Origin of the sequence: Glutamicibacter sp. AOP12-B1-11 (genome assembly GCF_052379245.1) — a bacterium.
In the GTDB taxonomy this organism is placed as follows: Bacteria; Actinomycetota; Actinomycetes; order Actinomycetales; family Micrococcaceae; genus Glutamicibacter.
Genome location: NZ_JBQSYL010000011.1, coordinates 1 through 115,343, shown reverse-complemented (window position 1 = coordinate 115,343; position 115,343 = coordinate 1). Strand labels below are relative to the sequence as shown.

General features: G+C 60.6%; 97 protein-coding genes. 42 read left to right on the top strand and 55 right to left on the bottom strand.

Features of this window, described 5'->3' with window-relative positions:
• Positions 1-133 precede the first annotated feature (133 nt).
• Positions 134-658 (bottom strand): DUF4822 domain-containing protein, encoded by a 525-nt coding sequence (locus ACT3UQ_RS08585; protein WP_444636935.1) that lies wholly within the window; start codon positions 656-658, stop codon positions 134-136.
• A gap of 112 nt (positions 659-770) precedes the next feature.
• On the opposite strand from ACT3UQ_RS08585, the gene ACT3UQ_RS08580 reads away from it, so the two are divergent.
• From ACT3UQ_RS08580 to ACT3UQ_RS08570, 3 genes are all read left to right on the top strand, one after another.
• Positions 771-1,967, top strand: a complete 1,197-nt coding sequence (locus ACT3UQ_RS08580; protein ID WP_444636934.1) for a sensor histidine kinase — start codon at positions 771-773, stop codon at positions 1,965-1,967.
• Positions 1,964-2,590, top strand: a complete 627-nt coding sequence (locus ACT3UQ_RS08575; protein ID WP_105650261.1) for a response regulator — start codon at positions 1,964-1,966, stop codon at positions 2,588-2,590. The genes ACT3UQ_RS08580 and ACT3UQ_RS08575 overlap by 4 nt, the downstream gene beginning before the upstream one ends.
• A 534-nt stretch (positions 2,591-3,124) precedes the next feature.
• Positions 3,125-3,892 carry a 2-keto-4-pentenoate hydratase gene (locus ACT3UQ_RS08570; RefSeq protein WP_444636933.1) on the top strand — a complete coding sequence of 256 codons (768 nt, stop codon included), beginning with the start codon at positions 3,125-3,127 and terminating at the stop codon, positions 3,890-3,892.
• Positions 3,893-4,174: 282 nt separating this feature from the next.
• On the opposite strand, the gene ACT3UQ_RS08565 is transcribed toward ACT3UQ_RS08570, so the two are convergent.
• The 9 genes from ACT3UQ_RS08565 to ACT3UQ_RS08525 all read right to left on the bottom strand — a co-directional run bounded on the left by ACT3UQ_RS08565 (position 4,175) and on the right by ACT3UQ_RS08525 (position 15,749).
• Positions 4,175-5,398, bottom strand: coding sequence for an amidohydrolase family protein (locus tag ACT3UQ_RS08565; RefSeq protein WP_444636932.1), 1,224 nt, complete (start codon positions 5,396-5,398; stop codon positions 4,175-4,177).
• 57 nt (positions 5,399-5,455) lie between these two features.
• Positions 5,456-6,451, bottom strand: coding sequence for an ABC transporter ATP-binding protein (locus tag ACT3UQ_RS08560; protein ID WP_444636931.1), 996 nt, complete (start codon positions 6,449-6,451; stop codon positions 5,456-5,458).
• Entirely contained in the window at positions 6,448-7,461 is a 1,014-nt protein-coding gene (locus ACT3UQ_RS08555; protein WP_444636930.1) for an ABC transporter ATP-binding protein, read from the bottom strand. The genes ACT3UQ_RS08560 and ACT3UQ_RS08555 overlap by 4 nt, the downstream gene beginning before the upstream one ends.
• Positions 7,462-8,463, bottom strand: coding sequence for an ABC transporter permease (locus ACT3UQ_RS08550; protein ID WP_105650257.1), 1,002 nt, complete (start codon positions 8,461-8,463; stop codon positions 7,462-7,464).
• Between the two features lie 11 nt (positions 8,464-8,474).
• Entirely contained in the window at positions 8,475-10,193 is a 1,719-nt protein-coding gene (locus tag ACT3UQ_RS08545) for an ABC transporter substrate-binding protein (protein WP_105650256.1), read from the bottom strand.
• A 53-nt stretch (positions 10,194-10,246) separates the two neighbouring features.
• Entirely contained in the window at positions 10,247-11,236 is a 990-nt protein-coding gene (locus ACT3UQ_RS08540; RefSeq protein WP_105650255.1) for an ABC transporter permease, read from the bottom strand.
• A 346-nt stretch (positions 11,237-11,582) separates the two neighbouring features.
• The gene (locus ACT3UQ_RS08535; protein WP_444636929.1) at positions 11,583-12,560 is read right to left on the bottom strand and encodes an ornithine cyclodeaminase family protein; all 978 of its coding nucleotides are present in this window, start codon (positions 12,558-12,560) and stop codon (positions 11,583-11,585) included.
• A gap of 536 nt (positions 12,561-13,096) precedes the next feature.
• On the bottom strand, positions 13,097-13,765 hold the full coding sequence (locus tag ACT3UQ_RS08530) for a GntR family transcriptional regulator (protein ID WP_219844308.1): 669 nt from the start codon (positions 13,763-13,765) through the stop codon (positions 13,097-13,099).
• Between the two features lie 1,015 nt (positions 13,766-14,780).
• Positions 14,781-15,749 carry a helix-turn-helix domain-containing protein gene (locus tag ACT3UQ_RS08525; RefSeq protein ID WP_444636928.1) on the bottom strand — a complete coding sequence of 323 codons (969 nt, stop codon included), beginning with the start codon at positions 15,747-15,749 and terminating at the stop codon, positions 14,781-14,783.
• 149 nt (positions 15,750-15,898) lie between these two features.
• Between ACT3UQ_RS08525 and ACT3UQ_RS08520 the strand changes: the two genes are divergently transcribed.
• The gene (locus ACT3UQ_RS08520) at positions 15,899-19,282 is read left to right on the top strand and encodes a S8 family peptidase (RefSeq protein WP_444636927.1); all 3,384 of its coding nucleotides are present in this window, start codon (positions 15,899-15,901) and stop codon (positions 19,280-19,282) included.
• Between the two features lie 204 nt (positions 19,283-19,486).
• Here the strand turns inward: ACT3UQ_RS08520 and ACT3UQ_RS08515 are convergent, their stop codons facing one another.
• From ACT3UQ_RS08515 to ACT3UQ_RS08485, 7 genes are all read right to left on the bottom strand, one after another.
• Positions 19,487-20,662: an NAD(P)-dependent malic enzyme gene (locus tag ACT3UQ_RS08515; RefSeq protein ID WP_105552846.1), complete on the bottom strand. Its 1,176-nt coding sequence runs from the start codon at positions 20,660-20,662 to the stop codon at positions 19,487-19,489.
• A 362-nt stretch (positions 20,663-21,024) separates the two neighbouring features.
• Positions 21,025-22,626: a sulfatase family protein gene (locus tag ACT3UQ_RS08510; RefSeq protein WP_105650251.1), complete on the bottom strand. Its 1,602-nt coding sequence runs from the start codon at positions 22,624-22,626 to the stop codon at positions 21,025-21,027.
• Complete coding sequence (locus ACT3UQ_RS08505) at positions 22,623-23,444, bottom strand: ABC transporter ATP-binding protein (protein ID WP_258133881.1); 822 nt, start codon at positions 23,442-23,444, stop codon at positions 22,623-22,625. The genes ACT3UQ_RS08510 and ACT3UQ_RS08505 overlap by 4 nt, the downstream gene beginning before the upstream one ends.
• The gene (locus tag ACT3UQ_RS08500; protein WP_258133501.1) at positions 23,441-24,190 is read right to left on the bottom strand and encodes an ABC transporter permease; all 750 of its coding nucleotides are present in this window, start codon (positions 24,188-24,190) and stop codon (positions 23,441-23,443) included. The genes ACT3UQ_RS08505 and ACT3UQ_RS08500 overlap by 4 nt, the downstream gene beginning before the upstream one ends.
• A 23-nt stretch (positions 24,191-24,213) precedes the next feature.
• Positions 24,214-25,077, bottom strand: a complete 864-nt coding sequence (locus tag ACT3UQ_RS08495) for an ABC transporter permease (protein ID WP_444636926.1) — start codon at positions 25,075-25,077, stop codon at positions 24,214-24,216.
• Positions 25,049-26,044, bottom strand: coding sequence for an ABC transporter substrate-binding protein (locus ACT3UQ_RS08490; RefSeq protein WP_105552842.1), 996 nt, complete (start codon positions 26,042-26,044; stop codon positions 25,049-25,051). The genes ACT3UQ_RS08495 and ACT3UQ_RS08490 overlap by 29 nt, the downstream gene beginning before the upstream one ends.
• A 22-nt stretch (positions 26,045-26,066) precedes the next feature.
• Positions 26,067-27,770 (bottom strand): amidohydrolase, encoded by a 1,704-nt coding sequence (locus tag ACT3UQ_RS08485; RefSeq protein ID WP_444636925.1) that lies wholly within the window; start codon positions 27,768-27,770, stop codon positions 26,067-26,069.
• Positions 27,771-27,951: 181 nt separating this feature from the next.
• Between ACT3UQ_RS08485 and ACT3UQ_RS08480 the strand changes: the two genes are divergently transcribed.
• The 4 genes from ACT3UQ_RS08480 (at position 27,952) to ACT3UQ_RS08465 (ending at position 31,369) form a co-directional block, all read left to right on the top strand.
• On the top strand, positions 27,952-28,581 hold the full coding sequence (locus ACT3UQ_RS08480) for a TetR/AcrR family transcriptional regulator (RefSeq protein WP_444636924.1): 630 nt from the start codon (positions 27,952-27,954) through the stop codon (positions 28,579-28,581).
• A 56-nt stretch (positions 28,582-28,637) separates the two neighbouring features.
• A complete protein-coding gene (locus tag ACT3UQ_RS08475) occupies positions 28,638-29,528 on the top strand; it encodes a formylglycine-generating enzyme family protein (protein ID WP_258133500.1) in 891 nt (296 codons plus the stop codon).
• A gap of 44 nt (positions 29,529-29,572) precedes the next feature.
• Complete coding sequence (locus ACT3UQ_RS08470; RefSeq protein WP_105552838.1) at positions 29,573-29,974, top strand: helix-turn-helix domain-containing protein; 402 nt, start codon at positions 29,573-29,575, stop codon at positions 29,972-29,974.
• 147 nt (positions 29,975-30,121) lie between these two features.
• Positions 30,122-31,369 (top strand): aminotransferase-like domain-containing protein, encoded by a 1,248-nt coding sequence (locus tag ACT3UQ_RS08465; protein ID WP_444636923.1) that lies wholly within the window; start codon positions 30,122-30,124, stop codon positions 31,367-31,369.
• Positions 31,370-31,385: 16 nt separating this feature from the next.
• On the opposite strand, the gene ACT3UQ_RS08460 is transcribed toward ACT3UQ_RS08465, so the two are convergent.
• Complete coding sequence (locus ACT3UQ_RS08460; RefSeq protein WP_105552836.1) at positions 31,386-32,300, bottom strand: LysR family transcriptional regulator; 915 nt, start codon at positions 32,298-32,300, stop codon at positions 31,386-31,388.
• 71 nt (positions 32,301-32,371) lie between these two features.
• Between ACT3UQ_RS08460 and ACT3UQ_RS08455 the strand changes: the two genes are divergently transcribed.
• Positions 32,372-33,433 (top strand): YeiH family protein, encoded by a 1,062-nt coding sequence (locus ACT3UQ_RS08455; RefSeq protein WP_444636922.1) that lies wholly within the window; start codon positions 32,372-32,374, stop codon positions 33,431-33,433.
• Between the two features lie 118 nt (positions 33,434-33,551).
• Here ACT3UQ_RS08455 and ACT3UQ_RS08450 read toward each other — a convergent pair whose 3' ends face one another.
• The 3 genes from ACT3UQ_RS08450 to ACT3UQ_RS08440 are packed head-to-tail and all read right to left on the bottom strand — an operon-like array spanning position 33,552 to position 37,090.
• Positions 33,552-34,322, bottom strand: coding sequence for an IclR family transcriptional regulator domain-containing protein (locus ACT3UQ_RS08450; RefSeq protein WP_105552986.1), 771 nt, complete (start codon positions 34,320-34,322; stop codon positions 33,552-33,554).
• A gap of 45 nt (positions 34,323-34,367) precedes the next feature.
• Positions 34,368-36,218, bottom strand: coding sequence for a bifunctional sugar phosphate isomerase/epimerase/4-hydroxyphenylpyruvate dioxygenase family protein (locus tag ACT3UQ_RS08445; RefSeq protein WP_444636921.1), 1,851 nt, complete (start codon positions 36,216-36,218; stop codon positions 34,368-34,370).
• Positions 36,218-37,090 carry a shikimate dehydrogenase gene (locus tag ACT3UQ_RS08440; protein WP_444636920.1) on the bottom strand — a complete coding sequence of 291 codons (873 nt, stop codon included), beginning with the start codon at positions 37,088-37,090 and terminating at the stop codon, positions 36,218-36,220. The genes ACT3UQ_RS08445 and ACT3UQ_RS08440 overlap by 1 nt, the downstream gene beginning before the upstream one ends.
• 158 nt (positions 37,091-37,248) lie before the next feature.
• On the opposite strand from ACT3UQ_RS08440, the gene ACT3UQ_RS08435 reads away from it, so the two are divergent.
• Positions 37,249-38,589, top strand: a complete 1,341-nt coding sequence (locus ACT3UQ_RS08435) for an MFS transporter (RefSeq protein ID WP_105552832.1) — start codon at positions 37,249-37,251, stop codon at positions 38,587-38,589.
• A gap of 171 nt (positions 38,590-38,760) precedes the next feature.
• Here the strand turns inward: ACT3UQ_RS08435 and ACT3UQ_RS08430 are convergent, their stop codons facing one another.
• The 3 genes from ACT3UQ_RS08430 to ACT3UQ_RS08420 form a co-directional block, all read right to left on the bottom strand.
• Positions 38,761-39,540 (bottom strand): 3-hydroxybutyrate dehydrogenase, encoded by a 780-nt coding sequence (locus ACT3UQ_RS08430; RefSeq protein ID WP_444636919.1) that lies wholly within the window; start codon positions 39,538-39,540, stop codon positions 38,761-38,763.
• A 229-nt stretch (positions 39,541-39,769) separates the two neighbouring features.
• On the bottom strand, positions 39,770-40,975 hold the full coding sequence (locus ACT3UQ_RS08425) for a substrate-binding domain-containing protein (protein WP_444636918.1): 1,206 nt from the start codon (positions 40,973-40,975) through the stop codon (positions 39,770-39,772).
• 228 nt (positions 40,976-41,203) lie between these two features.
• On the bottom strand, positions 41,204-42,340 hold the full coding sequence (locus ACT3UQ_RS08420; protein ID WP_105649755.1) for an acyl-CoA dehydrogenase family protein: 1,137 nt from the start codon (positions 42,338-42,340) through the stop codon (positions 41,204-41,206).
• A 221-nt stretch (positions 42,341-42,561) separates the two neighbouring features.
• Here ACT3UQ_RS08420 and ACT3UQ_RS08415 point away from each other — a divergent pair, with 221 nt between their 5' ends.
• The gene (locus ACT3UQ_RS08415) at positions 42,562-43,251 is read left to right on the top strand and encodes an NUDIX hydrolase (RefSeq protein ID WP_444636917.1); all 690 of its coding nucleotides are present in this window, start codon (positions 42,562-42,564) and stop codon (positions 43,249-43,251) included.
• Positions 43,252-43,471: 220 nt separating this feature from the next.
• Here ACT3UQ_RS08415 and ACT3UQ_RS08410 read toward each other — a convergent pair whose 3' ends face one another.
• From ACT3UQ_RS08410 to ACT3UQ_RS08395, 4 genes are all read right to left on the bottom strand, one after another.
• Entirely contained in the window at positions 43,472-44,965 is a 1,494-nt protein-coding gene (locus ACT3UQ_RS08410) for an aldehyde dehydrogenase family protein (RefSeq protein WP_444636916.1), read from the bottom strand.
• A 429-nt stretch (positions 44,966-45,394) separates the two neighbouring features.
• Complete coding sequence (locus ACT3UQ_RS08405; protein ID WP_444636915.1) at positions 45,395-46,204, bottom strand: enoyl-CoA hydratase/isomerase family protein; 810 nt, start codon at positions 46,202-46,204, stop codon at positions 45,395-45,397.
• Positions 46,204-47,478: a CaiB/BaiF CoA transferase family protein gene (locus tag ACT3UQ_RS08400; protein ID WP_444636914.1), complete on the bottom strand. Its 1,275-nt coding sequence runs from the start codon at positions 47,476-47,478 to the stop codon at positions 46,204-46,206. The genes ACT3UQ_RS08405 and ACT3UQ_RS08400 overlap by 1 nt, the downstream gene beginning before the upstream one ends.
• A gap of 15 nt (positions 47,479-47,493) precedes the next feature.
• Positions 47,494-48,882, bottom strand: coding sequence for an SLC13 family permease (locus ACT3UQ_RS08395; RefSeq protein ID WP_444636913.1), 1,389 nt, complete (start codon positions 48,880-48,882; stop codon positions 47,494-47,496).
• Between the two features lie 121 nt (positions 48,883-49,003).
• Between ACT3UQ_RS08395 and ACT3UQ_RS08390 the strand changes: the two genes are divergently transcribed.
• The gene (locus ACT3UQ_RS08390) at positions 49,004-49,762 is read left to right on the top strand and encodes an IclR family transcriptional regulator (RefSeq protein ID WP_444636912.1); all 759 of its coding nucleotides are present in this window, start codon (positions 49,004-49,006) and stop codon (positions 49,760-49,762) included.
• A gap of 10 nt (positions 49,763-49,772) precedes the next feature.
• On the opposite strand, the gene ACT3UQ_RS08385 is transcribed toward ACT3UQ_RS08390, so the two are convergent.
• Positions 49,773-50,084, bottom strand: a complete 312-nt coding sequence (locus ACT3UQ_RS08385) for a winged helix-turn-helix transcriptional regulator (protein WP_308727279.1) — start codon at positions 50,082-50,084, stop codon at positions 49,773-49,775.
• 137 nt (positions 50,085-50,221) lie between these two features.
• Here ACT3UQ_RS08385 and ACT3UQ_RS08380 point away from each other — a divergent pair, with 137 nt between their 5' ends.
• The 5 genes from ACT3UQ_RS08380 to ACT3UQ_RS08360 all read left to right on the top strand — a co-directional run bounded on the left by ACT3UQ_RS08380 (position 50,222) and on the right by ACT3UQ_RS08360 (position 55,962).
• A complete protein-coding gene (locus ACT3UQ_RS08380; RefSeq protein ID WP_105552826.1) occupies positions 50,222-50,830 on the top strand; it encodes an NAD(P)-dependent oxidoreductase in 609 nt (202 codons plus the stop codon).
• A 138-nt stretch (positions 50,831-50,968) separates the two neighbouring features.
• Entirely contained in the window at positions 50,969-52,627 is a 1,659-nt protein-coding gene (locus tag ACT3UQ_RS08375; RefSeq protein WP_444636911.1) for an ABC transporter substrate-binding protein, read from the top strand.
• Between the two features lie 19 nt (positions 52,628-52,646).
• Positions 52,647-53,579, top strand: a complete 933-nt coding sequence (locus ACT3UQ_RS08370) for an ABC transporter permease (protein WP_105552824.1) — start codon at positions 52,647-52,649, stop codon at positions 53,577-53,579.
• Positions 53,576-54,373 (top strand): ABC transporter permease, encoded by a 798-nt coding sequence (locus ACT3UQ_RS08365; protein WP_105552823.1) that lies wholly within the window; start codon positions 53,576-53,578, stop codon positions 54,371-54,373. Before ACT3UQ_RS08370 ends, ACT3UQ_RS08365 begins: the two co-directional genes overlap by 4 nt.
• Complete coding sequence (locus ACT3UQ_RS08360; protein ID WP_105552822.1) at positions 54,370-55,962, top strand: dipeptide ABC transporter ATP-binding protein; 1,593 nt, start codon at positions 54,370-54,372, stop codon at positions 55,960-55,962. Before ACT3UQ_RS08365 ends, ACT3UQ_RS08360 begins: the two co-directional genes overlap by 4 nt.
• A 38-nt stretch (positions 55,963-56,000) precedes the next feature.
• On the opposite strand, the gene ACT3UQ_RS08355 is transcribed toward ACT3UQ_RS08360, so the two are convergent.
• From ACT3UQ_RS08355 to ACT3UQ_RS08330, 6 genes are all read right to left on the bottom strand, one after another.
• Positions 56,001-57,689: a long-chain-fatty-acid--CoA ligase gene (locus ACT3UQ_RS08355; protein WP_105569594.1), complete on the bottom strand. Its 1,689-nt coding sequence runs from the start codon at positions 57,687-57,689 to the stop codon at positions 56,001-56,003.
• 334 nt (positions 57,690-58,023) lie between these two features.
• Positions 58,024-59,547 (bottom strand): APC family permease, encoded by a 1,524-nt coding sequence (locus ACT3UQ_RS08350; protein ID WP_105552820.1) that lies wholly within the window; start codon positions 59,545-59,547, stop codon positions 58,024-58,026.
• A gap of 129 nt (positions 59,548-59,676) precedes the next feature.
• Entirely contained in the window at positions 59,677-61,326 is a 1,650-nt protein-coding gene (locus ACT3UQ_RS08345; RefSeq protein WP_105552819.1) for an amidohydrolase, read from the bottom strand.
• A gap of 6 nt (positions 61,327-61,332) precedes the next feature.
• Entirely contained in the window at positions 61,333-62,754 is a 1,422-nt protein-coding gene (locus ACT3UQ_RS08340) for a purine-cytosine permease family protein (protein ID WP_105552818.1), read from the bottom strand.
• 167 nt (positions 62,755-62,921) lie between these two features.
• Positions 62,922-64,409, bottom strand: a complete 1,488-nt coding sequence (locus tag ACT3UQ_RS08335; protein ID WP_105552817.1) for an aldehyde dehydrogenase family protein — start codon at positions 64,407-64,409, stop codon at positions 62,922-62,924.
• Between the two features lie 44 nt (positions 64,410-64,453).
• The gene (locus ACT3UQ_RS08330) at positions 64,454-64,918 is read right to left on the bottom strand and encodes a hypothetical protein (RefSeq protein WP_105552816.1); all 465 of its coding nucleotides are present in this window, start codon (positions 64,916-64,918) and stop codon (positions 64,454-64,456) included.
• A gap of 134 nt (positions 64,919-65,052) precedes the next feature.
• On the opposite strand from ACT3UQ_RS08330, the gene ACT3UQ_RS08325 reads away from it, so the two are divergent.
• Together ACT3UQ_RS08325 and ACT3UQ_RS08320 are read left to right on the top strand one after the other, a co-directional pair.
• On the top strand, positions 65,053-66,999 hold the full coding sequence (locus tag ACT3UQ_RS08325; protein WP_444636910.1) for a primary-amine oxidase: 1,947 nt from the start codon (positions 65,053-65,055) through the stop codon (positions 66,997-66,999).
• Between the two features lie 94 nt (positions 67,000-67,093).
• On the top strand, positions 67,094-67,684 hold the full coding sequence (locus tag ACT3UQ_RS08320) for a TetR/AcrR family transcriptional regulator (protein ID WP_444636909.1): 591 nt from the start codon (positions 67,094-67,096) through the stop codon (positions 67,682-67,684).
• Between the two features lie 8 nt (positions 67,685-67,692).
• Here ACT3UQ_RS08320 and ACT3UQ_RS08315 read toward each other — a convergent pair whose 3' ends face one another.
• Positions 67,693-68,619 carry a LysR substrate-binding domain-containing protein gene (locus ACT3UQ_RS08315; RefSeq protein WP_105552813.1) on the bottom strand — a complete coding sequence of 309 codons (927 nt, stop codon included), beginning with the start codon at positions 68,617-68,619 and terminating at the stop codon, positions 67,693-67,695.
• 325 nt (positions 68,620-68,944) lie between these two features.
• On the opposite strand from ACT3UQ_RS08315, the gene ACT3UQ_RS08310 reads away from it, so the two are divergent.
• The 6 genes from ACT3UQ_RS08310 to ACT3UQ_RS08285 all read left to right on the top strand — a co-directional run bounded on the left by ACT3UQ_RS08310 (position 68,945) and on the right by ACT3UQ_RS08285 (position 75,966).
• A complete protein-coding gene (locus ACT3UQ_RS08310; protein ID WP_444636908.1) occupies positions 68,945-70,321 on the top strand; it encodes an MFS transporter in 1,377 nt (458 codons plus the stop codon).
• Positions 70,322-70,624: 303 nt separating this feature from the next.
• A complete protein-coding gene (locus ACT3UQ_RS08305) occupies positions 70,625-71,038 on the top strand; it encodes a RidA family protein (RefSeq protein ID WP_105552812.1) in 414 nt (137 codons plus the stop codon).
• 5 nt (positions 71,039-71,043) lie between these two features.
• Positions 71,044-71,715, top strand: a complete 672-nt coding sequence (locus ACT3UQ_RS08300; protein WP_105552811.1) for a DUF1028 domain-containing protein — start codon at positions 71,044-71,046, stop codon at positions 71,713-71,715.
• A complete protein-coding gene (locus tag ACT3UQ_RS08295) occupies positions 71,705-72,889 on the top strand; it encodes a M20 family metallopeptidase (RefSeq protein WP_105552810.1) in 1,185 nt (394 codons plus the stop codon). The genes ACT3UQ_RS08300 and ACT3UQ_RS08295 overlap by 11 nt, the downstream gene beginning before the upstream one ends.
• A 7-nt stretch (positions 72,890-72,896) precedes the next feature.
• Entirely contained in the window at positions 72,897-74,354 is a 1,458-nt protein-coding gene (locus ACT3UQ_RS08290; RefSeq protein WP_105552809.1) for an aspartate ammonia-lyase, read from the top strand.
• 289 nt (positions 74,355-74,643) lie between these two features.
• Positions 74,644-75,966, top strand: coding sequence for a flavin-containing monooxygenase (locus tag ACT3UQ_RS08285; protein WP_444636907.1), 1,323 nt, complete (start codon positions 74,644-74,646; stop codon positions 75,964-75,966).
• A 117-nt stretch (positions 75,967-76,083) separates the two neighbouring features.
• On the opposite strand, the gene ACT3UQ_RS08280 is transcribed toward ACT3UQ_RS08285, so the two are convergent.
• Both ACT3UQ_RS08280 and ACT3UQ_RS08275 read right to left on the bottom strand, forming a co-directional pair.
• A complete protein-coding gene (locus ACT3UQ_RS08280; RefSeq protein ID WP_444636906.1) occupies positions 76,084-77,184 on the bottom strand; it encodes an alanine racemase in 1,101 nt (366 codons plus the stop codon).
• A gap of 123 nt (positions 77,185-77,307) precedes the next feature.
• Positions 77,308-78,096: an IclR family transcriptional regulator gene (locus ACT3UQ_RS08275; RefSeq protein WP_105552982.1), complete on the bottom strand. Its 789-nt coding sequence runs from the start codon at positions 78,094-78,096 to the stop codon at positions 77,308-77,310.
• A gap of 264 nt (positions 78,097-78,360) precedes the next feature.
• Between ACT3UQ_RS08275 and ACT3UQ_RS08270 the strand changes: the two genes are divergently transcribed.
• Genes ACT3UQ_RS08270 through ACT3UQ_RS08260 form a run of 3 tightly spaced genes read left to right on the top strand, consistent with a single transcriptional unit; the run spans position 78,361 to position 80,884 of the window.
• Positions 78,361-79,065, top strand: a complete 705-nt coding sequence (locus ACT3UQ_RS08270; RefSeq protein ID WP_105552807.1) for a CoA transferase subunit A — start codon at positions 78,361-78,363, stop codon at positions 79,063-79,065.
• 2 nt (positions 79,066-79,067) lie between these two features.
• A complete protein-coding gene (locus tag ACT3UQ_RS08265; protein ID WP_105552806.1) occupies positions 79,068-79,718 on the top strand; it encodes a 3-oxoacid CoA-transferase subunit B in 651 nt (216 codons plus the stop codon).
• Positions 79,715-80,884: an acetyl-CoA C-acyltransferase gene (locus tag ACT3UQ_RS08260; RefSeq protein ID WP_105649734.1), complete on the top strand. Its 1,170-nt coding sequence runs from the start codon at positions 79,715-79,717 to the stop codon at positions 80,882-80,884. The genes ACT3UQ_RS08265 and ACT3UQ_RS08260 overlap by 4 nt, the downstream gene beginning before the upstream one ends.
• 78 nt (positions 80,885-80,962) lie before the next feature.
• Here ACT3UQ_RS08260 and ACT3UQ_RS08255 read toward each other — a convergent pair whose 3' ends face one another.
• The 3 genes from ACT3UQ_RS08255 to ACT3UQ_RS08245 are packed head-to-tail and all read right to left on the bottom strand — an operon-like array spanning position 80,963 to position 83,006.
• On the bottom strand, positions 80,963-81,523 hold the full coding sequence (locus ACT3UQ_RS08255; RefSeq protein WP_105552804.1) for a histidine phosphatase family protein: 561 nt from the start codon (positions 81,521-81,523) through the stop codon (positions 80,963-80,965).
• Positions 81,520-82,380 (bottom strand): metallophosphoesterase family protein, encoded by an 861-nt coding sequence (locus tag ACT3UQ_RS08250; RefSeq protein WP_444636905.1) that lies wholly within the window; start codon positions 82,378-82,380, stop codon positions 81,520-81,522. Before ACT3UQ_RS08250 ends, ACT3UQ_RS08255 begins: the two co-directional genes overlap by 4 nt.
• Positions 82,380-83,006 carry a tyrosine-protein phosphatase gene (locus ACT3UQ_RS08245; RefSeq protein WP_444636904.1) on the bottom strand — a complete coding sequence of 209 codons (627 nt, stop codon included), beginning with the start codon at positions 83,004-83,006 and terminating at the stop codon, positions 82,380-82,382. Before ACT3UQ_RS08245 ends, ACT3UQ_RS08250 begins: the two co-directional genes overlap by 1 nt.
• Positions 83,007-83,291: 285 nt before the next feature.
• Here ACT3UQ_RS08245 and ACT3UQ_RS08240 point away from each other — a divergent pair, with 285 nt between their 5' ends.
• From ACT3UQ_RS08240 to ACT3UQ_RS08205, 8 genes are all read left to right on the top strand, one after another.
• A complete protein-coding gene (locus ACT3UQ_RS08240) occupies positions 83,292-84,242 on the top strand; it encodes a beta-ketoacyl-ACP synthase III (RefSeq protein WP_105569592.1) in 951 nt (316 codons plus the stop codon).
• A 212-nt stretch (positions 84,243-84,454) separates the two neighbouring features.
• Positions 84,455-84,799 (top strand): ArsR/SmtB family transcription factor, encoded by a 345-nt coding sequence (locus ACT3UQ_RS08235; protein ID WP_105552800.1) that lies wholly within the window; start codon positions 84,455-84,457, stop codon positions 84,797-84,799.
• Entirely contained in the window at positions 84,796-85,776 is a 981-nt protein-coding gene (locus tag ACT3UQ_RS08230) for a TIGR03086 family metal-binding protein (protein ID WP_105552799.1), read from the top strand. The genes ACT3UQ_RS08235 and ACT3UQ_RS08230 overlap by 4 nt, the downstream gene beginning before the upstream one ends.
• 12 nt (positions 85,777-85,788) lie before the next feature.
• Positions 85,789-86,232: an SRPBCC family protein gene (locus ACT3UQ_RS08225; RefSeq protein WP_105552798.1), complete on the top strand. Its 444-nt coding sequence runs from the start codon at positions 85,789-85,791 to the stop codon at positions 86,230-86,232.
• 126 nt (positions 86,233-86,358) lie between these two features.
• On the top strand, positions 86,359-87,063 hold the full coding sequence (locus ACT3UQ_RS08220; protein ID WP_105552797.1) for a FadR/GntR family transcriptional regulator: 705 nt from the start codon (positions 86,359-86,361) through the stop codon (positions 87,061-87,063).
• Positions 87,060-88,061 carry an asparaginase gene (locus ACT3UQ_RS08215; protein WP_258133496.1) on the top strand — a complete coding sequence of 334 codons (1,002 nt, stop codon included), beginning with the start codon at positions 87,060-87,062 and terminating at the stop codon, positions 88,059-88,061. Before ACT3UQ_RS08220 ends, ACT3UQ_RS08215 begins: the two co-directional genes overlap by 4 nt.
• Positions 88,062-88,132: 71 nt before the next feature.
• A complete protein-coding gene (locus ACT3UQ_RS08210; protein WP_105552796.1) occupies positions 88,133-89,548 on the top strand; it encodes an aspartate ammonia-lyase in 1,416 nt (471 codons plus the stop codon).
• A gap of 15 nt (positions 89,549-89,563) precedes the next feature.
• A complete protein-coding gene (locus ACT3UQ_RS08205; RefSeq protein WP_105552795.1) occupies positions 89,564-91,066 on the top strand; it encodes an amino acid permease in 1,503 nt (500 codons plus the stop codon).
• A 49-nt stretch (positions 91,067-91,115) separates the two neighbouring features.
• Here the strand turns inward: ACT3UQ_RS08205 and ACT3UQ_RS08200 are convergent, their stop codons facing one another.
• Positions 91,116-91,871, bottom strand: a complete 756-nt coding sequence (locus ACT3UQ_RS08200) for a hypothetical protein (RefSeq protein ID WP_146112431.1) — start codon at positions 91,869-91,871, stop codon at positions 91,116-91,118.
• A gap of 224 nt (positions 91,872-92,095) precedes the next feature.
• On the opposite strand from ACT3UQ_RS08200, the gene ACT3UQ_RS08195 reads away from it, so the two are divergent.
• On the top strand, positions 92,096-94,153 hold the full coding sequence (locus ACT3UQ_RS08195) for a S9 family peptidase (protein WP_105552793.1): 2,058 nt from the start codon (positions 92,096-92,098) through the stop codon (positions 94,151-94,153).
• A gap of 203 nt (positions 94,154-94,356) precedes the next feature.
• A complete protein-coding gene (locus ACT3UQ_RS08190; protein WP_444636903.1) occupies positions 94,357-95,094 on the top strand; it encodes a class I SAM-dependent methyltransferase in 738 nt (245 codons plus the stop codon).
• A gap of 8 nt (positions 95,095-95,102) precedes the next feature.
• On the opposite strand, the gene ACT3UQ_RS08185 is transcribed toward ACT3UQ_RS08190, so the two are convergent.
• From ACT3UQ_RS08185 to ACT3UQ_RS08160, 6 genes are all read right to left on the bottom strand, one after another.
• Positions 95,103-97,667, bottom strand: coding sequence for a DUF5129 domain-containing protein (locus tag ACT3UQ_RS08185; RefSeq protein WP_444636902.1), 2,565 nt, complete (start codon positions 97,665-97,667; stop codon positions 95,103-95,105).
• Positions 97,664-99,163, bottom strand: a complete 1,500-nt coding sequence (locus ACT3UQ_RS08180; RefSeq protein WP_444636901.1) for a hypothetical protein — start codon at positions 99,161-99,163, stop codon at positions 97,664-97,666. The genes ACT3UQ_RS08185 and ACT3UQ_RS08180 overlap by 4 nt, the downstream gene beginning before the upstream one ends.
• A gap of 101 nt (positions 99,164-99,264) precedes the next feature.
• Positions 99,265-100,686: a dihydrolipoamide acetyltransferase family protein gene (locus ACT3UQ_RS08175; RefSeq protein WP_105552789.1), complete on the bottom strand. Its 1,422-nt coding sequence runs from the start codon at positions 100,684-100,686 to the stop codon at positions 99,265-99,267.
• Between the two features lie 25 nt (positions 100,687-100,711).
• Complete coding sequence (locus ACT3UQ_RS08170) at positions 100,712-101,677, bottom strand: alpha-ketoacid dehydrogenase subunit beta (protein WP_105552788.1); 966 nt, start codon at positions 101,675-101,677, stop codon at positions 100,712-100,714.
• 13 nt (positions 101,678-101,690) lie between these two features.
• Positions 101,691-102,836 carry a pyruvate dehydrogenase (acetyl-transferring) E1 component subunit alpha gene (pdhA, locus tag ACT3UQ_RS08165; RefSeq protein ID WP_105552787.1) on the bottom strand — a complete coding sequence of 382 codons (1,146 nt, stop codon included), beginning with the start codon at positions 102,834-102,836 and terminating at the stop codon, positions 101,691-101,693.
• Between the two features lie 121 nt (positions 102,837-102,957).
• Positions 102,958-104,073: a histidinol-phosphate transaminase gene (locus ACT3UQ_RS08160; RefSeq protein WP_105552786.1), complete on the bottom strand. Its 1,116-nt coding sequence runs from the start codon at positions 104,071-104,073 to the stop codon at positions 102,958-102,960.
• Between the two features lie 82 nt (positions 104,074-104,155).
• Here ACT3UQ_RS08160 and ACT3UQ_RS08155 point away from each other — a divergent pair, with 82 nt between their 5' ends.
• Positions 104,156-104,542, top strand: a complete 387-nt coding sequence (locus ACT3UQ_RS08155; RefSeq protein WP_105552785.1) for a phage holin family protein — start codon at positions 104,156-104,158, stop codon at positions 104,540-104,542.
• Between the two features lie 3 nt (positions 104,543-104,545).
• Here ACT3UQ_RS08155 and ACT3UQ_RS08150 read toward each other — a convergent pair whose 3' ends face one another.
• The gene (locus ACT3UQ_RS08150) at positions 104,546-105,808 is read right to left on the bottom strand and encodes a hypothetical protein (RefSeq protein WP_444636900.1); all 1,263 of its coding nucleotides are present in this window, start codon (positions 105,806-105,808) and stop codon (positions 104,546-104,548) included.
• Between the two features lie 86 nt (positions 105,809-105,894).
• Positions 105,895-106,167 carry a hypothetical protein gene (locus ACT3UQ_RS08145; RefSeq protein ID WP_141393549.1) on the bottom strand — a complete coding sequence of 91 codons (273 nt, stop codon included), beginning with the start codon at positions 106,165-106,167 and terminating at the stop codon, positions 105,895-105,897.
• 159 nt (positions 106,168-106,326) lie between these two features.
• Between ACT3UQ_RS08145 and purB the strand changes: the two genes are divergently transcribed.
• On the top strand, positions 106,327-107,736 hold the full coding sequence (gene purB, locus ACT3UQ_RS08140; protein WP_444636899.1) for an adenylosuccinate lyase: 1,410 nt from the start codon (positions 106,327-106,329) through the stop codon (positions 107,734-107,736).
• 108 nt (positions 107,737-107,844) lie between these two features.
• Here the strand turns inward: purB and ACT3UQ_RS08135 are convergent, their stop codons facing one another.
• The 5 genes from ACT3UQ_RS08135 to ACT3UQ_RS08115 all read right to left on the bottom strand — a co-directional run bounded on the left by ACT3UQ_RS08135 (position 107,845) and on the right by ACT3UQ_RS08115 (position 113,601).
• The gene (locus ACT3UQ_RS08135) at positions 107,845-108,726 is read right to left on the bottom strand and encodes a 3-hydroxyacyl-CoA dehydrogenase family protein (RefSeq protein ID WP_444636898.1); all 882 of its coding nucleotides are present in this window, start codon (positions 108,724-108,726) and stop codon (positions 107,845-107,847) included.
• 73 nt (positions 108,727-108,799) lie between these two features.
• A complete protein-coding gene (locus tag ACT3UQ_RS08130) occupies positions 108,800-109,771 on the bottom strand; it encodes a LysR family transcriptional regulator (RefSeq protein ID WP_444636897.1) in 972 nt (323 codons plus the stop codon).
• Between the two features lie 42 nt (positions 109,772-109,813).
• On the bottom strand, positions 109,814-111,013 hold the full coding sequence (locus ACT3UQ_RS08125; RefSeq protein WP_105552780.1) for an acyl-CoA dehydrogenase family protein: 1,200 nt from the start codon (positions 111,011-111,013) through the stop codon (positions 109,814-109,816).
• Between the two features lie 12 nt (positions 111,014-111,025).
• On the bottom strand, positions 111,026-112,255 hold the full coding sequence (locus ACT3UQ_RS08120; RefSeq protein ID WP_105552779.1) for a CaiB/BaiF CoA transferase family protein: 1,230 nt from the start codon (positions 112,253-112,255) through the stop codon (positions 111,026-111,028).
• Positions 112,252-113,601 carry an MFS transporter gene (locus ACT3UQ_RS08115; protein ID WP_105552778.1) on the bottom strand — a complete coding sequence of 450 codons (1,350 nt, stop codon included), beginning with the start codon at positions 113,599-113,601 and terminating at the stop codon, positions 112,252-112,254. Before ACT3UQ_RS08115 ends, ACT3UQ_RS08120 begins: the two co-directional genes overlap by 4 nt.
• 359 nt (positions 113,602-113,960) lie before the next feature.
• Between ACT3UQ_RS08115 and ACT3UQ_RS08110 the strand changes: the two genes are divergently transcribed.
• Positions 113,961-114,218 (top strand): hypothetical protein, encoded by a 258-nt coding sequence (locus ACT3UQ_RS08110; RefSeq protein ID WP_444636941.1) that lies wholly within the window; start codon positions 113,961-113,963, stop codon positions 114,216-114,218.
• Positions 114,219-114,374: 156 nt separating this feature from the next.
• Positions 114,375-115,256, top strand: coding sequence for an SPFH domain-containing protein (locus ACT3UQ_RS08105; protein ID WP_444636896.1), 882 nt, complete (start codon positions 114,375-114,377; stop codon positions 115,254-115,256).
• Positions 115,257-115,343 lie beyond the last annotated feature (87 nt).

Sequence of the window (115,343 nt, the reverse complement as noted above, 5' to 3'; positions counted from 1 at the left end):
CTTCGAATTCACCGCGCTGGCATCTGACTAGCCTGCCCGGACCACCGCCCAGCGACACAACGCACCAGCCACCGAAGCAAAACGCCCCGGTGGCTTGTGCATCTCCAGACGCTGAAGCGCAGCGGTTTGCTGGCTAATCGTTGGCAGGCTCTTCATGATCGGTCGGGGTATGGATGATGTCCACGTACAAGTCCTGGTTGCCCTCTTCGGGGTAGCTGCGGTAAGTGAATTCGTCGCCGGTCAGCGCAGTGATTTCCGACTCTCGCTCGAACAGGGTTTTGCCAGCATCATCTTTGGCCACGATATGGCGGGACTTACCATCCTCGGATACGGTCCAATCACCGTGCATTTTCGGTGCATCATCCAGGGTGTACATGGTGAACTCGCCACCGTCTTTGAAGTAGGCATAGCCCACATAGTTCTTGGCCGTCTCGTCGGTCAGCGCAACGTTATTGCCGTCCTGGTCCACCGCGCCTGTGGTCTGCCAAGCCGTGGCGGACAACACTTGTGACGGGCTCTGGGTGACAGATTCGGAAGGCGTCGAGCTGGACGCTGGGGCTTCGGTGGCCGCGCCGCTGCAGGCGGCCAACAGGCCCATGGCCAGGACTGCGGAGCCCATAGCGGTGATTGCCTTGGATGGCTTGGATTTGATGTTCATGTTGATCCTTTGATCTGCGGTTTTCTTTGCTGCTTTAATCCTGCTAGAAGTTGCTCGTGCCAACATCTAGCAGGTGGCTATCAAGAAATAGCCAAATGGGGGATATCGGAAAGTGAGATACGAATCTATGAATACTGTCGAGCAGGTTGAACGCCGTGGGATCCTAGGACAAATGCGGCGTCTTGACCGTTGGCTGCATCTCATCTTCGCGATCCTCGTGATTTCCAGTGCGTTGCGCTATCACGAGCGTCATGATCTGTTTTCCGACGGATTGCCGGTTCTGTTGGGTACGCTCGCACTGGTGCTTGCATATGCCCTGCGGCCACTGGCGACCCGGCATCGCTGGGGCATGGCCTGGAGTCTGGTTGTGGTTCTGCTCTGGGCCACGCTGGTCATCCTTGCGCCGAGCTTCGCTTGGTGTTCGGTACCCATCGCTTTTGCGGTATTGCAGGTGCTGCCCTTCAAGCTGGCTGCTGTCGTCGTCTGCTCGATGATGCTCACGATAACTGCCGGCTGGCTTCGAGTAGGTACGGCCATCGATCCGACGCTCGTTGTCGGCCCGATCGGCATTGGACTGGTTACGGTCATTGCGTACCGTGAATTGGAGCGGGAGTCGAGTGCCAGGGCGAAAGCCGTCGATGACCTGCTCCAAGCCCAGGCGGATCTGGCTAGCGCCGAACGGCGCACCGGTGCGGTGGCCGAGCGTGCCCGCCTTTCACGCGACATCCACGATTCAATCGGACAGGATCTCTCCAGCATCAATCTCTTCTTGCTGGCCGCCGAGCAATCCTGGGGCAGTGAGGTGGCCCGCGAGCGGGTGCGTACCGCGGCGCAGACCTCGCGCAGCGCGCTGGACGCGGTGCGCCGGGTAGTGCGGGATATGGCAGAGGAGTACCTCAGCTCGCTGACTCCCGCATCGCTGCGCACCCAGTTGGAGCAGATCGTCGCGCAACCCTGCGCAAGTGCTCAGCTGGGGCTCCGCATTGAGGGACAAGCACGAAAAATCCCTGCCCCGCTGGCGGAAGCGGTGATCTACACGGTGCGCGGAGCGCTTGCCAACGTGCGCGACCATGCCGCGGCCGAGCGCGCCATGGTCACCTTGACCTTTGCGGATGAGGCGCTGCTGGTCGACATTCGGGACGACGGCAGGGGCTTCAACGCCCAAGCGAAATCCATGCCTTCGCTGCGCGGCCACGGGTTGCCGGGGCTCAAGACGCGTGCGCTGGCGCTAAATGGTACCTTTACCCTCGACAGTTCCCCCGGTGAGGGCACGACGCTGTCGGTAGTGTTCCCGTGGGAGGAAATATGATCCGCATTGCCTTAGTCGACGATCATCCAGTGGTCCGCGCCGGGCTCGTCGCCCTTCTGGACGCCGCCGAGGACATCGAGGTGGTTGGCCAGGGACATGACGCGCAAAGCGCTCTGCAGCTAGTCAGCGAGCAAGCTCCCGATGTGGTGCTAATGGATCTGCACTTGGGTTCTGGCCCGGGCGGCATTGAAACGACCCGCTCGCTGCGCGCCCTGCCCAACCCGCCGCAGGTACTCGTGCTGACGACCTATGACACCGAAAGCGACATCCTCAAGTCGCTGGAGGCCGGCGCCCTGGGCTACCTGCTCAAGGACACTCCCCCAGCTCAACTATTTGCCGCGGTGCGTTCCGTGGCGCGCGGGGAGACGGTGCTAGCTCCGCTGGCCGCAGCGACCTTGGTCAAGCGCAACGCCAACTCGGCCCCGCAGATCACCGCCCGCGAGGTCGATGTGTTGGAGCTCCTTGCCGAGGGCAAGAGCAACAAGGAGATCGCCAAGTCGCTATTCGTCTCCGAGGGCACGGTGAAGTCCCACCTGGCGCACATCTACGCCAAGCTTCAGACCGATTCGCGCGCCGGCGCGGTGGCCGCGGCGATCGCCCAGCGCATTATCCGCCGCGCCTAGCGCCCTGCGATCACTGCGACCTTTGAAGCGGCGCACCGCCGCTGCCTCAACGATCTGCCGTGCCTCCAGCAGCAAAATGGCAACTTACCTCATCCCCAACGGACCTTGCATCGCATAGCAGCGTAGTACGAAGGGCTATCCCAAGGTCCTTCGTGCATTCTTCCAAGCACTCAGTCTCCGCGCGGGCCACTTGCAGACCGTTCCAACGCCGCGCCCCGGAGCTGGCGCTCGACGCGAATATCATCAGCAGGGACTTTAGCTTCAGCGCTTACTACGTGAACTTGGCCTTAGCCCTTGCATTGCGAAACCGTTGCTCGAAACGTACAGCTACCGATGAAATGCATTCAAATTCCGCGTAATGATATTTCTTTTTCATTATGCGATAGGCCATGATCGTAGTAGGGCTAGGAAACAGGGACCCAGAGGGCTTCTCGCAGGATCCCCAAAGCAACAACTGCGCACCCGATCACGCGGTGACACCACCGCTCCGCACCCAGGACCAGTCGTTCAGTATTCATTCAATGGAAGGTAGACATGGAAGCGTCGAGCATACAAACTATTGCACGCAATCTGCGCCAAGCGACGCGCACTGGCGTCGCCGTCTCGGCTGTCGGAGCAGGAACACTTGAACTAGATCTTGCCGTCGAGATCGCCGCGACTGGCCGCGCGCTAGCGATTGCTGAAGGCGAACGCGTAGTTGGATACAAGATCGGCCTCACCGCTGCTGCAGTTCGTGAATCCTTCGAAACCGTAAACCCCGTTCAGGGGTACCTACTGGCCGGCACCCTCCTGCCAGCGGGAGGAACCCTTGACACCGGGAAGTTAAGAAACCCACTGGTGGAAGCCGAGATCGCCTTCATCATCGGCGAACCACTCAATAATCCGAACGCAACCCTCGAAGACATCATCGCGGCGACCAAGGCCGTTGCGCCGGCCCTTGAAATTGTGGACAGCCGCTGGAGCGGCGGCGCGGCAAATCTGTCCTTATTGATCGCCGACAACACGAATGCTGCTGCGGCTTTCGTGGGCGAACCGGTCCCCCTGCCAACGAACATTGCCGAGGCCACGAGCCTGCTCACCGTGGGAACTTCAAAGTACCCCGGTTCGACGGAGACCGTGTTGGGCAACCCGTTGGAGTCGGTAGCCTGGCTAGCACGCCATCTTGCAGCCGCCGGCGCCGGGCTCAGTGCCGGTGACATCGTCCTCAGTGGTTCAATGAACATCCCAGTTCCGCTGGGCTCTTCGAGCTCGGCAACCGCCACGATCGATTGTGCGGGGAGCGTCAGCGCGAACTTCCGCTAGAGCCTTCGTCGCCGTTCATAGGCACTCGTTCGGAAGGCAACCTGCAATATTCACGCCGTCATTCGAGGCTCGACTAGCCGGTGCCATGGCAGCCGCTCAGCCACATCAAACCATGCGGCGGAACACCCAACCGGTCAGCGCTGGCGGCCGGTTGGGCCAACCAGATCAGCCCGTGCGCCCACCTGCAACGCAGCCATTGATGAAGTAGCCGAAAACCGGCGAGGTGAACTTTCCGGTCCAGTTCGCGAGCCGGTCGACGGAGACAAAGCGAAGAGCCAATGCTCAGTAGCTGTTCGCTACGCCGAGGACCTCCAGTCCGTCGGCCACCACTCGGCCGTCGTGGATGACGGTGCGGTCATTGCTGCGGTCCATCACCGTGGAAACTACGGTCTCCCCCGCAAGCAGCACGAGATCCGCACGGTCGCCTGCCGCAACACCCGGGCGGTCTGCCACAGAGGCCAGACGAGGCACGTCATGATCCATGATGGACGCGCCGCCGACCGTGGCCACCGCGAGGCAATGCTCGATCAGTTCATCTTGGCGATACCCGTTGACGAAAGCCAGCTGCCAGGTTCGATCCAGCAGGTCGCAATTGCCATAGGGGCTCCAGTAGTCGCGCTGTCCATCTTCGCCTAGACCAAAGCGCACGCCTGCCTCGGTCAACTGCACCAAGGGGAGATGATTGGAGGTGCTTGGCGCCACGGAGGTCATCGCGATATCTAGCTCGGCGAAGGTGTTGATCAGGCGGCGACTGGTGGCATCGTCGACGCTGCCCAGTTCGTAGGCGTGGGAGATCGTGACCTTGCCCTGCATGCCCAGGGCCCGGGTTCGCTCCGCAATCAATTCGGCGGAGAACACCCCCTGGGTGCCGCGCTCGTGCAGGTGGATGTCGATTTCGGTATGGTATTTTTCGGCCAGGCCGAAGACCACGTCGAGATGGCGGACCGGATCGCGATCCAGTTCGCACGGGTCGATGCCGCCCATCACGTCGGCTCCAAGTTTCAGCGCCTCCTCCAGGTACTTTTCGGTACCTGCTTCGAGCAAGATGCCTGCCTGCGGGAAAACCATGATCTGCACGTCAGCCTCGTTGGCGAATTTCTCCTTGGCGGCTGCCACTGCCTCATACTTTTCCAGCTTGCAGTCCACATCCACCTGGGCATAGGAACGCACGCGCGTGGTGCCGCGAGCGATCATGCGTTCCAGCGTGCCGGCCACCCGTTCGGTGATGCCGATTTCTGCGTCTCTCCAGTTCTCCCGGTCATTGCTCATCATGCCCCAGACTCCGGGCCGGCCCGTGTGTTCACGGAACGGCAGCCCGATCCGGGTTGAGTCCAAGTGCACATGCACGTCGGAGAATGAAGGGATGAGTATGCGTCCGCCGCCAACCACGTCCCCGGCCTCCAGCTGGCGCTTCGGGTCATGCGCGGTGACTGCGGCGATTATTCCATCCTTGACCAGGATGTCACTGGCGGGCCGGCCCCAGGGGCGGGCATTGCTGATAAGCACGACGTAGGTTTCCTTCGGTGAAATGTGAAAATTTAGATGACTTGCTTCAGGGTATCGTCAGCCACTCTGGGCCATAGCCAGTTGCGCTTCGGGAAAATGGCAGGCCATCTGGCCTGTGGGGACTTCGCGAGCGCAGCGCTGGCGTCCTGGCTCATCTAGCAGCAGGTATGCCGGACAGCGGGTGCGGAATACACACCCCGAGGGCGGATCGCTGGGCGAGGGCAAGTCTCCGCGCAATCTAATGCGCCCGGTCAGATTGGCCTCCAGATCCACGCTTGGCACGGCTGAAAGCAGCGCCCGGGTGTAGGGGTGGCGCGGATCAGCGAACAGCTCGCGGGCCGGTGCCTGCTCCATGATCTTGCCCAGATACATCACCGCGACCTCATCAGCCATGTGCTTGACCACGGCCAGATCATGGGCGATGAAAATGTAGGAAACTCCGGTGTCGGCTTGGATATCCTTGAGCAAGTTCACCACCTGGGCTTGCACCGAGACATCCAGTGCGGAGACCGGCTCGTCGCATATCACCACGTCTGGATCCAGGGCGAGGGCGCGAGCAATGCCGATGCGCTGGCGCTGGCCTCCGGAGAATTCATGGGGGAAGCGGTTGGCGTGCTCGGGGCGCAGGCCCACCCGGTTCATCAGGTCTGCGACCTTCGCCTTGATGCCCCCGGGAACCCTGATTCGTTGCTCCACCAATGGGGCGGCGATCGCAGCTCCAATGGACTGGCGCGGGTTCAAAGACGAAGCCGGATTCTGGAAGACCATCTGCACGCGGCGGCGGAACCCATCGAGTTGGCGTCCGCGCAGGCCACTGATTTCTTCCCCGTCGAGTCTGAAACTGCCGCTGGTGGGTTCCAGCAGTCGCATGAGCACCTTGCCGGTGGTGGATTTACCGCACCCCGATTCCCCCACGAGCCCCAGGGTGGTGCCGCGTTCAAGGGTGAAGCTCACCCCATCCACTGCCTTGACCGCACCGGTGGTCCGCCCAAGAACACCCTTGGTCGGGAAATGCTTGGCGAGGTTGTTGACTTCTAGTAAAGGGGTAGTCATGAACCGGCTCCGATCAGACTCGTATCGTCCAGCAAGTGCAATTCGTGGCCATGACAGCGCACCGCATGCGACCCGTCACTGCGCAGTTCGGGGCGGTGGTTCTGGCAGCGCCCGTCCGGAACCAGGCTGGCAAAATCGCAACGGTCCGCGAAGATGCACCCGGTTGGCAGAGACAACAGTGCTGGCGGCGCCCCCGGAATCGGGGTGAGCCGGTTGGCCTCGGTGGACAAATGCGGCATGGAGGCCATCAACCCCCGAGTGTACGGGTGGGAGGGACGCTGGAAGATTTCATGGACATTTGCCTCTTCCACGCATTGCCCGCCATACATCACCACCACACGCTGGCACAGCTGGGCCACCACGCCCAGATCATGGGTCACGAAGATTACCGCCGAGTTGGTTTCCGCTTGCAGCTCTGAAATCAGGTCCAGGATCTGGGCTTGGACGGTCACGTCAAGAGCCGTTGTCGGTTCGTCGGCAATCAAAAGCTCCGGTTCACACACCAACGCCATCGCGATCATGGCTCGTTGCCGCATACCACCGGAAAATTCGTGCGGATAGCTATCCACCCGACGCTTGGGGTCTGGGATTCCAACCCGGCCGAGCATGTCGATGGCCACCTGGCGAGCGGTCTTTCGGGAGACCCTGTTATGCACCCGGTAGGCCTCGGCAATCTGCGAGCCGACGCTGTAGAAAGGGTGCATCGCAGAGAGCGGGTCCTGGAAGATCATGCCCATTTTCTTTCCACGATAGGCGCGCATGGCATCTTCGCCCAGCGGCAGCAGGTCGGTTCCTTCGAACAGCACTTGCCCCTCCACCTGGGCGCTGGATTCCTTGAACAGTCCCATAATCGCCTGGCTGGTCACGGATTTGCCGGAGCCCGATTCCCCGACCAGGCCCACCGTTTCACCTCGGCCAAGAGTTAGTTCCATGCCGTTGAGCGCGGCGACCATTCCGTCATCGGTGGGAAACTTTACGGTCAGCTCGTTGACCGTCAGCAGCGGTTCCAATTAATTCACCCGTACTCTCGGATCGATAAACGCGTAGGACACGTCCACAATGACATTGAAGAAGATGATGAAGAATGCCGCCAACATGGTAATTGCCATCGTGACCGGCAGATCTCCGCTGGTGGCCGCGTGCACCGCGGTGAATCCGAGTCCGGGCACCGAAAAGATCTGTTCGGTGAGCACCGCTCCGCCCAGCAGCGAGCCGAGATCCAAGCCCAGCATCGTGATGATCGGGGTGATTCCGGCTCGCACACCGTGCTTGAAGACAATTCTCCTTCGCGACAGCCCCTTGGCCCGCGCCGTGCGCATGAAATCCTCGGCGAAGGTTTCGATCATGTTGTTACGGGTGATGCGCACATACTGAGCCGAGAATAAGACGGCCAAGGCAACCCAGGCCAGAAAATAATTGGCCACCCAGGCGCCGAAACCGGCTTCGCCCCACGGTGCCACGATTTGGTTGGTGGTGAACGGTAGCCAGCCCAGAGTTCCGACGAATACCAGCAGCAGTACCAAACCGGTAACCGGGATGGGTAGCGAAACTCCAATGGAGGCCGCCCCGACGATAACCCGGTCGGCCAGCCTGCCCTTGCGCAAGGCGGCGAACAGCCCGAGCCCGACACCCACAATGGTCCACAGCAGTACCGCCCCGACCGCCAGTGAGAGGGTATACGGCAAGGCGTTGGCGATCATATCCGTGACATTCTCATTGGTCTGGAAGCTCTTGCCCAAGCAAGGCCAGGCACAGAATTGTTCAGCCCCCGCGGCGCCGAGCAAACGCGGTCCAACCAGACCGGAGAGGAAGGCAACATACTGGACGAAGAACGGTTTATCCAGGCCCAACGCGACCCGCGCCTGCTCAACGCGTTCGGGGGTGCACTGCTGCCCGCAGGCCGCCGAAGCGGGATCTGCCGGACCGAAGTGAAAGAGGGTGAAGGTGATGAAGCTGACCGTGAGCAGCAACAGCAGCATCGCGCCGAGCCTGCGCAAGAGGAAACTGACCATGAGCGTGTTCCTTACTGAGCGACGCCGACCGAGTTCAGGTCAATGGCACCGAAGAAGTAGCCAACCTGTGCATTTCGGATATTGGATCCGACCACCGAATTCGTGTAGCTGTGAATGGTAGGGACCAGCGGGTAGTCGGCCATGACTTCGTTGTAGAGCTCAGACCATTTGGCCCCAAGTTCCTCAGGAGTGCCATTCGCGCCGCGCAGTTCATGCATTTTCTTGGACAATTCCTCATCGAAGTATCGCGGAATATTGCTAAAGCCGTAAGTCTTGCCGTCCAGCGAAGGGCCCAGATTCGGATCAACGGTCATCCGGGCCGAGGACGAGTCGGCCCCGCCGCACCAGCCGGAACGGGCGATATCCGGCATGCCCTCACCGGCCAAGGTGGAGTAGTAGTTGGCGGCTGGGATTGGACGCAGCTCCAGAGCGATTCCAATTTCCTTCAGGTTCTGTTGCAGCACGGTGCCGATGTTCTTATAGCGCTCAACGGAGTTTGCATATCCATAGACCAGCTTCTTCGGAAATTCCTTGCCCTCCAAGAGGGCCTTGGCTTCCTGAAGCTTCGGGGTGCCATCGGCCGACAAGTCCGTGCGCTGCTCGGTGACTCCAACCATCTGGTCGGTCAATTGGCTGGTTACCAGTTCGCCGAAACGCGCGCCGCCATACTGGACTTGGATCGCTGCACGGTCCATGGCTAGAGCGATGGCCTTGCGAACTTGCGGGTCCTCAACGGTTTCGGTATTCAGACCCAGTACGTCGATGCACCCCAGGAAACCGCCGGCCGTGCGTTCTGCGACCTTCGGGTCGTTCAGGCTTGCGGCATCCGAGGCTTGCATGGCCCCATTAGAATCCAGGGTGATGGCGTTCGGGTCGGCATCTGAAATGAGTTTCTGCGAGATAGTGGACTGCGAGCTGGACAGGCTGAAGCTGAAGCTGTCGGGTAGGGCCGAGCGATGCTGGTCGGTGGCCGGGTCCCAGTTTTCGTTGCGCACCAGAATCAACTCGCGGCCACGGTCATAGTTCTTGATCTTGTAGGGTCCGGAGGATACTGGATGGTTGGTGTAGTCCTGCTTGGTGTCCTTTTCCTCCGGCACCGGAGCGGTGTTGGAACGCGAGACCAAGGCCGGGAACTCCGCGAACGGCTGTTTCAGGTGGAAAATAATGGTTCGGTCATCCGGGGTTTCAATGGCTTCGAGATCCCCATCGGAGTACGGCCCCTTGTAGCCTTCGTCGGTCAGCGCCGAGTTCAGTTCCTGCGGTGCCTGCGTGTACACGTCGCGGGCGTAAGTGCGTTCGACGCCGTACTTGATGTCTTCTGCTGTAATAGGCGAACCGTCCTCGAACTTTAGTCCTTCTTGGAGGGTGTAGGTCCAAGTCAGCCCATCCTCGGATACCGTTCCAGTATCCGTGGCCAGATCCGCAACAATTTCCGGAGGTTGGCCTGCGGTTTCCTTCGCCATAGTCAGGGTCCGGTAATACAGCTGCCCCACATTGGCGGTCTGCACGTAGTTCGAGTTCCCCGGGTCCAGCGTCGCGAAGTCTGAGGACATCAGAACGTTGATGTTGCCGCCCTTTTCGGCGAAGTCCGGCTGAACAACTACCGGCGCGTAGGGGTCCGATGGCGCCCCTTCGGATCCTTGCTGCCCCTTGGCCCCGCCGGCGCACCCGGTCAAAGCCAGGGATATGACCACCGCGGCGGATAATAGTTTGGTAGCTCGCGAAAGCATTAGATTCCTCCTCAGGATCTTTGGGAGCGAGTGGTGATGGTGGTTATTGGGAATTAGCGCGAGGACTTGGGGTCCAGCGCATCGCGCAGTGCGTCGCCCAGAATATTGAAGGCCAGAACCGTGATGATCAGGGCAATGCTGGGTACCGCCAGGAACCATGGGTCCGACAGATACCAGTTGCCAGCCTGTGCCGCGTTGAGCATCTGCCCCCACGACGGAGTGGGGTCTTTAACGCCTACGCCGAGGAACGAGAGCGCCGCTTCGGCGGTGATGTTGGTGGGGATCATCATGGTGGCATAGACCAGCACGACGCCGGTGACGTTCGGGACGATTTGTTTGAGGATCATCGACTTGTTCTTGGTGCCATAGGATTTGGCAGCTTCGATGTATTCCTGCTCTCGGATCATTAGCACCTGGCCTCGGACCACGCGGGCCAAGTAGGCCCAGCCGAAGAAGCCAAGGACTATCACCAGCGAGGCAATCGGCACGAATGATCCGCTGCCCAGATCGGTGCCCGCCAGCCGGGATTGCATGATCGGTGCGATGGACAGCACCAGTAGAAGATGAGGGAAGGCGAGAAACAAGTCCATGATCCGGCTAATGATCATATCGACTTTGCCACCGAAGTACCCGGCGGTCGCCCCGAGAACGGTGCCCAGCACCACCGAAACTAAGGTGGAGAGCAATGCGATGACCAGCGAGACCTGTGCCCCATAGGCCAGGCGGGCGAACAGGTCCCGTCCGAGACCTGGTTCGACACCGAGCCAGTGCTCTGCGCTGGGATACATGTACTGCGGCAGCGGAAGCCCCGGGTTATAAAAGCCGTCGAGGACCTCCGGTGACGTGTTGGTGGTGTGGGGATCTTGGCCTTCTATGGCTACGAGCACCGGTGCCAGGACCGCGAACAGGATCATAGCGATCACGACGACCAAGCTTGCCATAGCAATCCGGCTTCTGCGGATGCGCATCCAGGCGGTGGCAATCAGCGAACGGCCGGTGGGTACCGATTTGGCTGCCGCTGGCTTCGGAACCGTTGTGGTCATGGCCAACCCCCTTTGCGATTGAGTGATCTAGGTAACAAGAAAACCGTATACCAAAAAAGGGAAATTTGGAATACCAAAATAGACAATAGTCGGGAGTTCAGCATCTGGATTTCGATATCTGCACACAAATACGGCAGAAGTCGCAAAATTCAACTGGCGCAAAACCGTGGATAAATTTCACGAATCTTATGGGCTAGAGAGGCCAGTGATTCGCCGCAACGCGTGAAGCATCAGTTGTTTGCAATGGAATTTCCAGAACTCGGAATTCCCGCAGGATCGACAACGATGGGATACCACAACAGTAGGAAGTGGTCTTCAAGGATCCTCAATAGCCGCGATAGTCGCACTATTTGCTCAGATCGACGTGCTGGCCCAGGCCCTGCTCCAGAGCACGCTCATATGCCAGTTTCCCGACAGCAAGATCGAGTGCGCCAATCCCCACCGAGTTGAACAGCGTAATCTCTTGATCGTCGCGGCGTCCGGCAATCTGCCCAGCTACTACCGCACCGAGCTCCCCCGCCGCGCTTTCATTGGTGATGGCGCCCTCGGCCAACGCCAGGAGATAGTTGCCGGATTTAGCCTCAGCGGTACCCCAATGATCCACAAAAACGCGCGCACGGGCCATGCCCTCGGCATCAATTTCGCGCTCGCTGGGACGCGGACGTGCTCCCACGGCATTTATGTGCTGCCCCGAGCGGAACCACCGACCCGCGATAATTGGCTGCACCGACGGAGTCAAGGTGCACACAACATCGCTGAGCCCGATGACCTCTTCAGGACTTGCGGCCGCTTCGACTTGGAGGCCATACCCGGCCACAGCAGAGGTGAATTCCGCTATGCGCTGGGCCGTACGGGACCACACAACGATCTTTTCAACGTCCATTACGCAGCGCAGCGCAACGACGTGTTCCACGGCAAGGTTTCCGGCGCCCACTAGCCCAAGGACCTTCGAGCCCGCACGCGCAAGGTGCCGCGTGGCGACCGCGGTAGCCGCGGCGGTACGAATCCGAGTGGGCACCCGGCCGTCGAGAATGGCCAACGGAGAGCCGGTCACATGATCCGCCAGCATAATCAACGACCGCTGCGAGGGAAGGCCCCGCTCGGCGTTAGAGGGAATATCGGCTAGTAGCTTGACCGATGCCAGTGACGGCGTGGCTGCCACCGAGGGCATGACGATGAAGCTGGAATCCACCCCAGGGACCCCCATGGCGGATGGGGCTGGCTGGGTGGCAGTTCCAAGAGCAATATCGCAGAAAATCTGGTCTACGGCTTCGACAGTGGAAGGCATATCAAGCACTTCGTGAAGCACTGAGGCACTAAGCATGAGGGTCATCAGGGACTACTTTCAGAGCGAAGGGGTTTATTTAAACTCACCTTAGCTCATTTGGTATCCCAAAAAACAGACTTAGACATGCAAAATCAGTGTCTTTAAGTGGGTGTTCGATATTACCAATGGGTATGCGTATACCAAATAATGTCCATTTTTCGATCTGGACGCGGAACCGCTGTCCTACGGATGCCAGTTGATTCCGCAACCGCGCCACTCACGCTACGCCTACGCCAGCATGTGGTCGCCGCAGGAGCGACGCCCGAAAAGCTTTCATCATGCGTAGACGCGCGCAAATTCCGTGTCGGCCACGCCCGGTGTTGCCTGGTTCATCAGCAACAGATCGTTTGCTTCGACGGGATCACCCGCATCCCTGCAGGATGCCTGCGCCGGGTGGAAATTTCTCGAAACTCGCAGGAAACCGCCCTTCCCACGCCGCAGAAGTCCTGAAATCATCAAACGAGGTCAGACCAAGGACTTGACGCCGCTCGTCCAAGTGATAGCTATCCGCAGCCGCTTCTGCCAGCGGACCGCTACTGGCTCTCCCTGGCGGTTGAGGAATCTTCACGGGCTTGTTTCTCGGTGACGCTGCCACGGCTGGTGGACAGGTGCTGTTGAACCAACTGCTGCAGGCGGACAATATCGCGCCCAGCGATGGCTTCATAGAGTTGCTCGTGCTCCTCGGCCATCACTTCAAGTTCGTCATGCTGGGCCAACAGCCAGCGCATCCGCGAGGCGAGCGACCCCTGCACCTCGCTGAGCAAATCGTTGCCGGCCAGTTGGATCACCACCTCGTGGAAGCGTGCCCCGGCGCGGCGAGCAGTGATATAGTCTTTCGCCCTGGCCGCGACGAGCTCCTCGTCAAGCACCTCGCGCAATTCAGCCAACCCGTGGCGGGTATGCCGCTGGGCCGCAAGGGAGAACGTCACAGTCTCCAGGGCGCTGCGCACTTCCAATAGGTCAGCAATGTCCGGTGCGGTGAACTCCCGGACAGTGGCCCAGCTCCTCGGCCGAGGAGTAACCAGACCTTCGGAGACCAGTGCACGTAAGGCGTCGCGGATGGGAAGCCGGCTAACCCCCAGCTCGTCGGCCAGTTCGCGTTCGACCAGCCGGCTGCCCGGTGGGCGCACACCGTCAATGATCTCGTTCCTGATGCGCTCGATGGCGCGGACGGATTCGGGCTCAAAGTCCTTGTCGGTCAATCCATTCCCTACTTCCGGTGCTCTTTGGCTCTATCCTAAGGGTTCAACCCAATATCCAGCCCTGTGTTCAAAGTCCATTGTCCAGCGAAGTATCACCGGGCAGGAAATCCTACATCGTTTTGCGCCTGGCCGGCCCTTCGAGTTTCAGCGGTGGCCGACGGGCTTGCGAAGATTTAGCCGAGTCGCGTTTTGCCACCATGCCAGAAAACTGGTCGATCGCACAGTTACACTCAACGATGTGGAGATCCATCTGGCAGCCGCCGACGAACGCTCAATTTCTATGAGCCGAAGGACTAGCAGGGCAGCGCAACGTGTTGAGTTGCAGCTCCGAATATCCGGGCACGGCATAAGAACTGATGGCCGAATAGCACGCCGGCGCAGAAACACCGGTTTACCTGCCACCGTGCGAATTGGCTTCGATGTGGATATATCCCGATTTACCCAGCTATGTGCCAGCACGCCCTGAAACCCCGAACCAAAGTTAAATTCATCCGCTGCCTGGTCATCGAATACAGCAAATCCTGGAGGCGCCAGCTCGTACTGACACAGGTCAGAGCTACGTCATGCATCCCTCTGCCGCCTTAGCCATGATGCCGCCGCGTTTGTATTCGATACGCCCCAGCCCGGCTCCGCTTGAGTCCGATTCGCGGCCGTATTTGGGGCAGATAGATGCCAATTTTCATGGCGCCACTCGAAGGCGATTTCGCAACAAGGTGCCGCCCGTCCTTGCAACGGCAAGTACCAGCGCTACTGCCACAACAGTTGGTTCAATGTGAATACACCTCGTTGCCTCAGCGTTTCTGAACAGTCGAGGAAGTTGTGAGTCGACGCCTCAGTCATTCACTGCGGTTGCGCAATAGAGTTCTTAGTCTTCGTCCACACATAGGCTGAGTGGAACTGCCACTACTCAAGGACGGGTTTTTCGTTGCCTCGCCGGACATCGTTTGTGAACTTGGCTAATGGTTACATTCTCATTTTAGATAGCGTATGCATGGGCATGGGCATGGGCATGGAACTATTCGATCCATCCACGTTGCGCGGCAGCCACACCCAATTGAAACCGGGTACTGACCTCAGCACGATTCATCAACAGCTGAAGCCGGCGCTGAATGGTTCGCAAGCTCACCGATAGCTGCCCGGCCATCGCCTTGTCGGTAATTCCCGCGCGCAGCAAAACAAGAAGGTGACGGTCTATCTCGTCGAGCGACTCCGCCGTTCCCAAATCATTGGCCGGCAAGTAGGTTGGCTGCGCCTGCTTCCAGCTCAATTCAAAGAGGGCACACATTGCATCCAATAGTCCGCTGGGACGGATCAGCAATGCACCAATTTCGCTGTTTGCCGCTGATTCCGAATTCAGCGGGAGCAGAGCCAATTCTCGATCTGCGATGAGCATTCGCAACGGAAGAGAGTCGGTTGCGCGGATTTCCTCACCCGTCGCTGCGGTCATGGCAACTTGATTGGCAAAGCCGGGTTTGTTGAAGGCTTGGGATTCAACAATCACTTTGTATTTAACACCGCGCTCCAAGGCCGCGCCCTCGTCGGTGTTGTCTTCGGATTCCACCACCGTGACGTCCGGTTTCACCATGGCCCACACGGTTTGCTTGGCCCCGCGCTGCAGCTGGGCGAAATGCTGGGCTACGGCCTGTGGCCCGCGAACTATGTCAATGACATCCAGCCCGGCCCGGCCAGTCGCAGCCCTCTGGAACAAACCGTTCAAGGCATGAAGTTCGAGTTCGGCCCTTCGCAGGTCTTGCTGCTGTTCCACGATGAGTGAGCCAAGCGCTAATTCCGGAGGCGAGGCGATGAAGTGATCCAGCGTCGCAATCGAACGTGCGACGAGCCCGAGAGTTTCCAAGGAGTCCAATGTCAGGCGCACATCACCAAGGTCCGCTTCGAGTATTTTCGCGAGGTTCTCAGCCGCGGCGGAGGGCAATTCCACGAGCTGCCGATAGGCACGCTCCTGCAGTTCATTAAGTCCTAACACACTTAGCATCATTGCACCTTTACGACAGACTCTCGGATGAACCGTGGTGACAGAAAGTAGACATGGCACTTATCCGTCATTGCGCATCTTATCGACGTTTGACACATTTATGTCAATAGCTACTCCCATTTGGTCTCCGAAAGGTCGTCATGCCCCGCTATAAACGATTACCCGCAAGTGCCGTCGCACTTGCAGTTGGCGCCAGCCTGCTCGCATTTTCCACACCCTTGGCTACGGCCTCGCCGCAAGGTCCGGGTAACACCATTGTCGGCCAGCACAAGGGCGAACGGCCACAAGCGGTTACGCTCATCAACGGCGATACCATACAGGTCACCATCTCCGCAGACGGAAGCCCCTCGGCCATCTTGCCTACCGGCAGGGATTACTTCACGCGCATTCTCAATGAAGATCTGTATGTAATTCCCGCCGACGCGCAGGACTTGATTGCAGATGGAGTGCTTGACCCCGAACTGTTCAACGTCACTGGGCTGATCGCCCAAGGCTACGCCGACGCAGAATCCACAACCCTGCCACTCATCATGCAGGGGAAATCCTCCTCCTACACCCGGGCTACCGGTCTCAACGTACATACTTCCCTGGAATCCATAGATGCCACGGCACTGACCATGGACAAAGCAACATCCGCTAAAAGCTATGACCAGCTGCTCAATTCCAAGGCTCGGGCAGCCAGCACCGTCAAGAAGATATGGCTGGATGCCCGGGTTTCCCCAAACACGGTTGCCCTAGATCCCGCTACCGGCGTCGAGCAAACCGGTGCACCGCAAGCCTGGGACTTGGGCTTTGACGGAGAAGGCACCACTGTGGCCATTCTCGATACCGGCTACGACAAAGACCATCCGGACCTAGTCGGCCAAGTGGCAGGTGCCAAGGATTTCACCGGTGAAGGCACCGATGACAACCAGGGCCACGGAACCCATGTGGCCTCCACAGTGAGTGGTTCAGGAGCCGCCGATGCCTCCAAAGTTGGCATGGCTCCCGAAGCGGACCTACTCATTGGCAAGGTTCTGGGCTACGGCGGCGGACAGTCTTCCTGGATTATCGCCGGCATGGAATGGGCTGTTGACCAAAAAGCCGACGTGGTCAACATGAGCCTGGGCTCCGATGTGCCCACCGATTGCACCGATCCGATGTCGCTGGCCAGCGAAGAGTTGTCCAAGCAGAGCAAAACCCTCTTCGTTGTGGCCGCAGGAAACGCGGGCGCCCGTGAAACTGTCAGCGCCCCAGGCTGTGCCGAAGGGGTACTCACCGTCGGAGCAGTGAACGATCAGGGAGAGCCCGCAGCATTCTCTAGCCGAGGTGCGACTTTGGGCGGACACCGGGTGAAGCCAGATCTGGCGGCACCGGGCGTGGACATTGCCGGTGCCCAAGCAGGAAGCACCGACGGCAATCGGTACACCCAAATGTCCGGCACATCCATGGCCAGTCCCCATGTAGCCGGCGCCGCCGCACTGGTACGCCAAGCGCATCCCGACTACACGGCACAGCAGCTCAAAGCCGCTTTGGTCTCCTCCGCCAAGCAAGAGGCCGTCGGCAATGACTATGCCCAAGGCAGTGGTGAACTTTGGACTCCAGCGGCAATCGACACCCCACTGACCAGCGATGTCAGCATCGAACTTGGCGATTTCCCCTGGCCGCACGATAAGAGCCAGAGCTCAACTCGGCCGGTGACCTACACGAACAGCTCGGACAAGCCGATCGAATTGACGCTGAAGCTTCAGGATCTCACCGGAGCCGATGGCAAATCCGTTCCGGCAAGCCTCATCAAGCTCAGCGACAGGACCCTCACGGTACCGGCCAACGGCACTGCTACCGTAGATGTAACGGCCAGCGGCAAGGCAAACAACTTGCGCGAGGACGCATACGGCGAAATCGGTGCCCGCATTGTCGCTACCCAAGCAGGCTCCGAGAATGCCCGTGCGGTGACCGCGGTCGGGTTCTGGCTAGAGCCAGAGACCGTCAACGTGACCATCAAGAGCATTGACCGCAATGGCGACCCAGCCACACGGGGCTTCCTCGACCTGACCGACATGCACCAGCCAGCGCGCACGGCCGAGTACTTCAGCGGTGAAGATCTGGAATTGCGACTACGCACCGGAGAGTATCTCCTGACCTCGTACATCAGCACCATCGATGGCGAAGGCAATAATTCCTACGCTTATGTCGGTCAGCCGCAGATGAACTTCACCGAAGATACAACCGTTGTTCTCGACGCCCGCGAAGCCACCCCGGTCACCTTGGACGGCGACCGGCCAACGGCCATCCGGTCGGGCTCCCTCGGTGTGGACCGATCCTGGGATGACTACTGGCGTGTCGCCAGTTCGGTCGTCGCCACCTCGATCACCGACCTTTATGCCACACCCACCGACAAAGTTAAAAATGGAACGTTCAGCTTTGGCAAGTACTTGCGTGCCTACGCACCGGAAGTACCTGAAGAGAAAAGCCCTTACCTCTACAACCTGGCGTTCACCGAAGAGAACAGGGTTTCGAAGAACCAGCATCACCAGATTCCCGATTCATCACTCGGAAAGGTCGAAGAATCCTGGTACGCCCAGGGCGAGCAGGCCTGGAACGCCGAAGATTGGGCACGTATCATCCCGTTCGAAGCCGGAGCCAATCCGTTCTACGCTTCCTCGGGTTCCGACGTTTCAACTCCAATAGACCGCACGGCTTTCTACACCGCAGATCTGCAGTGGCAGCAACTAGCTCAATCAGGTCCCTACAATCAGTTCCCGGAGATCTGGTTCGACCCGGTACGCACTTACACGGCAGGATCGAAATCAGAGGTCGACTGGTTCAAGCTGCCGACCAACACCGCAATGGCCGTTACAGAAAACGGAGCACCTAGCCGCGTCGCAGAACGCCAGGGCAATCTGGTGGGCTTCAGCTTCCCGCAATGGAAAGACAGCGAAGCCGGACGCACCGGACTTGGCGGCTTGGCCGATATCGGAAAGCTCTCCATCTACGAAGATGACAAATTACTGAGCACCTTCCCCGTGGCTTCGGGCGCAGTCGAGGTCGGCGCCGGCAAATCAACGCTCAAGGCTGTTGTTGACCAAGCACGGCTTCGCCGGAGCGGGTACTGGGATCTGGGCTTTCATACCCAAACCACCTTCACCTTCGATTCGCAAACGCCGGACACCAACGAAATTGTGCCGCTACCCATCGCGTTGCCAATAATCGATGCCGAAGTTGACGGTTTCAACCGCGCAACGCCGCAGGCGGATTTCCCGGTCTCAGTGGATCTGCTGGGCCAGAACGGCTACGACCCAGGCGGAATCTCCGAAATGTCCGCTGCGGTCAACTATGACCGGCACCAACAGATCGATGAAGGCGCCGTTGGCGATTACGAATGGACCGAAGCCAAGGTGGTGAACCACGACGGCCAGTGGCAAATCCTGGTGGATAACTCGCTGGCTGACGATGGTTTCGTGTCCCTGCGGATCAACATCGAAGATGAGCACGGCAACAAAACCGAGCAGATCATCGAGAATCTGTACGGTGTGAACAAGTAAATAATCGCCACTGCTGGCCCGGTTTTGTCTCTCGGCAAACCGGGCCAGCAGTGGTTTAAACAGAAGTTCGGCAGATATTGGATTCTCAGCATGCGGACCTCAAAAGTCACCGCCGTCCGTCCAGCGTTAGCCAGCCTTAAACGACGCAGCGCACCTGCTCTCGCCGTATCGGTCTGAGCAGGTGCGCTGCGTTGCGCAAGAAACCTACTTCGCGTTCTTAGCTTCCGCGGCCACCGCGGCGGCAACGGCCGGCATCACACGGTCGTCGATCGCCGAAGGAACGATGTAATCCGCGGCGAGGTCCTCGCCGACCAGATCGGCGATCGCGTGTGCCGCGGCCACCTTCATCGCCTCGGTGATCTTCTTGGCGCCCGAATCCAAGGCACCACGGAAGATCCCGGGGAAGGCCAGCACATTGTTGATCTGGTTCGGGAAGTCGCTGCGTCCGGTGGCCACCACGGCCGCGTAGCGCTTGGCAACCTCCGGCATGATCTCCGGAGTGGGGTTCGACAGGGCGAAGATGATCGCGTTCTCGTTCATCTTGGCCACCGCTGACTCATCAAACTGCGAGGAGGACAGCCCGACAACGACGTCTGCTCCGTCCAATGCCTCGGCGAGGCCGCCCATGACGTCTTCACGGTTGGTGCGTGCCGCCAGTTCCGCCTTGACCGAGTTCAGGTCATCGCGGTCGCGGTGGATGGTGCCGCGCGAATCGAGCACAATCACATCATCAACGCCTGCCTGCAGCAGCAGGTTGGTGACCGCGACACCGGCCGACCCGGCACCCGAAACTACAACCTTCAGCGAGCTGATTTCGCGCTTGGTCTGGCGAGCAGCACCGATCAGGGCCGCCAGCACCACCACAGCGGTGCCGTGCTGGTCATCGTGCATGACCGGGCAATCCAGGGCTTCGATCAGACGCTTTTCAATTTCGAAGCAGCGCGGCGCCGAAATGTCTTCGAGGTTGACCGCGCCGAAGCTTGGGCGAAGGCGGATCACGGTTTCGACGATTTCATCTACGTCGGTGGTGTTCAGCACCAGCGGGATCGAATCCAAGCCGCCGAATTCCTTGAACAATGCGCTCTTGCCTTCCATCACCGGAAGCGATGCGGCGGCACCGATGTCGCCGAGGCCGAGGACAGCGGTGCCGTCCGAAACGACGGCGACCATGCGTGAGGCCCAGGTATGGGTGGCGTGCATGGCTGGGTCATCGGCGATCGCCTGGGAAACCTTGGCTACGCCCGGGGTATAGGCAATGGAAAGATCGCGCTTGGAATTCAGTGGCATCTTCGACTGGACGGTGAGCTTGCCGCCAAGATGGGCGTTGAAGATCTCCTCGTCGGTGATGGTCTTTAGGTCTTTGCTGGCTTCAATAGACATTGAAATACTCTACTTTCAAGAAAGTTCTGAATGACGAAAACGCCGTACCCACGAAACTTGTGGCATAGCGTAGGAACGCGCATGACCATTCATCCGACCGCAAAGGAACCCGAACCAACGCATTTAAGGTGGACATCAGGCTTCCATCTACACAATTCCCGCGGCGTCGTTGCCAGGTAAGGCGAAACGCTCCGTCGCGGTGTGCCGGATGATGGTTGGTCAGTACTTTCTTTAGACCTACAATTTCCACCATACGGGAACCGCTGAACGTGGCACAACCCCCGTTCGTCGCATTCGGTCTTATCAGCAGGCGGGAGCACCGATTGAAACGACAACGCTCCCGCCTGCTCATAAGTTCCAAACTAAGCCGACGCCACGGGCCTGACTTGGGCAGATGATAGATTCACCAATTCTTCATTCAATGCCATTTCAAGTCGATGCTTGAGGCCCTGAGCCTGTTGCAAACCGGCTAGGTTTTCCATCTCGTCATAATCGTTCCGATGATCATAGAGTTCGTAGGTATCGGTACCGAAATACTTAGTCAGCCTCCCTTCGGGGGTGATGACCGAGCGCATGCGAACCGGCGCTGGCAGTCCCTCCAGTGAAAACGGCTGGTCCTCTTCGATCAGCAAAGCGCGTGCACCGTCGCCGACACGTAGCTCACCGTTTTCTGACAGGCTCCGCCCCTGGATTCCTCGGAATGCTGGAACCTGTGCCAGATCCATAAATGTCGGGGCCAGATCGGCGCTGGAAATCAAATCGGCCCTGTGCTCTGCGACCTTCTGCCCGGGCATGTGAATCAACAGCGGGACCCTCGTGACGGCTCGGTAATGGACGAAGTGCTTGAGCATCAATCCATGATCACCGAAGAGGTCACCGTGGTCGGAAGTAAATACCACAATGGTGTTATCTGCCTGCCCAGTTTCTTCCAGAGTCTGAAGTACTTCGCCAATTTGCTCGTCCATAAACTCGATCAGGCCATACTGAGCGGCGGCTGCCATCCGATATTGCGTCTCCGTCACCGAAAACGTCATGGTTGGATCTCCGTTGGGTTGCCCGCGTTGAGCGATCATCTTCCGAATGTGCTCTGGAGAACGCGAATGGTCTTGGCCGAATCCAACCGGAAGCGACAAACTGTCGGGGTCGTACCGACGCGAGTATTCACGCGGCGGGGCAAAGGGATGATGCGGGTCGGGAAAAGAAACGAACATGAAAAAAGGATCGTCTTCGCCAGCTGCTTTGCGCACCTGCTCGCTGGCCTTCACCCCGATATACCTAGTCGGGTGTGCAGAGGCAGGAATCGATGACGTATAAACTTGTTCCCAGCTATCAAGCACATTGGTACCGGCTTTTGAGCCGCCCAGCAACTCGGGATCTATGCCCTGTTCGCGGGCCCAGTGAGCCCAATGTCCGCCCGGAGCATCGCCATGCCCAATGACAAGGTCTACATTCTGATAACCGTAATAGTCTTCGGGCATCGGAATGAACGAAGCAGCATGACGTTCCCGGTTTTCACACTGATCCCAGCCTGGTTCTCGGAGTCGGTTAAATGCATCGGGCAATCGCGGGTCCATCAGCCCCGGAGCACTGGCCCTGATCTGTTCAAGCTGTTCTGGCTCAAAGTCCCATCCCATGTTCTGGTGGTGTAATTTTCCTACCGCCGAGGTTCGGTATCCACAACTGGCCAGTTGGCGAACAAACGTCGAAGCCTCGGGATCAACGGGAATACCGTTGTACTGCGTGCCGTGCGCGCTCGGCCAGCGTCCTGTCAGCAGGCTGGCCCGGTTGGGCATGCAGGTCGGATTCGCCACATGTGCGTTCTCGTACACGGTGGACCGTTCTGCTAACCGATCGAGGTTTGGGGTACGCACTTCATCATTTCCATATGCTCCCAAATGGTCTGCACGTAGTTGGTCAGCAATGAAAACTAGAATGTTTGGGCGCGTCACCTCTGGTCCGCTCATGATTCGGACTGCCGAATCAATGACAGGACCTTCGTGCGCAGACCGGAGAATTCCGGTAATGCACGGCTGGTGATCTGATTGCGCGGCTGGGGAAGATCGACGGGCAAGACTTCGAGGACTTGGGCCGGCTTGTTGCCGATGGCAACAATTCGATCCGACAAATAGACAGCTTCGTCGATATCGTGCGTGACGAGCAAGATCGTCATTCCTAGCTCATCGCGGATCTTCAGGCATAAGTCCTCCAAATCGAATCGGGTCTGCGCATCCACCGACGCGAATGGCTCATCCATGATCAGGATCTCCGGGCGGTAGGCCAATGCCCGAGCGATCGCCACACGTTGCTGCATCCCGCCCGAGAGCTGCCATGGATAACGTTTCGCTGCGTGGGACAGTCCTACTTCATTCAGCGCTTCCTCGATCCGAGTGCGAACCTCGGCCGCTGGGAGATGCAAATGGCGCAGCGGCAGGAGCAGGTTTTTCTCAACTGTCAGCCACGGCATCAGCGACCGCGAGTAGTCCTGGAACACCAACGCCATCTCGGCCGGTGGGCCGGAGACTTGGTGTCCATCGATCTTCATGGTCCCGCCGCTTGAAGGCTGAAGTCCTGCCAAGCACTTGAGCAGGGTGGTTTTGCCGACGCCCGAAGGCCCAACAATGCACACCACTTCGCCAGCATGTATCGAAAACGTCAGGTCTTTGATGACCTCAACGGATTTCGGTCCGTGTCCGTATGTTTTGGCAAGGCCTTGAACTTCTAGTCGCGCGACAGGTGTGGACCCTGCTTTGGGCTGTGTAGTGGTGGGGATGGTGGAGTTCACGATACCTTCTCCATTTTCTTGGATCCGATGTACCAGGACAGTGCCCGGTTTTTGACGAGGTCGAAAAGGACGTTGCTCAGAAAGCCGATAAGGCCGAGTAAGAGTATCCCGGCCCACATGTCAGCAGCCATGAAGGTCTGTTGCGCAAGCAGGGTCATCGCGCCGATGCCCTGTGCGGTGCCCATCATTTCGGAAGCGATCATCACAATGAATGCCACTAATAAGCTAACTTGCATGCCTGCGGCAATCTGTGGACTGGCCGAGGGCAGATACACCGACAGCAACCGGTCTTTGCGATCGAGCCGGTAGACGGTGCACACGTCTTTCAACGAAGCATCTACAGCCTTGATCCCATCCATGGTCGCGATCAAAGTCGGGAAGACCGCAGCGATCACGATTGATGAAATGCGCATCTGGTCGGTGAAACCGACCAGAGTAATCAGGATCGGAACCAGAGCCACCGGCGGAATACCACGTAGCAGGTGCAACGATGGCTCGAACAAGACGCGCAGAACTGGCACCGTAGCAAGGATGAATCCGATGACCACACCGAGCACCGCAGCCAGGGCGAAGCCGATGATCAAGTTACGCATGCTCGGGATGATGTCACTAACAAAGTGTTCAAAAATCCATAAGTCGGCAAAACGAACCAAAATATCACTCAACGGCGGGAAAAACGCATTGGTCGACTGGCTGGATGCCTTGAACCACGCGAGGATCAGCACAAAGGGGGCCGTGATGGCCAAGGCTAGGTTGAATAGGTGGCGTTTCACTTTATGTCCTCCCGGAAGGCCGGGTGCCAATGAAGCACACGTCGTTCGATCATGCTCGAAAGATTCTGGGCAACGAGCCCCAACACACCAAGCACCAGAACCAGCGCGTAGGTTTGCGGGAAATCCCCGGCAGACTGGGAACGATAAATCGCGCTTCCCAAGCCCGGCGCTCCGCCGAGCAAACCTGCAACCACCACTATGATCAGGGCCGCGGGGGCTCCGATGCGTACGGACGTACCGATGTAAGGCGAAGCTGATGGAAGGGTGACGCGCAGCAGGCGTTCGACACGGCCCATCCCGTAGGAACGGGCAGTACTCAGCGCCACCAGGTCGGTGTCGTTTACTCCCGCAATTACCTGAATAGTGGTTGACAGGACGGTTCCGAGCAGCACTAGGGCGAGTGCCATGGTATTTGTTGGGCCCCAGATCATCACGCACAGCGGCAGCACGACGATCGGCGGTATGGGCTTGAAGAATTCGGTTACAGCCAGAGTTGCATATCGCACCCAATCGATGGTGCCGATCAGAAGGCCGAGCATCACGCCGGCAACCACCGCGATGACCATGCCCAAGACCGCGAGCCAGATAGTGGTGAAAGTGTCGGTCCAGAATTCGGGATTACCGAACAGGGCGAAGAGCTCGATCAGTGTTGCGGACACCGTTGGAAGCCCATTCCCGAAAGTTCCGCGGATCGCGGCAAACTGCCACAGCCCGAGTAGCAAAACAGCACCGAGGATCCCGAAGCCGAACTTGGCTGCTGGCGACTCGTAGTTGATTCCACGAGCCTCATTCTGGTTGCCGGGCTTTTGCGAGAGCGTCTGCCCGTCTCGTCTACTGGGCACCGTGGATGAGCGTTTCATCAAGCCCCACCTCCTGGCTCAGGTACCCAAGGTTGACCAGGTTGGAGTCGACACGCTGCAAGTCCTTGAGTTCAACGCTGCTCGGCCAGTACGGATCGGCGCCGTTTTTGATAGTTTCCAAATCGAGGCTGGTAATTTCTGAAGCCAGTTCGTCCATCTCATCCAGGTGTTCGTTGGCGTAGGCGTTTGCCCTATAGATAGCGCGTTGGAAGCCGGCAACGCTTTCGGGTTCTTCGGCTATCTGCTTGGCCCCAGCCACCCATAGCCCTACGGCCCCGGCCTCAAAAAACTCGATTCCAGGGCTTCCGAGCAGCTTCATTCCCTCAGCTTGTGCGTTAGTGGTGAAAGGTGCCACTAAACCGGCCGCATCGACGCGTTCTTGCTGCAACGACTGCAGTGAGCTGGCAGGATCCAGCACCATCCAATTGATGCTCGCGGGGTCTCCCCCGTCCTTCAACACCATGTTGGCCACGGTGACCTCAAGCTGTGCCTTGCGGGCGGGCACTGCAATCCTTTTGCCCGCTAAATCGCGCGCGCGGGCAATGCCGCTATCCGGCCGTATGAACAACCCCGTATCATCGGATTTTCCCGGGTCCTTGCCTTCCAAGGCCTCTGTTGCGTAGCCGTCCGCTGCCGCAATGACGTTTAGTTCTATATTCTGCGAAAGTGCGTTTATGAGCGGGATCGACGGGGTGTAGGCAACGTCGAGCTGACCGGATTGAGCCGCGGCTATTCCAGCAGGCGGATTCGCGACAACCGTTGTCTCCACGTCCAAGCCCTCCTCGGCAAAGTATCCCTTGTCGATGGCCGTCTGGATAGCGGCGTCCGAGCCTATCCCGATGACACCGACGGTGAACTTCTCCATCCCCCCATCTTCTCCGTCGGCGGTGCCGCTCCCTGCGGAGCACGCCGTCAGAGACAGGGCCAGGGTGAGGGTCGTAGCTGCTGCTAGAGCTCGTTTTTGCATTTTGGTACCTTCGATGTCTTTCTCAATTGAGCGAGTTAAGTCGGTACACCACGTCGCCGTTGACTATGGTGTGGGTTGTAGGGTTCTGCGCAAGTTGCTGGATGTCCGTCGAAAGCGGGTCGCGCAGGATACAAAAATCGGCGACCTGACCCACTTTGATGCTTCCTTTGTCTTGCTCCGCGTGGTCCTGCCAGGCTGGTGTCTGGGTCATCATGGCCAATGCCTGTGCCAGACTGATTCGTTCACTATCGTCCGCGCCCGGTCCCGCACTGGTATCGCGGGTAACCGCCGAGATGATGCTGTTGCGCCAGTCCGGATTGGTGACCGGCGCATCGGAGGCCAACGAGGCCGCTACTCCCCGCAGTGCTGCCGTGGCCAGTGGCTGCTGCATGGTGAATCGATCTGGCCCTAGTAGCCGACGTATGAGCGTGCCCGCTTCGGCACGGATTTTTGGGTTGGTGCTGTATCCCATGCCGGCTCGTTGCACCCGGTCCAATAGCTCAGGATCCCGGAAGGCGCCGTGGATGATGTAGTGGCGATTTCCCCGCGGCCCGGCTTCGACATCGAGCTGTTCCACCGCTTCGATCAGAGCTTCGGTGGCGGCGTCCCCGGTCACATGCACCCCGGCTTGCAAACCAGCCGCCTCGATCTCGGAAATGATTTGTCGAAATTCTGCGACTTTTTCCGCGTCACTGTTCCCCCGGAGCACGAGGGCTCCATGCCCATGTCCGCATGGGAGTTGGTATTCGTCGTGGAACCACGAAGTTCCCGAACGCGGGATACCATCGGCGAATACTTTTACCCCCGCGATGCGTAAGCGAAGTGGATCTATCCCTTTCGCAATGGTTGGAAGATCTCCTGCCAGTCCGGTTCGCACTGCTTCCAGTGATTCACCACCAGTGCCCGAAAAAAGTAGCAGGCAGTTCAATCGCAAACTAAGCAGCCCCTCGTGAGCCAAATCTGCAAGAATCTCCAACGACTGCGTGCCACAGCTTGCGGCCATCAAGGTGCGGCCGCCGGGTCCAAGACCTGGTTCCGTGAGCGAAGTGATCCCGAGAGAGTGCAGCTCTTGTTGGTGTTTTATGAAGGCCGTACGCAGCTGATCTTCGGTGAAACTAGGCAGCCCGTCGTTTACCAGCTGCATGGCCGCATCGCCGAAGAGCCCGCTGGGTGAACCATCCGCGAGTCGTCCAATCACCCCACCAGGCACAGGTTCATCTATGTGTTCCAGACCCAAGATCTTCAAGCCCACGGCGTTTACCAGGAGTTGATGGCCCGTCGTATCGAAGGCGACTACTGGCCACCGGCTGTTAGCTGCCAGCAGTAGTTCGGAGTCAACGCTACCTAGCCGGACTTCGTCCCAGCTTGCGGCACGTACCCAGCCGCTGGCGTCGGGTTTGGCCGTGTCCAGGAGCTTTGCAACCTCGGTCCAGTTCGCTGCGGTCGCCACCGAGAGGTGTGCGTGGCGGATCATCGCGCTGGCGGAGAAGTGCAGATGCCCGTCGTTCAGTCCAGGCAGGATGGCTCCTCCACGAGCATCGATGACCGTGGTTTCCGGCCCGGCCAGGCGAAGCAAATCTTCATCTCCAATGGCAATGATCCTGCCATCCCGGACGGCTACGGCACTGGGCCGTCCATCGCAATGCGCAGCATCGATGTCGGCTGCGAGTCCGATGCCAGGAACTACACCCGAGTGGATAACCAACTGAGCCAGTTCGTCAGCCATGGGTCCCCCTTTCTTCCAATTTCCCGCATGCCGTGTGATGCGAGTAACAACTCCAAGTAGTATGTCGTATGACTTAGTCATTTGACCAGCTTTGTGGGAAAATTAATTTAGGCAGCCTCCATGAAGGGCCCCAGCCGATCGGCTAGAGTCCAAAAGACAGTAGTGATTTGGGACAGGAACTATGGCGCGCATATCAGTTGAAGACCGCAGCAGGCAATTCATCGAAGCAGCGGCACGCGTAATTGCCTCGGAAGGGATCGCAGCAGCCACCACCCGGCGCATCGCCACCGAGGCCGGTGCGCCCTTAGCCGCGCTACATTATTGCTTTCGCAGCAAAGATGACCTGCTAGACGAGGTCTATAACCACCTCAGCCGCGACTACGCTCGTGATCTGGACCCAATACCTGAATCCGTGGGCCTTGACGAAGCCGTAGACCTGCACATACATCGCGTCTGGCGGCGCATGCTCAACGCACCTCATGAACAGGTCACGACCTTCGAGCTGCTGCTACGCACCACTCGCCTTGCCGACCCCGAAGACATTGCTGCATCCAACAAGATCAACCGGTCAATGTATGAGGCATGGGTTCAGTCCACCAGCGCTGTTTTCCGCAAGGCCGCCACCAGCTCGAACACCGTTTTGAAAGCTGACGTTGAGACAGTCTCCCGCATGCTAATCGCCAGCATCGACGGCATCAACCTTCAGCATCTTTCGGATCCCGACCTAGATCGCTCCGCACTGCTCATCGACCAGCTATGCGCCACCATCAAGTTCTTATTGCACTCGCAAACAAACTCTTCGGATAGCTGATGGCTTGCTGCGCGCCTCGACGCAATGAACCGACACCTAGCCCACCGGCAGATGCTATGCAGATACCGGCCTGCACAATCATGAGCGACCGGCCGATGCGGCTGGTCGACGTGCCAGGCGGCACCTTCATGATGGGCGACCACTTTGATGAGGGGTATCCCGCCGATGGCGAGCGTCCGGTTCACCGGGTATCGCTGCCAACGTTCAACATGGATGCATCCCCGGTTACCAATACCGAGTTCTCGCGATTCGCACTAGCCACTGGATACGTCACAGAGTCAGAGCAACTTGGCTACTCGGCTGTTTTCCATGCCTACCTGAATGCACCTGCGAAGGAGGTCATGGGGAAGGTGGAAGGTACCGACTGGTGGCTGGGCGTGCGCAACGCCAGCTGGCGTCACCCCACTGGTTCAGGCTCCCACTGGCAGGATTTGCCAGATCACCCCGTCGTGCAGGTTTCTTGGAACGATGCCTTAGCCTACTGTCATTGGAGCGGCAGAACCCTGCCCACCGAAGCGCAGTGGGAATATGCCGCTCGCGGACTAAAGCCAGGGCAACGCTACCCATGGGGAAATCAACTCACCCCGGATTCGGTCCACCAATGCAATATTTGGCAAGGCAATTTCCCGCGAGAAAACACTTTGCAAGACGGTTATCTCGGAACTTCACCAGTGGGCAGTTTTCCACCGAATCCGCTGGGACTCCTCGATATTGCTGGCAACGTCTGGGAGTGGTGCCAGGATTGGTTCCTGCCCAAGTACTATCGCAATAGCCCGGAGCTAAACCCCCAGGGGCCAACTATCGGACGGGGTCGGGTCATGCGCGGAGGATCCCACCTTTGCCACGAATCTTACTGCAATCGATATCGAGTTTCCGCCCGAAGCTACAACACGGCCGATTCCGCCAGCAGCAACACAGGTTTCCGAACAGTTGGCCTGCCCGCCTAGGCCAGTCGCTCGCCACCACACCTCACTTCGGGCAAGATGAATACATGGCATCACCTACTTCCGCCCTTGGTCGGGTTCGCACCTTTGAAGCGCTGGATGAGAAAACTACGCAGCGGCTGCATCGCGCCCTAGCGGAGTCCAGCGACACTACGGTCTTCGTCAATGGCACGGCACTGCAGCTACCCAAGGACGCCCATGACGCGTTACTTGAGGTGCTCAATCGATTCGCGGCAGGCGAGTCCGTCAGCATCGGGACAACCGAATTATTGCTCAACACCTCGCAGGCCGCGCAGATGGCTGGGATCTCGAATTCCTACCTGCGCAAGCTGGCCGATTCGGGCATTATTCCGGTGGAGTATCGCGGAACGCACCGACGCATCCGACCTAGCGACGTTCAAGCCTGGCTGGATCAGCGCCCGGCAGCGGGGTCCGAAAACAAGGAATAGCACCAAATACAAGGCGCCGGTTCTTGTCATCTGGTAAATTTCCTGCTGGAATACCAAAGTAGCCTAATAGAAAACTTTGCTCGCATGCCACCGCATGCACAATTGTTCTTCCCGTTACCCACGGGCAGATGCCGGTCGAGGAGGACCATGTCAACGCACCAGCCAGTCGACGCACTGCGCACGACGCACGAAACGCTTTTCTCCGATAGAGCTGCCGGGATCAAGCAGTCCGCGGTACGCGACGTCTTCGAGCTGTCGTTGGATCCTTCGCTGGTTTCGCTGGCCGGCGGCAACCCTTACCTCCAGGTCCTGCCACTTGAAAAGATTGGCGAGATCTCCAAGCGGATCATCACCGAACAGGGCCATGTCGCATTGCAGTACGGCTCGGGACTGGGTACTCCAGAATTGCGGTCGCAGATTCTCGAAGTCATGGCAGCCGAGGGAATTACCAACGTTTCGGTAGAAGACGTTGTCATTACCAACGGTTCGCAGTCGGCGCAGGACATGGCCTGCAAGGTATTCTGCAACCCCGGCGACACGGTACTGTGCGAAGACCCTACCTACGTGGGCGCGCTGAACACCTTCGAGGCCTATCAGGTGAAGGCAGCCCCGGTGCTCACCGACGAAAACGGTTTGGTTCCGGACGCGCTACGGACAAAGATCCAAGAATTGCGTGCGGCCGGCGAAAAGATCAAATTCCTCTACACCATTCCGAACTTCAACAACCCTTCTGGCATCACGCTGGCCGCCGAGAGGCGCCCAGAAATCGTGGACATCTGCCGCGAAGAAGGCGTGCTGATCCTCGAAGACAATCCTTACGGGATGCTGCGCTACGAAGGCGAAGCCGCCCCGACCCTGCGCAGCCTAGACGAGCAGAACGTCATCTATATGGGCTCCTTCTCCAAGATCCTCTCCCCTGGGTTGCGCATCGGCTGGGCCGCGGTACCAACTCACCTGTTCCGCCGTTTCTACCTGGCTGGCGAGGCGGTGGCGCTGTGCCCGCCAACGCTCAATCAGATGATCATCAGCGCCTACCTCGAAGAGCATGACTGGCGCGGGCAAATCCAGACCTACAACGAGCTCTACCGTTCGCGACGCGATGCAATGCTCGAAGCCTTGACCGAATATCTTCCGGCAGAGATCACCCATACGCACCCCGAGGGCGGATTCTTTATCTGGCTGACCCTTCCGGCCGGAATCGATACCTATGAGCTGTTGCAGGAAGGCGTGAAAGCCGGTGTGATCTTCATTCCCGGTGCCGCATTTAGCTCCTCGGAATCGGCGCATCACAAGCTGCGCCTGGCCTTTTGCGCGGTGGATGAACAGACGATCACCGAGGGTGTGCGTCGTTTGTCGGCGCTGCTGGAAACCGAGATTTCGAAGCTGCAGAAGTAGCTGGATCCGCCGGGCGCTAGGCGCTGGCGATGTCCAGCAAGGCCTGCTCCGTGGGGCTCAGCGAGTGGCTGTGTACCCATATCGCACGAAATTCACGGAGCAGGCTCGGCCCGTCGAAGGGGATCTCAACTAGATTCCCAAGCCTCAGCTGACTCTCGACGGCGAGCTGGCTCAGTACCGCCGGACCCATGCCCGCGGCCACGCACTGGCAGATCGTTGAGTTGCTGTTGAACTCAGCGATCGGTTCGGGGCGTTCAACGTGGGCGATATAGTCCAAAAACGCCCTTGTGCCAGAACCGTCCTCGCGTTCGATCAGCGGCGTGCTCTGCAGCTCATGGAGACCGAGCGGCGTTGTGCGTTGTGCCCATGGGTGCGATGGGGCGGTAACCACCACCATCTCATCGCTCCATACCTTGTGATAGCGCAGAGACCGCGGAACTTCAGGTGTCTCGACGAAGCCGAAGTTCATTTCGCCGTTTTGAACCGCCGAGATTACATCTTGCGAGTTCATGATCCGCATCCGCGGCTTGACCTTCGAAAACCTCCGATGCAGCGTGCCGATCCACGTTGGTGCGAGGTATTCGGCCACGGTCATGCTGGCGCCGAATGCGAGCTCGGATTCTCCCGGCGTGGCGAGCGTGCGTGCCCCGGCAGCCAGGTTTTCCAGCGAAATGAGCACCTCCCGAGCCCACTGCACCGTGAGCACGCCCTCGGCTGTCAACGTTGAGCCGGTAGTCTTCCGGATGACCAGCGGATAGCCCAAGCGACGCTCGAGGGTTTTCAGCGCCCGCGTGGCGTTAGGCTGCGCAATCCCGGTAGCCCGCGCCCCGGCGCTGAGGCTGCCATGGTCCGCGATGCCTACCAGCAAGGTCAGCGATGAGACCTGGATCCATTGGGCGATATCCTGCATGACATTCGAATGCTGATCCATATCATGATCATATGCCCGTGATAGCGAATCAAGGAATACCGGCCGCAAGGCTCGCGTGAGAAGTTGAATATATGCCACAGAACAGTCAGGCCCCGGGAATGAATGAGCAGCACAGTCCCGCAAACTCCTCCCCCCATCCACCGACGGTAGGCAAACTCCGGATGGTGCTCCCCGGTCTCGCGGCCTGCCTGGCCACCGGCTTACTGTGCATATTCGCCAGTCAATTCCTCAACGGGCTCAGCGCGCTCTTGCTGGCGATCATCCTCGGCGCAGTGTGGCGCAATGTCGCACCGGTCCCGCAGGTGCTGGATCCGGGCATAGCCATCGCTTCGAAACAACTCCTGCGAATGGGTATCGTGCTGCTGGGTCTGCAGCTTTCGATTGGGACGATCCTCGGCTTGGGCCCCGGAGTTCTGCTGGTAGTTTTCCTCTCCGTCTCCGTCACCTTTGCGCTGACGTTGTGGATTGGCGGCAAGATGGGCATGGATCTACCGCAACGCCTACTGATCGCCACCGGATTTTCGATTTGCGGCGCGGCTGCGGTGGCGGCGGCCGAAAACGTGACACGGGCCAAGCAGGCTCAAGTGGCCACCGCAATCGGTTTGGTCGTGCTTTTCGGAACGCTGATGATTCCTGCCATGCCATTGCTCGGAGCCCTGCTAGGCCTGGACGATCGCAGCACCGGAATGCTAATCGGCGCTTCAACGCATGAGGTTGCCCAGGTTGTAGCCGCCGGCGGTTCGGTGAGCGCCGCGGCCCTGGCGGTGGCAGTGACCGTGAAGCTCGCACGCGTAGCCCTGCTGGCCCCGATCATCGCCGGGCTCGGTATCTACATGCGCCGCAAGCACTCGGTAGAAGGCGGCAAGAATCCTCCGCTCGTGCCACTTTTTGTCCTGGGATTCATCGCTGCCATGCTGTTGCGCACCACCGGCCTGCTCCCAGATTCCGCCCTCTCGATTGCGCAGAGCGTACAGACGTTGCTGCTTGCGGCCGCGATGTTTGCGCTCGGCCTTGGTGTGCACCTCCGCAGCATCGTGAAATCCGGTGGCCAAGCGTTGCTCCTGGGCTTGCTCGGCACGCTGATCATCGTATGCGTCGCTGCTGGTGGAACCATGCTCTACCCGCCCGCATAGGCCCGAGGTCCAGACATCTGCCCCGAACAGGTCACGGGCCCCGCTTCCAGCGCGGCCAACGGTGTCCTTGCCGAGAATACTTGCGGGCGGATGACGCCGATGATCTTGACCGGCGAGGCTAGTCCACCCGGCCTCCGAAGTCGCCTGCGATATCCTTCGCCGTGCGAAATAAGGCCGGGAGCATGGTTTCGGAAATCGTCGACGCATCGGCGCGGCCCGACTGTACCGACACGTTCAGCGCTCCGAGCAGTTGGTTTCCACGGCGCACCGGCACCGCCAACCCGCGCAGCCCTTCGTCAAGCTCCTGGTTGACCAGCGACCAGCCCTGCTCCGCTACTCGTTCCAGTTCCGCGCGCAACTCCTCCAGGCTGCCCACCGTATGCTCGGTGTAGCTGCGCAGTTCAATGCCCTGCAAGAAATCTTCGCGTTCTCCGGCGGTCAGGTTCGCGATCAGCACGCGACCCATCGAGGTGACCCAGGCCGGGAGCCGGTTGCCAATCGAGACGTTCATCTGATGCAGGCGCGGAGCCGAAACCCGCTCCACGTACAAGATGTCTTGGCCTTCGAGGACACATAGGGAAGTGGTTTCATCCAGCTCGCGAGCCAATCGCTGCAGGTGTGAAATCGCTGCACGCGGCAAGGTGAGACCCGAAAGGTACGAAGCGCCCACATCCAGCACTCGTGGAGTCTGCTGGTAGGTGTTCCCAACGACCGCGAGGTATCCCAGGTCAACGAGGGTGAGCAAGAACCTGCGGGCAGAGGCACGCGTCTGATCGGTAGCCGCTGCCACCTGCGAGACCGTCAGGGCCGAGTTTTCGCCTTTGAACGCAAGAAGCACCGCCAAGGTCTTCTCCGCCGACTTAACGTAATAGTCAGGCTGCTCCGCCACGATAGGGGTCCCCATTTTCACTCAGTTATCTTGCCGCTCACATGCCTAATGCCGGTCGAAACGATTGTGCTCGAATTGCGCTGCGAGGCGAACCGGGGCGTTAGGAGCCCCATAGCCATCGTAGCCGTCACGGCGTTCCAGCACCTCAAAGAACATGTTGCCTACCGTGGCGGTGTAGAAATGCAGGAATTCTCCGTGCTCATCCCTGTCGTACAGCAGGTTCAGCTCCTTCAGCGTGGCCAGCGACCGCTCATCAATGCTGAATCGGGCGGCCAGGTCCTCATAGTAGTTGGCCGGAACTTGCAGGAATTCCATGCCGGCCCGCTGTGCCCGGCGCGCCAAGGCCACCACATCATCGGTATGCAAGGCAACGTGCTCGGGGTATTCGTGATGGCTTTCGATCGCCGCTTCGAGCCCCTTGGGCACAATATTCAGGGCAAGCCGCACGCAGCCATCCTCTGTGCGCAGCACCTGGGAACGGACCAGGCCCATGGGGCTTGGCACCTCGGTTCCAGGCCTTGCCTGCAAATTCAGCACGCTGGTATAGAACAGCACCGACTCGTCAAAAGCCTGCCACGGCTGGGCGAGGTTTATATGGTCGATCCCGGTGATGCCCCCGCGCTGCGCTTCCTCGGGTGCCTGGCGGTGCGCGCCGAATTCGGTTTCCCACAGGCTTGTCCCGGCAACCGATCCGAAGAACACTTCGGTGGCATCCGGGGCCCTGAATCCCGCAAGTTCCTGCTCGTCCCTGGTGTGGTGCCGCAGCACCGGTTTGGCCAGCAAGTCGGTTGCGCGCGCACGCCCGGCGACCGGGTCCGGAACCTGCACGCCGAGGCCGGAGACGGTTGCGGTCACCCCGCGGCTGCGTTGCGAGTTGACGATAATCCGTGCGTTTCCGGCGCACCAGAGCTGCACCGGTTTGCGCCGATGCTGGCCGAGGAACGAGAATCCCAGTTGGGCGAGCATTCCGGCGATCAGCTCTGGGTCTTCGGTGCGGATCTCGGCGAAGTCGAACCCGAGGGCTTGCTGGGCTCCGGGCAGTGCATCAAGTTCCAGCGGGTAGTCCTGCGCGTCGCTTCCGAGCAGGGCTGCCGTGCGAGCCTGCAGCCAGATCAACGAACGCAGCCCGTCTACGGCGGTCAGCTCGACATTCGATTGCCTGAATACATCATTGAAAATTTCGAGCGAAACAATTCCGGAGTACCCCGAACGCACCAGGTGGCCCAGGAACGCATCCAGCTCGAAGCCGCCCTCACCGGGGAACACCCGGTAGTGGCGGGACCAGGACAAGATATCCATGGTCAGGACCGGGGCGTCCGCAAGCTGGACGAAGAAGATCTTCTCCCCCGGAATCCGGGCGATCTGCGCCGGATCATCCCCGCGGGAAAGTATATGGAAACTATCGATGCACAGCCCCACATTCTCGCGGTCCACCAGCTTCACGATCTCCCACGAGTGCTGGTAGGTGTCCACATATTTGCCCCAGGCCAGCGCCTCGTAGGCGATGCGCACCCCGTAGCGGGCGGCAACATCCGCCAATCGGCGAATCTGCTCGGCGAACAGCTTGTCATCATCGATGGTCGCGGTTCCCACGTTCGAGCAGAGCAGCATGAGATCCATGCCCAACCGTTGCATGAGCTGGAATTTCGCTTCGGCGCGGCGCAGATTTGCCAGCAGTATTTCTTCTTCTACGCCTTCGAAGTCGCGGAAGGGCTGGAACAGGTCCAGCGTCAGCCCCAAACGGTGGGCAAGTGCCTTGACTTCCTCAGGCGACATGGGGCTGACGGTGAGGTCTTGCTCGAAGATTTCGATTCCGTCAAAACCTGCCTTGGCGCAGGCGAGCATCTTTTCTTCCAGCGTGCCCGAGAGGCACACCGTGGCGATTGAGGTGCGCATTAGAGTCCTGCTTCCAGCATCTCTAGCAGATGGGCGCGCATCCGTGCCGCATCGGGGGTCAGCCCGGTGATAATGCCGAAGGCATCCACCGCTTGGCCGACCGCCATATTTCCGCCGTCCATCACCCTGCAGCCAAGGTCGCGGGCCGCGGTGATCAGTTCGGTATCCACGGGGCGATACACGCAGTCGGCAACCCACTGCCGGGAGTGGAGCCCGGAAATATCAAGGGGAAGCCCAGGGTGGTGATGCATTCCAATGGGGCTCGCGTTGAGCAGCCCATCGACCTTCGCCAGCAGCGCCGGCGCTTCTTCGGGGCTGGCCGGAGTAATGCTGGCATTCGGGAAGTGGAGGGCCAGTTCCTTGGCTCGCTCGCTAGCCCGGGAGATATCCGGATCGACCAGGAACAGTTCCTTGACTCCGGCGTCGAGCAGCGCAAAGGCGACGGCCGCGCCGGCTCCTCCCGCACCGAGTTGCAGCACCTTGCCCAGGGCTGCTCCGGGAAGCCCGGTAGCCATTGCCCAACCGAATCCGGAGGCATCGGTATTGTAGCCATGGAATTTACCGTCTTTGATGAGCACCGTGTTGACCGCGCCGATGGCCTTGGCATTGTCGCTGATCTCGTCCAGGTGCTCGATCACCAATTGCTTGCAGGGATGGGTGATGTTGAAGGCGTTAAATCCCAACTCGGCACCGGCCTTCAATAACTTCCCCACATCTTCGCCGGGGCGGTCAAGAACCGTGAGATCGATGGGGCGATAGAGGTACCGCAGCGAATGCGCATCTGCTTCCCGCTCGTGCATGGGCGGGGTCAGCGACGGCACCACGCCATCGCCTATGAGTCCAACTAGATATGACTGCGTAAGAGTGCTCACCGTATTACCCAACTTTCCGTCATGCTTGACGCAGGTATTGCCTCAGCTGTGATTTGCATCTACTCTATATCAACGTACACATTCCGTACAACTGTACGTATAGCGCACACTGTTTATGTTTTCAGCGTTCGTCACTCAGCAAACAAAGGAGTTTTCCGATGCCATCCACACGTGAACCGTCGGCGTCCGAGGTGCCCGGCACCGGGAAACGCACCCCCGTCAAGGCGGCTGTTGCCAGTTTCATGGGAAGCGCAGTTGAATACTACGACTTCTTCATCTTCGGCTCCGCCGCGGCACTGATCTTTCCGCACATCTTCTTCCCCGACGCGGATGCCAATGCCTCGGTGATGTCGCTGGCCACCTTCGGCTTCGCCTACGTTGCCCGGCCCATTGGCGCGGTCGTCCTCGGCCACTTCGGGGACCGCATCGGGCGCCAGAAGGTGCTGATGTTCACGCTGGTGCTCATGGGCGCCTCGACCTTCGCGATCGGCTGCCTGCCAACCTTCGACCAGGTCGGTTGGCTCTCCCCGATCCTGCTGGTCCTCGCCCGGCTTTGCCAGGGCCTCTCCGCGGCCGGCGAGCAGGCCGGCGCCTCCTCGATGACCTTGGAGCACGCACCGGATCGCCGACGCAGCTTCTTCACCTCCTGGACCCTGACCGGCACCCAGGGCGGCCAGATCCTCGCGGCCTTGATCTTCATTCCCGTGGTGGCGCTGCCCGATGACATCAAGTACGGCATCGGCTGGCGCATCCCGTTCTGGCTCTCGGCCGTTGTGGTGCTGGTGACCTTCTTCATCCGCCGCTCGCTGCACGAGACCCCGGAATTCGAAGAAGCCAAGAAGAGCAATAACATCGCCAAGCTGCCGCTGGCGGTACTGCTGAAGTTCCACTGGAAAGACGTCTTGCGCGTGGTGCTGTGCGCCTTCATCGCCGCGGTATCCACCGTGTACGGGACCCTGGCCATCTCCTACGGCAAGAACATCGGCAATATCGATGCCTCGATCACGCTGTGGCTGGTGGTTGCCGGCAATATCGGCGCGCTGCTCACCCAGCCGCTGTTCGGCATGCTGGCCGATGCCATTGGCCGCAAGCCGGTGTTCATCTACGGTGCGCTCGCCTCGGCGGCAGCCATGCCGTTCTACCTGCGCAGCATGGAAACCGACAACACGGTGCTGCAGTTCGTGCTGTCCCTGGTGGTCTTCTCCTGCGCCTACTCCGCGGCCAACGCGGTCTGGCCAAGCTTCTATGCCGAGATGTTCTCCTCCAAGGTGCGCTTCTCCGGCCTGGCCATCGGCACCCAGCTCGGCTTCCTCATGGCCGGCTTCGCACCGTCCATCGTGGCGGCCATGGGCGGCCTGGAACCTGGCGGCTGGGTCAAGATCAGCCTCTTCACCGCGGGAATCGCGCTCATCGCGGCGATCTCGGCGCTGACCGCCAAGGAAACCTACCGGGTGCCAACCGCGCAGCTGGGTACCACTGCCGAGCTCGTGCGAAAGTAGCACTCGCCAGGCAGCAAGTAAGCGAGGCTCGGCTCCCCGGAGAACGGGAGCAAGGCCTCGCTTTTTGCTGTGTTCAGCCACAAATCAGAACACTTCGGATTCGCCGCCGCAGCGGTGCGTCCCGACCGCGTAATGGGCCAGCCACCGTTTCGGCACGGTCGCCGGCGGTACTCATCGGGCGCTCCACCCGCCGTCCATGGCATAGGAGGCGCCGGTGACCATCCCCGCCTCATCCTGGGCCAGCCAGGACACCAAGGATGCCACTTCCTCCGGCTCCACCAGCCGCTTGACCGCCGCTTCGGTGAGCATGATCTTCTCCACGACCTCGGTCGGGGCGATGCCATGGAGCTGCGCCTGATCTCGGATCTGCTTCTCCACCAGGGCGGTGCGCACGTAGCCGGGGTTGACGCAGTTGCTCGTCACCCCATGCTCCGCCCCCTCCAACGCGGTGACCTTGGACAGTCCCTCCAACCCGTGCTTGGCCGACACATAGGCGCTCTTGAACGAACTGGCTCGAATGCCGTGCACGCTGGAGACGTTGATGATGCGCCCGAACCCGCGCGCATACATGCCGGGCAATGCCGCACGGATGAGCAGGAATGGGGATTCGAGCATCAGCCGGTGTATGAGCCGCCAGGCCTCGGGATCAAATTCGTGGATCGGCGCAACACGTTGCACCCCGGCATTATTGACCAGAATGTCGGTATCCAGGCTGAGTTCTTCCAGCGCCTTGGTATCGGCCAGATCCACCGCCCAGGCCTTGCCGCCCAGCTCGTCTGCCGCCGCGCTGGCTGCCTGCTCGTTCAGATCCGCGACGGTGACTGCTGCACCTTGGGCGCTCAGCCTTCTGGCACAGGCCAGCCCGATCCCCGAAGCACCCCCGGTGACCAACGCGGTACGTCCGGACAATGCACCGCCAACCGGCCCGTGCTGTGTCTTTATTTCGGCCATGTGGCTCAACCCTCCGCAGTCGGTTGCGCGTCGATTGATAGCAACGCACGGACAATAAATTCGCCTTTTCTTCAATCACCTCATCGAGGACCTCGGGGATGCGAAACATGTACCCCCGGACACGCCCCTCAACGTTTTTCATGCACTGGCCACGGAACACTTCGGGAGAACCGAATTCAACCCGCCGCATGGCCTGACTCCGAGCAGGACACTGCGTGGCTCGCGAAGACTAGTTGACGATCTCGGGCGGGGCGATGTCCTCGCCCGGCACGGTCTCCAGCAGTTCCGGGATCCAATTCTCGCCCTCCCTGGCCAAGGACACCCGGTACATGTTCTGCACCAATCCATGATCCGAGGCGCGCACGGTGGTTTCGCCCTGGGGTCCTTCGAAGCTCCAGCCTTCCAAGGCGGTGACCATCTGCTCCACGTCGTTGCCGCCTTCGCCCACGGCCCGGGCAATCATCTGCCCTGCCACAAATCCATCCGGGGAGAACTGGCCAGCTACTTTGCCCGCTTCCGCAACAGAGGAGATCATCTCTTGTTCAACGTCGGTGCCTGCAGCGCCCGGGAAGTAGTGGCTGAAGAAGGAGATCTTCTCACCCGCGCCGCCGAAGGCACCAAAGGTTGTTACCTCGCCCAGCCCGGTGACGATGGGAGCAATGTCGAACGCTCCTTGCCGGTCCAACGCCTGCCACATGGAACCGGAGGAGGCTCCGGCCCAGGCCGCGTAGATGAGGTCGGGCTTTGCATCCACCAGCTGCCGGGCGAAGGGTGCGAATTCGGTGACGTCTTCGGGCACGAGAATGTTGCTGACATTGGCGCCTTGCATCCCTAGGACCGCTTCCGCCGCTGCGAGATGTTCCTGCCCGAACGCGTTGTCCTGGGTGAAAACGGCGATCTTCTTGCCGTTCACATCATCAAGGAAGGTGCCGGCGGTGGCCGCGTCCTGCATGTACTGGCGTCCAGAGCGGAAGGTGTATTTGTTGGCGCCGCTGATGGCATCCGTCGCGGCCAAGCCGGAAATGTAGAGCACCTTGTCCTGGGCCGCCAGGCCGGCAAGCTTCAGCGCGATCTCCGAGGAGGCCGCTCCGGCCAGGACCTTGTAGTCCTTGCCGACCAGCTCGCCGGCTACCGCGGCGGCCTGGTCCGCCTCGCCGCCGTCGTCGTGGTAGGTGATGTTCAGTTCGAAGTCCCCCACCCTGCCCGTACCATCGGTGGCGTAATCGAGTCCCGCCTGCAAGCCTTCGAGGTAGGCATCTCCCTCGGCAGCAAGCGGGCCGGTCTTGGAGTAGATGATCCCAATGTTCACCGAGTCTTCGGCTGCCCCGGGCCCAGCAGCGCCGTTGCTCCCGGGTTCCGCGGTGGGCGCGCAGGCAGTCAAGGCCATTACTGCGCCGAGGGACAGCGCAGTCAAAACCTTGCCGGTTCGATTCACGAATGATGCCTTTCCTCGTGGGGCTTCCCTTGTTGCAGCTGGCCCCGAAGTCAGATTGTGCGGTGCACGTTTGCACAAAACCCGAACCGCGATTCTGGTTACACCCCCAAACTATGGCGACCTGTCGCAGGAGTCAACGGATCTGAGGCACGGAAACCATAAAAGGGTGTGCGCTTTTGCAAAGCCATCGTGCGCGGCGGCACCCGGTGCTGCCAGTGATTTCAGGTCCTAGGAATCGACCAGCCCGCGCCCCACGATCAGCTGCATAATTTCGTTCGTGCCTTCCAGGATCTGATGCACGCGCAGATCACGGACGATCTTTTCCAGCCCGTACTCGCTGAGGTAGCCATAACCGCCATGCAATTGGATCGCGGCATTGGCCGCGTTGAACCCGGCATCGGTAGCCACCTTCTTCGCCATCGCGCACAGCCGCAGCGCGTCGGAGGTCTGCGCGTCCAAGGCTGCCGCCGCCCGGCGCAGCAGCGTGCGCGCCGCTTCCAATTCCATATCCATGTCGGCCAGCTTGAAGACCAGGGCCTCTTGGCGCGTGAGCGGACCGCCAAAGGCCTCACGCTCCTTGAGGTAGGCCACGGATTTCTCCAGGGCCAGCTGGCCGCCGCCGATCGAGCAGGCACCGATATTCAGCCGGCCACCATTGAGCCCGCGCATCGCAATGGTGAAGCCATCTCCTTCGGCACCCAACAAGTTCTCGACGGGGATCCGCACGTCTTGCATGATGACCTGACGGGTAGGCTGCGCATTCCAGCCCATCTTCTTCTCCTTGGCCCCGAAGGACAGCCCCGGCGCGTCGGCGGGCAGCAAGAAGGCGCTGATCCCCCGCCCGCCGGTATCGGCCGTGCGGGCCATCACCAGATAGAGCGCTGACGAACCCGCACCGGAGATGAACTGCTTGACCCCGTTGAGCACGTATTCATCGCCATCCCGGACCGCACTGGTAGTCAGCGCCGCAGCGTCCGATCCGGTCCCGGGTTCGGTCAGGCAATAGGATCCCAGGTCCTGCATCGCCACCATGCCCGGCAGCCACTGGGCTCGTTGCACCTCGGTGCCGAAGCTGTCGATCATCCACACCACCATATTGTGGATGGAGATATAGGCCGCAATGGTGGGGCAAGCCTTGGACAGTTCTTCAAAGATCAGCACCGCGTCGCTGCGGCTCAGCCCGGAACCGCCATAGGCTTCGCTGACGTAGATGCCACCCATCCCCAATTCGCCGGCTTCGGCAAGCACATCGACGGGGAAATGCTGCTTCTCGTCCCACTCCAGGGCATGCGGAGCGATTTTCTCCGCAGCAAATTCGCGCACCGCCTCCACCAGCTCGCGTTGCTCCTCATTTAGTTCAAACATCGCTAACCCCTATCTGACCACCGCTACTTGTGACTCACACTACAGCCATGGCGAAGGATTTTGGATGGCAGCAGCGGGAAATTACCCCGAGATTCACTCTCGTAATGCGAGGTATGGCCACCGCGTCAAGAAAACCTTTCGCGCCGCTCTCGGCAGTCCCGGGGAACACCCAATCGTCACAGTGCGCGGTTCCGTTTCGGTTCTCGGCCATACTTGGACTTATGGATTCCGCCTCTACTGACCCGAATAAGCAGCCGGTGACGCCGCGACGTGCCGCAAGCGTCCTGATGATTCGCGAGGGAAACGAAGGCTTGGAAGTGTTCATCCAACACCGGGTTTCCACCATGGACTTCGCCGCCGGCATGGTTGTCTATCCCGGTGGTCGGGTCGATGCTCAAGATCTGGCCGAGGCGCAATCGGGGAATATCGCGCAAGCGCTGGCCATCGAGCACGCACGGCTTTGGGAGGATTCCTCCATCTGGGAAGACGGCGAAGAGCAGGCCATCCTCGATGCGGCAACCCTGCTGGCCGCCGCCCGCCGCGAGATCTTCGAAGAGACCGGCGCGCGTTTGGACGTGAGCCAGCTGCGTCCGTGGGCGAACTGGATCACGCCGCCGGATAATCCCAAACGCTTCGACACCTTTTTCTACGTGGCCCAGGTGCAGCCTGGACAAGCACCCATGCACCAGACCACCGAGGCCTCAAACTCCGAATGGGTCCAGCCCGCCAAGCTGTTCTCCGCCTACGAGCGCGGCGAGGTGGGCTTGATGACCCCCACCCGCACAACCCTGCGCAACCTTGCGGCGTTTGAAACCGTTGAAGCCGCCATGAGCTCGCAAGCGCCCATCGTCACGGTCCGGCCCCAGCGCATGCCACCGGCCGCGGATTCCAAGAAGGAACGCACAAGCTAGCCGCGCCTGGCCCGGTACCCCTTGGCTGGCGCAGTACCGTTGCCCGAACCCCTGGCGACGGGGCAGGAGTTCGGGCTCCACAAACTCCCGCGGGAGTTCTCACACTCCGTTATTGACTACCGCATTCCTTGCAGGCACATGTGCCTGCTCGTCGAGGCCCCGGAGCGCACGAACCACCGCTCCGGGGACCCTTGGCCATTCGAAGGATCCTTGGCAATCCCTAGAATGGGTACTGCCTATCGGTGCTCTGCACTCCGACCCAATGGTCGGTGGTGAATTCCTCGATAGCCCACTCACCGTTAAAGCGGCCCAATCCGGAGTTCTTCTCCCCACCGAACATCACATGTGGTTCATCATTCACGGTGATGTCATTGATGTGGGTCATTCCCGCCTTGATCCCGCGGGCAAAGCGCACACCCTTCTCAATATCGGTGGTGAATACCGCGCTGGATAATCCGAATTCGGTGTCATTTGCCAGTTCGAGCGCATGCGCCTCATCTTCGGCCCTAGTGATGCCAACCACCGGGCCGAAGATCTCCTCACGGAACAGTTCCATCTCACTGGTGACATCGGCGAAAACATGCGGCGGCACCACTCTGCCTACGACCTCGCCGGAGAGCACCTCGCGGGCTCCCTCGTTTCGAGCCTGCGCGATCTTTCCCTGCACGCTTGCCAGCTGCGCGTCGTTAATAATTGGGCCCACCACATTTGCGGGCTCCGCCGCATCACCGTACTTGATGGTGGCTGCATGGGCGGCGAACTGCTCGACGAACTGGTCATAGACCGGGGCTTGAACGATAATTCGGTTGATTGCCATGCAGATCTGCCCCTGATGCAGGAACTTGCCCATGGCAGCGGCGCGGACCGCTTGTTCGAGGTTGGCGTCGGCGAGCACCACAAATGGTGCGTTGCCGCCAAGTTCCAGCGCGACCCGCTTCATATGCTTGCCCGAAACGGCGAGCTTGCCGACGTTTTTCCCCACCGGGGTGGACCCAGTGAAGGAAATCAACGAAGGAACGCTGTGCGCCACAAAGTGGTCCCCAATTTCGGTGCCTGAACCAACAACCACGCTGAACACGCCCCGCGGGATCCCGGCTGCTTCGAAGGCCTTGGCCAGCACCAGCGCGCCAACCAGCGGTGTGTCGCTGGCCGGCTTGAGCACCACCGAGTTGCCTAGCGCCAGGGCAGGGGCCACCGAGCGCTGGGAAAGCAGCATCGGGAAGTTCCACGGGCTAATCACGCCCACTACGCCCACCGGTTCGCGGTAAACACGGTTTTCCTTACCCGCACTGTTCGACGGCAGGATCTGGCCGTGCACCCGAGTCGGGAAGGTGGCGGCCTCACGCGTTGCGGAGATCGTGCCAGATACCTCCACGTTGGCCTTGAGCACCGATGAACCGGATTCGGCCACTAGCAGCGCAACCAGGTCATCGTAGTTGGCTTGCAGATAGTCCGCAGCCTTGGTGAGGACCGCAGCACGTTTGGCCGGAATGAGCGCGGCCCAATCGCGTTGGGCCTGAGCTGCGCTCGAATAAGCCTCGTCTACATCCTCGGTGGAAGCCTGGCGGATTTCTGCCAGCACCGCGTCGTCGAACGGGTTGCGGGTGACCAGAACGGAAGAACTGCGCCCATCGCGCCATTGCCCGGCGATGAATAGTTGCGCCGGAAGCTGGTCAAGGAAATTTGGTCGGCTGGATACTGCCTGGTTGGTCATGGATCTTCCTTCCCACAGTGCGGCGCTTCGCGCCACAGCGAATCGAGCTCTTCGCACTCATTGTTCGTGGGATGTCCGCCGCGATCAAGGAACTAATCGAACAGCTGAATTTGCCTCGGCAGGAGGCTTATTTATCGTCAAAGATTTCTCGTGCGGCCAGCACCTTGGCCGCGTGCGCCTCGGACCAGATGCGAATGGCATCCATGGGTTAGAGCGGACTACGGCCCAAATTCGTCAGCTCATAGTCCGCTCTGGCCTGCATTTGAGATCCAAAGCAATGGTGCTCTGTCGCCACCGATTCCCAAAATTCCCCAAGCCGCAAATTGAAGGGCTTCTGACTTTTTGGATCGCTCTAACCACGCCCTCTGGGCCGGTTCAGCCGAGTCAAGTTAATTCACAGACACGAGCGGGTTCGACCAACAGGTGTTGTTAGTCGCTGACCCGCCAGAGAAACTCGGGCCGGTACCCGGATTTGAATGCGGCCCGTCCAACTGCCAGATCATCATGCCCTTGGAATTCTTGCCAGGCTGCATTCCAGGTTCGTTCCCGATCAGGACCCGCTGGTTGATCAATGAGTTTTTTAATATTCACGATCGAGAATTGGGAGCGCTTGGCAACAGTTCCAAGTCGCGCTTCTACAGTCTCAGCAAATGCCGATGCAGGGATAAGTTCAGTCACTAACCCCCAGCGCTCGGCCAGCTCCGGAGTTACTTCGTTGGCCGTAAACAGTAAGTACTTGGCACGGTCGGCCCCGACTCTTCTCACCAACCGTTCGACTCCGGCACGCGGATACAAGATCCCAAGCTTAGAAGGAGTTATTGCAATACGAGCATTGGAGGAGGCAAGAACCATGTCGCAAGCACTGGCGATCTGCCACCCACCTCCCATGCAGATGCCTTCCACCACTGCAATCGTTGGCTTGCGCACAGTTCCAATGGCTTCATCGGCACGGCTCAGGTAATCCACGGTCCCCTCATTGGCTGAAGCAGAAAAGAGAACCTGTTCCAGATCTTGCAATGCGGCGCCAGCTGAAAAATCAGAGCCGCTGCCCTTCAACGCGATGACGACAACTTCCGGGTCGCGGTCCAGCGCACTCATCGCATCTGCAATTCCAATGCACATGCTTTGGGTCAATGCGTTTCGTTTCCTCGGGTTAGCAATCGAAACCGTCGCTATCCCATTAGACTTATTCAACTCGATCGAACCGACCGCGTGTGCGGATTCTTGCTGACCAGTCATCAGAGTGTCTCCCCAATAGTTGCAAGCGGGGTTGCCTCTGTCGCCGGGCAGAGAGCATTTAGTACCTCTTCAGCACCTAGTCCAATCCCGATCACTCCTTGGGCATGTAATTCGGCAATTTCGCCGGGATCCATCCCGAGTTCTTGTAGGATACCTACAGAATGCTGCCCGAATGACGGTGCTGCATTCCGAATGCACAGGGTTTTGCCGTCGATGCTCATGGGGCTCCGGATCAGTTCAATTTCCGACCCGTCTTTCCGAGGCACACACTGAACCATGCCCAAAGCACCTGCTTGTTCGGAACGAATCGCTTGGCGATAATCGTTGATTGGACCGCTGGGAATACCTGATTCACGGAACATTTCAATCCAGTAATTGGCTTTTTTACGGCAAAGCGTCGCCTTGATTAGTTCGTCGAGTTCCACCCGGTGCCGAGACCGGGCTTCGCCAGTTGCGAAACGCGGATCCGATAGCCACTCCTTTGTCCCCAGAATCGTTGTGAAACGGCTCCAATGCTTAGGGGTCGACACCGCAACGATTATTGGTTCACTTGCCGTGTCATACGCTCCATAGGGCGCAATCGAGGGGTGACTATTGCCCTGGGCTTCAGGGGCCTCGTCCAAGGTCAGAGCTTGTTGCCCTTGGAATACAGATAGCCCCAGTGCTGATTCCAGCAACGAAGTGGACACGCGCGAAGACTGGATTCCGCGAGACTTGCCCAACAAGGCTGTCACAACGGCGAAAGCACCATTCATTCCCGAGGTAATATCGACAATTGGCAACCCGACTCTATACCCCGATCCTCCTTGCGGTCCGGTGACTGAAGTAATTCCGGAGGCCCCCTGTATTACTTGGTCGAGCCCCGGCAAATCACGCAACGGTCCCTCTGATCCGTATGCATTAATCGATACTAGGAGCAGATCGGGATTTAGTGATTCCAGTTCGTTCTCGGAAAATCCCATTTTAGACAGGGTTCCGAATTTGAAATTCTCCACCAATACGTCGGCCTCGCGAATGAGCCGCGAAAGGATCTCGCGCCCCTTATCAGAGTAGAAATCGATGGTTAGAGAGCGTTTGCTCCTGTTGATCGATTCGTAGTACAAGCTTCGACCATCAGCATCAAACGGAGGCCAGTTCCTAGAAGGATCACCGGATCCGAGGCTTTCAACCTTGATCACCTCAGCACCAAAGTCTGCGAGCATCGCCGTGCAGTAAGGTCCAGCAAGAGCCCTGCTCAAGTCAACGATTTTAATGCCTTCCAAAGGTAGCATCATTAGTCCTTTCTAAATCTAAAACATAGTTGGAGCTACCAGCGCTCCGACTAGGGCAAGAGGCCCAACGACGACCATTGAGAGGCCCCAGCGAGTCAATAATTTGTTCATGCGAGGCCGTTCGTCTTCGTCGACTGTTGCAACTAGAGTCGCCCCTACGGTAGAAAACGGCGATACATCCACGATGGACGAGCAGACACCCAACGCTGCGATAACCGCCCAACCGGCAAGGCCACCGTTGGAAACCAGAGGAATGGCAAGAGGAACTAGCGCAGCTAGCATGCCGGTTGTCGAAGCGAAGGCTGAGATCAAGCCACCGATAATGCAGATACACAATGCTGCGACAAGGGGTGTTCCGATTTGACTGGCTGCCGCACCCAAGAGATCCACCGCACCCATGTTTTGCAGGACACCTACGAAGGTAATAATTCCGCCCACCAGAAGCACAGTTGACCAGTCGATTTTTCCAACCGCGCTTTTCCCAGTGATCGGGTCGACCAGTGTCATCACACTTGCAAAAACGAAGCAAAGAATACCGATGTCCGGATCTCGACCAGCAACGGCCAACGACACGACGCTGACAATTAGTCCGGCCATGCACACGATCGTTATTCGCTGAGTCCCCGTGAATAATGAGACGGCGCTTGCAGCCGCTACTCCGCCCTGTTCCTCCCGCTCCATAATTTTGTGGGTCGTAAACTGGGAGCGGGCTATGTACCCTTCACTTTCGTAAGGATGATTGGGAAGCTGCCCGGTCTTTGAAAACTGCGCTCGATCCTCGAGTGCTAGCGCTGCTCCTTTGTCAGCATGGACGAGCTTGAGCCCACCAAACATGAGGAATGCAGCACAGAGCAATACCAGATTCGCGACCAATGCCACGGCGAAAAGTACCAGCGGATTCAAATCGATATCGACCGCATGCGCGGTTCCATAAGTGACGATGCCGAACAAGCTCGTTGGAGCGAAGCCACCGGCACTGAGTCCGCAGCCGATTGCCAGGCCCATAAGCATCCGGTCAATTCCATACTTTTTCGCCAGCGGCATCCCGACAGGAGTCATTACCAATCCGGCCAAGGGCGAACCCATGGCGGAAATTCCGGCCGTAATCGCGAAGAACACAAATGGGAGAATCGCAGACCTGTCCCCAACCCGCGCCACCGCCCGGTCGATAATCTTGTCCACGGTTCCGTTGGCTTGGGCAATTGCAAAAAAGTACGTCACTCCCACTAAGAGGACCAAGATGGAAACGGGGAACCCGTCAACGACCTCACTAAGCTTCATATCAGCAAGCCAGATGCCTACTCCTGCGGCTGCCGCAAACATGATCACGCCAAGGTGAACTTTGCGCAGCGTCGCCAAGGTAAAGATTCCACAAAAGATCGCTAGTGCAATGATTTGGGCCTCCATGGCGCACCTCCTTCAACCATAATCGCTCGGTTCACTAAGTGAACCGATGGTTCATTATTAAGATCATGTGTAGCGTAGCTCACAGGGAGCTTGCTGGTCAATGGGTCGATAGACTGGTGCCATGAGTACACAAAGCGTCGCCAACGCGATTCGAATAATCGAATGCGTTTCTTCAAGCCAGCCAGTCGGTCTATCCGATCTAGCTAGGGAATTAGGCCTCTCCAAGGCGACCGCATTGCGCTCCTTGTCAACACTGAAGGAATTGGGGTGGCTGGAGCAAAGCCCCCCGCCCGCTTCGCAATGGTCACTGACCTTCCACGCGTACGCGGTCGCAGCTCGCACGGGAATCCGTGGCAGCATTCGCGACCTGTCGATCAATCACCTAAATGAACTGCAAACCGCTACGTCCGAAACAATTCACCTCTGTATACCGGACGCCAGAAATATGATCGTCGTCGAGAGATTGGATTCCTCGCATACCTTGCGCGCGTTCTTGGCCCTGGGCACAGCACTACCCATGCACGCTTCAGGGACGGGCCTCGCCTACCTAGCGGCAGCATCCCGCGACGTGGTCGACAACTATCTTTCACAACCACTTGAGGCGAGAACTTCAAGTACCCTGACCGAGAGTCACGAAGTATTGACAGAGTTGACTAGAATTCAAGAACGCGGGTTCTCGATCAACGTGGAAGGCCGCAGTGACGGCATCACTTCCCTCGGCGCAGCAGTCGTCGATGCCGCTGGCCACCCCGTAGCAAGCATCTCCGTTTCGGGGCCGACGAGCAGAATTACCGAAGACAAATTCACCCCGTATGGAAAAATCCTCGTGACAGCCGCTCAAGCCATCAGCCACGCTCTATCCGGACTCCGACAGCACTAGAGCCTTCCAGCTACAGTCGGTCGTCAAAGATTTCTCGGGCGGCCAGCACCTTGGCCGCGTGCGCCTCGGACCAGATGCGGATGGCATCCATGGGTTCAAGCAGGCTGGAACCCAGATCGGTCAATTCATAGTCCACCCGGACCGGCACCTGCGCCGTGACGGTGCGAGCCACCAGGCCATCGCGCTCCAGGGTGCGCAGCGTGCTGGTCAGCACCTTGGGCGTCACCGCACCGATCCGCTGGCGTAACGCGGAGAAACGTAGCGGCCCGCTGGCTAAGTTAAGCATCACTAAAGGGGTCCATTTATCCCCCAAACGTTGCATAATTTCACGTGAGGGACAGTCTTGCGCAAGCACGTTGTAGGTGAGGGCGCTATCCATTTGGTAACCAAGTTCCTTTGAAGTAGTCGGTATCTAAAGGATACTATAAACACGAAGAACACAACTACGAGAGGACCATCATGAAGATTGCAGTCTACGGAGCCACCGGAATGGTCGGCAGCCAGATCACCTCTGAAGCATTGAGCCGCGGCCACGAGGTCACCGCCGTCAGCAGCAGCGGCAAAACCGTCGAAGGCACCAGTGCGGTCACCGCCAAGCTCGACGATACCGCCGCCTACCGCGATCTGGGAAAGAACCACGACGTCGTCGTGATCTCCGTGCCGCCATCGCGCACCGGTGGCGACCACCAGGAATACCTTGACGCCTTCGAGGAGATCACCGAAACCCTCGTCCCGGCACGTCTGATCGTTGTCGGCGGCGCCGGCGCTACCGAAGTCGACGGAGTCCGCCTCTACGACACCCCCGGATTCCCCGAAGAATACAAGGCCGAAGCCCTCAGCAGTGGCGCCGTGTATGACATGTTGACCTCGGTCTCCGGGATTACCTGGACCATGGCCGCACCTGCCCCGGTGATCGCACCGGGCACCCGCACCGGCAACTACACCCTCGGCACCAACTCCCCTGCCGGCGACTTCGTTTCCACCCAGGACTTCGCCGTAGCGATCCTCGACGAAATCGACACCCCGGTGCACGACAACCGCCGCTTCACCGTCGCCAGCGAAAAGTAAAACGCCAGCCGCCCGGCCAGCCAAGGCCGAAGGCTCGGCTCTCGCTTCCTCTGGCAGGGAAACGATCTGACCTTTCGGCCTTGGTTGACTAAGGTTGAGTACGTCATCGCTCACTTATTCAAAGGTCACTCACCGTTCATGCAACGAACACAGCGCGCCACCCGCCTGCTCACCGGAGCATTAGCTCTCCCGCTGGCCGGAGCCCTCATCGCAGGCTGCTCCACCACCTCCGATCCCTCGGCCACGGAGGATCTGAAGCCCGTCGCCGGCGGGACGCTGGTTTACGCATCGGGTGATGCCGAGCCGAACTGCTTGGACCCGCATGTGGGCGGAAACTATCCGCAGGCGCTGGTTGCCTCGCAGTTCATGGAATCGCTGTTCAGCAAGGACGCCAAGGGCGAAATCATCCCGTGGCTGGCCGAAAAGTCCGAGGTCTCCGAGGATGGGTTGACGCGCACCATCACGCTGCGTGAGGGGATCAGCTTCCACGACGGCACCCCGCTCACCGCCGAAGCCATCAAGGCAAATATCGAGCACCTGCAGGATCCGAATACGGCTTCCTCCACCGGTTATCTTGCCGTCGGCAAGGTCACCGAAATCACGATCGTCGACGAGTTGACCGCGCAGCTGGAACTCTCCGCCCCGGATAACGCGCTGCTCGAGTCGCTGTCCATGCCGTGGACGGCAATCCAGTCCCCCGAGGGGCTCAAGCGCGACCAGGCGGCGAACTGCGCCGCCCCGGCAGGCACCGGCCCCTTCAAGGTTGAGTCCTGGGACCGCCAGCAGGCCGTCAATCTGGTTCGCTACGAAGACTATGCCGCGCCGGCAGCTGACCCCGAGCGTGCCGGCTCCACCGCGCATCTGGACGGCATTACCTGGCGCTTCATCCCGGAGGCAGCCAGCCGCTATGCAGCTCTGCAGTCCGGCGAGGTCGACGTGATCGACAATCCGCAGCCTGACACCATCGCCACCGCCGCCGATAGCGGGCTGGGCCACCTCGCGGCGCCGCGTCCGGGTGCCTCGAACCGGGTGGAGCTCAACAGCTCCAAGGCGCCTTTTGACGACGCCGCGGTGCGCGAGGCGTTCATCCGTTCCCTCGACGTGAACACCGGAATCGACGCGCTGTACTTCAATACCGCCGAGCGCAGCTACTCGCTGCTTTCAAGCGTTGAGCCGCTGGGTATTTCGGCCGAAGAAAAATTCGGCACCGATGTTGAGCGGGCCAACCAGCTCCTCGACGAGGCAGGCTGGACCGAACGCGACGCACAGGGCTACCGGCTCAAGGACGGCAAGCGCCTGAGCCTGAGCTTCCCGGTATCCACGAACCAGTCGGTTCCGGCCGAGCAGTCGCTCTTCGAGCAGATGCAGGCGGCCGCCAAGAATGTTGGCATCGAGGTTAAGATCGACTTGCTCGACCTCTCCAGCTGGTACGGCGCTCTGGCCAAACACGAGTACGACCTCGTTTCGGCGCCGTATACCAAGGTCGGTCCGAGCGTGCTGCGCATCTTGTTCCATTCGGATTCCACCGTCCCGGCGCCGAGCGGCTACTTTGCAAACAACGCGCAGATCAAAAACCCGCAGCTGGACAGGTTGCTGGTGGAAGCCGAGCAGACCAACGACGAAGCCAAACGTGCAGAACTCTACGAACGGGCGCAGCAGATCGTCTTGGACGGCTACTACGTGCTCCCGCTCTACGATCAGCAGAACCACTTCCTGTTTTCGAAGAACGTGCACGGCATGGGTGAAACCACCGCGGTCTCCTCACCGACCTACTTCAACGTGTTCCTGAACAAGTAGCCAACGAACACATCCAGAGATGAAAATGCTCGCTTGGTTGGGTCGCAAGGTTGGCGGCGCGCTGGTGGTGCTGTGGCTGGTGGCCACCGCCATCTTCATCGGCGTGCGGCTGATCCCCGGCGACCCGGCCGAGGCGATTATGGGCGGCCCGGGCTCGCAGGCCTCGGCCGAGGCCCTGGCCGCCGCGCGCAGCGAGTACGGCTTGGATCTTCCGCTGATTACCCAGTACCTCATGTTTCTGGCCAAGCTGATCCGCCTGGATTTCGGGACCTCCTATGCGCTGAAGGACCCGGTTCTGCAGGTGATCGCCGAGGTGCTGCCGCCGACCATCACGCTGGCACTCATCTCATTGGCGGCGGCCTGGCTGCTGTCGCTCATCTTTGCGATGCTGGCCATGCGAGCCACCCGGGCCGGCCAGTGGGTCGGCAACGCGGTGGAGATCATCGCCGCGGCCGTGCCTCACTTCTGGCTCGGCGCGGTGCTGATCATGCTTTTCTCCTCGATGCTCGGCTGGTTCCCCGCGGTGGACAACGGGACCGGGGCGGGACTGGTCTTGCCGGTGCTCACCCTCGCGCTGCCGCTGGCAGGTTTTCTCACCCAGCTGATGCGCGACTCGCTGTCCACCGCGTTGGGAAGCCAGTTCGCGCTGGCCGCCCGAACCCGCGGCGAAAGCAGGTTGACGGTGTTCTGGCGCCACGGATTGCGCCACGCGGCGTTGCCCGCCTTGGGGTTGACCGGCTGGGCCTTTTCCTCCTTGCTGTCCGGAGCGGTGGTTGTCGAGGCAATCTTTGCCCGGCCGGGGCTGGGGCGTTCCCTGCTTTCGGCGGTGCTCTCCCGCGATATTCCCATGGTCACCGGCATCGCGCTGTTCTCCGCCCTCGTGTATATCGTGGTGATGGCGCTGACCGAAGCCATCGAACGCCTCATCGACCCGGCGGGGGCCGAGTCATGAGCCGAACCGCCAAAATTCTAGGCACCGTCTTTATCCTCTTCTGGCTGCTAACCGCGCTTGCGCCGGGGCTCATCGCCCCGGGCGACCCCTTGGCGGTTGACCCCGCGCAGGCATTCCACGCGCCTAGCCTGGCGCACCCGATGGGGACCGACGAATCGGGACGCGACGTGTTCACCCGCGTCATCCATGGCGCCGGTGACTCGCTGTATATCGGCCTGGCCGCCACGGCCCTGGGCATGGGCATTGCCCTAGTCCTGGGTACCGCCGCGGCGCTTGCCCCGCGCTGGCTCGATGGAGCGATCTTGCGTGTGCTCGAAGCCCTCTACGCGGTGCCCTCGCTGCTGCTGGCACTGCTGATCATCGCCTTTACCGGCCCCGGGGTAGGGCCGGCAATCGTTGCCGTTGGCCTTTCCACCGCGCCGGGCTACGCCCGCTTGGTGCGCAGCCAGATCCGTTCTGTGAAGAACTCCGAAATGCTGGAAGCCGCCACGGTGCTCGGCCGCGGCACCTGGCTGAAGGTACAAAACCACCTGGTGCCCAACGCCCTTCGCCCCTTGCTGGCGCTGGTGACCTTGGGCATTGGACAGGCGGTCATTTGGGCCGCCGCGCTGTCCTTCCTCGGCCTGGGCACCCCGCCACCGGCTCCCGAATGGGGTGCCATGCTCTCGGCCGGGCGCACCTATCTGCATCTGGCCTGGTGGCTGAGCTTCTTCCCTGGCTTGGCGATCGTGGTGGTCGCGGCCGGGGCCACGCTGATCGGGCGTTCGCTGGGCGGAAAGGTCAACGCCGCATGAGTCCTTTATTAGAAGTCGAGAACCTCTCGGTGGGCTTCGCCGGGCAGCTCGCGGTGGACTCGGTGTCCTTCGAGCTGTCCGCCGGCGAATGCCTGGCGCTGGTAGGTGAATCCGGGTCCGGTAAGTCCGTCACCGCCCGTAGCCTGCTGGGCCTGTCCGGCGGCAAGGTCAGCGCCGAGAAATTCTCGGTCTTGGGGCAGGACGCCACCGCGATGAGCGAGCGGGCCTGGCAGCAGATGCGCGGAAATTCCGTGGCGATGATTCTGCAAGATGCGCTCATGGCTTTGGATCCCTTGCGCCCGGTGGGCCGCGAAATCGCCGACGCGCTGAAGGAACACAGCTCGCTGTCCAAGCCCGAACGCACGGCGAAGGTCCGCGAGGCCTTGGAAGCGGTGGATCTGCCCGAACCTGCGTGGCGGATGAAGCAGCGCAGCTCCCAATTATCCGGCGGCATGCGCCAACGCGTGCTCATTGCCCAGGCGATGATCGGGGACCCGCAAGTTGTGATCGCCGATGAGGCAACCACCGCCTTGGACTCCAGGCTGACCGCCCTGGTGCTCGAACAACTCCGGGCGCTCAAAAATGCGGGCCGGGCGGTGCTGATGATCAGCCACGACCTGGCACAGGTTGCCCAGCTGGCGGATCGGATCGCGGTGATGCGTGCCGGAAAGATCGTCGAGGCCGGCGACACCGACCAGGTGCTGAACCGCCCGCAGCACGAGTACACGCGCACTCTTTTACGTGCAATCCCGTCCGGGGTGCCCCGCTTTCAGCCCTTGAGCCTCGCTCCCCCGAAGGCGGCTGTCGTGGCACAAGAACCGGCGAAGCCTGCTCGGATGCCGGCTCTTGTGGTGGAGGACCTGTCCAAAAGCTTCGGCAAACATGCCGCGGTGCAGGGGGCCGGTTTCGTCGTTCAGCAAGGACAGACGCTGGGCCTGGTCGGCGAATCCGGGTCGGGCAAGACCACCACCGCCCGACTGGTGCTCGGCTTGGAACGTCCGGATACCGGCTCGGTGCGGCTCTTTGGCGAGCATTTTGCACCGCAACGCGAAGCCCAGCGCCGATACCTGCGCGAAAACATCGGGGCGATCTACCAGAACCCGCTGGGTTCTTTCGACCCACGCTATAACGTGGGCCAGTTGCTCACCGATGCGCTCTCCGCCGGTCGCAGCAAACGCGGGGCGAGCTACCGGACCCAAGTCTCCCGACTCCTTGAACAGGTGGAACTGGATCCGGCACTGGGCTCGCGCAATCCGCGCGAGCTTTCCGGCGGGCAGCGCCAACGCTTGGCGATCGCCCGTGCACTGGCACCGAGACCTAAGGTGCTCGTCTTGGATGAACCGGTCTCGGCCCTGGATGTTTCAATTCAGGCGACCGTCTTGGACCTGCTGGACCGGCTGCAGCAAGAGACCGGAACCAGCTACCTGTTCATCAGCCACGATCTGTCGGTCATCGAGCATATGAGCGATACCGTAGCGGTGATGTACCGGGGAAGCATCGTCGAGCAGGGCGCTACCGCCGACGTGTTCGGCGACCCGCAGCACGAGTACACCCGCTCGCTGCTGACAGCCATGCCGCGGCTGCGTTAGCAACCGCGGCATGGCCGGTTCGAACCGTATCGTTTGGGCTAGAGCCCTTCACCGAACTGTTCGCGGACCTGCTTGCGCAACACCTTGCCCAGCATCGAGCGGGGCATTTCCTCGATGGCAACGATGCGCTTAGGCACCTTGTAGGCCGCCAGCAAGGTGCGGCAGTGTTCGCGCAGGTCGGCCTCGTCCAGGGTTGCCCCCTCGTCGAGTTGTACCGCGGCGACCACCATTTCGCCGCCGCGTTCCAGCGCCTTGCCGAACACCGCGGCGTCGGCGACAGCAGGATGCTGGCGCAGCGCGTTCTCCACCTCGCTAGGCGAGACATTAAATCCGCCGGTAATGATCAGCTCCTTGGCGCGGTCAACGATCTGGGTAAACCCGTCCTGGTCGACGGTGACTACGTCGCCGGTGTGCAGCCAGCCATCCTCGGTAAGTGTTTTCGCGGTCTCCTCCGGGTTATTCCAGTATCCGCGGAACACCTGGGGCCCCTTGATCAGCAGCTCGCCCGCTTCGCCCTGTTCCACCTCACGGCCAGGTTCATCCACATCCACAACCTTCATCAGCGTCGAAGGAAATGGCACCCCGATGGTGCCGTTTCGACGCGACGGGTGGAACGGGTTGCCCAAGGCCACCGGTGAGGATTCGGTCATCCCGTAGCCTTCGACCAGCAGTCCGCCGGACATCGACTCCCATAGCTCCACCACGTGGTCAGGCAGATTCATCGCACCCGAGATGCAGTACTTGGCCGAACGCAGCGAAATGCCCTGCTCTTTGGCTGCCATGGCGGTACGCTCGTAGATCGGTGGGACCGCGCAGTACACGGTGGCCGGGGACTTCTTCCACGCATCCAGGATCATCTGCGGTTCAAACTTCGGGAAGAGCACCAGCAGCCCCTGCTTTTTCACCCCGAAGGTCAGATACAAGGTCATTCCGAATGCATGGAACATCGGCAGGATCGCATACAGGATTTCCTTGCGCTCTTCGGCGCCTTCCATCCAGGCTTCGCCCTGCAACGCGTTGGCATACAGGTTGTAGTGGGTAAGCATTGCGCCCTTTGGACGCCCGGTGGTTCCCGAGGTGTACTGGATGACCGCCAGATCCTGAACCTCGGGGTATCGATGTGCCGGATTTAATCGCCCGGATTTCAGCAATTGCCTCCAAGCCATGGTGCCTGCCGTGGAGGCGGTCAGCGAGTCCTTGGTCTCGCGCAGCTTTTTCACCGGCAAGTTTAGTGCCAGGCGCTTGACCGCAGGGAATGCCTCGAGCAGATTGACGGCGACAATCGTATCGATCCGCACGTCTTTGGGGAACTGCTGCAGGTTCGGCACGACCTTGTCCCAGGCGATCACCACCCGCGCCTGGTGGTCTTCGAACTGGTGGCGCAGTTCGCGCGAGGTGTACAGCGGGTTGTGCTCCACAACCACCGCGCCCAGCCGAAGCACCGCGTAGAACGCGACGACGTGCTGCGGGCAATTGGGCAGGACCAGCGCAACCCGATCTCCGGGCTTCACACCCAGCTGGCGCAGCCCCTCGGCCGCCTTCTCGACTTGTCGGCCCAATTCGAGGTAGCTCATCCGTCGACCGAAGAATTCGGTGGCCGGGCTCTCGCCGGCCTCGCGGACCGAACGCTCGAACATATGGCTTAACGACTCGGTAGGAAGCTTGATTTCGGCAGGGACGCCCGGCTGATAGTTGGCGACCCAGGCCGGGGCAGCAGTATTCTCCATGCCTCCAATCATGCCCGATACCCACGGTTTCAGGTTAAACGCGAGGTGGACTTTCGGTGATTAATCAGCGGCACTGGCTCATTGGAATTCACGATTCGGCGTAGTTCGCCAAGGCCTCGGCTAGCTCGGCAACGCAACCTGCACTGGGGGTTTCGAGCTGCTCCAGCAGCCGACGATCAACCCGTTGCCTCAGCTGAAAACCTCCGGGAACTAGGAGTCCACCGATAGAAGGTCTTGGCAACCGGAGAACCACCCACGAAGTTGGTGCCCGAGCAAGGGTGAATGATTTTCCATTCGCCCTTGCTCGGGCGGCCTCGTAGATAGCAATTGATGCTTATTTATGAGAAACGGAAACTTCCGGAGGCGCCATTGCGTCCACCTCGGTTCGCTCTTCTTCGCGGACTTTTCTGCCGAGAATATATCCGACGATGCCCAGCGCGAGGATGCTGGCCAAGGTGCCTAGCGCAAACGACTCAAACTGGCTCCATGAAAGGCCCCAGATCGCTTCGAAGTCATAGTCCATGCCAAAGGCATATTCCAGGCTGCCTGGGAATACGGCGATCCAGGAACCGATGAGGATCCATGCGAAACAGATACCCCCGAGCACCGCAAACGTTGAGTTTGAAACTGGAACTCTAAAGGGGCGTACTACCGAGGGGTACTTGAACCGGAGCATCACCACGGCGGGAATCGCAATCAAATAGCTCAGGAGGAACGTCGAAATCGAGATGGTCAGGACCACTCCGAACATCGCCCCGTTTGATCCTGACATCTGCATTGCGGCAAGCATGAAGATGGTAGCGACTACACCCGAAAGAGTATTAACTCGGATTGGAGTACCGAGTTTTGGATTGAAGTGCCCGAAGAATCCACCGAAGAACGACCCATCCGCAGCAGCCATGGCCTGCATCCGGTCGCTGATGATCATCCAGGCGGCGCCCTGCGAAACCAGGACAAAGCAGAATACGATGGCAAACAACGCGAGCATGGCATCGGCGGCCGGTCCGAACACCGTGAAGACCGTCGCAATTGCCCCGAAGAGTCCGCCGATACCGGTAATTTCGTCCAGCGGAACGACCAGCAAAATAGCTAAGACAGGCAACAAGTAACTCGCGGCTGCGAGCATGGATGTGCGGGCGATAGAGACCGGAACATCCTTGGCAGGATTTTTCATCTCCCCTGCGGCGCTGTTCCCCGATTCAAAGCCAAGGAACGAGAAAAGCAGCAAGGGGGTGACCCCGAGGAAGCCGGCCATCGTCGGCGAGAAGAACCCCAGGTTCAGACCGTTAAATCCATTCTTGAATCCATAGATTGCGGTTACCACCAAGAAGCAGAAAAGGAAGAGGATCTTGAGTATCGCTCCAAGCGATGGCAGCCATTTGCCATGCTTGAGGCTGATAACCGCCGAGGTGACCGTGATCCAGATGAACCCGAGCTTGAATAGATAATCGCCCACCCCACCAGCCTCAATGTGCCCCACGTACTCCGACCAGGTTTCCACGGCAACGAATGCCATCGCACCGCCAACCCATACCGGCTGAGTCACCCAAGTGAAGAGGGAAGCGATGGCCGCAACTACTCGGCCAAAGGCCATCTTCGTCCAGACATAAACGCCACCCTCCTCGGTGAAGGCACCGCCAGTCTCCGCAAAGATCAGCCCGTAGGGAATCATGAAGGTAATAGCGAGAACCAACGTCCAGGTAAACGTCTCACCTCCAAAACCGGAGACCTGGCCCAAGACTTCAATGGAGATAACTGCTGCAACCACCAGCAGGAGAATGTCCATTCTGCCTAGGGATTTTTGCAGATGCTTGCTCTGCTCCTGTGCAAGAAACGTGGACGATTCGGAATTTTTCATGCTCAGTCCTCTGTCGTAACTGATTGTGGAATTTGCGGTCGCTGGGACCGAGAAATGACACGATCTAGGAATTGGTTCTAGATCTGCGTTGCCGCTAGTTTGAAAAACATCAAAAACTGGATTAAGAATTTATTCGCTAGTTGCCCGATGGAAGATCAGCACCCCATCCACATACGTTCGTTCAACCGCTAAATCGCCGAGAGCGCGGGCGGGCACGGCATAGGGGTCAGCCTCCAGGACGGCAAGATCGGCGATCATGCCCTCGCGAAGCGTTCCACGATCCTGATCAAGCCTGTTGGCAAATGCAGCACCGGCGGTTGCCGCATGCAAGGCCGCATCCAGGGCAATAGCTTCGTGCCCGAGCAGGGGGCTGTTTTGCGATCGTTCATCTTTGGCATGCGGATCGGCTGGTGGTGCCGTACGATTCACCGCCGAATGGACTCCCCACATCGGATCCGGGCTCGAAACAGGCCAGTCGCTGCCCATAGCCAGCGGCACGCCCGCCTCGTGAAGGGATTGGAAGGCAAAGTGCATGCTTTGGTGAGCTGAATCGAGATAGGGAAGTTTTGTCTCCGTCAGCACCGGGTCCTGCCGGGCCCACAACGGCTGGATATTGGCGATGGCCCCAACCCGGGAGAACTGCGCAATGTCGCCCGCGTCGATGATATCCAGATGCGCTATCTGGTGCCGTGGATCCCACCCCGTCCTAGCCTGCAGTTCCAACGCCGAAAGGCTGTCCCGAACCGCCTGGTCGCCCACCGCGTGAAGATGCAGATCAAACCCTTCGGCATCCAGCGATCGGGTGATGTCGCACAGCACTTCTGGCTCGATCAACGTCATTCCCCGCTGCTGCGGGTGCCCCACGTAGGGACGCGTCATCGCGGCCGTCAGATTTTCACACACTCCATCCAGCATGAGTTTGACCGCCGATGCCCGGAACCTGCCCCGAGCTCGGGAACGCCGGTCCCGGAACAACTCAAGTTGTTCCAGTCCTTGTTCGCGATGCCACCAAAGCGCCCCGGTCACGGTCGCGGTCAGAAGTCCTTGTTCGTCCAATGCCAGATAGTGCTCAAAAGCATCCGGGGAACCGAGGGCCTCTCCCACCGCGGCATCCTGCCAAGCGGTGATCCCTTTGGAATGCATGAACTTCTGCGCCTCTAGCAAGGCATTTCTAATATGGGATTTATCCGGTGCCGGGAGCATTCTGGACACCAAATCGGCGGCGTGTTCAATGAGCATGCCGGTCGCACGGCCGTTTTCTTCCCTGGCAATGATTCCCCCATCGGGGTGAGGCGTTGAATCGGTGATCCCTGCCAATTCCAGGGCTCTGGTATTGACCCACGCTCCGTGTCCATCATGACTCAGAAAATAGGCGGGGCGGTCCGGGACTAACTCGTCGAGCAAGTCTCGGTGCGGGAATCCACCGTCGAAGACGTCTCCATACCAGCCGGCGCCTTCAATCCAGTCTTGTTCCGCATGCGTGCGGGCATAATTTGCGATGATCCTTCGGTACTCTGACAATGAATGCACTTCAGAAAGGTCGCAAGCCACCATCTGCAGCCCGCCCATGAGCGGGTGCACGTGGGCGTCTTGGAAGCCAGGGAGCAGTGCTTTTCCGGAAAGGTCTATGACCTGTGTTCCGGGACCGCGAAGACCGAGGGCTCGATCGCCCAGCGCTAGGATCCGTCCATCCTTCACCGCCAGCGCATGGCTCCGGGGGTTGGCGGTGTCCATTGTCAAAACTGGTCCGTTGGCGAACAGCAGATCTGCGTATGTCATGACTGCCTACTTTCGAAGGGAGTTGGTGGGCTCGGTGTTGTTGTCCAAACGCACCAGAGCGGGAGCAAAACGGGCTACTGCCACATAAACGACCGAGCTGACGGTCAAGCCGATAAACCATGCGATATCGATGCCGTTCAATGCTGCCGCTAGCGGGCCGGTGTAGAAGGCCGTCGCCATAAAGGGGATCTGGGCCGCCACTCCGACGGCAAATACCAGCAACGCTCCGGTATTCCATGCGCCGTAGCGTCCACCGTCCGCAGCGTAGAATTCCGAGACCGCGTAGGAGCCATGGCGGATGATGTAGTAGTCCACCAGATTTACGGCAGACCATGGGATCAACACGTAGAGCAGTACGCTCAGGAAACTGAAGTAGGACGAAGCGAAACTGCTGGCGGCCGTCACCGCCAAGCCGACCCCGAGCACATGCAGGATGGTCGAAGTCATCAGGCGGGCCTTGACTCCCGGATGCCAGCCGGTGCGGAACGTCTCGACCAGCGTCAAGGCGCACAGCGCGCTGCAATATGCGTTCACGGCGTTTCCCGACGCAGCAACAAGGGCAAAACCGATCAGGACCAGCGCGCCCAAAACCGGACCCAGGATTCCATGCAGGCCCGCCATCGCATCGACGCCATTGACCGCCAGTCCGACGCCCGCGCCGAGCACCATAAGTAGCGCGCTGGAGATAACGCAGCCGAGATAGGTGCCCCAGAACGCACCCTTGGTGCCCGAGCTGGCGGGCATATAGCGGGAATAGTCCGAAACGTACGGCGCGTAAGTCAGCTGCCAGACGATGCCAATGGCCAGCATGGCGAAAAACCCGGGCCAGGTGAATGCTCCGGCGGATATGTTGCCCCAAAAGTCCCCGTTCAGGAATAGGGCAATAAAGGAAACCACAACTAGGCCGCCAACGATGACCGCGCCTAGCTGAGTTACCTTTCGAACTAAGTTGTAGCCGAATGCGGCGATTACAAAGCTTAGAGCTGCACAGGCGACAATCAAGAACGTCTTGTTGGCGCCCGGCAGGAGCGTCATAATCGATTCCGAAGAAACAATGAGATTCGACGAAAAGTAGCCCACGAACATCAGGATTGCCACTGCCACGATCAGGCTGGCACCTTTGGAACCGAACTGCCCGCGTGCCTGCAGCATCTGAGGTACGCCTAGCACCGGTCCCTGCGCGGCGTGCAAAGCCATGCCGACACCGCCCAGCGCGTGGCCCAGCAGGATCGCAATAAGCGAGCCAAGCAGCGGAAGGCCCAGCAACGTCGTGGCGGTGGCGCCGGTGACTACCGTCAATGGCGTCATGTTCATGCCAAACCAGATGGTGAACAGGTCTTTTGCCTTGCCGTGCCTGGCATTTTCAGGGATGGGCGCGATGGATTCCTGCTCAATTTCAAATAACTGGGAGTAGTTGTGAGTACTCATGGCATTCCTGACTGGGAGCGGCAACGTGCAACAAACTCGGCACCGGGGGTGTGAACTTAGGTCAACGCTAAAGCTATGACCCGCATCACGTAAAGAAGTTTCGTGTGATGCGGGTCATCTGAATAATAGATGCAGCCTCTCCGGTCGGGGTTACCGCACCAACAGGCTTAGCCGAATTGGATCCAGGTGGTCTTGGCGGCCGTGTAGTTATCGAATGCGTGCAGCGAAAGATCACGCCCGAACCCTGACTGCTTAAAGCCTCCGAACGGCGTGGTATTGCCCAGCGCGTCAACCGTGTTGACGGAAACCGTACCGGCCACCAGTTCCGTAGCTACCCGGTGCGCACGTCCAAGATCGGCGGTCCACACTGAAGCGGCCAGCCCATAATCGGTGGCATTGGCCATGGCAATCGCTTCCGCTTCCGTATCGAAGGATTGGAGCACAGCCACGGGCCCGAAAATCTCTTCCCGGTGCACGTCATGCGCGGAATCCAGCCCGCCTAGCACCGTCGGCTCCAAATACGCGCTTGACCCGCGTATCTCCAACCTGCGCCCGCCGAAAAGTACTGCGGATTCTTTGCGTCCGCGGTCGATCCACGCCTCGACCGAATCCGTGTGCGCACTTGAAATCAGTGCCCCATTTCCGCCTACCCCAGCCAGCGGGTCGGCCGGCAGGTAGGCTTTTGTCGCCTGCTCGAGCAACTCGGCGAACTCATCATGGACCGACCGCTGGACCAGAATCCGAGAATTTGCCGAACACACCTGGCCCTGATTATAAAAAGCACCGAAAGCAGCTTTCTCGGCGGCCGCCGCCAGATCGGCGGTGTCTGCAAAAATCAGATTGGAACTTTTGCCACCCGCCTCCAGGCTCAAACGCTTGAGATTGCTCTGCCCCGAGGCTTCAAGCAGCGTCCGCGAAACGGCGGTCGAGCCGGTGAAGGCCAGGGCGTCAACATCCATGTGCAGGGCTAGCGCCGAACCCACTTCTCGCCCAGAGCCGGTTAGCACGCTCAACACACCATCGGGCACCCCCGCTTCGGCCGCCAGCTCCGCGGTACGCAAGATACTCAACGACGTCTGCTCCGCGGGCTTCAAGACCACCGAGTTCCCGGCTGCCAGCGCTGGCGCCAGCTTCCACATGGCAATTTCCAGCGGATAGTTCCACGGCACGATGGCCGCCACCACACCCAGCGGCTCGCGCGTCACCAGTGCCGTGGCTCCCGGCGGAACAGCAGGCAATTCCCCGGATTGCTTGTCGATGGCCTCGGCATACCAGCGCAGGGTGGAGATGGCGCCGGGAACGTCCACCGTGCTGGTCTGCAGGATCGGCTTGCCGCTGTCGAGGCTCTCAAGCAGGGCCAATTCCTCGGCCTGCGCTTCCATGAGGTCCGCCCAGGCCAGAAGCACAGCCTTCCTGCTCTCCGCCCCCGAACGCGACCACGCCGGGAATGAACGCCGGGCGGCAGAAACAGCCAAATCGACCTCCTCTTGGCCGCACGAGCTCAGCAAGGCCAGCTCACGGTTGTCGATAGGGCTGGTGGTCAGTCGCTGGATTCCCGACGAGGCCTCCTGGCGCCGCCCGCCGATGAAGGCGCGCCCGTCGATTCGCAGGGCATTTGCGGCGGCATCCCAGGAGGAAAGGGTTTGGTTTCTCATGTTGATCTCCATTGGTTGGGTATCTGGGTTGGTTGGGTGACAGGTTAATTGACTGGCAGAGCTGGTTGATTGCGCAGTGCACGGCTGGCGCGCAACACGATGGATGCCACCGCCAACGTCGCAAGTTCGAGGGCAATCAGGCCAAGCATCGTGGCGGAGTGCTGCCCGGCAGCGTCTGCCGCAAGCGGGGAGAGCCGATCGGCGACGTGCCCATGCGCCTGCCCGTGCCCCTGGTGGCCGGACATGCTGATCCAGAGCAAATGGGCCACTGCCATTGCAGCGGACATGAGCATGACCTGAAGCGTCGACTTCTCGATTTCGCAGGTCGCCGACACGAGATGCGGCAGGCAAACCAGGCACAGGACCCCCATCGCGCTCATGGCCAAAAACATGGACTTGGGCCCCTGAAACGCGGCGAGCACATGCGCGGTCGAAACCGCGAGCACCACGATGCTCAGCAAATAGCGCAGCGCGCACAGCGTTTTCGAGCTCTTGTTTTTTGGGTCCATGTTCGGATCTCGACTTCTCCGGGCAGGTGGCTGATTCTTTTCAAGACACCCCTTTACGAGAGGGGGTGACTTGGGTAACATAAAATTGTTGATTGAACAGTTGTATCATCAAAACCATGCATTAAGGAAGCCCCATGACACTCCAAAGCGATCGCGCAGTGACGCGCCCCGCGCATCCCCTGGAACAGCTCACAGCCGACGAATACCAGGCAACTCGCGCCATATTGGAAGGTGCAGGCCTGGTGCTGGATTCGACCAGGTTCGCCTATGTGGGTCTGCTTGAACCTGCCAAGGAAGCCCTGTATCCAGTCCCGTCCAGCGATATTGACCGCCGTGTCCGGGTGATGCTCTGGGATGCCGCGCTATCCCGCTCCCTCGACATCACCCTGTCCCTCGACAGCCGGGCCGTACTCACCAAGCGCGAGCTCGACCCCGCGGTGGATGGACAAATGCCGGTGCTGCTCGAAGAGTTCGAGATCATCGAGGAAATCCTGGCCGCGGATGAGCAGTGGATCGCCGCATTGGCTTCCCGCGGGCTGACCTCCGAGCAGGTCCGGGTTGCCCCCTTGTCCGCAGGGGTCTTCGAGTACGAGAACGAAACCGGCAAGCGCCTGCTGCGCGGCCTGGGGTTCCGCCAGGACCATCCCGGGGACCACGCCTGGGCACACCCGATCGACGGATTGGTCGCCTTCGTTGACGTGGAGAACCGGCGCGTGAACCACCTGATCGATGACGGCCCGGTCCCGGTGCCGGAGGTCAACGGCAACTACACCGATCCGGCAATTCAGGGTGAGCTGCGCACCGACCTCAAGCCGATCGAGGTCATCCAGCCCGAAGGCGCCAGCTTCACCCTCGAGGGAAACCACCTGTCCTGGCTAGGCTGGGACCTGCGCGTGGGCTTCGACGCCCGCGAGGGACTTGTCCTGCACCAGCTGCACCACACCTTCGACGGCCGGCGACGTCCGGTGATGCACCGGGCCGCCATCTCCGAAATGGTCGTCCCCTACGGGGACCCGGCGCCCTACCGCAGCTGGCAGAACTACTTCGATTCAGGCGAATACCTGGTCGGCCGCGATGCGAACTCGTTGCAGCTCGGCTGCGACTGCCTGGGCGAGATCACCTACCTCTCCCCCGTGGTGGCCGATGACTTCGGCAATCCACGGACCATTCCCAATGGCATCTGCATCCACGAGGAAGACGCCGGGATCGCGTGGAAGCACACCGACGAGTGGGCCGGATCCAACGAGGTGCGCCGCAACCGGCGCCTGGTAGTTTCCTTCTTCACCACCGTGGGGAACTACGACTACGGCTTCTACTGGTACCTCTATCTGGATGGCACGATCGAGTTCGAGGCCAAGGCCACCGGCATCGTCTTCACCGCCGCGCTGCCGCACAAGGGCTACGAATATGCCTCGGAGATCGCGCCGGGCCTCGGCGCTCCTTACCACCAGCACCTGTTCAGCGCCCGCATGGACATGATGATCGACGGGGCCACCAACCGCGTGGAGGAGCTGGATCTGAAGCGCCTGCCCAAGGGGCCCGGCAATCCGCACGGCAATGCGTTCACCCAAACCCGGAAGGTGCTGGGCTCCGAAACCGCTGCCATCCGCGACGCGGACGGCAGCGTGGGCAGGGTTTGGCATATCAGCAACCCGGAATCGCTGAACCAGATGGACGAGCCGGTCGGCTACACCCTCTACCCCGAAGGCGCCCCCACCCTGGCCATGGCCGAGGACTCCTCCATCGCCGCACGCGCCGCCTTTGCCCGCCACCACCTGTGGGTCACCCGCTTCGCGGAAAACGAGCTCTACGCCGCCGGAGACTTCGTCAACCAGCATCCCGGCGGAGCGGGCCTTCCCGCATACGCCGCGCAGGATCGGGATATCGATGGCCAGGATCTGGTGCTGTGGCACTCATTCGGGCTCACGCACTTCCTCCGTCCCGAAGATTGGCCGATCATGCCGGTTGACACCACGGGCTTCAAACTCAAGCCCCATGGATTCTTCGACCAGAATCCAACCCTGAATCTGCCGGCTTCGGCGACAGGCCATTGCACCCCCACCGGCTGCAGCGGCGAATAGTTGCCATAGCGCTCGCCTTCGGCGATGGTACAGTGACGGCTGGTGGAGACGCTCAGGGCCTCCACCAGCCCCTCATCTTTCAAGGAGTAACTCCATGCCCCGGTTAGTTGACCACACCGAACGCCGTAAAGTCATCATCGAGACTACGTGGAGAATCATTGCCGAGCAGGGCATCGAGAACGCCAGCATGCGTGACATCGCCCGCGAATGCGGATACGCGGCCCCCGGGATCCTGGCGCACTACTTTCCCAATAAAAACGCGCTGCTCCTAGCGGCCTATGAACTCATCTGCCAACGAACCAATGAGCGCATTGCGTTGTCGACGAAGGCCAAGCGGGGCCGGCACGCCCTGCGCGCGCTGTGCTTCGAGATCATCCCGGCCGAGGACCTGACCACGGTGGAGGCCAGGGTGGCCGTATCCTTCTGGCAACGGGCACAGAGCGACCCCGAATTACGCAGGGTGGGCCGAGATGCGCTTACCCAATGGCATGCGGCCATCATGTCCTGCCTCGCAGAAGAAATAACTGACAGGCCGGAGGCGGCCTTCGGGGAACCCGACCTGGTTGCCCACGAGCTGTTGAACACGATGATGGGATTGCACATCACCGCGATGCTCGATCCAGAAACCGTGAGCGGCTCTCGCCAGCGCCGGCTGATCGACTTCATGCTGGAGCGGATCTCCTAGGCGAAGAACTAGCTGGACCCCTCCGGGGATTCTGCCAGAAGCCCGGCGATCTGCTGCCGCACCGCCTGCGCCACCGCCCGCGTTCTTGCCGTCGGGCGCTGAATCCGCAATCGGGCAATGACGGTCTGCAACTCCGGCACCTTTCCCTTGAGCGCAACCGGTATCACCCGTCCGCCGTCGTAGGTGAAGTCATGGCGCGGGCGCTGATGCAAGATGGAATACCCATGGCCGTTGGCAACAAAGGTGCGCACCGTCTCATAGCTGCCAGAGCGGAACCGTACATTCGGCTCCAGGCCCGCCGCGGCAAGGATGGAAAGCATCAGCTCCCGCGTATGCGGCAGATCCAGCAAAACGAACGGTTCATCGCGCAGTTCCTTGAGCTCCACTTCCTTGCGCTGCGCGAAACGGTGCTCCGGAGGCAACGCCAGGTAGGGGCGGGCCGCATGCACCGAGGTGGCGGCCACCTCCTCTGGCAGCCCCAGGTCATAGCACAGCGCCAGGTCAACTTGGCCGTTCAGCAATGCCGCCGAGCAGCCCGCCGCATCGGCCTCCACCACTTCCAGTTCAAGATCCGGATGCTCTGCATGCAACCTGCCGAGCACACCGGGAAGCAGGAATGGCGCCAAGGTGCTGAAGCAGGCGAGGCGCACTCGTCCGGCGAGCGCCGTCTGTTCACCGCGGGCGTGCTCCACGGTCTCTTCGACATGGGCCAGGACGGCTCGCGCGTCCCTGAGGAATGACTCACCCGCGGGAGTGAGCACCAGCCCTTTGGAGCGTTGGCGGATGAAGAACTGCGAACCGATTTGGCGTTCGAGCTGGGCAACGGCACTGGAGACCGCAGACTGCGCGACGTTTAGCCGCTCGGCGGCGCCAGTCATTGACAGCCGGGCCGCCGCCTCGGCGAAATACCTCATTTGAGTGAGAGTGACATCCATCCCTACAGCATAGAGCACTGCATCTGAATATCAGATGCCAGCCCTCTGAAAAAACTGTTAGACAGGTTTCATGGCGCCGTGAATACTTTAGTCAGCTGCCCGCCGGACAGCGGACTTCACGCTTGGGCGCAACTCACTCGACCTGAGCCTCCTGCACGTCAACCACAAGGCACGACGCTCGCCTCCGCTGCGGGGACTGCACCGGAGCCGCGGATCGATGCAGCTGAAATTCAGCTGCATTTTAGACGAACCAAGCATTCGACCATCAGCGGGCCGCCGCCATGCCAGCTTCGACCCCGCGTTCATCTTCACCGAAGGGACCACCATGAGCATCCCACCGTCTCCTGCGATCGAACAGAAGAGCCTGCGCAAATCAGTGGCCGCCGGCTCCATCGGCGTGCTTGTCCACTGGTTCGACTGGGCCATCTATGCCTACATGGCTTCCACCATTGCCGTAGTCTTCTTCCCCGCACAGGACAAGACCGCAGGCTTGCTGGCCGTCTTTGCCGTTTTTGCCGTCTCGTTCGGAGTCCGCCCCTTGGGTGCGCTGCTCTTCGGCTATATCGGCGACAAGTTCGGCCGCAAGCGCACATTGTCCATGGTCATCATCTCCATGTCCGTCGCTACCCTCGTCGTCGGGTTGCTCCCGGGCTACAACACGATCGGCATCTGGGCGCCAATCCTGCTGGTCGCCGCCCGGATGGTCCAGGGCTTGGCCGCAGGCGGCGAGTTCGGCAGCGCCGCGGCGTTCCTGGCGGAAGCCTCCCCGGCTAGGCATCGCGGTTTCGGCGTCAGCTGGCTGGAGGTCGGCAGCCTATTGGGTTTCCTCGGCGCTTCGCTGATGGTTCTGCTGATGAATAACGTCTTGGGTCCCGATGCAGTGCAGGATTGGGGTTGGCGCATTCCGTTCATCCTGACCGCTCCCTTGGGCATCATTGGCTTCTATATCCGGGCGAAGGTAGAGGACACTCCAGAGTTCAAGGCCTTGGAGAAGTTGGATGAAGTCGCCCAAAGCCCGCTCAAGGAGGTGTTCCGGAACAACTGGAAACAGTTGCTGCAGACCAGCGGCATCGAGATCATGATGAACGTCGCCTTCTACATCGTCTTGGTCTACCTGCTGACCTACCAGGAAGAATTCATTGGCATGAGCATTGAGTCGGCCGCATTGCTCTCGACCGTCGCCTCTGTGACCGCCTTGGTCCTTGTGCCGTTATTCGGCGCCTGGTCCGACCGGATTGGACGCAAACCACTGATGGTTGGCTCTGCGGTGCTGATGATCGTTTGCTCCTACCCGCTCTTTTCGATCATGCAGCTGGACACCGCGTGGGCCGGTACGGTGAGCACCATTGGACTGGGCGTCATCTTGGCCATTGTCCTTGGCGTCCATGCAGTGACCGTCGCGGAGATTTTTCCAACGCGCACCCGGCAATCCGGCCTTTCCATTGCCTACAGCGTCACCGCACCCATCTTCGTCGGCACCGTCCCGCTGATCTTGACCTGGCTCATCGCAGAAACCGGAAATATCATGGCACCGGCCTTCTACATGATCGCCATCGGCATCCTCGGCCTGGCGACCTTGCTGACCATGAAAGAAACCAAGGGCATCGACTTGATGACGCTGGATCGAGAAGATGCGGCCAAGCGCGGATTCACCGTCGCGGAGCAAGCGAAGGATCCCGCGAGAACCCCTCAAAGGAACTAGCCCACGCTTAATGCCGCGCAGGCTACGGCAACCGCGCCGGCAGTCCTTGCAGCCCGCCAACATCGAAAAACGGAAACCGGCTGCGCCCCCATCCGCGTAGGCGTGGCAGCCAACCAGCAAATTCCACTAAATCTGAATATCAGATTTAGTTTCTCGAAAAAAACTGTTAGACAGATTTGATGGCGCGGTGAATGCTGGAGTCAAAGCACGCGTGCCAACTGGCGCGGGTGCCGAGGCAACGAATGGCCCCTAACCAAGCGCGCATTCCGACATCCACCCGTCAGAGGAAAAGGTTGTAAAACAATGAAGCACACTCGTATCCGCACCTTCAATACCAAAGAGACATACCCCGAACAGAACTTGGACAACGACCTGTGCCAGGCCGTTGTTGCCGGCGGCGTCGTATACCTCCGTGGTCAGATCGGCCAGGATCTGGACACCCGCGAATCGGTGGGCCTCGGCGATGTGGAAGCACAGACCGACAAGGCCATGGCCAATATCAAGATGCTGCTGGAGGAAGCCGGAGGATCACTTGAGGACATCGTCAAGGTGACCGTCTACCTGATTGACCCACGTTACCGCGAAACCGTATACCGGACCATGGGCCGTTGGCTCAAGGGCGTCTTCCCCGTATCCACCGGCTTGGTAGTCTCGGCGCTGGCCCGCCCCGAGTGGCTTGTCGAAATCGATGCCACCGCAGTGCTTTCGGGGGAATAGAGAAAATGACTTTCAGCATTGCAGGCACCGACGGCAATGGCCGCTTCGGCATGGCAGTTTGCTCCTCGTCTCCTGCCGTTGCGGCCAGATGCATCCATCTGCGCGACGGGGTCGGGGCAGTCAGCTCGCAGAACATCACCGACCCCCGGCTGGGGCCGGCCCTGCTTGACCGTCTCGAAGCGGGAGACAGCGCCCAACAGGCATTGGACGCCGTGGCCGACTCGGCCGAAAACATCGACTTCCGACAGCTCGTCGTCCTGGACTCCCAGGGCGGTTCCGCGGTCTTCAACGGATCCCGGACGCTGGGCGTCTACGGACAGGGCAAGGGAGCTTCCTGCGTAGCGGCCGGCAACATGCTGGCCGACCCGGGAGTTCTGCAGGCAGCCTGCGACGCATTCGAAGCGGCCGATGGCGAACTTGAAGAGCAGCTGCTGGCGGGCCTCCAGGCTGCCATCGCCGCGGGCGGCGAAGCCGGGCCGGTCTATTCCGCAGGCATGTCGGTGGTCTCTGGGCATGGGTGGCGGGATACCGATCTGCGCGTGGATTGGCACGAGCGCCCGATTGCCGAATTGGGCAAGCTGCTGGAAATCTGGATGCCGCAGCGAGATGCCTACGTGACTCGCGGCTTGGATCCACTGGTCTCCGAGGGTTATGGAGTGCCCGGCGATGATCGATAATCCACCATCGCCCTTGACGGCAGGCCTCGCCACCAATCGGGAACGCGTGATGGATGCCGTCCGCCGGGAACAGCCAGCGCTGGTCGCCTACTCCGAGAGGATTCATGCGAATCCGGAGCTCGGTTGGGAAGAGCACCGCGCCGCGGGCTGGACCGCAGAATTCTTGGCGGAGCGCGGATTCATCATCGAAGGTGGATACCTGGGTTTTCCCACAGCCCTGCGCGCCAGTTTCGGCACCGGAAGCCGCCGTATCGGACTGATGGCCGAATATGACGCGCTGCCCGGGCTGGGCCACGCCTGTGGGCACAACATCATCAGCGCTGCTTCGGTGGGCGCAGCCTGCGCCTTGGCTGGATTCGCCGACGAGTACGACCTGTGCATCGAGCTGTACGGAACCCCGGCGGAAGAAGGCGGCGGCGGAAAAATCGAAATGCTCAAGAAGGGCGCGTTCCAAGGCCTCGACTTGGCGATGATGGTCCACCCCAGCCCCGTTGACTCCGCGGTGGCGAATCCCTTCGCCGTCGCCCACCAGCAGGTGGAGTACCGCGGGAAATCTGCCCATGCCGCGGCGTATCCAGACCAAGGAATCAATGCCAACGATGCCTTTGTCATCGCCCAGGTGGCTCTGGGGCTGCTGCGCCAGCAGCTGCCCCAGGAAACCCGCGTCCATGGAGTGCAGACCCGGGGCGGGGAAGCGCCCAACGCGATTCCGGAGACCACCCGGGGCCGCTGGTACGTCCGCGCCGAAACACTGGCCGAACTGGAACCGCTGCACGAGCGCGTGAACAAGTGCTTCGAAGCAGGGGCCTTGGCGACCGGAGCCCAACTGGAGATCACCCCGGAGTCCGAACCCTACTCGGAGTTCCGCACAGAGCAGCGGGCCCTGGATATCTATACGGCCCATGCCCAGGCACTGGGCCGAACCTTCGACGCCCCGCCAGAACAAGCCACCATGAACCGCGCCTCAACCGACATGGGCAACGTCTCCCAAATAGTCCCTGCGATCCACCCCTACATCGGGTTGGGCTGCTTCCCTGCGGCCAATCACCAACCCGAATTTGCCGCACATTGCATTGGCGGCGCGGCCAACCTTGCCATCCACGACGGTGCCATCGCTTTGGCGCTGACGGCACTGGATTTTGTCGGGATACCCCGAAACGCAGGAAACGAGTGAACCGATCATGAATACCTCTCTACCCAATGCCGCCGGAGCCGAAGAGCGCCACGTTCCCGCCACACGCCTTGAGCGTGATTCGCTTGGCGAACGCCTAGTGCCGGCCGATGCCTATTGGGGCATCAGCAGCCTCCGAGCCGTCGAGAACTTCCCCATCAGCGGGCGCCCCGTGGGCAGCCTGCGCTCACTGGTCTGGGCCTTTGGCGCAGTCAAGTGTGCAGCGGCCAGGGCCAACACCAGCCTGGGGCTGCTCGATCCGCAACGTTCGGCCGCCATCGACCAAGCCGCGTTGGAGGTCCGCGACGGGCTCTTCGACGCGCATTTCCCCGTTGACCGCATCCAGGGCGGCGCCGGCACCAGCACCAATATGAACCTCAATGAGGTCATCGCCAACCGTGCACTGGAGATTCTGGGATTCGCCAAGGGCGCGTACCACGAGCTCGACCCGATTGACCACGTCAACATGGGCCAAAGCACCAACGACACCTACCCCACCGCGGTGAAGATCGCCTTGCTCTCGGCGTTGCGAGACTACAGCGCCGAACACCAGCTCCTGGTTGATTCCTTTGCGGCCAAAGGACTCGAGTTTGCCCAGATCCTCAAGATCGGCAGGACGCAGCTGCAGGATGCCGTCCCGATGACCTTAGGCCAGGAATTTGCTGCATTTTCCGAAACCTTGCGCGAAGACTTGGCCCGGTTATCCGAGCTGCCGGCGCATTTATCGGAAATCAACCTCGGCGCTACGGCCATCGGCACCGGAATCACCGCCCACCCGGAGTACCGCGCATTGGTAACTCGGGAACTCAACAACCTGACCGGCCTGGAATTGGTATCCGCCCGCGATCTGGTTGAAGCGACCTCCGACACCGGAGTATTCATGCTGCTCTCGGGCGTGCTCAAGCGTTCGGCCGTCAAGCTGTCGAAGATCTGCAATGATTTGCGCCTGCTTTCCTCCGGCCCGCAAACAGGATTTAATGAAATCTTCCTGCCCGCGGTCCAAGCCGGCTCTTCGATCATGCCGGGGAAGGTGAACCCGGTGATTCCGGAGGTCGTGAACCAGGTCGCCTTCCGGGTGGTGGGTGCCGACGCAACCGTGACAATGGCAGTAGAAGCCGGCCAGTTGCAGCTGAACGCCTTTGAACCGGTGATGGTCGATTGCCTCCTCGAGTCGTTGCAGTGGCTGGCCTCCGCTTGCCATACCCTGCGCACCAGATGCGTCGACGGCATTACGGCCAACGAACCAGTTCTGGCACGACGCATGTCCGAATCGGTCAGCATCATCACGGGAATAGCACCCCATATCGGCTACGCGAACGCGGCGAACCTGGCCAAGGAATCCCTAGCCAGCGGGCAAGGCATCAAGGAATTAGTGCTGTCCTACGGCCTGGTGGATCCCGGCCTCCTCGATACCTTGCTCTCGCCCGCTAACTTAACTGGCGTCGCGGCGAGCGTTCCGCTGGCATAGCAAAGCGCAGAAGCATCGTTCCCGCTCAGCTTGGGTTGCCTAACCGCGAATTCTTCGATGGCTGGAATTCGAATCGCCTATCGGCGCACCGGCATCCTGGTTTGAGCGCCACTCTACATCTGAAAATCCGATGCAGATTAGCGAGAACAAATGTTTGAATGATGTGCTGAAATACGGTTTTCTGAAGGTACCCCAATAGACGAAAGATTCCCCGCGACGCGGTGAATCGGGAGCACACGACAGTGCCACGTCGCATCGAATCTGACTATTAATAGCAATGGAGGTTGGCATGTCGAGTCAAGAGACGGAAGTTCTAGTTGTCGGCGCAGGACAGGCCGGAGTCGCGATGAGCGAACATCTAACAAATCTAGGGGTTCCCCATATCGTCCTGGAAAAGGACCGCATAGCCGAACGCTGGCGCACCGGACGCTGGGATTCGCTAGTTGCCAATGGCCCGGCTTGGCATGACCGTTTCCCAGGCATGACTTTTGCGGATGTTCCCGCCGACGGATTTGCACCCAAGGAGAGCGTTGCGGATTACTTCGCCGCTTATGCAGAAGGCTTTGGGGCACCAATTCGCAGCGGCGTCGAAGTTAAATCCGTGCAGAGGAACAACGGCAAGCCGGGCTTTAAAGTTGAAACGTCCGAGGGGATCATAAACACCCGCTTCGTCGTTGCGGCCACCGGCCCATTCCAGATACCCGTTATTCCTCCCATCGTCGCGGATTCTTCCCCGCTCACCCAAATGCATTCGCATTCGTACCGAAACCCGCAGCAGCTACGGGATGGTGGCGTGCTGGTAGTCGGAGCAGGATCTTCGGGGGTGCAGATCGCCAACGAGCTGCGCGCAGCCGGCCGGCAGGTCTACCTGTCGGTTGGTCCCCACGATCGACCGCCGCGCCAGTATCGCGGCCAGGACTTCTGCTGGTGGCTTGGCGTTCTGGATAAATGGTCAGCCGCAGCGCCTCCCAAGGGTGCCGAGCACGTCACCATCGCGGTCAGCGGCGCCAACGGCGGACATACCGTGAACTTCCGCGAACTGGCGGCAGGCGGCATCAAGCTGCTCGGACGCACCGAAACTTATTCGATGGGGAAAATGCGTTTCGCCCCGGACCTGGCCCGCAACATTGCCAATGGAGATGCGAACTACCTGTCAGTACTCGATGAGGCGGATGCCTACATTGCGCGCAATGGGTTGAACTTCCCCGAAGAGCCGCAGGCCCGAGTCCTCGGCGATGATCCGGAAGAACTTATCCATCCCATCCTGGAGATGGATCTGGAGGCCGCTGGAGTTACTACTATCATCTGGGCCACGGGTTTTGCTGTCGACTACCAGTGGCTGCAGGTGAATACCTTCGATGAGCAGGGAAGGCCTCTCCATCAGCGAGGTGTATCCGAAGAGAGCGGCGTCTACTTCTTGGGCCAGCCTTGGCAGTCAAGCCGCGGCTCGAGCTTCATTTGGGGAGTTTGGCACGATGCCAAATATGTCGCGGAGCAAATCGATATCCAGCGCGGATACCTTGAGCATATGTCGCAAATCGACCTTGACCCGGCGCACCAGATTTCGCCGGCCGCAACAGCGCGGTCAGACAACCACGCCGCACACGTCTAACCACGTTGTAGCGCTGGTGCGAAGTCGCATCAGCGCTACAGGCCTTCCCGGATGCTTAGACTGCCTGAACGCGAAATATTGCCTTTCGCCCCCTCAGCGAATCCGAGATACGAAACCCTAGTAGTTCAGCCCGCGTGCCGCCACGTCCCACCGTTCGGCGACCTCGCCGGCGCGGAGCACGGTGACCTGATCCACCAGGTTCACCGCCACGCACACATGGTTGGGGATCACGCGGAGCTGCTCCCCATGGGCGGGAAGCGGCTGGTCCTCGGGCCACAGCACCGTTGCGTGGTGTTCGGATACCGCGCTGATCCGCGCGTCCGGGTTTTCAAGGATCCGGCCAAATCCGCTGGCCCAGGCGGGGCGGTCGCCGCCGAGGATCTTGCTGCCCGCGTCCAGGACGATCCGCCGCGGGATGAGTTCGTCCCCTTCATGCCGGCTGATCACCGTGGAGGCAACGCTCAAGGCGATGTCTTCCCAGCGGCAGCGTCCCAGTTCGAACTGCTGCGCGTCGCCAAATACATAAACGCCGGGGCGCACCTCGGTCAGCAACGAATTGTCCGCAAGCTCTGCCGTCGGCGTGGAGCCGCCGCTGATGCGTTTGAGTTCGAAGCCGTCTTCGCGGAGCAAGCCGGCCGCTTCGGCGAGCGCTTGCTGTTCTTCCGCGGCTACCTCTTGCGCCCGGCCCGGTGCATAACTATGACCGGGGAAGGTGAAAATGCCAATGACGTTCAGCCCGGCATCGCGGGCGGCGCGGGCGACATCCAATGCGCCGCGGGGGTGCACACCGCTGCGGTGGTGGCCGCTGTCGATCTCGATCATCAATCCTAATTTGTTGGCCTTGTCTCCCAGCTGCCGGGCAAGCTGCTCGACGGCTGCAACGGAGTCGGTGCCCAAGGAGAGCCTGACATAGCGCAGCAACTTGCGAATGCGTGCCGCTTGGACCTCGGATACCCACAAGGGGAAAGCGACAAAGAGATCCGCCACCCCGTGCAGCGCGAAGGTCAGGGCTTCCCCGATGGTTGCGACCGTCAGTCCCACTGCTCCGGAATCGAGCTGGCGGGCGGCGATCTCATGCATCTTGTGCGTTTTCGCGTGCGGTCGCAGGGCAAGTCCTTTGCCTGCAACGTTCTGCGCCACGCGGTCGATGTTCCGCTCGAGAATATCGACGTCGACCAGGATTTGCGGGGTTAATAAGCCTTGCGGGATGGTGTTCACCAATGCCAGCTTTCCTCTTCGTGCTCGGGCGATCTGATTCGTACGTTACCCGAGAAAAATGCCCGGCTCGTCGTTGACACCCAGCGAGTCCCAGCGACCTGGCGTGGGATCGGACGACCTGGCCTATCTGTTGGCCGGCAGTCCCGATCCGCGAAGTTTCAGCGACAGCTCATGCGCGTGGTGCAGCAATAATTGGCCCAGCGATTCTTGCCGGGCCACCTCGAAGCGCGATTCGATTCCGGTCAGGCTCAGCGCCCAGGCTGGCTGGCCCGAGGCATCGAAGACCGCGGCCCCGATCCCCCAGCTGCCTTCGACGATGAGCCCCGGATTAACCGAGTAGCCAAGGGTGCGGGTCTCTTCCACTTTGCGGCGCAATTGCTTGGCGCTGTGCGCTTGGCCGTACTCGGCCACGAGGTTGTTGCTAGCCAGATAGCGTTCGACGAGCTCTTCGGGAAGAAAGGCGAGAATCGCGATGCCTGCCGAGGCGACCCCGAGCGGGAAGCGCCGGCCTTCATAGAGGACAAACGAACGGATCGGGAATGCTCCGTCTTGGCGCAGCAGGCAGACCGTTTCGTCTCCGCGCCGGGCTGAGAGAAAGGCGCTCTCCCCGGATTCTTCGGCCAACGCGGTCACGTGCCCCCTGGCGAGCTCGCTGATGTCGTAGCGTTCGGCCGCTACCGCACCCATCAGATAGAGCTCGGGGCCCAGCAGCCAGCGCCCCGCCCGGTGGTCGTGGTCGCAGAAGCCCTCGGCGACCAGCGCTGTCAGCAGCCGGTGCACCGTCGGCCGCGCGAGCCCGGTAAGCCGCGCGACCTGCGTGGTCGTGATTCCTTCCGGCATGGAGGTGCTGACCGCACGCAATACCGCGGCCAAGCGTCCGACGACCTGTGCACCGGCAGGAGATTTGCTCATGACCATATTATGAACGAAGCAGTCCATAATATGAGGAACATGACGCATTCAATAAGCGGCCCAACGCAATGGCGCGGATGCACTTTGGGCGGCGCGGCTACTACTCCTCCAAGTGTCCATAGTGTGAACGAATTGGGGATTGCTCTTCACCTGTCGAGCAATATCGAGTTCTTTTCCCATAACTATTGAGCTACGGACTTCGAGTTACTACCTTCGAAGATAGGGAACACTCAAATCCATAATATGGACGGATGGAGTCAGAAAATGTCAACGAAGTATCGTGAGGACGCCGCTCAGGCACTTGCCGCCGTGGTCAAGGACGGAATGACCGTTGCCGTTGGCGGTTTTGGGCTCAGCGGGATACCCAACCGCCTGATCACCGCCCTGCGCGACTCGGGGGCTCGCAACCTGACCATCGTGTCCAACAATATGGGCGTTGATGGAAAAGGGCTAGGCGTGCTGCTGGAGAACAAGCAGGTCTCCAAGGTGCTGGCCTCCTACGTGGGGGAAAATAAGCTCTTCGCCCAGCAGTTCCTCGACGGGGATCTCGAAGTTGAATTCGTCCCCCAGGGCACCTTGGCCGAACGCTTGCGCGCAGGGGGCGCCGGGATCCCCGCCTTCTTCACGCCGACCGGCGTCGGCACCCCCGTGGCCGAGGGCAAAGAAGTCATGGAATTCGACGGCAAGCTGGCGATCTTGGAACGCGGCATCGTCGCCGACATCGCGTTGGTCCGCGCCTATGAGGCGGACGGCGAAGGCAATCTGCGCTACCGCATGACCTCGAAGAACTTCAATCCGCTTGCCGCCATGTCCGGGCGGCATACCTTCGCCGAGGCCGAGCATATTAGTGCGGACTACCTCGATCCGTCTCTGGTGGAAACGCCAGGTATTTTCGTCTCGACGCTCGTCGATGCCGACGACGTCAAGGACATCGAACAGCGCACCGTCCGCCCGAAGCAGGAGGCCTAAGCATGTGGAATAGAGATCAGATGGCGGCACTGGCCGCCAGCGAACTGACCGACGGCCAGTACGCAAACCTTGGGATCGGCATTCCCACCCTGGTGGCGAACAACCTACCGGCGGGCGTCTCGGTCAAGCTGCAAAGCGAGAATGGCCTGTTGGGCATGGGCCCCTTCCCCTTCGAAGGCGAAGAGGACGCGGACCTGATCAACGCCGGCAAGCAGACGGTGACGATTCTTCCCGGCGGAAGCTTCTTCGATTCGGCCATGTCCTTCGGCATGATCCGCGGCGGCCACGTGCAAACGGCGATCCTCGGTGCCCTGCAGGTTGCCGCCAACGGCGACCTGGCCAACTGGACCATCCCGGGCAAGCTGGTCAAGGGCATGGGCGGCGCCATGGATCTGGTCGCAGGCACCCCCCGGGTCATCGTGCTGACCGATCACGTGGCCAAGGACGGCAGCTCGAAGATCGTGGAAAAGTGCGACCTGCCGCTGACCGGGGTCGGCGTGGTGGATCGAATCATCACGGACCGCGCCGTCTTCGACATAGTTAATGCAAAACTGGTGCTACGCCAGGTGGCCCCGGGCGAAACTCCGGAAAGCATCAAGGACATCACCGCAGCAAAATTCATCGTCGAACTCCAGGAGGACCTCACAGCATGAGCGTCAAAATTGTAGGCTACGCACGCACCCCGTTTATGCGCTTCAACGGCGCGCTGGCAAGCATCCCCGCAACCGAGCTGGGCGCCCACGCGGCCAAGGCTGCACTGGAACGCGCCGGAGTTGCACCGAGCGAGGTCCAGCGCGTGATCGCCGGACAGGTATTGCAGGCTGGCGCCGGGCAGAACCCGGCACGGCAGACCGCGGTCGGCGCCGGGGTGGGGCTGGACGTTCCGGCCATCACGTTGAACGCGGTATGCCTTTCGGGCGCCGAAGCCGTGGTGGCCGGCGAACGGCTGATCGCCAGCGGCGAGGTTGACGTGGTGCTGGCCGTCGGCCAGGAATCGATGTCCTTGGCACCCCATGTGCAGCGCGCCCGCGCGGGCACCAAGTACGGTGCCATTGAAATGCTCGACACCCTGGATTATGACGGTTTGACCGATGCGCATGAGAAGCGTTCCATGGGCATCTCCACCGAGGAACACAACACCACGCTGAAGCTGGGCCGCCAGCCGCAGGACGAGGTCGCCGCGGCCTCGCACCAGCGCGCCGCAGCCTCCGGGGAATTCTTTGCCGGGGAAATCGCCCCCTTCACGGTGAGCAGCCGAAAGGGCGATACCGTATTTGCTGCCGACGACGGGATTCGCCCGCAGACTACCGTCGATTCCCTGTCGGGTCTTCGTCCTGCCTTCGCCAAGGACGGCACCGTGACCGCCGGCAACTCTTCGCAGATTACCGACGGCGCCGCCGCGGTCGTGCTGGCAAGCGATGCCGCCGTGGAACGTCTGGGGTTGAAGCCACTGGCCGAAATCCTCTCCCACGCGTTCGTCGCCGGCCCGGACCGCACCCTGCACGACCAGCCGTCCAACGCGATCAATACCGCGTTGGACAAGGCAGGAGCCAAGGCCGCGGATTTGCAGGTCGTGGAAATCAATGAGGCTTTCGCCGCCGTTTCGGTACAGTCGACGGCCACGCTGGGCCTTGATGCCAAGATTGTGAACCCGCACGGCGGCGCGATCGCGCTGGGCCACCCGATCGGGGCCTCCGGCGCTCGCATCATCGGTACGCTGGCACGCCAGCTGCAGGAACTTGGCTCCGGTTCGCTCGGGGCAGTCGGCATCTGCGGCGGCGGCGGTCAGGGCACTTCGGTGCTCCTGCGTTCGCTCTAGCTCGGCGGCAGTTGCCAGCCGAAAAATGAAATCCACGTTGACTTGAGGTCAACGTGGATTTCTCTTTTCAGTACGGAGTCAGTGCCACAGTGGCTCACGGGCCACATAATTGGTCAGCAGCTCGGCCTCTACCCGGATGACCGCTCCGTTCGCAACCCTCTCCTGGCCCGGTCCGTGCAACTCGGTGAGCACCGAGCGAATCAGCGAACCGTGGCTGACCACAACTACTCGCTGCCCCGGGTGCTGCATGGAGATCTTGAACAGCACGTTGATCGCGCGTTCCACTAGGTGCTCTTCGCTCTCCCCCAGGTCCATCAGGCGGTGGATATTTTCCTCGCTCAACCCGGCCACGATGGTGCCCTCGGCGTCGCCGTAGTCCCGTTCCATCAGCTCCGAGAACTCTTGCACGCGGGGCACGGCGAGCAGATCGGCGATGACCTGCGCAGACTGGCGAGCGCGGAAAAGCGGGGAAGAAACTACCGCGTCCCATGCCCCGGCCGCTGCCAGTTCCATGCCCGCTTGCTGGGCCTGGCGGCGCCCGGTTTCGTTCATGGGCAGGTCGCTGCGGCCTTGCAAGCGCCCGGCGCGATTCCATTCGGTTTCTCCGTGCCGCACGAAGACGATTTCTGTTGCGTTCATGATGATGTCTCTCTCGAATGTGCCGGAATTCTGGCACGTGTTGCGTTAGTCGTTTTACTTGCGATTTGGTTCTTGTTCTTGCGTGTTCCGTGCCGGACCGGGATGGGACTGTTCCGGATTGACTGCGCATCAACTTGCAGCAAGGAAAACCATGAGCTTTCCGGTCCGTTCAAGATCTCCTGTGGTGCGTAGGCGTTGGTGTTGTAGGAGGTTGCCGGGGCCATGAAAACGTTTGTACCCTTCAGTTGCCCGACACCGGCTTGGTGGAAGTGGCCGCATAGGATTCCGCGCACATCGCTGCCGCTCAGTATCAGGGCGAGGTCTTCGGGATTTGCCAGTCCGCGTCCGGATAGCTCCGCGGCCATCGCTTCCACCGGCGGGTGGTGCATCAGGATCAGCGAACCGCGCGGGGCCGGCTGGGTGAGCAGAGAGGATAGCCAGCGAAGTTGCGGCGCATCGAGCCATCCGCGAGCCTCGCGATAGCCTCCGCTATCCAGACCGATGATGCGCAGTCCGTCGATCTCGTGCACGGTATTTGCGATATGGGGTCCGGTGGACAGGCGGAAGGTATTAAATGCTTCATTGACCGACTCTTGGGGGTCGTGATTGCCCGGCACGGCAATGATGGGGCAGCCCAGTTCATTTTCGAACTTCGCAAATAGCTTCGCGGCTCGTTCATGGACCGGTGCCCCACGGTCTGCGATATCCCCGGTCACCACCACAACGTCCGGAGTGAAGTGCTTGGCCGCGTGGAGCGCGGCGCGCAAGCGAGCCCACGCGTCGATGGTGCCGTGCAGGAGCTTGCCTTCGGCACACAGGTGGGTGTCGCTCAGATGAACTACGTTCAGCGTTTTCATCAGCTTGCCACCAGGCTGCGCAGCTCACGGGGTGCCGCATGCTTGGCCAGCGATTGCAGCCGTCGAAGTTCTGCCCCGGTGAACCCCTTGCTGAGCAGGTAGCCGGTGATCGAACCGTAGCTATCGGTCAACCAATCGAGGGTGTCGCTCAGGGTCGCTCGGTCACGTTGCCATTGCGTGTCTGCAGTTCGAAAAGACTCTGGAGCGAAATCGGCCACGATCTGGGCCCGGTCCATGCCGAGGGCCGCCGACAGCAGAGCGATCACCAACCCGGTACGCTCTTCTCCGGTTCGGCATTGCACCACGGTGCTTCCGCCGGTGGCATTGGCAATCGCACGAAGGGCCGCCACTAGCCGCGCACCCCGGCCGTCCAGGAGGATTCGGTGCACCTCGCCGAGGGACCTGTCCACCGGCAGCTGACCGGAATACAGCGAGATCGCTCGGTAGCGCAGCCCCGCCAGCACCGGAATGGACTCTGGCTGGATTTCCTGAGATTCGCGCAGATCGATGAGCGTGCCCACGTCTAAACCTTGGAATTGTTCCATCGCACGCGGGCCAAAGCTGCTCAGGGCTGTGGCCCGATAGAGCCGGTTCGGCCCGATTCCCGGAACCGGGCGTAGGCTCATTAGTTCGGCAGTCTTTACGTGAGTTGCAGACATCGTTCTCCCCTATCCTCGATTCCTGATCCGGAGCTTTCCCACCATTGCACCGCACGCTGTTGGCCGACAGGTGAACAACGAACCACAACGTCATGAATCCGGCCGTAAAGCCGTGAAAAGTACGCTTTTCTCGGAGGCTTCGCCGGTTTTCCGGTCAATCTCATAGGCCGCAGAGCTGATGTGAACAGCGAGTAGGCAACAAAACGACTAACCTTGAGTGCAAGAGTATTAATTTTCCAAGGAGCTAAACTCATGACCGGCAGCAAAGTCGTAGCCTTTGGCCACTTCCAGCCAGAGCGCATCGTGCCCAACACCGAGTTGGAGAAGCTGGTCGAAACCAGTGACGAATGGATCACCCGCCGCGTTGGCATCCAGGAGCGCCGTTGGGGCACCGGAGTCGAGACCGTCGATTCCATGGCCATCAAGGCCGCAAAAATGGCATTGGACAATGCCGAGGATATCGATGCCACGGACATTGACCTGATCATCGTGGCCACCTGCACCGCCGAGGACCGTTCGCCGAATATGGCCGCCCGCGTGGCGCAGGCGCTGGACATGGAGCAGGGCCCGGCAACGATGGACGTCAACGCTGCCTGCTCCGGCTTTGCCCACGCGGTAGGCCTGGCCCAGGGTTCCATCGCCGCCGGCAGCTCGACCAAGGCGCTGGTGATCGGCGCGGAAATGCTGACCGACTACACCGACTTCACCGACCGCACCACCTGCGTGCTGACCGCCGATGGCGCGGGCGCTTTCATTATCACCGCCTCGGAAACCGCTGAGATTTCCCCGGTGGTTTGGGGCTCGGTTCCTTCGCTTTCCGACGCGGTGCGCATCGAAGCTGAGAACGACATGAAGTTCGCGCAGAATGGCCAGAGCGTTTACCGCTGGACTGTCACGCAGCTTCCAAAGATCGCCTCGAAGATCATCGAGCGCGCAGATATGAAGCCCGAAGAGCTGGATGCAATCGTCTTGCACCAGGCGAACCTGCGCATTATCGAACCGCTGGCCGAGAAGATCGGTGCACCGAACGCCCGGGTTGCCACCGATGTGGTCTACTCGGGCAACACCTCCGCCGCCTCGGTGCCGCTGGCCCTCTCCAAGCTGATGGCCTCGGATGATCCGCTGCCTTCGGGCTCCAAGGCGCTGCTCTTCGCCTTCGGCGGCGGCCTGTCCTACGCCGGGCAGATCATCACGATCCCGTAGTAGCAACGAATCCCCAAAGGGGAGGACCGAGCGTACGCTCGGTCCTCCCCTTTTTTTGATTAAACTTTCCGCTCAATATCCCGCGAGGCAATCCGGATGATTACTGCTTTCCCGATTCGGCCAATCAAAACGCCACGGGTATCGACGGAACTGGCGAAATAGACCGAGAAAAACCTTGCCTTAATGCGTTAGTCGACGCTAACGTATTAACCATGCAGGATTTACTGGAAGTTGCCGCGGAGCCTAACCGCAGGCGGCTGCTTCAATTGCTGGGTTCAGGTGAATGCACGGTGTCGCAACTGGCAGAACACTTCACCGTCTCTCGCTCCGCGATATCCCAGCACCTGCTGCTGCTTTGCGAGGTCGGGCTTCTGGACGCCCGCAAGCAAGGCCGCAGCCGCTACTATTCGCTCAACACCACGGGGGTCTTGCGGCTAAAAGCCCTGCTCGATTCATTCTGGAACAACGAGCTAGACCTCCTCGTTGCCGAGGCCAAGCAACTCGCCGCAGAGCTGCCCGCCCCGTCAGCAACCCCGAGAGATGGAGAATCATCATGAGCTACGAGAGAACCGTCATCCTTCCAGTCGACGCCGACGCGGCCTTCGCACTAGTCACCGAACCCGAACGCCTGCGCCGCTGGCAAACCGTCGCCTGCCGCGTAGACCTCACCGTTGGCGGCGGATTCCGCTTCACCATGGGTCCGGGCCACCAGGCATCGGGCACATTCACCGAAATCGAGCCGGGCCGCCGCCTCGTCTTCACCTGGGGCTGGGAAGGCTCGGACGCCGTGCCGCCGGGCGACTCCACCGTCTTCATCACGTTGGAACCGCTCGCCCAAGGCACCGCGGTCACCTTGCGGCACGAGGGGCTGAACGCCGAGCAGTCCGCCGGCCATGCCGAGGGCTGGAACCACTTCCTGGACCGGCTGGCGCGCTTCGCCGAAACCGGGCAGGCCGTGGCCGATGAATGGAACGCCACCCCGGAACCGGAGAACGCGATCCAAGCCGCCGAAGCCGCCCTCACGGCACTGCAGCTCGCGCTGTACCACCTCACCGCCGAGGATGCCACGCGCCCTACGCCCTGCGAGGATTTCAATGTTTCGGAGCTGATTGACCACCTGGCCGGCAATCTCGCGGGCATCGGATCGGCCCTTGGCGCCCAGCTAGCCGACGCTCCCGAGCTGGCGCCGGAACCGCGCATCGCGAATCTCGCCCAAGCGGCCCTCGAAGCCCTCAACGCGCGCGGCTTGGCCGGAGAGATCGACCTCGGTTTTGCGGTTTTGCCCGCTCCGGTGGTCGCCGGAATTCTGAACCTGGAACTGCTGGTGCACGGCTGGGACCTGGCCCAAGCCACCGGCCAGGACTATGCGGTGGATCCGGGGTTTGCCGACTACGTGCTGGGAATTGCCCAAGGAACCGTCGGCGCAGCGCAACGCGAATCCGGCTCCTTCGGGCCGCAAACGGTGGTTGCCGAATCGGCCGGCAGCCTCGATCGACTGGTCGCCTTCACCGGCCGAGTTCCGAGCGGCGCGTAGGGGCCACGCAGCATGGTCGACGTCACCACCAGCATCGTCATCCACCGCCCGCTTCGGGCGGTGGCCGACTACGCAGTGGATCCGCTTAATGCCCCGGCCTGGTACCGGAACATCCGCTCGGTGCGCCGGTTGACGGACGGGGAATTCTCGATCGGAGCGCGCGCCGCCTTCGAGGCCCGCTTCCTAGGCCGGGAGCTGTCCTACGTCTACGAGGTGATCGAGCTGGTGCCTGAGAAGCTGCTCGTGATGTCCACCGCGCAGGGCCCGTTTCCGATGCGCACCAGCTACCGCTTCGAAACCGTCGATGCCCACAGCACCCGCGTGCGCCTGCGCAACGATGGCCAGCCGGCGGGTTTCGGCCGGATCTTCGCTCCGCTCATGGCACCGCTGATGCGCCGCGCGAACGCCGCGGACCTGCGGGCCTTGAAGCAGATCCTGGAATCCACGGAACGCTGAATCAGGCTGCCGGGAGAGTGGGCAACGCCCCACTCTCCCGGTGTCCGCACGCCGTTGACTAGTCCGATCGCAAGCCCTGCCGAATCAACTTGACGTAGGGTGCATCACACCCGCACACTGGTACTCATGAACCTGTCAGACAGCTGGACAGCCGGACAGCAACCGATCGCCCGGACCAGCGCCTCCGAAGCGGTCTTCAACACCCTGCGCGCAGCCATCGAGGCCCAGGAGATCCCGCTCGGCGCCAAGCTCGGCTCCGAAGCGAGTCTGGCCTCGACCTACGGGGTCAGCCGCTCGGTGGTCCGCGAAGCCCTGCGTTCCTGCGCCGCGCTCGGATTGACCCGCACCGAAACCGGCCGCGGCACCTTCGTCATCTCCCACCGGCCCACCCGGGATCTGGTGCTCGGCACCTTCTCCTCGGCGGACCTCTATGAGGCACGCCCGCATATCGAGATCCCCGCCGCCGAATTGGCCGCCGCCCGGCGCACCTCCGAGGACCTGGAGCGGCTGAGCGGCCTCATCGAGGAGATGGAAGCCGAAGACGGCGCCGAAGCCTGGGTGGAACTCGATGCCGCCTTCCATGCGGCGATCGCCCGCGCCAGCGGCAACTCCGTCTTCGACCGCGTCGTGGGCGACATCCGCGAGGCCATGGCCCGCCAATCCGAGACGGTCAACCTCGTCACCGGACGCCGCTCCCCCTCGAATTCCGAGCACCGCAAGATCGTCGCCGCCATCTGCTCGTCCGACGCCGAAGCCGCCGGCCAGGCGATGGCCGAACACCTGAGCGCCGTGCAACAAGCAGTTTCAACTATCGTCAGGAGTTCCAAGTGACCCCCTCAGCCGCCGCTTCCGCGGGATTGGCGCAGTGCGCTGGTGCAGAGCTTCCAAAACATGTGCCGCTGGTCTCCGCCAGCCGTGGCGAAATGCTCGAATCGATCCACTACGGTTCGGCGGTGCTGCTCGATCCGCAGGGTGAGGTCATCACCGCGCTGGGAGATCAGCAGGCGCGCTTCTACCCGCGTTCGGCGCTGAAGCCGCTCTTTGCCGTGGCCATTCTGCGCTCCGGCCTGGAACTGAGCCAGGAGCAGATCGCGCTGGCTGCCGCCAGCCATTCCGGTGCGCCGCGCCATCAGCAGGTAGCCCATTCGACGCTGCGCGACGCAGGGCTGGAGCTCGCGGAGCTGGGGAACTCCACCGACCTGCCCTACGGTGTGGCCGAACGGGCCAGCTGGCTTGCCGGCGGCGGCAGCGCCACCCAACTGGCGCAGAACTGCTCGGGAAAGCATGCGGCGCTGCTGGCCATGTGCAAGCACAACGGCTGGGCGACCGAAAACTATCTGGCTGCCTCCCACCCGCTGGCGGCGGCGCTGCGCGAGATCGTTGAAGAACTCACCGAAGAGCGCATCACCACGATCAGCACCGACGGCTGCGGCACCCAGGTCTACCCCATGACCCTCGCCGCGCTGGCTCGCGGCTTCGCCAAATTGGCCAAGGCCGCGCCGGACACCGCCGAGGGCCGCGTAGCTGCTTCCATGCGCGCCTATCCAGAACTGGTCGCCGGCGAAGGGCGCGACGTCACCGAGCTCATGCGCGCGGTGCCCGGTGCCGTGGCCAAGGATGGTTTCGAAGGAATCCAGGCCGTTGGCCTGCCCGACGGTTCCTCGCTGGCGGTCAAGATCTCCGACGGCTCAGACCGGGCACGCATGCCGATCACCGTCAAGCTGCTGGCCAGCCATCTTGGAGACCAGGCGCCCGCGGCGCTGGAAGATTTGGCGTCTTCCCCCGCCCTGGGCGGCGGAGAGCCTGTCGGCGAACTGACAGCACTCTAACCCGACGATTTTCAATTTCTATCCAACACCCATGGTGCATTTAGTGCGCCTAAAATCAGGAGTGAGCACTCATGTCTGAAACCATTCAGGCTCCCGTCACACGCAGCGAACACGATCTGATCGGCGACCGCGACATCCCGGTCGACGCCTACTGGGGCGTGCATACCCTGCGCGCCAAGGAAAACTTCGATATCACCGGCACCAGCCTCACCGGCAACCCGCATCTGATTGCCGCGCTGGCCCGCGTGAAGCAGGCGGCCGCCCGGGCAAACCACGAGCTGGGCCTGCTCGACGCCGAGCGCGCCGGGGCCATCGACCAGGCTTGCGAAAAGATCGCCGCCGGCGCCCTGCACGAACAGTTCATCATCGACCCCATCCAGGGCGGCGCGGGCACCAGCACCAATATGAACGCCAACGAGGTCATTGCAAACCTCGCCCTGGAAATCATGGGTCATGCAAAGGGCGAGTACTCCTACCTGCACCCCAATGACCATGTGAACCTCTCGCAGTCCACCAACGACGCGTACCCGACCGCGGTGAACATCGCCACGCACTTCGCCACCCAGCCGCTGCTTGAAGCCATGCTGGTGCTGGAGAATTCCTGCCTGGCCAAGGCCGGCGAATTCCGCAGCGTGGTGAAGATGGGACGCACCCAGTTGCAAGATGCGGTGCCGATGACCGTCGGCCAAGAATTTGGCGGGTGGGCCGTCACCTTGCGCGAGGACCGCGATCGGCTGGCCGAATCGCTGTCGCTGGTCACCGAGATCAATCTCGGGGCCACCGCGATCGGCACCGGTTTGAACGCACCGGCAGGCTACGCCGAATCGGCGCGCGGCCATCTGGCCGCTTTGACCGGCCTGCCGTTGACCACCAGTCCCGATCTGATCGAGGCCACCAGCGACGTGGGAGCCTTCGTGCACCTCTCCGGAGTGCTCAAGCGTGTGGCGCTGAAGATCTCGAAGATCTGCAACGATTTGCGCCTGCTCTCTTCCGGACCACGTGCCGGACTCAACGACCTGCAGCTGCCGGCCGTGCAGTCCGGGTCCTCGATCATGCCCGGAAAGGTCAACCCGGTCATCCCGGAGGTCGTCAACCAGATCGCCTACCAGGTGGTCGGCCACGATATGACGGTGACTATGGCGGCCGAGGGCGGCCAGCTCCAGCTGAACGCCTTCGAACCGGTGATCGCGCACTCCATTGGGCTTTCGCTCAAGCACCTGACCAACGGTTGCCTCACCCTGGCCACCCGCTGCATCGATGGAATCACCGTCGATGAGGACGCGTTGCGCCGCGAGGTGGAGAACTCCATCGGCCTGGTCACCGCGTTGAACCCACGGCTGGGCTACGCCCAGTCCACCTCGATCGCGCTGGAAGCGTTGCATTCCGGACGCGGCGTGGCCGAGCTGGTGCTCGAACGCGGCCTGCTCTCGGCCGCAGACCTGAACGAACTGCTCAAGCCAGAGCGCCTGGCAAATCTCTCCGACTAACACGCAAGGATTCCGATGGAGCATTCCACCACCCACGCCACCGCGGCGCACGTGCCCGAGGCGGGTCTCACCGCCGGTGACGACGACTACCACAAGGGGCTTTCTTCCCGCCAGATGCAGATGATCGCCATTGGCGGCGCCATCGGCACCGGCCTGTTCATGGGCGCCGGCGGGCGCCTGGCGGCTGCCGGTCCGGGCATCGTCGTGAGCTACGCGGTCTGCGGCTTCTTCGCATTCCTGATCCTGCGCGCACTGGGCGAACTGGTCATGCACCGCCCGACCTCGGGTTCCTTTGTTTCCTATGCCCGCGAGTTCTACGGCGAGAAGGCAGCCTTTGCCACCGGCTGGCTGTACTGGCTGAACTGGGTCATGACCTCAATTGTGGACATCACCGCGGTGGCCCTGTACATGGCGTTCTTCGGCAAATACGTTTCCTGGATTGGCGCGGTTCCGCAGTGGGTCTGGGCGTTGGCGGCGCTTGCCCTGGTGCTCGGCATGAACCTGGTTTCGGTCAAGGCCTTCGGCGAGATGGAATTCTGGTTCGCCTTGATCAAGGTCGTCGCGCTGGTGGGCTTCCTCATTGTTGGCTGCTACTTCGTCATCTTCGGCACCCCGATCGACGGCCATGAGGTGGGCTTCTCGATTCTCAGCGACAACGGCGGGCTGCTGCCCAACGGCTTGCTGCCGGTGCTGGTGCTCATGCAGGGCGTGGTCTTCTCCTACGCGTCGATCGAGCTGATCGGCACCGCGGCCGGCGAGGCAAAGGATCCCGAGAAGGTCATGCCGAAGGCGGTGAACACGGTGATCATCCGCATCGCGGTGTTCTACGTCGGCTCGCTGGTATTGCTTTCCTTGCTGCTTCCCTACTCCGCCTACAAGGCCGGCGAATCCCCGTTCGTGACCTTCTTCGGCTCCATCGGCATTCAGGGCATGGATGTGGTGATGAACCTGGTGGTGCTCACCGCCGCGCTGTCTTCGTTGAATGCCGGCTTGTACTCCACCGGGCGCATTATGCGCTCCATGTCCTTGAACGGTTCGGCCCCGCGTTTCGCCGGACGCATGAACAAGTCCGGGGTGCCCTATGGCGGCATCCTGATCACCGCGGCCGTCGCGGTCTTCGGCGTGGTCCTGAACGCCTTTGTTCCGGCCAAGGCCTTCGAAATCGTCTTGAACTTCGCCGCCGTGGGAATCCTGGCCTCCTGGGGCATGATCGTGTTGTGCCAGATGGCGTTGGCCAAGGCCGCACGCCGCGGCAGCCTGGAGCGTCCGAGCTTCCGGATGCCGCTGGCTCCCATCTCCGGATGGGTAACCCTGGTCTTCCTCGCCGCGGTGCTGGTCATGATGGCCTTCGACAATCCGGTGGGCACCTGGACCATCGCTTCGCTGGCGATCATCGTTCCGCTGCTGATTCTCGGCTGGTACGCCAGCCGGAAGCGGATCAACGAGCTGGCAAGCGCACGCCTGGCTGCAGAGCGCGCAAGCAATGGCGACTCGGGAAATGAGAAGGCACTGGTCTAATCACCCTGCCAATGGTGTGGAGTTCTAGCGGGCTCCACACCATTGGTGTTTAACCCGCCGCATGGCGCACGGTGAGCAGGATGCTTTCGATGGTTCGGTACTCGTCGCTGGCCAGGAAGTTGTCCACGCCCTCACGAGTGGGATCGTCGCCGATGCCTTGATCCTCCATATATTCCTCTTCCACCCAGAGCATCGGCGCCTGGCTGTCGCCGATTTTGAAATAGTCCAGATCGGGTTGTTCGGTGCGCTCTTTCAGGACCTGGTCATCGACGAGCGCCAAGGAGAAACCGGTTTCCTTTTCGCCGTCATCCTGGCTGGTGCCCGTCCAAAACTCGGCGATTAGACTCGTTGGAGTTTCCAGTGCGGGTATCGGAACTTCTTTGAGCAGCTCGCGTTCATAGAGGTTCATGTCGCCGTCCGGAGAGGTCGCGGTATTCGGGAGCAGGGTCATCACATGTGCGCCGCTGCGATCCTTGATCTCCCATTTGTCGTACTCGATGCATTCGCCATCGCAATCTTCTTCTACGTACCACTCCGCGGGCAGCTGGAAACCGATGCCCATAATCTCTTGAGTTTGAGATAGGTCGGTTTCTCCGGTTCGACTCGAATTATCGGATTCGTCCGCGCTCGGGCTCTGCGAGTCGCCGGGGCTTGGCGCGGGCGCTGTTGCCGAGGCGTCCGGGACTTGAGTGTTCTCGCTCGGTGCCGGTTCCGGGCTTGGATCATTCGTCGAGCACGAAGTCAACGCGAGCGCGGAGAGTGCCGTTAGCGACAGCAGTCGCAGCGATAGTTGTAGTTGTTTCACCTTTGGCTCCTTAACAGTCCCTGCGGATCGGCGTGCCGGCCGGCACGCCGCGGTGAGCGGGTGCGGGGCCCCTTCGCTCCCACGATCCCCTATCCGGCACGCCATTCCAATATCAAAAGCATTAAGTCTTGGACGCAACTCGCGCGATGCGACGCGGCTTCTGCTTGGAGCGCATCTGTGCCTTGCACTAGTACCTGAGCGGCAATAGTGGAATGATGTGTCCTATGGCACATGCAAAGCAACCCTTTCATAATCTTGATGGCTACATTTCCCTCTCCCGGCTCGGCGGGCTGGCGCTCTCGCCAGATGGCACCCGGCTAGTCACCTCGGTGAGCACGCTTGCCGAAGACGCAACAAAATACACCTCCGCCCTCTGGGAGATCGACCCCAGCGGACACGAACCGGCCCGCCGGCTGACCTTTAGCGAAAACGGCGAATCGCAGCCGAACTTCACCGCCACCGGCGATCTGCTCTTTCTGTCCAAGCGCTCCGCCAAGGATGACGCCAAGCCCGAAGCGTGGCTGCTGCCCAAGGCGGGAGGCGAGGCGCGGTCGATCCTGTCGCATCCGGCAGGTATCGAATCGGTCACCACATTCGCCCGGAACCAGAAGGACCTCTTGGTACGCGCCGCCGGGCTGCCACGCGCAAAGGACCTGGAACATGAGGAAAAGATCCTCGGCGAACGCAAGGAGAAGAAGATCTCCGCCATCTTGCACACCAGTTATCCGGTGCGATATTGGGATGCGGATCTTGGACCGCAAACACCACATTTCTATGCAACCCGGCTGCCGGAAAGCTCAAGCGCCGATGCTTGCACGCTCAGGGACCTCACTCCCGGCATCGGTGCGAATCAGACAGAAGCTGAGTTCACTGCCGCGGATAGCGGCGAGTTCCTGATTACCGAGTGGATGGTACCGGAAGGCCGCGGCTCGGTGGCTACAGGATTGATGCGCATCGATCTGCATTCCGGCGAACAGGAGATGCTCCTGTCTCCGGATCAGGACTACGAGTACACGGTAGGCAAGATCAGCCCGGACTCGACCAAACTGATCTACTGCCGTTGGACCCGCTCCACCCCCGAGACCGCGCCGGTGATGAGCCTTTGGCTTATGGAACTGGCCAGCGGAGAAACCCACGAAATCGCAGTGGGCTGGGACCGCTGGGCGGAAGACATCATCTGGTTCCCCAACGGCCACTCGCTGCTGATCGTCGCCGACGAGCACGGGCATAGCCCGATCTTCCACCTGTCGCTGGACCGGGACAAGATCACTCGCCTGACCGATGCCGGAGCATACGCCAACGTACTGATCAGCCCGGATTCGCGGACCGCTTACGCATTACGCTCAAGCTACGAATATCCTGCGGAACCGGTGGCGGTGGAACTTACCCACCTCTCGGATCTGGAAGAGAACGAATACGCGCGGGTATCCGAGCTGCGTTCCCCCGCAGCGCGGCCCGAGCTTCCGGGCACGCTCACCGAAGTCACGGCCACCGCCGAGGACGGGACCCCGGTGCGTGCCTGGCTGGCCCTTCCCGAAACTGCCGGTCCGAAGTCCCAGGCACCGTTGCTGCTGTGGGTCCACGGCGGCCCGCTGGGCTCATGGAATGCCTGGAGCTGGCGTTGGAATCCATGGCTGGCGGTCGCTCAAGGGTACGCGGTGCTCTTGCCCGACCCTTCGCTGTCTACCGGCTACGGCCAACAGTTCATCCAGCGTGGTTGGGGGCGTTGGGGTTTCGAGCCTTATACGGATTTGATGGCCATCACCGATGCCGCCGAGTCCCGCCCGGATATTGATGAGACCCGGACCGCGGCCATGGGCGGATCGTTTGGCGGCTACATGGCCAACTGGATCGCCGGGCACACCGATAGGTTCAAGGCCATCGTGACTCATGCGAGCCTGTGGGCGCTGGAAGGTTTCGGCAAGACCACCGATGCCTCGTTCTATTGGACACGCGAGATGAGCAAGGAAATGATCCAGGTCAATTCCCCGCATAACTCTGTGGCGAATATTGTGACGCCCATGCTGGTGATTCATGGCGACAAGGATTATCGCGTACCCATTGGGGAGGGCTTGCGCTTGTGGTACGAGCTATTGGCCGAGTCCGGGCTTCCGCAGGAGGCGGACGGAACCACCGCCCACCAGTTCCTGTACTTCCCGGATGAAAACCACTGGATTCTCAGTCCGCAGCACGCCAAGATCTGGTACCAGGTGATCTTCGAGTTCCTTTCACAAAATGTCCTAGGCAACGATCCTGGCCCGTTGCCCGAGGTGCTCGGCTAGCCAATACCGCTAGCCCCAGCGACGGTCGTGCCTTCCCGAAGCCTCGGGAGCGTGACCGTCGCTCCCGCTTCTGGCACCTGCGGCGCCCGCGCGCCAGGAATGACGCGGTCACAGGTAGCTCCCATCAACTTCAGCTCATGTCCCAAGGCGCGCAAGACCGAAACTCCTCCGCCAACGGCAGCTAGGTGTGCAAGTATTACCGCATGGAGCTCCCAAATGTAGAAGTGAAATCCGCTGCTGCGGCCTACGACGCCATTGCCGATGGCTATACCGCCGAAAATGATTCAAGCCTGCTCAACGAGTATTACAATCGTCCTGCAATCCGCGCGCTGCTTGGCGAGGTCAAAGGCCATCACGTGCTGGACGCCGGGTGCGGATCCGGCCCAAATATTGCCGACCTGCTTGAACTCGGAGCTACCGTCATCGGAATCGACGGCAGCGCCGCAATGCTCGACATTGCCCGCGATCGGCTCGGCCCCGAGGTGGACCTGCGAGTCGCCGATTTAGCTGCACCGCTGCCCTTCGAAGACAATACCTTTGATGATGTGCTCTGTTCGCTCTCGTTGCACTATCTCGAAGACTGGCAGGACACCCTGGCCCAGATGAAACGTGTGCTTAAACCGAGCGGTCGCCTGATCCTCTCGGTCGAGCACCCGTTCGCCACCTGGCTCGGCCAGCGTGAGGCCGGAGTGAAGACAAACTACTTCGAAACCCGTTCAAGAACCGAGAATTGGCAGATGAACGGGCAAGAAACCGAACTGACCTTCTGGGACAGGTCCTTGTCGGCCATGCTTGCATCTTTCCTAGCAGCAGGTTTCCGCCTGACGCACCTCGAAGAGCCTGCCCCCTCTCCAGAAGCCGTGGAGACATTCCCTGATTTTTTCAACGGCCGCCAAGACCCGCGGTTCCTCGCCTTCCTCTTTATTGTTCTGGAAGCCTAATACCCAAATTATCCGGGAAGGATGACCGAGGACGGCTCATCTCCGCCAGCACCACGAGTCGCGGCCACCAGGGCCTTGGCGCGGCGGGCGACATCTGCATCGCGTTCACCCAGCATCGCCACCAAGCGTTCCAGGTGGGCCACCCGGTGAGCATATGACTGGTGCAAACGTTCGGACAAGGGAAGCTGCGAGAGTTCTTCAGCTTCGTGCCACGCCATCACCAGAGCGCGTTCGAAGAGCCGCTGCCCGGCTTCATCTGCGCGCCCTTGGCCGCCGGAACCGAGCACCGCCACCGCGTTGAGCTGTGCGTCGTCCAAGCCGAGCATCAACGTTTCGAGCTGCTTCTTCGCCCGAGCCAAGGCCCCTGCGCCGCGTCCGAATCGGCTGATGCGGCTCGTGGCACCGAGCAGGTACCGCACGAAGAGCACCAGGTTGATGACGGTGAAGAAGAACATGAAGCTGAGCATCCAGAAGAGGCCCGACGGGGAGAACGCGGCTCGCTCATACCCGTTGCGTTCCAGCGCCTCGTTGTAGTCGTCCAGGGTTCCGGCGACCTCCATCTCCAAATATCTGGATTCGCTGATCGACCCGTGTTCCCAGGCGTTCAGGCGACCCCAGGAAAACTCGCCGCGTTGCACCACGGAGCTGATGATTCCCGGAACGACGGTCCTTTCGGCGTCGGTGACCAGCACCGGGATGATCGCTTCCTCGGGGAGAAGCTCACCGGTTGCCGGATCTACTTTGTCCTTGAATTCACCCTTCAAACGCCATTTGGCCTCCAGGATGCTGACGGGCAGAACATCGCGGAAGGTGCTTCCGGGCTCCGGGGGACGGAATTCAAGATAGCTTTCGGCGTCCCGTACCGCGAGGGTGAAGCTGCTGTCGCTTTCGAAGTCGGTGTCCATATAGCGCAAGACATCTTCTTCGACGAGCATCCCCGCCGGGTCATCTACCTCAAAGCGCACCCCTTGCCCGCTGCCATCGCTGGCGACTTCGGGGCTTGCGGTCAGCTTGGCCACCAGCAATCCGGCGGCAACCATGCTGCCCAGAAGCGTCAACACCGCGAGGGTGATCAGCAGTCCGCGACGGCGCGGAGCCGGTTCCTCGGTACCGGCGGTCCCTCGCCTTCCCCGAGCCGAAGCAATCGCGGTGTTGGGCTTTGCGCCGGCGTCGGGCGTTTGCCCGCCGCCATCCGAGGCGAGGGTGTCCCCCAGCGTGGCTCGCACCTGGGCATTGGCCAAGCGCAGGTGGTGCAAGGCGCTTGATTCTTCCGGGGCTTCGAGGCCCAGGCTTTCACGCAGTTGCCGATGATCTTGGGAAATCTGCGCCACTGCGGGAATACGGCCGTGCGGATAGCGGCGCAGCGAGGTGATCAGCGTGCGGGTGTGCCGCGCAAGCTGCTGTTCGGCTTCGCGCCACCGGGCGACGGCCTGCTTGCTGTCGGTGTCGCCGGTCGAGGCGTCCAAGAGCTCGCCAAGGTCGGTGCGCAACGCCTGGACATCTTGGCCCGAGATCATGCGCCCCGGCGCCTTGTCCAGACGAATCAGCAGTGCGGTCGCTGCCTCATAGATTGGCCGGCTGAGCTTATCGAAGGTACTTCCGGTTCCGGCGAGATTTGCGTGCACCGACCCGGCGCCCATCAGCGCATCGGCTAGTTGCGTCAGCCTCCGGCTGGTGTTTTCAAATTCGGAGAGCTTTGCACCGGTGCTCTGGTTCAGTGCCTCGGCCTTGGTGAAAAGCGAGGTCAGCAGCGGATCTTCGTTGCGCGCCGCCTCCAATGACAGGCTTTGCAAGTCGTGCCAGTTTTTGCTGAACCCTTCCGGACGCGAACTCTCGGCTGCGGCGGCATAGGTCGCTTCCAAGGCTTCGAGGTCCAGGACCACTCGGGCCAGCTTGCGCTGCGCGGCCACGAAGCGGCGATACCTGGAATTCCACCGCGCACGGTAGCGCAGCGCAAAGTACAGCAGCACCGCGGTGAGCATGGCGCATAGGCCAATCGCCCCGAACCAATACAGCGGATTTTGCACCGGAACATCGGAGAGCACAATCGCCGCGCGTTCGGCCGAGGCAATCACCGCTTGCGGTCCGTGGCCCAGGCCGACGTTGTCCCAAAAGGAATTGCTGATTTCGAAGCGCGCATCCCGGTACTCGTCGTCTCCGGAAACCAACTCGGATTTCAGCGCACTGCCGTTGAACCGCTCGTCAACGTCTTGGTTTTCGGTTTCAAGATTCTCCAGCTGGGTGGAGAGCAGGACGTCGTAGTCCGCCAGCTCGCCGCGCAGCAGTTCATCCCCGCTGAGATACCTGTCGGTGACGGTGAGCGTCAGCGGTCTATGCGACTTGATGGGCTGTTTTTCAAGTGCCGCGTCCACCGTGGGCTGGCTGATGTTCCAGTCGTGCGACCCCTCGACGACGATCGACACCTCGTGCAGTGGCTCCTCCGGGATCGAGGTGTACCCCCGCACGGCAACCAGCGTGGTGATGATGGCCATGAGGATCGCACCAAGTGCCGCCCAGGACCGCGGACGGCTTAATCGACGACCGCGCGAATCGAGCATTTGGCGCCTGCTCATGAGTTCTCCTGTTGCTTCACGACGGCCAGCTCTTCAGCCCGTGCGTACGCACGGTCCAAGATGCTCAGCGGATCGGAGCAGACCTTCGCGGCCCGGTCACCGAGCATGCGCTCGCGCAATGAGTCGATGAGTTTCAAATTTGCGGCGCTAGCCTGTTGAACTGCTGCTGCATGTTCCCGTTGCAACTCCTGGTGCATGATCCACAGCTCATCCAGTACCTGCGCAGTAGTTTGATTTCGCTGCTGGCTTCCGCCTGCCCATTGGCGCATCTCGTCCAGCCGGTTGGTGTGCTCGATGATCAATGCACGCAATCGAGGCACACACTCCAGCTGCCCGACGGACGGTATGTTGAGGAACTGCGCGGTATCTTCGAGCCGTTCGCGGTGGGTGAGCACGATGGCGTTCCAGTCGTCCTTGTTGCGGAACTTCGAGCCAAGCAGGCTATTGAGCGCTTTGCTCCCCGCGACCAGCACCTCCTGATCGGCAAAGGCGCTTTCCATGGTTGCCAACCGATCGGCACCGAGCGGACCGCCGTCTTGGTATTGTTCGGCCAATTGGCGGGCGCGAGCATTAAGCGGTGGAATCGCGGTTTTAATTGCCGTGCTCGCCTGCGCGCTGGGTCCTTCCGGGTTGCCGGCAGCTGGGCGCGCGCCATCCTTCTCCAGTCGCAAGGCGCGCTGGCGGAGCAGCTCCACGAGCATGTCACCGCGTTTGCTGCGCGCCATGGCAGCCGCTGCACGATTCTTGCGATGCCGCGCGATATAGGTTGCGAGCACCGCTCCAACCACGATCAGGCCTAGCACGCCGAATCCAATGATTTTTGCGGTGGTGCTGTCCTTGGGCGCCTTCAGCTCGGTGGCGCTGGCCCGTGCCACCTCGATGAGGCCTTGGCTGTAGTTCTGGGCGTCGAACTGCTGCCGGCCGGCCCGCTGGATGCGGTCTTCGGCTCCCGAACCGACGGGCGTGACGTTGCGGCCCGGTTCCACCGAAACCTCGGTTGGTGCTCCCGGGGCTTCGGGCAGCATGACCCCGACGACAATCCAGCCTTTGCCGACGTACCCCAGCTCCTGGCCGTTTTCCACCCAGTCATCGCTGAGCGCGTCGCTGTCACCGAAGAGCAGCAAGCCTCGCACCAGCTGCGCGGCTCCCGTGAGGTTGTTTGGTTTCCGGTCGACTCCAACCAGAATCTTCGCATTTGAAAGATCCATGGATTGGCGCACCTGATCGAGAATTTCTTGCGTATCGACCGAGTCTTGAGCCGCGTCGCTGACCGCAAGGTAGAAGTTCTCTTGCTGCGCGGTGACACGCGGAATGCGGATTGGTTCTTCGTCTTGTGCCGGGGCGCTTGATTGCACGGTGGGGTAAACCGGTTCTGACCGGAGGTCTTGGGCCTGCGCTGGGAGCGGCAGCGCGAGAAGCGCGAGAAGCGCCAACAGCGGCAGGAGCAGTGCTCCGAATCGGGGCAAGGAACGGACTGCAGCGAACGGTCGAGTCATAGTGCCCCGAGTATATCAATAAGAGTTTGAGTAACCGGGCGCGGGAAAACCCGCCAGGTGAGGTGCTCATGGCACCTCGCCTGGCGGGTTGATTTCACCGCCTAGTCCAGCAGCATGGCCGGTTCTTGCATAATCGAGGCGACGTCGGCCATGAAGCGGGCCGACAGGTCGCCGTCAACCACGCGGTGGTCGAAGGAGCCACCGAGGGTGGTGATCCAGCGGGGCACCACCTCGCCGTCGACAACCCATGGCTTCTGGCGGATCGTGCCGAAGGCGACGATCGCTACCTCGCCCGGGTTGATGATCGGGGTTCCGGTATCAATGCCCAACACACCGATATTGGTGATGCTCAACGTGCCGTCGCGCATTTCTTCCGGGCTGGTCTTGCCTGCTCGGGCCGTGGTGGCCAGCTCGTTGAGGGCGATCGCGAGCTCTCGCATGTTCAGCTCTTGGGCATTCTTGATATTCGGAACCAGCAGCCCACGCGGGGTGGCCGCGGCGATGCCGAGATTCATGAAGTGCTTCTGGTGGATCTCCGCACCATTCTCGGTCTCCACCCAGGAGGCGTTGACCGAGGGGTTGCGCGCCGCGGCCCAGATCACTGCGCGGGCCAGCACCAGCAACGGGGAAACCTTGATGCCTTCGAAGTCGCGGGACTTCTTCAGCCGCTGCACGTACTCCATGGTGCGGCTTGCGTCCACGTCCACGAAGATCGAAACGTGCGGGGCGCTGAAGGCGGAATCCACCATGGCCTTTGCGGTGGCCTTGCGCACCCCGCGAACCTGGGTGCGTTCGATGAGCGCGCCGCCTTCGGCTCCGTGCCCCCAGTAGGTTGGTGCCGCGTCGCGCTCGGCTTCGCGCTGGCCCTGGTAGCTGTTGACGTCTTCGCGGGTGACCTCACCCTGCACGCCGGTACCGACGATCTCGTTGATGTCCACGCCAAGATCCTTGGCGAGCCGGCGCACCGGAGGCTTTGCAAGCACCCGGTCGACAAAGTTGGCCATGGCGGGCTTGCGGCGGTCGACCTCGCGGGCCACCGCCTGGCCCAGACCCTGGGCGCGACGCGAGATCGTATCTGCCAGGCCGGCGGCGCTGGCGCTCCCGCGAGGCGGGGTGGGCCGCGCAGCTGCGGCCGAAGGCGCCGGACGGCTGGTGCGCTTGCGGCGTACCGCGGAGTCGGCTGCCGGGCCGGAGCCCACCAACGGGCCGGGCTCCTCGGAGGCCACCGGGGTTTCGGTGTTGGCGGCTTCCAATGGTTCGGGGACACCGGTAGGTGGCACCGGGTCGCCTTCTTCGTTGATGGTGATCAGCGGCTGGCCCACCAATACGGTGTCGCCTTCGCCCGCGTGCAGTTCGGTGACTACCCCGGCAAAGGGGCAGGGAAGCTCGACCAGCGATTTGGCGGTTTCGATTTCCACGAAGATCTGGTTGACCTCGACGGTGTCTCCCACGGAGACCTTCCAGGAGGCGATATCGGCTTCGGTTAGCCCCTCGCCCACATCGGGAAGATTAAAGACAGTCATGTTTTTCTCCTTGGTTCCTTAGCGCTTAGTAAGCGAAGGACCGGTCGAGGGCTTCGAGCAGCTTGTCGATGTCCGGCAGGTACTGGGATTCGACCTTCGAGATGGGGTATGGCATGTGGAATCCACCTACGCGAAGCACAGGTGCTTCCAGGGACAGGAAGGCGCGTTCGGAAATGCGCGCGGCGATTTCGCCACCGAGACCGCCAAAGGTCGGCGCTTCGTGGGTGATGATCAGCCGTCCGGTCTTCTGCACCGATTCGGTGATGGTGTCGAAATCGATCGGCGAGAGCGAACGCAGGTCGATCACCTCAACCGAGCGGCCGTCCTCGCGGGCGGCTTCCGCGGCAGCCAGCGCGATGGGAACCAGCGGGCCGTAGGCGACGATGGTCGCGTCTTCTCCAGGGTGGACTATCTGAGCCTTGAATGCGTCCAGCGCCGGAGCTTCGGTATCAACCTCGCCCTTGAGCCAGTAGCGGCGCTTGGGTTCCAGGTAGATGACCGGATCCTTGCATTCGGCGGCCTGCTGGATCATCCAGTAGGCGTCGTGCGCGTTGGAGGGGGTGATCACGCGCAAACCCGCGGTATGCACGAACAGGGCTTCCGGGGATTCGGAGTGGTGCTCAATGGAACCGATGCCGCCGCCGTAAGGAATGCGGATGACCACAGGCACGGTCAGCCGCCCCTCGGAGCGGGCATGCATCTTGGCCAGCTGGGTGGTGATCTGGCTGAAGGCGGGGAAGACGAAGCCGTCGAACTGGATTTCCACCAGCGGACTGTGCCCCCGCAGTGCCATGCCGACCGCGCCGCCCACGATTCCGGCTTCACCCAGTGGGGAATCGATCACCCGGTGGGCACCGTACTTGTCGATCAGCCCTTCGGTGATTCGGTACACGCCGCCGAGGCGTCCGATATCTTCACCCATGAGGATGGCGCGGTCATTGGATGCAAGCACCTTGTCCAAGCCGTTGGTGATGGCCTTGGCAAGAGTCATGGTTGTCGTCAATTTATTTCTCTCCCTGTCCGGCTTCGTCCGCGAACCCGGCTTCGTAGTCCAGATGCCATTGCAGTTCTTCCTGGACTAGTGGGTGAGCTTCGGCGTACACCTGCTCAAAGGACTTGGACAGCGGCGGAACGGGGAAGGCCATGGCGTCCTTGCGGACCTGAGCGGCCATCGCGTTTCCGTCCCGTTCGAGTTGTTCGAAGAACGCTTCGTCGACGATGTTGCTCTCTCGCAGGTAGGTTTCCATGCGGATCAGCGGATCCTTCGGCGCCCAGGCCAGCTCTTCTTCGCTCTGGCGGTACTTGGTCGGGTCATCTGCGGTGGTATGCGCGCCCAGGCGGTAGGTAACCGCTTCGATCAGCACCGGTCCCTTGCCGCTTCGCGCATGCTCCATGGCCCAGCGGGTGACCGCCAGGACCGCCAGCACGTCGTTGCCGTCCACGCGGATTCCCGGCATTCCGTAGCCAGCGGCGCGGGTGACCAGCGGGACCTTCGATTGAACTTCGAATGGCACCGAAATGGCCCACTGGTTGTTCTGGCAGAAGTACACCACCGGTGCGTCGAAGGAGTTGGCGAAAACCATCGATTCGTGGGTTTCGCCTTCGGTGGAGGAGCCGTCGCCGAAGTAGGTCAGCACCGCGTCACCCTGTTCGGCGCGTTTCGCTTCATCCCAGCCATGCTGTTCAAGATTAATCGCCATGCCGTAGCCGGCGGCATGCGGCAGCTGGGCGGCAAGCACCATGGTGTACATGTGGAAGTTGTTTTCCCGCGGGTCCCAACCGCCGCCGGAGATGCCGCGGAACAAGCGAAGCATCTCGGAGAAGGAGACATTGCGGGTGAGCGCAACACCGTGTTCGCGGTAGGTCGGGAAGATGTAGTCCTTCGGGCGGGTGGCTCGGCCCGAACCGATTTGCGCCGCTTCCTGCCCACGCAGCGGGACCCAGAGGCAGAGCTGACCTTGGCGTTGCAGGGCCGTGGCTTCTTGGTCAAACCTGCGGGTCAACGCCATGTCGCGGTAAAAACCACGCAACATGTCATCGTCAACATCGCCCAAATACGAATCATAAGTTTCGTTGGGCAGACGCTGGCCTTCCGGGGTCAGAATCTGAATCAGATCCTGGTCCGTTGCCTCGGTTGCGGCACGCGGCATAAAACTTCCTTCGATCAATTATATGCCCCACAAGGAATACATTCCCTATGGGACATATAGCGGCTTAACTAATGAACAGCCTATATCTCAAGGCGTCTAAAACGCGAGAATTAGAAGCAGGTCAGCTCTGCTTTAAATCGAGAGAATTCTTGCATAATTCAATGATCCGGTCGTTGGCCGCTGCCTCGGCAATCGAGATCCGCACGCCCTCACCGGCAAACCCGCGAACCGACAGCCCTTGGCTCTGGGCTCGTTCGGTGAAAGCCTGGGTGTTTCCGCCTAGCGGCAACCACACGAAGTTCGCCTGGGTTGCCGGGAAATCCCAGCCCAGCGCCTTCAACGCAGCCACCACGCGTTCGCGCTCCTGCACCAAGGTGTTGACCCGCTCAAGCACCTTATCGATATTTTCCAAGGAGGCGACGGCGGCATCTTCCGCCACTGAAGAGACCGCAAATGGTGTGGCGACGACACGAATATTGTCGGTGATTTCCGGGTGCGCGACGCTGTAGCCAACCCGCAGATTCGCCAGGCCGTGGGCCTTGGAGAACGTGCGCAACAACACCACGTTTTCATTCTCGCGGTAGGTGTTGACTCCGTCCACCGCTTCGGGATCGCGCACAAACTCGATGTACGCCTCGTCCAGCACGATCAGCACATTGCGCGGCACTCTCGTTATGAAGTCATCGACCTCGCTCTGGGTCAGGATCGGGCCGGTGGGGTTGTTCGGCGTGCAAAGCAAGATGACCGAGGTATTTTCGTTGACTGCTTCGATCATCGATTCAAGATCGTGGCGGCCATCTTCCAGCACGGGAATTTCTACCGGCAGCGCGCCTGCGCTCTGCACCAAAATTGGGTAGGCCTCGAAGGAGCGCCATGCATAGATAACCTCGTCTTGGACGCCGTCTTCGTTCTGACCGGCAAAGGTCGTCAGAATCTGCGCCAGCGCGCCGAGCGATCCTGCACCGGTGACGACATCTTCGGCTGGTACGTCGAGGTAATCGCTGAGGCTCTCGCGCAGTTTCGTGGAGAGGCTGTCCGGATAGCGGTTCAGCGCGTCCTGTTCCATGACCGCCCGACGCACCTCATCCAATGGGCCAAAAGGGATCTCATTGGAGGACAACTTGAAAGATTCAAGTCCTTCGATTGCTGTCGGTGGTTTGCCGGCGGCGTATTTTGGCAAGCGCGCAACTACTGAACGAGGTTGCACCAAATCTTGGGTCACGGGGTTCTCACTCATACATCAAAGCCTAGCCCTCGGTAGGTCAATCGGCAGATTCTTTGCTCACCGGGCTTCCAGTCTTTTATGGCAAAGTTGTCTCATGAGCTTTTTGATTCGAGTCATTGTTAATGCATTGGCCCTTGCCGCAGCGGTATGGATTGTCCCCGGAATCCAGATCAGCGCCATCAGCGAAGGCCTCCTTGGATCCGCGATCGCCTATTTGATCGTGGGCGTGATCTTTGGCCTGATCAACGCGTTGGTGCGGCCAATAGTCTCGTTCTTCTCGATGCCGATCACTTGCCTCACCTTGGGCCTGTTCACCGTGATCATTAATGCGCTGATGCTGATGCTGACCAGCTGGCTGACTCAGTTCACGCCGGTGGGCCTTAGCATCGACGCATTCTGGTGGGACGCCATTGTCGGCACCATCATCATCTCGATCGTTTCGGCAGTCCTCGGCTTTTTCGTTGGCAAGGAAAAGCGCTAAGCGCTAGCGGGCTGAGCCGTATTTCTCTTCCTCCCAGTTTTCATGCTTAGTGTTTCGCGGGCGCTCTTTGCGTTCGATCTTGAATTTGCGAAATTTCAAAGGTCCCGGAGGAAGCCCGAATTCCCGCAGATTCTCGTGCAGATCCGGGATCGGGTTCTCCACCAGCTCTTCGAGATGGTCTCCGTAATTATCTAGGTCGTGCGGTTTGCCGAACAACCCCTCGTCGAGCTGTTCCTCAAACCTCGGACCGTCAAATTTCACGGTGATTTGATCCTTTTTGCGTTTGTTCTCCACCCCGTCGGTACCCGGAACCATGTCTTTGGAATCCTCAATCGACAGGCTTCGAATGTCCTCGGGAAGATCTATGTGGCCAATGGGAGAACCGAGGGTCAGCATCTTTTCCATCTTGAACTTCTTGCGCAAGAACCTGTTCTTCATCAGATTCGCAATATGAATCCCGCCTTGCGAGTACCCGCTGAGGATCACCTCGTCGCCCTCGCGGGCGCCAGTGATGTGCAGGGCCTCGCTGATCGGTCCGGCGAAGTTCTCCGATTCGAGGCTGAACGCATCGATGATGCCGTAGGTGTCAAAGGGATTATTGCCATTGCCCTCCCCCTGAGTCCCGGGAAGAATGACGAGATAAACGTTCTCTCCATCTTGCTCGGCCTCGGCGATCAGAATCTGCCCATCATCACTGGGTCCCGCATCGTTGAGAATCTTGTGAAGCTGGTAGTAGCCGTTCAGCGTGCCGTCGATCTCAACCTGTTCCACCGGTTGGGCGTCGCCGAGGTGCAGTTCCTTGCTCCGCAATGGCCCCCAGGTAGAGATGAAATCGGCCAGTTTTTCGGTCGTTTCGTGCATCATCAAGGGCTGCGGGCGCGCAAAGCCAAACCGGTCCCGTGGCGAAGAGAGCAAAACAAAGAGCTTGAGCAGCGTTTCCATGTCGGTGGTTGGCGGGCGGGAATCGTTGTTGCGCGTGCTGTTCCAAGAGTCCAGCAGAATCTGCCATTTGGCAGAGACCAGAATCGAGTTCTCGATTCTGGTCTCTGCCCTGACGTAGTTCTCGATTGCTGCGTGCACCTTCTCCTCCAACCTCCGGGCGCCGATCACGGCTTCGGCCGCGTGGTGGTAGCCGGTGCGTAATTTGTCCGCCAGTATCCCCAGTGAATAGCCGCGGTTACCGATTCCGTTTACCCAGCATTGGGTTTGCGCTTCTCGCTGGCATTCTTGCGCGCGCACCGAGGCTCTCAGCAGTTGCGTCTCCACACTTTGGAGTTGCCCGTAGACTTGTTGGCAAATTTGAGCCGATTGGGCGTAATCCAAGGCGTTGTAATTGACGTCATATCCCATGGCTAGGAAGCCATTCGCTGATTGAGGATCTCCGCTTCCAACGCGTTCATCTCCCTGATCGCCAACGACAGATAGGACTCGGCTTCGCCCAGCGCTTTGGTGAGTCCCACGAGCCTGTCACTGAGTTGGCTCACCTCCGAGGCAAAGGCCTTGCCTGCCGAAGATCTCCAAGTCAGCGAACCGATTGAAGAGAGCTGTTCGATGGCGAAACGCGTTGTTGACTGGGCGTCATCCAGCTGGAAGGCCACCGAATCCAGGGTCGCCTGAAACATCATGATTAGCTCCCACCCGTCATTCTCCACCGGCGAATCGGTGAAAATCTGCCTTCATCTTCACCCTGCTGCTGCCTCTTTCGGCCCGTTTGGGCACCGGCTGTGGAAAGAAGGATGTGTGTAAAAGATGTGATGTGCACGCAGTGATGAAAGAATATGAACATGGCTGAGATTGCGCGCACTTCCCTTGCTAATGAACCCCTGGCACTTGGTGCCCTCGATGGACGCTACCGCAGCGCGGTGGCACCGTTGGTTGACTACCTTTCCGAAGCGGCGCTGAACCGCGATCGTGTTCACGTGGAGATCGAATGGTTGATCCACCTGGCCGAGAACTCCGTGCTGCCGGGCACCTCCCCGTTCACCGCCGATCAGCAGGCTGCCCTGCGCAAGATCGTCACGGACTTCAACGCCGACTCGGTGAAGGAACTGGCCGAGATCGAGGCCGTCACCGTCCACGACGTGAAGGCAGTCGAGTACTACATCGCTAACCGCCTGGACGCTATCGGCATTGGCAACCTGAAGCCGCTGGTGCACTTCGGCTGCACTAGCGAAGACATCAACAATCTCTCCTATGCTCTGGGCGTCCAGGGCGGAGTCACCCAGGTGTGGTTGCCTGCGGCCCGCGACCTGGTGGCCCAGCTGACCAAGATGGCCGAAGAGTCCCGCGACGTTCCGATGCTTTCGCGCACCCACGGCCAGCCGGCAACCCCAACCACCTTGGGCAAGGAACTGGCAGTTCTTGCCTGGCGCCTAACCCGCCAGCTGGACCGCATCGAGAAGACCGAGTACCTGGGCAAGATCAACGGCGCCACCGGCACCTACGCCGCCCACTACGCCTCGGTTCCCACCGCTAACTGGCAGCAGGTTTCGCAGACCTTCGTCGAACACCTGGGACTGACCTGGAACCCGCTGACCACCCAGATCGAATCCCACGACTGGCAGGCAGAGGTCTACGCCGACATCGCACGCTTCAACCGCATCCTGCACAACCTGTGCACCGATGTGTGGAGCTACATCTCCATCGGCTACTTCGCACAGATCCCAGTGGCCGGAGCAACCGGCTCCTCGACCATGCCGCACAAGGTGAACCCGATCCGCTTCGAGAACGCCGAGGCGAATCTGGAGATCTCCAACGGCCTGCTCGACACCCTGGGTGCCACCCTGGTCACCAGCCGCTGGCAGCGCGACCTGACCGACTCCTCCTCGCAGCGCAACATCGGCACCGCCATCGGCCACTCGGTGCTTGCCATCTCGAACGTCGCCAAGGGCCTGGATCGCTTGGACGTCGCCGAGGCGGTACTCGCAGAGGATCTGGACCACAACTGGGAGGTGCTCGCCGAGGCCATCCAGATGGTCATGCGCGCCGAATCCATTGCCGGCGTTGCAGGCATGGACAATCCTTATGAGCGCCTGAAGGACCTGACCCGCGGACAGCGCGTGGACGCGGCCCGTTTGAAGGAATTCGTTGGCGAGCTGGGCTTGTCGGCGGACGCCGAGGCTCGTCTGCAGCAGATGACCCCGGGCAGCTACACCGGCATCGCCTCTGAGCTGGTTGACCACCTGCAGAAGTAACCCGCAGCGTTTTACGCGGTTCTTACCGTGCTTTGAAGAACACCCTCTGCAATGGCCGGGGGTGTTCTTCAATATTTTCACGCCGCTGGTAGTTTCTCCGGCAAGTGGCTACCGCGTGTAGCCGTAGAACCCGGTGCCGGATTTACGTCCGATTTTTCCCGCAGCAACCAGTGCCGTGATGCGTTCGTTGGGTGCATCCACTGCGTTGCCGGTTTCCTCGTAAGTCGCTTGGGCGATGAAGTCGATGACGTCGAGCCCAACCATGTCCATCAGTGCGAACGGGCCCATCGGATGGCCCAGCGCGGTGCGCGCCGTGGTGTCGATGTCCTCGATGCTTGCGATGCCCTCATCGGCCAGGAACAGCGCTTCGCGCTGCATCGCACCCATCAGGCGGTTGGCGATGAACCCGGGGATTTCGCGGTTGATCAGCACCGGCTCCTTGCCCAGCCGGCGGGCCAGGCCCATGGCGGCCTGAACCGTGGCGTCGCTTGTTGCTCCGTGGCGCACCACCTCGACACACTTCATGACCAGCGCCGGGTTGAAGAAGTGCATATTGCACACCTGCGCCGGACGCCCTGTGGCCTCCGCGACCTTGGAGGATCCCAGGGTGGAGGAGTTCGTGGCCAGAATGGCATGGGCCGGGGTCAGCACGCCCAGCTGCTCGAAGATCTGCGTCTTGATGTCCAGACGCTCGGTGGCAGCCTCGATCACAAAGTCCGCGCCGGAGGCCGCGGTGTTCAAGTCCGTGCTGTAGGCCAGTGCATCCAACGCAGCGCCGGCATCGTCCTGCCCCAGCTTGCCTTTGGCTACCCGGGAATCGGCCCAGCTCTTGTGTTCGGTGCGTGCCGCGGTCAGGCCATCGAGGGAGATATCTTGGAGGGTTGTGGAGTAGCCGGCCAGGGCCGCGCTCATGGCTATCTGACGTCCCATGGTCCCGGCGCCAATGACCAGGATGTTAGAAATGCCCTCTACGCCGCTACTTGTATTCATAGTTGAATCCGTTTGTTCATAGGTTGTTCGCCGGTGCGGCGATTTGTCGGTAGTTGGTCGGGGCACCCGCGGGCTAGACCTTGCCGTGCAGCGCTTCGTCCGCCAGCAATGCAGCATCGAGCAACGATTCCCCGGCATCCTGGTGCTTCTTGATCAGTTCTCCCCATTGGTTCAGGACCGCCATGCTTTGCCGAATGAAGCTTTCTGCCGCCGGATTCAACGAGCCAGCACGGTGCACGATTCCGTAGTCTGTGCGAATCGTGGGTTCCGTTTCGACGACCACTGCTCCCAGTTTCTTCGCGAGCACGGCAAGCCGAATCGGCAGGAACGCGTTTGCACTGCCGTTCAGCACCAGGGCCAGCTGCGCGTGCCGGGTGGGCACGTAGGCTCTGATCCGACCGGTGATGCCTTGCTCTCGAAGTGCCGCTGCGACGATGTCGTTTTCTCGGTGCGCTAAGTTGCTCACTGCCAGTGGCAGCGAGTGCAGCCCGGACAACGCGACCGGCTGGTATGCCGGGAGCGTGGTGCCCGGTGGCATGACCAGCATCATCCGCTGGACACCGCATTGGATCGTTTGCAAGTTTTCGACTGGAATCGGGAAAGTGGTGAATCCGATTTCGCAGTGCCCGTTGAGCACTTCTTCACAGAGCTCTGCAACATCTGCATACTCGGTCATGTCGATCCGAATCTCAGGGTAGTGCTTGGTGAACGATCCGCTCCAGGCAGCCACGGCCTCGCTGGACATCTCGGGCATCGTGCCGATCGTGATAGAACCTACGGACATCTCGAGGGCCCCATGCATGAGGTCCTTCGTGGAAAGGACCTCTCCGAGGATTCGGCGAACCGGGTCAACAAGAAGCCGGCCCGCCGAATTCAACACGATGTTGCGCCCCGTCCGGTGAAACAGCTCGAGCTTGAGTTCGCGCTCAAGCTGCCTGATGCTCTGGGATATCGTTGCCTGCGCAACGTGCAGGTGGACGGCAGCGCGGTTAACGCCGTTGTGCTCGACAACGGCCAAGAAATACTCGAGCTGGCGAATCTCCACAATTTTCTCCTTGGCTTCAGACGGTTTTGCGCGTTGGCAGGGCTACGCGCGGTAGCTATTCGGGAGCTTCCCGTCGATCTTCCCTTGTCGAATCATAGCTACGGCAAGATTGCGTTCGTGAATTGGCGAGGACCCCTCGTAGATGCGCAGCGCGCGCACGTCGCGCCACATACGCGGGATCGGATGGTCGCCGACAATTCCCTCGCCGCCGAGCAGCTGGAGGCACTTGTCGGCAACGCGGCCAGCCATTTCGGAGGCGAAGAGCTTGGCCGCGGCGATCCGGTGGCGAGGGACATCTCCCTCGTCGAAGGAGCGTGCTCCTTCCATGACCAGCGCACGGGCGGCCTCGACCTCGGCGAAGCACTCGCCCAGCACGGCCTGGACGGCTCCCAGGTCGGACAGCGGGGCGTTGAACTGTTTGCGGCTGCTGACATGGCTGGTGGTTTCTTCGAGTATGCGCGTTGCCTGGCCAACACAAGTTGCTGCCACGTGGAGCCGGGCGTGGTTGATACCGCGCAGCGCCATAGTCAGTCCCTGTCCTTCGCCGCCGGCTCCGCCTAACAAGTGTCTGGCGGGCACCGAGACGTTGTTGAGGTGGATTTCGCCGACCGGTGCCTCGGCATGGCCGTTCATGCGGGTGGGCAGCGAAGTGGTGACTCCGGGCAGCGTGGCGTCAACGATCAGCGCGGAAACGCCTTTGGCGCCCGAGATCGACTGGTTGGTGCGTGCAAAAACCACGAAGGCATCAGCCCATCCGGCGTTGGTGATGTATCGCTTCTCGCCGTTGAGCACGTAGCGTTCGTGCTCAAGGGTCGCGGAGGTGGTGAGCTGCGCCGCATCGGATCCGGCCCCTTCCTCGGTCAGCGCGAATGCAGTGACCAGTTCGCCGGCGGCCATCTTGGGCAGCAGGTTGCCCCGTTGTTCTTCTGTGCCGTGGTCGAGGATCGCTTGGGAGCACAAACCGATGACCGTGGAGAATCGTGAACGGTAGACGCAGGAGGCCCTCGTGAATTCGAGTGTCAGCAGAACTTGCTGTTCCATGTTCCATTCCAGCCCGCCGTATTTGCGAGGGATGGAGATGCCGAAAAGCCCTACCTCCGCCATGCGTTTGAGCAGGCGCTCGGGGACGGCGCCGGCCTGGACCATCTCGTTTTCCGCGGGAATCAATTCCCGCTCGGTGAATTCCGCGATGAGCTTGCGATACTCATCAAATCCGTATTCGAATATCTCGGGGTTGATCATGAATGTAGTTCCTTACTTACGTGCATGTTGCGAGGTACCGGCTGCGGCAATCGGTGGCGTGGAGACTACACCGGCGACGTGCAGTGCTTCGATTTGCTCCTCCGTATAGCCCAGATCAGCAAGGATCCGAGTATTCTGCGCTCCGACTCGGGGCGCTTCGGCGGAGGAAGTCCTGCGCCACCCATCGAGTGTGAAGGGGACTCCCGGGGAGGTGTAATTTCCATTGCCGGATTCAACCGAGATCAGCACCTCTGATGCGACCAGATCTTGATCGATCACCAGTTCGTCGAAAGCACGGACCGCCCCGCAGACGATGCCGTTGGCCAGGAGCAGTTTGACGGCTTGGGCACGGGTGCTCGCGGAGAGTGCCTGCCCCAAACTGTCCAGGAGTGCTGAACGGTGGGCAACGCGGGACGGATTGTCGCTGAACCTCGGATCTTCAATGTATTCGGGGTGGCCAATGGCGTTGCAGAGCGCTGCCCACTTCTCACTCGTGTAAGCGGAAAGCACGATCATTCCATCGCTGACATGGACCAGATCCGCGGCGGGGGCCGCGTGTGCCTGGCCGTTTCCCTTGCGCCGTCCGGGCTGACCGGTGATGGTGAATTCGCCCCAAGTCGCTGCCTGCATGGAAATCGCCGCTTCCATCAAGGATGTTTGAACATGGGCCCCTTCCCGTGTGGTTGTGCGGGCGAAGAGCGCTGCCATGATGCCCGTGGCAAGCGAGTTTGCTGCTGCCACGTCAACTGCGGCGAAACCGATCCGCTGAGGTTCTCCACCTTCTTCACCTGTTGTCTGCATGATCCCAAATTCTGCCTGCGCAGCGATATCCAGTCCCGGACGATCGCTGGAGGGTCCACGAGTTCCAAACCCGGTCACCGAACCGTAGACAAGTGCTGGGTACTGCTCGCGCAAGGTTTCAGCGCCGAGTCCCAGCCGTTCTGCCGCCCCGGGGCGGAAATTGTGAATCAGTACATCGGTTTCCGGGAGCAGCTGCTGGACGACAACACGTGCCTCGGGTTTCCTTAGATCCAGTGCCAGGCTTGCCTTATCCCGGTTGTAGGCACGGATCATGGCTTCGCCAAAAACACCAATGCTGCGGGCTTGGTCACCGCTAATGTTCTCGACCTTGATGACTGTGGCACCGAGGTCCGACAGGATCTGGCCGGCGCCCGGGCCAGCAATGTACTGCCCAAAGTCCAGTACCCGGATTCCTTTCAACGGCCCAGCTTGCTGGTTCATGAACTGACCTGCTTTCGAGCTTCATACATTGCGGTGAGTTCTAGAAGCCGGGTCCGCGCCCGGGCTGGATTGAGCATCATTCCACCGGCGACCCCGAATACGCAGATGGTGATGCCAACGATCAAGAATCCGTTCGAATAGCCTTGAACGGAGGATGCTGCGCTTTCAACGATCAGACCCAGTACGTAGGGTGCAACCATTCCGGCGATCGAATAGGCAGCAATTATGCAACCGAAGAACGAGGCACGCTGGTGGGCCGGGAGGAAGTCCGAAGCACCTGCAAATCCGATGGAGAACGCCACCGAATTGATGGAGAATGCCGCGACGACCAGAACGAGCTGGAGCGGGCCAGCCGGGATCTGAGTAAACGTGATCATTGATGCTCCGGCGAACAGCAGGCAGGCAGCAGTCAGGAAAGAACGGGCCATTCTTGAGGAGTGGCCACGCTTCAATAGGTGTCCTGAGAGCAACCCGGCACCCAGTAGTACTACTACCGCCACAATATACGGGATCGTCACCAATACGCCGACACTTTCCATCGAGTACCCTAGGCCTTCATTCATGAAGGCAGGCAACCAGGAAACCTTCAGCGAGGTGATTAGATATCCGGCGAACGAAAGTAGCGCGAGACCCCAAAAGCTAGGTATCAATAGCAGACGGTAGAACGGGACGACAATATCGCCGTTGGGGTCTTCCTTGGCTGCCCTAGGCTCATTGGCTATTCGCCGCTTGCGGAAGGGAAGCTTGTCAGCATAGAAAAACCAGACGATGGCCCAGGTAATACTGATGCCCACCAAGAAGACGAAAGATGCGTGCCAATCCCAGGTCAGGATGATCCAAGTCAGAATCGGCGCTGCAAACAGGGGTCCGAGAGAAGAACCGGCATTGACCACAGCGCCTGCGGCAGCACGCTTTTCAGGGGGGAAAAGTTCGTGAACAATGGACTGGCATAGCGCGTGCGCGGGGCCTTCGAAGAAACCCAATGCGATCCGGCTTGCAAGCAATACACCAAAAGTTGTTTGAGCCGTCAGTGGCAACATTGTCAGAATCCAGGTGATCATCAAGATGCCGGCTGCCCAGTTATAAGAGATTCTACGGAACACTGCAGTGAGCGTGACCGCCCCGACCGCGAATAACCAGAAGAACGCGCTTGAAAGCAGCCCATACTGGCTTGCACTCAGGTTCATGCTTTCTCGAATCGGCGTACTCGCCAGCCCTATAGCCGCCTTATCGGCGAAATTGAGCATAAAGAAGATCAACAGCATCACGACGATGCCCCAGTTTCGCCTACTATTTGGCGTACTAGAAGCCCTGTCTTTTTGTTTTGGAGCAGCGGTGACGGCCATTTCGTTCTCCTTCGGACCTAGGTTCTGTGACTAGAGACACATGGTTTGCTCTCTCTATAAGTAGAGTCCAGGTTGCGGAGCGGTTCAACGGCCAAGTTGCTATCACACCGTTCGGTCACACCGAACGAACAACAAATCCAGTGCTCACCCGGCCCAATTGCACCGCACTTTAATGAGCGGCGAGTCGGGGTATGCCGAACGCCGAGCTAGCGGCCGAGCTAGGTTTGTCAGCATGCACGCTGCCAAACAGGCTGAAGACTGCATCCACAGGTGCCAACGATATCGTCTCGTCGTTCATCTCGTTGCTCGGGTCTAATATTTAAGATCGACCGTAGCGCTTTTCATTCTTCGCTGTATCCCTGCAGCACGATCGTCTCCATGAATCCCTGTCCGCTCGAACTTCACAACGCGCCGAATCCATTGCCGGCGTTGCAGGCATGGACAATCCTTACGAGCGCCTGAAGGACCTGACCCGCGGACAGCGCGTGGACGCGGCCCGTTTGAAGGAATTCGTTGGCGAGCTGGGCTTGTCGGCAGACGCCGAGGCTCGTCTGCAGCAGATGACCCCGGGCAGCTACACCGGCATCGCCTCTGAGCTGGTTGACCACCTGAAGTAGTCTTCCATCGCAACGGCCGTGAGTTCCCATCGGGTATTCACGGCCGTTGTCGTATCCGCGCACTACTGTAGGTGAAACATCACTCACCCTCCCTCGAATCCTCCAGATGGTACATCGCTTAGACTTTAAGTGTTCATCACATCAAGGAAGAGGGACATGTTTCTCACAGTTCTCATCATCATTGGCATCCTGCTCGGGCTATTCTTCGTCTTCGGCAGCGCAGGCATGAAAACCGGCACGAAGTCCAAGGGAAATGCCCGGTTGACCGGCATTGGCATCCTGGTCGTTTCGCTGGTTGTTCTCGGATTCGCCTCGGCCACCATCGTTCAGCCACGCACCGTCGGGGTGAAGATCGCCCTGGGCAAGCCCACCGCTGTCATCGGCAACGGCTTCCACCTCAAGGCGCCATGGGAAACCGTGGAGAAGCTCGACGGGTCGGTCCAAAACGATGTGTACTCTTCGAACAGCGCCATCCCGGTCCGCCTGGGCAACAACGGCAAGGCGAACGTCGACGCCTCGATCCAGTGGCAGTTGAAGACCGACGACGCGATGTCCGTGTTCCTGGACTACCGCACCTTCGAAGGCATCCAGTCCAACCTGGTGGATCGCAATTTCCGCGCCGCATTGAACGAAGTCATGGCGACCTACGATCCGCTGGCCTACACCGATCCAGCCGATGGAGGCCAGGACCTCGAGGGCCTGGCCAAGTCCGTGCGGACCAAGATGCAGGAAAAGGTCGGCACCCAGATCGACATCCGCTCGGTAACCCTGCCGATCATCAACTTCGATGAGCCGACGCAGAATCGCATCAACGAGCTGCAGGCCGAAACTGCGAAGACCCGCATCGCCGAGCAGCGCAAGCAAACCAGCGCCGCCGAAGCCGAGGCCAACAAGATCCTCGAGCGGTCCATCACCCCCGAGACGCTGACATCCAAATGCTTGGACATCGTCGCGGAATCAGGCAAGAGCCCGATCGGCTGCTTCCCCGGCGGAGGCGTCCAGCCAATCACCATGGTCGGTGGCGACGAAGACAAATAATCGAGTAGGTGGGGGTGTCTAGCCCCCACCTCTCACACCACTGTGACATGCGGGCCCGCATCCGGCGGTTCGCCAGGTCATTTAAAG

Coding starts and splice junctions, on each gene's coding strand:
- ACT3UQ_RS08475 (WP_258133500.1), top strand. CDS start 28,638: ATGCAGATACCGGCCTGCACAATCATGAGCGACCGGCCGATGCGGCTG.
- ACT3UQ_RS08225 (WP_105552798.1), top strand. CDS start 85,789: ATGGTCGACGTCACCACCAGCATCGTCATCCACCGCCCGCTTCGGGCG.
- ACT3UQ_RS08430 (WP_444636919.1), bottom strand. CDS start 39,540: ATGGCCGAAATAAAGACACAGCACGGGCCGGTTGGCGGTGCATTGTCC.
- ACT3UQ_RS08415 (WP_444636917.1), top strand. CDS start 42,562: ATGGATTCCGCCTCTACTGACCCGAATAAGCAGCCGGTGACGCCGCGA.
- ACT3UQ_RS08550 (WP_105650257.1), bottom strand. CDS start 8,463: ATGGTCAGTTTCCTCTTGCGCAGGCTCGGCGCGATGCTGCTGTTGCTG.
- ACT3UQ_RS08465 (WP_444636923.1), top strand. CDS start 30,122: ATGTCAACGCACCAGCCAGTCGACGCACTGCGCACGACGCACGAAACG.
- ACT3UQ_RS08185 (WP_444636902.1), bottom strand. CDS start 97,667: ATGAGCAGGCGCCAAATGCTCGATTCGCGCGGTCGTCGATTAAGCCGT.
- ACT3UQ_RS08240 (WP_105569592.1), top strand. CDS start 83,292: ATGACCGGCAGCAAAGTCGTAGCCTTTGGCCACTTCCAGCCAGAGCGC.
- ACT3UQ_RS08245 (WP_444636904.1), bottom strand. CDS start 83,006: ATGAGCCTACGCCCGGTTCCGGGAATCGGGCCGAACCGGCTCTATCGG.
- ACT3UQ_RS08495 (WP_444636926.1), bottom strand. CDS start 25,077: ATGAAACGCTCATCCACGGTGCCCAGTAGACGAGACGGGCAGACGCTC.
- ACT3UQ_RS08125 (WP_105552780.1), bottom strand. CDS start 111,013: ATGATCAACCCCGAGATATTCGAATACGGATTTGATGAGTATCGCAAG.
- ACT3UQ_RS08515 (WP_105552846.1), bottom strand. CDS start 20,662: ATGTCTATTGAAGCCAGCAAAGACCTAAAGACCATCACCGACGAGGAG.
- ACT3UQ_RS08365 (WP_105552823.1), top strand. CDS start 53,576: ATGAGCCGAACCGCCAAAATTCTAGGCACCGTCTTTATCCTCTTCTGG.
- ACT3UQ_RS08480 (WP_444636924.1), top strand. CDS start 27,952: ATGGCGCGCATATCAGTTGAAGACCGCAGCAGGCAATTCATCGAAGCA.
- ACT3UQ_RS08370 (WP_105552824.1), top strand. CDS start 52,647: ATGAAAATGCTCGCTTGGTTGGGTCGCAAGGTTGGCGGCGCGCTGGTG.
- ACT3UQ_RS08420 (WP_105649755.1), bottom strand. CDS start 42,340: ATGTTTGAACTAAATGAGGAGCAACGCGAGCTGGTGGAGGCGGTGCGC.
- ACT3UQ_RS08355 (WP_105569594.1), bottom strand. CDS start 57,689: ATGGAGAATACTGCTGCCCCGGCCTGGGTCGCCAACTATCAGCCGGGC.
- ACT3UQ_RS08560 (WP_444636931.1), bottom strand. CDS start 6,451: ATGACTACCCCTTTACTAGAAGTCAACAACCTCGCCAAGCATTTCCCG.
- ACT3UQ_RS08375 (WP_444636911.1), top strand. CDS start 50,969: ATGCAACGAACACAGCGCGCCACCCGCCTGCTCACCGGAGCATTAGCT.
- ACT3UQ_RS08220 (WP_105552797.1), top strand. CDS start 86,359: ATGAACCTGTCAGACAGCTGGACAGCCGGACAGCAACCGATCGCCCGG.
- ACT3UQ_RS08310 (WP_444636908.1), top strand. CDS start 68,945: ATGAGCATCCCACCGTCTCCTGCGATCGAACAGAAGAGCCTGCGCAAA.
- ACT3UQ_RS08585 (WP_444636935.1), bottom strand. CDS start 658: ATGAACATCAAATCCAAGCCATCCAAGGCAATCACCGCTATGGGCTCC.
- ACT3UQ_RS08305 (WP_105552812.1), top strand. CDS start 70,625: ATGAAGCACACTCGTATCCGCACCTTCAATACCAAAGAGACATACCCC.
- ACT3UQ_RS08195 (WP_105552793.1), top strand. CDS start 92,096: ATGGCACATGCAAAGCAACCCTTTCATAATCTTGATGGCTACATTTCC.
- ACT3UQ_RS08490 (WP_105552842.1), bottom strand. CDS start 26,044: ATGCAAAAACGAGCTCTAGCAGCAGCTACGACCCTCACCCTGGCCCTG.
- ACT3UQ_RS08325 (WP_444636910.1), top strand. CDS start 65,053: ATGACACTCCAAAGCGATCGCGCAGTGACGCGCCCCGCGCATCCCCTG.
- ACT3UQ_RS08265 (WP_105552806.1), top strand. CDS start 79,068: ATGTGGAATAGAGATCAGATGGCGGCACTGGCCGCCAGCGAACTGACC.
- ACT3UQ_RS08260 (WP_105649734.1), top strand. CDS start 79,715: ATGAGCGTCAAAATTGTAGGCTACGCACGCACCCCGTTTATGCGCTTC.
- ACT3UQ_RS08290 (WP_105552809.1), top strand. CDS start 72,897: ATGAATACCTCTCTACCCAATGCCGCCGGAGCCGAAGAGCGCCACGTT.
- ACT3UQ_RS08320 (WP_444636909.1), top strand. CDS start 67,094: ATGCCCCGGTTAGTTGACCACACCGAACGCCGTAAAGTCATCATCGAG.
- ACT3UQ_RS08575 (WP_105650261.1), top strand. CDS start 1,964: ATGATCCGCATTGCCTTAGTCGACGATCATCCAGTGGTCCGCGCCGGG.
- ACT3UQ_RS08190 (WP_444636903.1), top strand. CDS start 94,357: ATGGAGCTCCCAAATGTAGAAGTGAAATCCGCTGCTGCGGCCTACGAC.
- ACT3UQ_RS08435 (WP_105552832.1), top strand. CDS start 37,249: ATGCCATCCACACGTGAACCGTCGGCGTCCGAGGTGCCCGGCACCGGG.
- ACT3UQ_RS08410 (WP_444636916.1), bottom strand. CDS start 44,965: ATGACCAACCAGGCAGTATCCAGCCGACCAAATTTCCTTGACCAGCTT.
- ACT3UQ_RS08210 (WP_105552796.1), top strand. CDS start 88,133: ATGTCTGAAACCATTCAGGCTCCCGTCACACGCAGCGAACACGATCTG.
- ACT3UQ_RS08295 (WP_105552810.1), top strand. CDS start 71,705: ATGATCGATAATCCACCATCGCCCTTGACGGCAGGCCTCGCCACCAAT.
- pdhA (WP_105552787.1), bottom strand. CDS start 102,836: ATGCCGCGTGCCGCAACCGAGGCAACGGACCAGGATCTGATTCAGATT.
- ACT3UQ_RS08115 (WP_105552778.1), bottom strand. CDS start 113,601: ATGGCCGTCACCGCTGCTCCAAAACAAAAAGACAGGGCTTCTAGTACG.
- ACT3UQ_RS08120 (WP_105552779.1), bottom strand. CDS start 112,255: ATGAACCAGCAAGCTGGGCCGTTGAAAGGAATCCGGGTACTGGACTTT.
- ACT3UQ_RS08180 (WP_444636901.1), bottom strand. CDS start 99,163: ATGACTCGACCGTTCGCTGCAGTCCGTTCCTTGCCCCGATTCGGAGCA.
- ACT3UQ_RS08335 (WP_105552817.1), bottom strand. CDS start 64,409: ATGAGAAACCAAACCCTTTCCTCCTGGGATGCCGCCGCAAATGCCCTG.
- ACT3UQ_RS08330 (WP_105552816.1), bottom strand. CDS start 64,918: ATGGACCCAAAAAACAAGAGCTCGAAAACGCTGTGCGCGCTGCGCTAT.
- ACT3UQ_RS08350 (WP_105552820.1), bottom strand. CDS start 59,547: ATGAAAAATTCCGAATCGTCCACGTTTCTTGCACAGGAGCAGAGCAAG.
- ACT3UQ_RS08230 (WP_105552799.1), top strand. CDS start 84,796: ATGAGCTACGAGAGAACCGTCATCCTTCCAGTCGACGCCGACGCGGCC.
- ACT3UQ_RS08155 (WP_105552785.1), top strand. CDS start 104,156: ATGAGCTTTTTGATTCGAGTCATTGTTAATGCATTGGCCCTTGCCGCA.
- ACT3UQ_RS08205 (WP_105552795.1), top strand. CDS start 89,564: ATGGAGCATTCCACCACCCACGCCACCGCGGCGCACGTGCCCGAGGCG.
- ACT3UQ_RS08345 (WP_105552819.1), bottom strand. CDS start 61,326: ATGACATACGCAGATCTGCTGTTCGCCAACGGACCAGTTTTGACAATG.
- ACT3UQ_RS08460 (WP_105552836.1), bottom strand. CDS start 32,300: ATGGATCAGCATTCGAATGTCATGCAGGATATCGCCCAATGGATCCAG.
- ACT3UQ_RS08170 (WP_105552788.1), bottom strand. CDS start 101,677: ATGACTCTTGCCAAGGCCATCACCAACGGCTTGGACAAGGTGCTTGCA.
- ACT3UQ_RS08445 (WP_444636921.1), bottom strand. CDS start 36,218: ATGCGCACCTCAATCGCCACGGTGTGCCTCTCGGGCACGCTGGAAGAA.
- ACT3UQ_RS08315 (WP_105552813.1), bottom strand. CDS start 68,619: ATGGATGTCACTCTCACTCAAATGAGGTATTTCGCCGAGGCGGCGGCC.
- ACT3UQ_RS08405 (WP_444636915.1), bottom strand. CDS start 46,204: ATGACTGGTCAGCAAGAATCCGCACACGCGGTCGGTTCGATCGAGTTG.
- ACT3UQ_RS08340 (WP_105552818.1), bottom strand. CDS start 62,754: ATGAGTACTCACAACTACTCCCAGTTATTTGAAATTGAGCAGGAATCC.
- ACT3UQ_RS08570 (WP_444636933.1), top strand. CDS start 3,125: ATGGAAGCGTCGAGCATACAAACTATTGCACGCAATCTGCGCCAAGCG.
- ACT3UQ_RS08270 (WP_105552807.1), top strand. CDS start 78,361: ATGTCAACGAAGTATCGTGAGGACGCCGCTCAGGCACTTGCCGCCGTG.
- ACT3UQ_RS08520 (WP_444636927.1), top strand. CDS start 15,899: ATGCCCCGCTATAAACGATTACCCGCAAGTGCCGTCGCACTTGCAGTT.
- ACT3UQ_RS08470 (WP_105552838.1), top strand. CDS start 29,573: ATGGCATCACCTACTTCCGCCCTTGGTCGGGTTCGCACCTTTGAAGCG.
- purB (WP_444636899.1), top strand. CDS start 106,327: ATGGCTGAGATTGCGCGCACTTCCCTTGCTAATGAACCCCTGGCACTT.
- ACT3UQ_RS08385 (WP_308727279.1), bottom strand. CDS start 50,084: ATGCAACGTTTGGGGGATAAATGGACCCCTTTAGTGATGCTTAACTTA.
- ACT3UQ_RS08135 (WP_444636898.1), bottom strand. CDS start 108,726: ATGAATACAAGTAGCGGCGTAGAGGGCATTTCTAACATCCTGGTCATT.
- ACT3UQ_RS08545 (WP_105650256.1), bottom strand. CDS start 10,193: ATGCTTTCGCGAGCTACCAAACTATTATCCGCCGCGGTGGTCATATCC.
- ACT3UQ_RS08145 (WP_141393549.1), bottom strand. CDS start 106,167: ATGATGTTTCAGGCGACCCTGGATTCGGTGGCCTTCCAGCTGGATGAC.
- ACT3UQ_RS08285 (WP_444636907.1), top strand. CDS start 74,644: ATGTCGAGTCAAGAGACGGAAGTTCTAGTTGTCGGCGCAGGACAGGCC.
- ACT3UQ_RS08395 (WP_444636913.1), bottom strand. CDS start 48,882: ATGGAGGCCCAAATCATTGCACTAGCGATCTTTTGTGGAATCTTTACC.
- ACT3UQ_RS08255 (WP_105552804.1), bottom strand. CDS start 81,523: ATGAACGCAACAGAAATCGTCTTCGTGCGGCACGGAGAAACCGAATGG.
- ACT3UQ_RS08300 (WP_105552811.1), top strand. CDS start 71,044: ATGACTTTCAGCATTGCAGGCACCGACGGCAATGGCCGCTTCGGCATG.
- ACT3UQ_RS08105 (WP_444636896.1), top strand. CDS start 114,375: ATGTTTCTCACAGTTCTCATCATCATTGGCATCCTGCTCGGGCTATTC.
- ACT3UQ_RS08160 (WP_105552786.1), bottom strand. CDS start 104,073: ATGAGTGAGAACCCCGTGACCCAAGATTTGGTGCAACCTCGTTCAGTA.
- ACT3UQ_RS08540 (WP_105650255.1), bottom strand. CDS start 11,236: ATGACCACAACGGTTCCGAAGCCAGCGGCAGCCAAATCGGTACCCACC.
- ACT3UQ_RS08510 (WP_105650251.1), bottom strand. CDS start 22,626: ATGAGCGGACCAGAGGTGACGCGCCCAAACATTCTAGTTTTCATTGCT.
- ACT3UQ_RS08275 (WP_105552982.1), bottom strand. CDS start 78,096: ATGAGCAAATCTCCTGCCGGTGCACAGGTCGTCGGACGCTTGGCCGCG.
- ACT3UQ_RS08485 (WP_444636925.1), bottom strand. CDS start 27,770: ATGGCTGACGAACTGGCTCAGTTGGTTATCCACTCGGGTGTAGTTCCT.
- ACT3UQ_RS08400 (WP_444636914.1), bottom strand. CDS start 47,478: ATGATGCTACCTTTGGAAGGCATTAAAATCGTTGACTTGAGCAGGGCT.
- ACT3UQ_RS08250 (WP_444636905.1), bottom strand. CDS start 82,380: ATGAAAACGCTGAACGTAGTTCATCTGAGCGACACCCACCTGTGTGCC.
- ACT3UQ_RS08390 (WP_444636912.1), top strand. CDS start 49,004: ATGAGTACACAAAGCGTCGCCAACGCGATTCGAATAATCGAATGCGTT.
- ACT3UQ_RS08175 (WP_105552789.1), bottom strand. CDS start 100,686: ATGACTGTCTTTAATCTTCCCGATGTGGGCGAGGGGCTAACCGAAGCC.
- ACT3UQ_RS08235 (WP_105552800.1), top strand. CDS start 84,455: ATGCAGGATTTACTGGAAGTTGCCGCGGAGCCTAACCGCAGGCGGCTG.
- ACT3UQ_RS08455 (WP_444636922.1), top strand. CDS start 32,372: ATGCCACAGAACAGTCAGGCCCCGGGAATGAATGAGCAGCACAGTCCC.
- ACT3UQ_RS08380 (WP_105552826.1), top strand. CDS start 50,222: ATGAAGATTGCAGTCTACGGAGCCACCGGAATGGTCGGCAGCCAGATC.
- ACT3UQ_RS08535 (WP_444636929.1), bottom strand. CDS start 12,560: ATGCTTAGTGCCTCAGTGCTTCACGAAGTGCTTGATATGCCTTCCACT.
- ACT3UQ_RS08360 (WP_105552822.1), top strand. CDS start 54,370: ATGAGTCCTTTATTAGAAGTCGAGAACCTCTCGGTGGGCTTCGCCGGG.